General features: G+C 72.9%; 102 protein-coding genes (1 of these 102 only partly in view). 38 read left to right on the plus strand and 64 right to left on the minus strand.

Going from position 1 to position 102,746, the window contains the following annotated elements; genetic code table 11:
- On the minus strand, positions 1–1,302 hold the 5' portion of the coding sequence (locus Q7A36_RS17690) for a TonB-dependent receptor (protein WP_305105053.1). The gene continues 723 nt to the left of window position 1, outside the view; only the first 1,302 of its 2,025 coding nucleotides appear in the window; the start codon lies at positions 1,300–1,302; its stop codon lies beyond the left edge, outside the window.
- A 99-nt stretch (positions 1,303–1,401) separates the two neighbouring features.
- On the opposite strand from Q7A36_RS17690, the gene nikR reads away from it, so the two are divergent.
- Positions 1,402–1,860 carry a nickel-responsive transcriptional regulator NikR gene (gene nikR, locus Q7A36_RS17695; RefSeq protein ID WP_305105054.1) on the plus strand — a complete coding sequence of 153 codons (459 nt, stop codon included), beginning with the start codon at positions 1,402–1,404 and terminating at the stop codon, positions 1,858–1,860.
- 24 nt (positions 1,861–1,884) lie between these two features.
- Here the strand turns inward: nikR and Q7A36_RS17700 are convergent, their stop codons facing one another.
- From Q7A36_RS17700 to Q7A36_RS17760, 13 genes are all read right to left on the minus strand, one after another.
- Positions 1,885–2,910, minus strand: a complete 1,026-nt coding sequence (locus Q7A36_RS17700) for an amino acid ABC transporter substrate-binding protein (RefSeq protein WP_305105055.1) — start codon at positions 2,908–2,910, stop codon at positions 1,885–1,887.
- 80 nt (positions 2,911–2,990) lie between these two features.
- The gene (locus Q7A36_RS17705) at positions 2,991–3,695 is read right to left on the minus strand and encodes an ATP-binding cassette domain-containing protein (RefSeq protein WP_305105056.1); all 705 of its coding nucleotides are present in this window, start codon (positions 3,693–3,695) and stop codon (positions 2,991–2,993) included.
- On the minus strand, positions 3,692–4,090 hold the full coding sequence (locus Q7A36_RS17710; RefSeq protein ID WP_305105057.1) for a hypothetical protein: 399 nt from the start codon (positions 4,088–4,090) through the stop codon (positions 3,692–3,694). The genes Q7A36_RS17705 and Q7A36_RS17710 overlap by 4 nt, the downstream gene beginning before the upstream one ends.
- Positions 4,090–5,397 carry an ABC transporter permease DevC gene (gene devC, locus Q7A36_RS17715; protein ID WP_305105058.1) on the minus strand — a complete coding sequence of 436 codons (1,308 nt, stop codon included), beginning with the start codon at positions 5,395–5,397 and terminating at the stop codon, positions 4,090–4,092. The genes Q7A36_RS17710 and devC overlap by 1 nt, the downstream gene beginning before the upstream one ends.
- Positions 5,394–6,434, minus strand: coding sequence for an efflux RND transporter periplasmic adaptor subunit (locus Q7A36_RS17720; RefSeq protein WP_305105059.1), 1,041 nt, complete (start codon positions 6,432–6,434; stop codon positions 5,394–5,396). Before Q7A36_RS17720 ends, devC begins: the two co-directional genes overlap by 4 nt.
- On the minus strand, positions 6,431–6,655 hold the full coding sequence (locus Q7A36_RS17725) for a hypothetical protein (protein ID WP_305105060.1): 225 nt from the start codon (positions 6,653–6,655) through the stop codon (positions 6,431–6,433). The genes Q7A36_RS17720 and Q7A36_RS17725 overlap by 4 nt, the downstream gene beginning before the upstream one ends.
- Positions 6,652–7,221 carry a TetR/AcrR family transcriptional regulator gene (locus Q7A36_RS17730; protein ID WP_305105061.1) on the minus strand — a complete coding sequence of 190 codons (570 nt, stop codon included), beginning with the start codon at positions 7,219–7,221 and terminating at the stop codon, positions 6,652–6,654. The genes Q7A36_RS17725 and Q7A36_RS17730 overlap by 4 nt, the downstream gene beginning before the upstream one ends.
- A gap of 70 nt (positions 7,222–7,291) precedes the next feature.
- A complete protein-coding gene (locus tag Q7A36_RS17735; RefSeq protein ID WP_305105062.1) occupies positions 7,292–8,161 on the minus strand; it encodes a lysophospholipid acyltransferase family protein in 870 nt (289 codons plus the stop codon).
- Positions 8,162–8,236: 75 nt separating this feature from the next.
- On the minus strand, positions 8,237–9,226 hold the full coding sequence (gene lpxK, locus Q7A36_RS17740; RefSeq protein ID WP_305105063.1) for a tetraacyldisaccharide 4'-kinase: 990 nt from the start codon (positions 9,224–9,226) through the stop codon (positions 8,237–8,239).
- Positions 9,227–9,377: 151 nt separating this feature from the next.
- Positions 9,378–10,739, minus strand: coding sequence for a 3-deoxy-D-manno-octulosonic acid transferase (locus tag Q7A36_RS17745; protein ID WP_305105064.1), 1,362 nt, complete (start codon positions 10,737–10,739; stop codon positions 9,378–9,380).
- A 19-nt stretch (positions 10,740–10,758) separates the two neighbouring features.
- Positions 10,759–11,481 (minus strand): lysophospholipid acyltransferase family protein, encoded by a 723-nt coding sequence (locus tag Q7A36_RS17750; protein ID WP_305105065.1) that lies wholly within the window; start codon positions 11,479–11,481, stop codon positions 10,759–10,761.
- 264 nt (positions 11,482–11,745) lie between these two features.
- On the minus strand, positions 11,746–12,750 hold the full coding sequence (locus tag Q7A36_RS17755; protein ID WP_305105148.1) for a glycosyltransferase family 4 protein: 1,005 nt from the start codon (positions 12,748–12,750) through the stop codon (positions 11,746–11,748).
- A gap of 75 nt (positions 12,751–12,825) precedes the next feature.
- Positions 12,826–13,635 carry a UDP-2,3-diacylglucosamine diphosphatase gene (locus Q7A36_RS17760; protein WP_305105066.1) on the minus strand — a complete coding sequence of 270 codons (810 nt, stop codon included), beginning with the start codon at positions 13,633–13,635 and terminating at the stop codon, positions 12,826–12,828.
- A 251-nt stretch (positions 13,636–13,886) separates the two neighbouring features.
- Between Q7A36_RS17760 and Q7A36_RS17765 the strand changes: the two genes are divergently transcribed.
- Positions 13,887–14,549, plus strand: coding sequence for a diacylglycerol/lipid kinase family protein (locus Q7A36_RS17765; protein WP_305105067.1), 663 nt, complete (start codon positions 13,887–13,889; stop codon positions 14,547–14,549).
- A gap of 218 nt (positions 14,550–14,767) precedes the next feature.
- On the plus strand, positions 14,768–15,496 hold the full coding sequence (locus Q7A36_RS17770) for an outer membrane protein (RefSeq protein ID WP_305105068.1): 729 nt from the start codon (positions 14,768–14,770) through the stop codon (positions 15,494–15,496).
- 70 nt (positions 15,497–15,566) lie between these two features.
- On the opposite strand, the gene Q7A36_RS17775 is transcribed toward Q7A36_RS17770, so the two are convergent.
- Complete coding sequence (locus Q7A36_RS17775; RefSeq protein ID WP_305105069.1) at positions 15,567–15,749, minus strand: hypothetical protein; 183 nt, start codon at positions 15,747–15,749, stop codon at positions 15,567–15,569.
- Positions 15,750–16,028: 279 nt separating this feature from the next.
- The gene (locus tag Q7A36_RS17780) at positions 16,029–17,012 is read right to left on the minus strand and encodes a Tim44 domain-containing protein (protein WP_305105070.1); all 984 of its coding nucleotides are present in this window, start codon (positions 17,010–17,012) and stop codon (positions 16,029–16,031) included.
- 160 nt (positions 17,013–17,172) lie between these two features.
- Between Q7A36_RS17780 and Q7A36_RS17785 the strand changes: the two genes are divergently transcribed.
- Together Q7A36_RS17785 and Q7A36_RS17790 are read left to right on the plus strand one after the other, a co-directional pair.
- Positions 17,173–18,759, plus strand: a complete 1,587-nt coding sequence (locus Q7A36_RS17785; protein WP_305105071.1) for an ABC transporter substrate-binding protein — start codon at positions 17,173–17,175, stop codon at positions 18,757–18,759.
- A 205-nt stretch (positions 18,760–18,964) separates the two neighbouring features.
- Positions 18,965–20,212, plus strand: coding sequence for an MFS transporter (locus Q7A36_RS17790; protein ID WP_305105072.1), 1,248 nt, complete (start codon positions 18,965–18,967; stop codon positions 20,210–20,212).
- Here the strand turns inward: Q7A36_RS17790 and Q7A36_RS17795 are convergent.
- From Q7A36_RS17795 to Q7A36_RS17815, 5 genes are all read right to left on the minus strand, one after another.
- Positions 20,163–20,570: a hypothetical protein gene (locus Q7A36_RS17795; protein ID WP_305105073.1), complete on the minus strand. Its 408-nt coding sequence runs from the start codon at positions 20,568–20,570 to the stop codon at positions 20,163–20,165. The two genes, Q7A36_RS17790 and Q7A36_RS17795, sit on opposite strands and share 50 nt — an antisense overlap.
- Before the next feature lie 288 nt (positions 20,571–20,858).
- The gene (locus Q7A36_RS17800; protein WP_370655680.1) at positions 20,859–22,001 is read right to left on the minus strand and encodes an acyltransferase family protein; all 1,143 of its coding nucleotides are present in this window, start codon (positions 21,999–22,001) and stop codon (positions 20,859–20,861) included.
- 243 nt (positions 22,002–22,244) lie between these two features.
- Entirely contained in the window at positions 22,245–23,585 is a 1,341-nt protein-coding gene (locus tag Q7A36_RS17805) for a TldD/PmbA family protein (RefSeq protein ID WP_305105074.1), read from the minus strand.
- Between the two features lie 83 nt (positions 23,586–23,668).
- Complete coding sequence (locus Q7A36_RS17810; protein WP_305105075.1) at positions 23,669–24,934, minus strand: M16 family metallopeptidase; 1,266 nt, start codon at positions 24,932–24,934, stop codon at positions 23,669–23,671.
- A gap of 418 nt (positions 24,935–25,352) precedes the next feature.
- Positions 25,353–25,574, minus strand: coding sequence for a hypothetical protein (locus Q7A36_RS17815; protein WP_305105076.1), 222 nt, complete (start codon positions 25,572–25,574; stop codon positions 25,353–25,355).
- A 176-nt stretch (positions 25,575–25,750) separates the two neighbouring features.
- Here Q7A36_RS17815 and Q7A36_RS17820 point away from each other — a divergent pair, with 176 nt between their 5' ends.
- Positions 25,751–26,725: a hypothetical protein gene (locus tag Q7A36_RS17820; RefSeq protein ID WP_305105077.1), complete on the plus strand. Its 975-nt coding sequence runs from the start codon at positions 25,751–25,753 to the stop codon at positions 26,723–26,725.
- A 19-nt stretch (positions 26,726–26,744) separates the two neighbouring features.
- On the opposite strand, the gene thrC is transcribed toward Q7A36_RS17820, so the two are convergent.
- The 3 genes from thrC to Q7A36_RS17835 form a co-directional block, all read right to left on the minus strand.
- Complete coding sequence (gene thrC, locus Q7A36_RS17825; protein ID WP_305105078.1) at positions 26,745–28,154, minus strand: threonine synthase; 1,410 nt, start codon at positions 28,152–28,154, stop codon at positions 26,745–26,747.
- Positions 28,155–28,303: 149 nt separating this feature from the next.
- Positions 28,304–29,980 carry a hypothetical protein gene (locus Q7A36_RS17830; RefSeq protein ID WP_305105079.1) on the minus strand — a complete coding sequence of 559 codons (1,677 nt, stop codon included), beginning with the start codon at positions 29,978–29,980 and terminating at the stop codon, positions 28,304–28,306.
- Positions 29,981–30,059: 79 nt separating this feature from the next.
- Entirely contained in the window at positions 30,060–30,707 is a 648-nt protein-coding gene (locus Q7A36_RS17835) for a TetR/AcrR family transcriptional regulator (RefSeq protein ID WP_305105080.1), read from the minus strand.
- Positions 30,708–30,814: 107 nt separating this feature from the next.
- Here Q7A36_RS17835 and Q7A36_RS17840 point away from each other — a divergent pair, with 107 nt between their 5' ends.
- The 7 genes from Q7A36_RS17840 (at position 30,815) to Q7A36_RS17870 (ending at position 37,071) form a co-directional block, all read left to right on the plus strand.
- Positions 30,815–32,329, plus strand: coding sequence for an FAD-dependent monooxygenase (locus Q7A36_RS17840; RefSeq protein ID WP_305105081.1), 1,515 nt, complete (start codon positions 30,815–30,817; stop codon positions 32,327–32,329).
- Between the two features lie 50 nt (positions 32,330–32,379).
- Positions 32,380–33,360 (plus strand): tripartite tricarboxylate transporter substrate binding protein, encoded by a 981-nt coding sequence (locus Q7A36_RS17845; protein WP_305105082.1) that lies wholly within the window; start codon positions 32,380–32,382, stop codon positions 33,358–33,360.
- Positions 33,361–33,421: 61 nt separating this feature from the next.
- The gene (locus tag Q7A36_RS17850; RefSeq protein WP_305105083.1) at positions 33,422–33,667 is read left to right on the plus strand and encodes a hypothetical protein; all 246 of its coding nucleotides are present in this window, start codon (positions 33,422–33,424) and stop codon (positions 33,665–33,667) included.
- Positions 33,664–34,020, plus strand: coding sequence for a type II toxin-antitoxin system PemK/MazF family toxin (locus Q7A36_RS17855; RefSeq protein ID WP_305105084.1), 357 nt, complete (start codon positions 33,664–33,666; stop codon positions 34,018–34,020). The genes Q7A36_RS17850 and Q7A36_RS17855 overlap by 4 nt, the downstream gene beginning before the upstream one ends.
- Entirely contained in the window at positions 34,020–34,622 is a 603-nt protein-coding gene (locus Q7A36_RS17860) for a DUF938 domain-containing protein (protein WP_305105085.1), read from the plus strand. The genes Q7A36_RS17855 and Q7A36_RS17860 overlap by 1 nt, the downstream gene beginning before the upstream one ends.
- A 36-nt stretch (positions 34,623–34,658) precedes the next feature.
- Positions 34,659–36,254, plus strand: a complete 1,596-nt coding sequence (locus tag Q7A36_RS17865) for a GMC family oxidoreductase (protein WP_305105086.1) — start codon at positions 34,659–34,661, stop codon at positions 36,252–36,254.
- Positions 36,255–36,315: 61 nt separating this feature from the next.
- The gene (locus Q7A36_RS17870; protein WP_305105087.1) at positions 36,316–37,071 is read left to right on the plus strand and encodes an SIR2 family NAD-dependent protein deacylase; all 756 of its coding nucleotides are present in this window, start codon (positions 36,316–36,318) and stop codon (positions 37,069–37,071) included.
- Between the two features lie 15 nt (positions 37,072–37,086).
- Here Q7A36_RS17870 and Q7A36_RS17875 read toward each other — a convergent pair whose 3' ends face one another.
- The 13 genes from Q7A36_RS17875 to Q7A36_RS17935 form a co-directional block, all read right to left on the minus strand.
- Positions 37,087–39,075: a sensor histidine kinase gene (locus Q7A36_RS17875; RefSeq protein WP_305105088.1), complete on the minus strand. Its 1,989-nt coding sequence runs from the start codon at positions 39,073–39,075 to the stop codon at positions 37,087–37,089.
- A gap of 290 nt (positions 39,076–39,365) precedes the next feature.
- Positions 39,366–40,154, minus strand: a complete 789-nt coding sequence (locus tag Q7A36_RS17880) for a hotdog family protein (RefSeq protein WP_305105089.1) — start codon at positions 40,152–40,154, stop codon at positions 39,366–39,368.
- Between the two features lie 62 nt (positions 40,155–40,216).
- Entirely contained in the window at positions 40,217–41,551 is a 1,335-nt protein-coding gene (locus Q7A36_RS17885) for a cation:proton antiporter domain-containing protein (RefSeq protein ID WP_305105090.1), read from the minus strand.
- 40 nt (positions 41,552–41,591) lie between these two features.
- Positions 41,592–43,076, minus strand: a complete 1,485-nt coding sequence (locus tag Q7A36_RS17890) for a carboxypeptidase M32 (protein ID WP_305105091.1) — start codon at positions 43,074–43,076, stop codon at positions 41,592–41,594.
- A 12-nt stretch (positions 43,077–43,088) separates the two neighbouring features.
- Positions 43,089–43,769: an SURF1 family protein gene (locus Q7A36_RS17895; protein WP_305105092.1), complete on the minus strand. Its 681-nt coding sequence runs from the start codon at positions 43,767–43,769 to the stop codon at positions 43,089–43,091.
- Between the two features lie 124 nt (positions 43,770–43,893).
- Complete coding sequence (locus Q7A36_RS17900; protein ID WP_305105093.1) at positions 43,894–44,271, minus strand: DUF983 domain-containing protein; 378 nt, start codon at positions 44,269–44,271, stop codon at positions 43,894–43,896.
- 1 nt (position 44,272) lies between these two features.
- Positions 44,273–45,124 carry a cytochrome c oxidase subunit 3 gene (locus Q7A36_RS17905; RefSeq protein ID WP_305105094.1) on the minus strand — a complete coding sequence of 284 codons (852 nt, stop codon included), beginning with the start codon at positions 45,122–45,124 and terminating at the stop codon, positions 44,273–44,275.
- Positions 45,125–45,257: 133 nt separating this feature from the next.
- Positions 45,258–45,905 (minus strand): cytochrome c oxidase assembly protein, encoded by a 648-nt coding sequence (locus tag Q7A36_RS17910; RefSeq protein ID WP_305105095.1) that lies wholly within the window; start codon positions 45,903–45,905, stop codon positions 45,258–45,260.
- A 3-nt stretch (positions 45,906–45,908) separates the two neighbouring features.
- Entirely contained in the window at positions 45,909–46,067 is a 159-nt protein-coding gene (locus Q7A36_RS17915) for a hypothetical protein (protein ID WP_305105096.1), read from the minus strand.
- Positions 46,064–47,002 carry a heme o synthase gene (locus tag Q7A36_RS17920; protein ID WP_305105097.1) on the minus strand — a complete coding sequence of 313 codons (939 nt, stop codon included), beginning with the start codon at positions 47,000–47,002 and terminating at the stop codon, positions 46,064–46,066. The genes Q7A36_RS17915 and Q7A36_RS17920 overlap by 4 nt, the downstream gene beginning before the upstream one ends.
- A 148-nt stretch (positions 47,003–47,150) precedes the next feature.
- The gene (ctaD, locus tag Q7A36_RS17925) at positions 47,151–48,755 is read right to left on the minus strand and encodes a cytochrome c oxidase subunit I (protein ID WP_305105098.1); all 1,605 of its coding nucleotides are present in this window, start codon (positions 48,753–48,755) and stop codon (positions 47,151–47,153) included.
- Between the two features lie 48 nt (positions 48,756–48,803).
- Complete coding sequence (coxB, locus tag Q7A36_RS17930; RefSeq protein WP_305105099.1) at positions 48,804–49,706, minus strand: cytochrome c oxidase subunit II; 903 nt, start codon at positions 49,704–49,706, stop codon at positions 48,804–48,806.
- A gap of 200 nt (positions 49,707–49,906) precedes the next feature.
- Positions 49,907–50,233 carry an ArsR/SmtB family transcription factor gene (locus Q7A36_RS17935; protein ID WP_305105100.1) on the minus strand — a complete coding sequence of 109 codons (327 nt, stop codon included), beginning with the start codon at positions 50,231–50,233 and terminating at the stop codon, positions 49,907–49,909.
- Positions 50,234–50,407: 174 nt separating this feature from the next.
- On the opposite strand from Q7A36_RS17935, the gene Q7A36_RS17940 reads away from it, so the two are divergent.
- Positions 50,408–51,748, plus strand: a complete 1,341-nt coding sequence (locus Q7A36_RS17940) for an Nramp family divalent metal transporter (protein ID WP_305105101.1) — start codon at positions 50,408–50,410, stop codon at positions 51,746–51,748.
- Positions 51,745–52,545 carry a transglycosylase SLT domain-containing protein gene (locus Q7A36_RS17945; protein ID WP_305105102.1) on the plus strand — a complete coding sequence of 267 codons (801 nt, stop codon included), beginning with the start codon at positions 51,745–51,747 and terminating at the stop codon, positions 52,543–52,545. Before Q7A36_RS17940 ends, Q7A36_RS17945 begins: the two co-directional genes overlap by 4 nt.
- 116 nt (positions 52,546–52,661) lie before the next feature.
- Here Q7A36_RS17945 and Q7A36_RS17950 read toward each other — a convergent pair whose 3' ends face one another.
- From Q7A36_RS17950 to Q7A36_RS17995, 10 genes are all read right to left on the minus strand, one after another.
- Positions 52,662–53,333 (minus strand): class I SAM-dependent methyltransferase, encoded by a 672-nt coding sequence (locus tag Q7A36_RS17950; RefSeq protein WP_305105150.1) that lies wholly within the window; start codon positions 53,331–53,333, stop codon positions 52,662–52,664.
- A 70-nt stretch (positions 53,334–53,403) separates the two neighbouring features.
- Positions 53,404–54,273 carry a DMT family transporter gene (locus tag Q7A36_RS17955; protein ID WP_305105103.1) on the minus strand — a complete coding sequence of 290 codons (870 nt, stop codon included), beginning with the start codon at positions 54,271–54,273 and terminating at the stop codon, positions 53,404–53,406.
- Positions 54,274–54,508: 235 nt separating this feature from the next.
- The gene (locus Q7A36_RS17960; RefSeq protein ID WP_305105104.1) at positions 54,509–54,982 is read right to left on the minus strand and encodes a GcrA family cell cycle regulator; all 474 of its coding nucleotides are present in this window, start codon (positions 54,980–54,982) and stop codon (positions 54,509–54,511) included.
- Positions 54,983–55,217: 235 nt separating this feature from the next.
- Positions 55,218–56,822, minus strand: coding sequence for an ABC transporter substrate-binding protein (locus Q7A36_RS17965; protein WP_305105105.1), 1,605 nt, complete (start codon positions 56,820–56,822; stop codon positions 55,218–55,220).
- Between the two features lie 59 nt (positions 56,823–56,881).
- Positions 56,882–58,192, minus strand: a complete 1,311-nt coding sequence (locus tag Q7A36_RS17970) for an NtaA/DmoA family FMN-dependent monooxygenase (protein ID WP_305105106.1) — start codon at positions 58,190–58,192, stop codon at positions 56,882–56,884.
- 70 nt (positions 58,193–58,262) lie between these two features.
- Positions 58,263–59,861, minus strand: coding sequence for an ABC transporter substrate-binding protein (locus Q7A36_RS17975; protein ID WP_305105107.1), 1,599 nt, complete (start codon positions 59,859–59,861; stop codon positions 58,263–58,265).
- 95 nt (positions 59,862–59,956) lie between these two features.
- Positions 59,957–61,597, minus strand: a complete 1,641-nt coding sequence (locus Q7A36_RS17980; protein ID WP_305105108.1) for a long-chain fatty acid--CoA ligase — start codon at positions 61,595–61,597, stop codon at positions 59,957–59,959.
- A gap of 66 nt (positions 61,598–61,663) precedes the next feature.
- Positions 61,664–62,266, minus strand: coding sequence for a thioesterase domain-containing protein (locus tag Q7A36_RS17985; protein WP_305105109.1), 603 nt, complete (start codon positions 62,264–62,266; stop codon positions 61,664–61,666).
- 127 nt (positions 62,267–62,393) lie between these two features.
- On the minus strand, positions 62,394–64,025 hold the full coding sequence (locus Q7A36_RS17990; RefSeq protein ID WP_305105110.1) for a GMC family oxidoreductase: 1,632 nt from the start codon (positions 64,023–64,025) through the stop codon (positions 62,394–62,396).
- Between the two features lie 59 nt (positions 64,026–64,084).
- Positions 64,085–65,056, minus strand: coding sequence for a Bug family tripartite tricarboxylate transporter substrate binding protein (locus Q7A36_RS17995; protein WP_305105111.1), 972 nt, complete (start codon positions 65,054–65,056; stop codon positions 64,085–64,087).
- A gap of 138 nt (positions 65,057–65,194) precedes the next feature.
- Between Q7A36_RS17995 and phnC the strand changes: the two genes are divergently transcribed.
- The 5 genes from phnC to Q7A36_RS18020 are packed head-to-tail and all read left to right on the plus strand — an operon-like array spanning position 65,195 to position 69,215.
- Complete coding sequence (phnC, locus tag Q7A36_RS18000) at positions 65,195–65,983, plus strand: phosphonate ABC transporter ATP-binding protein (RefSeq protein ID WP_305105112.1); 789 nt, start codon at positions 65,195–65,197, stop codon at positions 65,981–65,983.
- 22 nt (positions 65,984–66,005) lie between these two features.
- Positions 66,006–66,914: a phosphonate ABC transporter substrate-binding protein gene (gene phnD, locus Q7A36_RS18005; RefSeq protein ID WP_305105113.1), complete on the plus strand. Its 909-nt coding sequence runs from the start codon at positions 66,006–66,008 to the stop codon at positions 66,912–66,914.
- Between the two features lie 9 nt (positions 66,915–66,923).
- Positions 66,924–67,826: a phosphonate ABC transporter, permease protein PhnE gene (phnE, locus tag Q7A36_RS18010; RefSeq protein WP_305105114.1), complete on the plus strand. Its 903-nt coding sequence runs from the start codon at positions 66,924–66,926 to the stop codon at positions 67,824–67,826.
- Complete coding sequence (phnE, locus tag Q7A36_RS18015; RefSeq protein WP_305105115.1) at positions 67,823–68,701, plus strand: phosphonate ABC transporter, permease protein PhnE; 879 nt, start codon at positions 67,823–67,825, stop codon at positions 68,699–68,701. Before phnE (Q7A36_RS18010) ends, phnE (Q7A36_RS18015) begins: the two co-directional genes overlap by 4 nt.
- Before the next feature lie 55 nt (positions 68,702–68,756).
- Positions 68,757–69,215: a GNAT family N-acetyltransferase gene (locus Q7A36_RS18020; RefSeq protein ID WP_305105116.1), complete on the plus strand. Its 459-nt coding sequence runs from the start codon at positions 68,757–68,759 to the stop codon at positions 69,213–69,215.
- 161 nt (positions 69,216–69,376) lie between these two features.
- Here Q7A36_RS18020 and hrpB read toward each other — a convergent pair whose 3' ends face one another.
- On the minus strand, positions 69,377–71,908 hold the full coding sequence (hrpB, locus tag Q7A36_RS18025; protein WP_305105117.1) for an ATP-dependent helicase HrpB: 2,532 nt from the start codon (positions 71,906–71,908) through the stop codon (positions 69,377–69,379).
- 249 nt (positions 71,909–72,157) lie between these two features.
- Complete coding sequence (locus tag Q7A36_RS18030) at positions 72,158–72,487, minus strand: hypothetical protein (RefSeq protein ID WP_305105118.1); 330 nt, start codon at positions 72,485–72,487, stop codon at positions 72,158–72,160.
- Positions 72,488–72,670: 183 nt separating this feature from the next.
- Here Q7A36_RS18030 and Q7A36_RS18035 point away from each other — a divergent pair, with 183 nt between their 5' ends.
- From Q7A36_RS18035 to Q7A36_RS18075, 9 genes are all read left to right on the plus strand, one after another.
- Positions 72,671–74,743: a protein-disulfide reductase DsbD family protein gene (locus tag Q7A36_RS18035; RefSeq protein ID WP_305105119.1), complete on the plus strand. Its 2,073-nt coding sequence runs from the start codon at positions 72,671–72,673 to the stop codon at positions 74,741–74,743.
- Positions 74,744–74,831: 88 nt separating this feature from the next.
- Entirely contained in the window at positions 74,832–75,761 is a 930-nt protein-coding gene (locus Q7A36_RS18040; protein WP_305105120.1) for a lysophospholipid acyltransferase family protein, read from the plus strand.
- Between the two features lie 165 nt (positions 75,762–75,926).
- Positions 75,927–77,330, plus strand: coding sequence for a tRNA (N6-isopentenyl adenosine(37)-C2)-methylthiotransferase MiaB (gene miaB / locus Q7A36_RS18045; protein WP_305105121.1), 1,404 nt, complete (start codon positions 75,927–75,929; stop codon positions 77,328–77,330).
- Positions 77,327–78,406 (plus strand): PhoH family protein, encoded by a 1,080-nt coding sequence (locus Q7A36_RS18050; RefSeq protein WP_370655676.1) that lies wholly within the window; start codon positions 77,327–77,329, stop codon positions 78,404–78,406. The genes miaB and Q7A36_RS18050 overlap by 4 nt, the downstream gene beginning before the upstream one ends.
- Positions 78,390–78,929 (plus strand): rRNA maturation RNase YbeY, encoded by a 540-nt coding sequence (gene ybeY / locus Q7A36_RS18055; protein WP_305105122.1) that lies wholly within the window; start codon positions 78,390–78,392, stop codon positions 78,927–78,929. Before Q7A36_RS18050 ends, ybeY begins: the two co-directional genes overlap by 17 nt.
- Positions 78,926–79,843: a hemolysin family protein gene (locus tag Q7A36_RS18060; RefSeq protein ID WP_370655677.1), complete on the plus strand. Its 918-nt coding sequence runs from the start codon at positions 78,926–78,928 to the stop codon at positions 79,841–79,843. Before ybeY ends, Q7A36_RS18060 begins: the two co-directional genes overlap by 4 nt.
- Positions 79,844–79,921: 78 nt before the next feature.
- Positions 79,922–80,374, plus strand: coding sequence for a hypothetical protein (locus tag Q7A36_RS18065; RefSeq protein ID WP_305105123.1), 453 nt, complete (start codon positions 79,922–79,924; stop codon positions 80,372–80,374).
- A gap of 70 nt (positions 80,375–80,444) precedes the next feature.
- Positions 80,445–81,182 carry an endonuclease III gene (locus Q7A36_RS18070; protein ID WP_305105124.1) on the plus strand — a complete coding sequence of 246 codons (738 nt, stop codon included), beginning with the start codon at positions 80,445–80,447 and terminating at the stop codon, positions 81,180–81,182.
- 74 nt (positions 81,183–81,256) lie between these two features.
- A complete protein-coding gene (locus Q7A36_RS18075; protein ID WP_305105125.1) occupies positions 81,257–82,144 on the plus strand; it encodes a TauD/TfdA dioxygenase family protein in 888 nt (295 codons plus the stop codon).
- 167 nt (positions 82,145–82,311) lie between these two features.
- Here the strand turns inward: Q7A36_RS18075 and Q7A36_RS18080 are convergent, their stop codons facing one another.
- From Q7A36_RS18080 to Q7A36_RS18105, 6 genes are all read right to left on the minus strand, one after another.
- Positions 82,312–82,506 (minus strand): hypothetical protein, encoded by a 195-nt coding sequence (locus Q7A36_RS18080; protein ID WP_305105126.1) that lies wholly within the window; start codon positions 82,504–82,506, stop codon positions 82,312–82,314.
- A gap of 165 nt (positions 82,507–82,671) precedes the next feature.
- The gene (locus Q7A36_RS18085) at positions 82,672–83,652 is read right to left on the minus strand and encodes an NAD(P)H-dependent glycerol-3-phosphate dehydrogenase (RefSeq protein WP_305105127.1); all 981 of its coding nucleotides are present in this window, start codon (positions 83,650–83,652) and stop codon (positions 82,672–82,674) included.
- Between the two features lie 2 nt (positions 83,653–83,654).
- Positions 83,655–84,482, minus strand: coding sequence for a 23S rRNA (adenine(2030)-N(6))-methyltransferase RlmJ (locus Q7A36_RS18090; RefSeq protein WP_305105128.1), 828 nt, complete (start codon positions 84,480–84,482; stop codon positions 83,655–83,657).
- Positions 84,483–84,560: 78 nt separating this feature from the next.
- Positions 84,561–85,268, minus strand: a complete 708-nt coding sequence (locus Q7A36_RS18095) for an SDR family NAD(P)-dependent oxidoreductase (RefSeq protein WP_305105129.1) — start codon at positions 85,266–85,268, stop codon at positions 84,561–84,563.
- Between the two features lie 135 nt (positions 85,269–85,403).
- Complete coding sequence (purF, locus tag Q7A36_RS18100) at positions 85,404–86,897, minus strand: amidophosphoribosyltransferase (protein ID WP_305105130.1); 1,494 nt, start codon at positions 86,895–86,897, stop codon at positions 85,404–85,406.
- A gap of 8 nt (positions 86,898–86,905) precedes the next feature.
- Positions 86,906–87,634 (minus strand): CvpA family protein, encoded by a 729-nt coding sequence (locus Q7A36_RS18105; RefSeq protein WP_370655678.1) that lies wholly within the window; start codon positions 87,632–87,634, stop codon positions 86,906–86,908.
- Between Q7A36_RS18105 and Q7A36_RS41595 the strand changes: the two genes are divergently transcribed.
- Together Q7A36_RS41595 and Q7A36_RS18110 are read left to right on the plus strand one after the other, a co-directional pair.
- Positions 87,584–87,856 (plus strand): BrnT family toxin, encoded by a 273-nt coding sequence (locus tag Q7A36_RS41595; protein ID WP_370655679.1) that lies wholly within the window; start codon positions 87,584–87,586, stop codon positions 87,854–87,856. The two genes, Q7A36_RS18105 and Q7A36_RS41595, sit on opposite strands and share 51 nt — an antisense overlap.
- Positions 87,857–87,876: 20 nt before the next feature.
- Positions 87,877–88,146, plus strand: coding sequence for a BrnA antitoxin family protein (locus tag Q7A36_RS18110; protein ID WP_305105132.1), 270 nt, complete (start codon positions 87,877–87,879; stop codon positions 88,144–88,146).
- Between the two features lie 100 nt (positions 88,147–88,246).
- Here Q7A36_RS18110 and Q7A36_RS18115 read toward each other — a convergent pair whose 3' ends face one another.
- Both Q7A36_RS18115 and radA read right to left on the minus strand, forming a co-directional pair.
- Positions 88,247–89,221, minus strand: a complete 975-nt coding sequence (locus tag Q7A36_RS18115) for a Bug family tripartite tricarboxylate transporter substrate binding protein (protein ID WP_305105133.1) — start codon at positions 89,219–89,221, stop codon at positions 88,247–88,249.
- A gap of 69 nt (positions 89,222–89,290) precedes the next feature.
- On the minus strand, positions 89,291–90,706 hold the full coding sequence (gene radA / locus Q7A36_RS18120) for a DNA repair protein RadA (RefSeq protein WP_305105134.1): 1,416 nt from the start codon (positions 90,704–90,706) through the stop codon (positions 89,291–89,293).
- 118 nt (positions 90,707–90,824) lie between these two features.
- Here radA and Q7A36_RS18125 point away from each other — a divergent pair, with 118 nt between their 5' ends.
- A complete protein-coding gene (locus Q7A36_RS18125; protein ID WP_305105135.1) occupies positions 90,825–91,400 on the plus strand; it encodes a tyrosine phosphatase family protein in 576 nt (191 codons plus the stop codon).
- 3 nt (positions 91,401–91,403) lie between these two features.
- On the opposite strand, the gene Q7A36_RS18130 is transcribed toward Q7A36_RS18125, so the two are convergent.
- Positions 91,404–92,300, minus strand: coding sequence for a TauD/TfdA dioxygenase family protein (locus Q7A36_RS18130; RefSeq protein ID WP_305105136.1), 897 nt, complete (start codon positions 92,298–92,300; stop codon positions 91,404–91,406).
- Positions 92,301–92,434: 134 nt separating this feature from the next.
- Positions 92,435–93,757 (minus strand): ABC transporter substrate-binding protein, encoded by a 1,323-nt coding sequence (locus tag Q7A36_RS18135; protein WP_305105137.1) that lies wholly within the window; start codon positions 93,755–93,757, stop codon positions 92,435–92,437.
- Between the two features lie 285 nt (positions 93,758–94,042).
- Here Q7A36_RS18135 and Q7A36_RS18140 point away from each other — a divergent pair, with 285 nt between their 5' ends.
- Positions 94,043–94,375 (plus strand): (2Fe-2S) ferredoxin domain-containing protein, encoded by a 333-nt coding sequence (locus tag Q7A36_RS18140; RefSeq protein ID WP_305105138.1) that lies wholly within the window; start codon positions 94,043–94,045, stop codon positions 94,373–94,375.
- A gap of 181 nt (positions 94,376–94,556) precedes the next feature.
- Entirely contained in the window at positions 94,557–95,579 is a 1,023-nt protein-coding gene (locus Q7A36_RS18145; protein WP_305105139.1) for a transglycosylase SLT domain-containing protein, read from the plus strand.
- Positions 95,580–95,605: 26 nt separating this feature from the next.
- Here the strand turns inward: Q7A36_RS18145 and Q7A36_RS18150 are convergent, their stop codons facing one another.
- Genes Q7A36_RS18150 through alr form a run of 3 tightly spaced genes read right to left on the minus strand, consistent with a single transcriptional unit; the run spans position 95,606 to position 98,303 of the window.
- Positions 95,606–96,427: an ABC transporter ATP-binding protein gene (locus tag Q7A36_RS18150; RefSeq protein WP_305105140.1), complete on the minus strand. Its 822-nt coding sequence runs from the start codon at positions 96,425–96,427 to the stop codon at positions 95,606–95,608.
- A 5-nt stretch (positions 96,428–96,432) separates the two neighbouring features.
- Positions 96,433–97,221: an MlaE family ABC transporter permease gene (locus tag Q7A36_RS18155; RefSeq protein ID WP_305105141.1), complete on the minus strand. Its 789-nt coding sequence runs from the start codon at positions 97,219–97,221 to the stop codon at positions 96,433–96,435.
- Positions 97,221–98,303 carry an alanine racemase gene (gene alr / locus Q7A36_RS18160; RefSeq protein WP_305105142.1) on the minus strand — a complete coding sequence of 361 codons (1,083 nt, stop codon included), beginning with the start codon at positions 98,301–98,303 and terminating at the stop codon, positions 97,221–97,223. The genes Q7A36_RS18155 and alr overlap by 1 nt, the downstream gene beginning before the upstream one ends.
- Positions 98,304–98,496: 193 nt before the next feature.
- On the opposite strand from alr, the gene Q7A36_RS18165 reads away from it, so the two are divergent.
- From Q7A36_RS18165 to Q7A36_RS18175, 3 genes are all read left to right on the plus strand, one after another.
- Positions 98,497–99,045, plus strand: coding sequence for a hypothetical protein (locus Q7A36_RS18165; RefSeq protein WP_305105143.1), 549 nt, complete (start codon positions 98,497–98,499; stop codon positions 99,043–99,045).
- A gap of 189 nt (positions 99,046–99,234) precedes the next feature.
- Positions 99,235–99,672 carry a YsnF/AvaK domain-containing protein gene (locus tag Q7A36_RS18170; protein WP_305105144.1) on the plus strand — a complete coding sequence of 146 codons (438 nt, stop codon included), beginning with the start codon at positions 99,235–99,237 and terminating at the stop codon, positions 99,670–99,672.
- A gap of 99 nt (positions 99,673–99,771) precedes the next feature.
- On the plus strand, positions 99,772–100,461 hold the full coding sequence (locus Q7A36_RS18175; RefSeq protein ID WP_305105145.1) for a DUF2382 domain-containing protein: 690 nt from the start codon (positions 99,772–99,774) through the stop codon (positions 100,459–100,461).
- A 93-nt stretch (positions 100,462–100,554) separates the two neighbouring features.
- Here the strand turns inward: Q7A36_RS18175 and Q7A36_RS18180 are convergent, their stop codons facing one another.
- Positions 100,555–102,078: a replicative DNA helicase gene (locus Q7A36_RS18180; RefSeq protein WP_305105146.1), complete on the minus strand. Its 1,524-nt coding sequence runs from the start codon at positions 102,076–102,078 to the stop codon at positions 100,555–100,557.
- Between the two features lie 145 nt (positions 102,079–102,223).
- Positions 102,224–102,373 carry a hypothetical protein gene (locus Q7A36_RS18185; protein ID WP_305105154.1) on the minus strand — a complete coding sequence of 50 codons (150 nt, stop codon included), beginning with the start codon at positions 102,371–102,373 and terminating at the stop codon, positions 102,224–102,226.
- 155 nt (positions 102,374–102,528) lie between these two features.
- On the opposite strand from Q7A36_RS18185, the gene Q7A36_RS18190 reads away from it, so the two are divergent.
- Positions 102,529–102,693, plus strand: a complete 165-nt coding sequence (locus tag Q7A36_RS18190; RefSeq protein ID WP_408903897.1) for a hypothetical protein — start codon at positions 102,529–102,531, stop codon at positions 102,691–102,693.
- The last annotated feature ends 53 nt before the right edge of the window (positions 102,694–102,746 follow it).

The following is a 102,746-nucleotide window of genomic DNA, read 5'->3' on the forward strand; positions in this document are numbered from 1 at the left end:
CGCCCACCAGGGCCCGAGCACGATCCCGGCCTTGGGGCTGGCGATCCATTCGCCGGCGCTGCCGGAATTGGCGGCGAGGTCGCTGCGCACCCGCCCGCCCATCCAGTCCGCACGGAGGCCGGCGGTCAGCCGCAGCCGGTCCGTCGCGCGCAGCGTCGTATCGGTGAAGAACCCGACGCTGTCCTGGGTGACGCTGTCCTCCCGCACCGGGGACAGCGTGGTCCGCGCCCGCGTGCGGTCGAGGCCGAGGCGGATGTCGTCATGCCGCGTCTGCACGCCGAAGCGCGTCTCGGCCTCGCGCCCCAGCAGCGTCCAGGGGATGCTGTGCGAGACCTCCCCGCCCAGCACCCAGCGGCGGTCGCGCTGGTGGAACTGGTCGCCGTTCTCGGGGTCGTCGAGGAAGTAGGTGAAGTTGTTCCAGAGGTCGAGCGTGGAGCGGATCGCATAGGCGCTGACCCGCGTGGTGCCCCAGTCACCGGTCGTAGCGTAGCCGCCTGAGAGGCTATAGCGCTGCGCCCGCCCGCCATCGGTCGGGTCGACGGCAGCGAAGCGGTCGATGATCCCGGCCGAGACGGCGCGCGCCGGCACTTGGTCCGTCGCGTGCCACCGGCCGGAATAGGCCATGCCGGTCAGCGAGAACCCGTCGAGCGCCGTGCCCTGGCTGTAGCGCAGCAGGCCGTTCAGCCGCGTCAGCTCGTCGCCGCGGCGCCAGGGCCCGTCATAGGTGGCGACCTCGCCGGCCGCGAGCAGCGTGCCGTTGCCGAGCGCGCGGGACCCGGCGGCCAGCCCACGCCAGTAGCCGAAGCTGCCGGCCGTCGCCTGCACCACCGGCCGCTCCAGCGTCCCCACCAGGTCGAGGCCCAGCGCGCCGGCGGTGGCGAAGTCGCCCTCGTCGGCGAAATAGGGGCCCTTGCGCACCCGCATGCCGCCCAGCAGTTCCGGGATCAGGAAGTTCAGGTCGGCATAGCCCTGGCCATGCGCATGGGTGCGCATGTTGACCGGCATGCCGTCCACGGTGATCGCCAGGTCGGTGCCGTGGTCGAGATTGAAGCCGCGGAGGAAATACTGGTTCGCCTTCCCCTCGCCGCTGTGCTGGGTGACGACCAGGCCGGGCGCCGCCTCCAGCGCCTCGCCGACCCTGCCGATCGGGCGGGCGGTCAATTCCTCCCGCGGGATGTTGCGCTCGCTGGCCGCGGCGGGGCGTTCGGGCCGGGCGGTAACCAGCACCTCGGGCAGCTCGGCCTCCTGCGCCGCCGCCACGCCGCCCGCCAGCGCGAGACCGATGCCCCACCCCCACCGCACGCCGGGCGCTCCCTCTTATCTTTCTTCGAAATCCTCACACACCCGTTGCCGCGAGCGCAAGCGGCGGGCCACTCTGGGGCGTGGGGCGGGAGGGGTCGGATGCAGCGCGTCACCATCACCATCGACGACGACCTGCTGGCGACGGTGGACGCCCTGGTGGAACGGAAGGGCTATGCCAGCCGGTCGGAGGCGATCCGCGACCTGTTGCGGGCGGAGACGGACCGCGCCGCGACACTGGCCGAGGCGTCACCCTGCGTCGCGGTGCTGAGCTATGTCTACGACCACGAGGCGCGGGAACTGGCGCGGCGGCTGACCGGCACGCACCACGCGCACCACGACCTCGGCATCGCCAGCCTGCATGTGCACCTCGACCACGACACCTGCCTCGAGGTCGCGGTGCTGCGCGGGCCGGCCGGCGCGGTGCGCCGCTTCGCCGATGCCGTCACCAGCGAGACCGGGGTGCGCCACCACGCCCTGCACGTGGTGCCGGCCCGGATCGAGGAGGGGCGGCACGACCATGGCGGCGGCACGCACCGCCATGGCCATATCCGTGCGTGATGCCGGCCGGCGCCCCGCGGCGGCTCACCGCAGCGGCAGCGCGTAGAGCAGGCCGCCCTTGGTCCAGATCTCGTTCGGCCCGCGCGGCAGGCCCACCTGCGTGTCCGGGCCCATGGTGCGGTTGTACATCTCGCCGTAATTGCCCAAGGCCTTGATGACGTTGAAGGCCCAGGAGCGGTCCAGCCTGACCGACTCGCCGAGCTCCGGCGTCACGCCGAGCAGCCGGCGGGTGTTCGGGTTGGTGGAGGTCTTCCGCATCTCCTCCACATTGGCCTGGGTCACGCCCTGCTCCTCCGCCTCGATCAGGGCGTAGGTGTACCAGCGCACGATATCGAGCCAGTTGTCGTCGCCGCGCCGGACATAGGCGCCGTAGGGCTCCTTGCTGAAGCGCTCGGGGAAGATCAGCCATTCCTTCGGGTCGGGCAGCGTCGCCCGCGCCCCGGCGAGTTGCGAGGCATCCGTGCCGAAGGCATCGCAGCGGCCGGCCTGCAGCGCCTCCATCGCCTGGTCCGTCCGCTGGAAGACCAGCGGCTTGAAGGGCGTGTTGATGGTGCGGAAGTAGTCCGCCGTCACCTGCTCGTTCGTCGTGCCCTGGATCAGGCAGATGGTGGCGTCGCGCAGCTCGCTCACCTTGGCGACGCCCATCGACTTGCGCGCCATGAAGCCGTGGCCGTCGTAGAAATAGGTCACGACGTGGCGGAGGCCGAGCGTGGTGTCGCGCAGCATGGTCTGCGTCGAGGTGCGGAACAGCACGTCCACCTCGCCCGAGCCGAGCGCGGTGAAGCGCGAGGAGGAGGGCAGCGGCACGAAGCGCACCTTCGACGCGTCGTTCAGGATCGCCACCGCCAGGCCGCGGCAGAGATCGACGTCGAGGCCCTGCCACACGCCGCGGCTGTCCGGCAGGGCGAAGCCGGCGATGCCGGTATTGATGCCGCAGACGAGCTGGCCGCGCGCCCTGATCGCGTCCAGCGTCTGCTGCGCCTGCGCGGCGCCGGCGGTGAAGATCGCGCCGGCCAGCGCCGCCGCGGCAAGGAAGGCTCGTCCCAGCATGCCCCCGGATCCCTTTTCGGTATTGGTCCGGGATGCTGTCTGCGTGCTTCGTGGGCCGTCAACGGCCGCGGCGCGGCGAATTACAGCGCCGGAACGGCACCTGCCTGTTTCGTGGGCACGATCCGCCCATCCTCCATGGAGATGATGCGGTCCGCGAGGTCGAGGATGCGCGGGTCGTGCGTGACCAGCAGGATCGCCACGCCGCGGCGCCGGGCGAGGTCGCGCAGCAGCCGCACCACCTCCCCGCCCGATTGCCGGTCGAGCGCCGCGGTCGGCTCGTCCGCCAGGATCAGGCCGGGATCGCCGGCCAGCGCCCGTGCCACCGCCACGCGCTGCCGCTGCCCGCCGGAGAGCTGCGCCGGCCGGCTGTCGCCGCGGTCGCCGAGGCCGACGGCCTCCAGCATCGCGGTCGCGCGCTCGAGCCGCCCGGCCTCCGTCAGGCCGGGATGCAGCTCCAGCGCCATCGCCACGTTCTGCCGCGCCGTCAGGTAGCCCAGCAGGTTGTGCTGCTGGAAGATGAAGCCGATGCGCCGGCGGAGCGCCACGCGCTGCGCCTCGCCTGCGCCCATCAGCTCCTGCCCGAGGACCCGGCAGCTCCCCTCCTGCATGGCGCGCAGCGCGCCGATCAGCGTCAGCAGCGTGGTCTTGCCGCTGCCCGAGGGGCCGGTGAGCAGCACGATCTCGCCGGGCTGCAGGGCCAGCGCGATGTCGCGCAGCACGGGGCGGCGCAGCTCGCCCTCGCCGAAGGCATAGGTCAGGCCGTGGATCTCGACCGGCGCGGTCACGCCGGGACCGGCCGGCGGAGCAGGGCGTCGCGCACCAGCACGGCCGCGACCGCGAGCAGTCCCAGCACGACCACCGCCATCCCCGGCGGGCCGAGCGCCGGCCCGAGCCAGACGAGCAGCGCGAGGCTGGCGCCGACCAGGCCGAGCTCGATGCCGAGGACCGGCAGCACGGCGGCGGGCGGCACCGGCGCGCGCCGCACCGCGAGCCAGAGGCCGGTGCCCGCCGCCAGCACGAGAAGGCCGAGCAGGCGCAGCCAGGCCGCCCCCGCCATCTCGCCCCCCTGCAGCAGAACCCGGGCGGGCGGCTCGGCCAGCGCCACGAAGACGGCGGCGCAGGCAAGGCCGAGCAGCAGCTCGGTCCGCCTGATACGACGCAGGAAAAGCCGGAAGCGCATCAGAACATGTCCGCCGGGTTGGCGTCCCGCAGCTTGCGCATGGCCAGCAGGCCGGCCGCCGCGCACATGGTGAAGATCATGGCGAAGACGCCTAGCGCGCGCCCGGCATCCATCGCCAGCGGCAGGAAGGTGCCCTTGCCGACGAAATCGTAGAGCAGCGCGGAGAGGACGAAGCCGGGCAGGAAGCCCAGCACCGCCAGGATCAGCGCGGCCGAGAGCACGGCACGGCCGAGATAGAGGTTCGAGTATCCCATGGCCTTCAGCGTGGCGTATTCCTTGAGGTGGCTGGCGATGTCGCTGAACAGGATCTGGTAGACGATCACCATCCCGACGATCAGCCCCATGATGCTGCCGAACATGAAGATGAAGCCGATCGGCGTCGCGGTCTCCCAGTAGTCGCGCTCGTGCTGCACCAGCTCGCGTCCGTTGAAGACGCGGACATCGGGCGGCAGGATGGCGCGCAGCCGCGCCGCGGCCTGGGCGCGGTCGGCGCCGGGCACCAGGCGGATGGCGACCAGGTCCACCTGGCTCGCCAGCCGCTCCTTCACCACGCGGCGGAAATTCACCTCCGACATCACCACGTTGCCGTCGGCGCCGAAGGAGGGGCCGATCTCGATCAGGCCGGTCACCTGCATCAGCCGGCTGCCGACCTGCACCTCGAAGGGCCCGCGCTCCGCCAGCAGCTTCGGGACGGGCCCGAATTCGGGGCGCGAGCGCAGGTCGAAGGCGAGCGTATCGGGGCGCTTCAGCGCCTCGACCACCGGCGCGAGGCCGGGGAAGTCCATCACCCCCGCCTCCAGGTCGAAGCCGATGAGCTGGACCGGCCGGCGCGTGCCGTCCACCGGGTTCCGCCAAGTCGCCGGCGCGAGATACACCGGCACGGCCTGCGCGACCTCGGGCAGGGCGAGCGCCTGGGAGACGCGCACGCGCGGCAGCGTCTCCGGCTTGAAGCTCACGGTCGTCAGCGGGTGCATCAGGGTGATGTCGGCGCGGAAGCTGCCGAGCAGCGCGGTCGCGCTGTCGAAGAGCGCGGCGCGGAAGCCGAGCTGCATGAAGACCAGCACGCAGGCGAACATGACGCCGGCAATGGCGGAGAAGAGCCGCGCCCGCTCCGCCCGCAATTGCCGCCAGGCGAGCCGCGCGGGCAGCCACAGCGCCTCGCCCGGGCGGAAGCGGCGCGGCGCGCGCGCCTCCGGCCCGGGGGACGCCGGCGGCGGCGGCGGCGCGTCATCGCCGGTCAGTTCCGGCGCCCAGGGCAGCAGGCCGGGCGGCGGCGGCGCGGGAAGGCTGCGGCTATGGGCGTTCATGGCCGGATCGCGACCTGCACCTGCATGTTGCTGCGGCGCTCGAGCACCGCGCGCCCTTCCTCGCCGAGGGTGAGGCGCACCTCGACCGTGCGGGCATCGACGGCCGCGACCGGGTCGGTATTGGCCTGCGTCGTGCGGCGCACCAGCCAGCCGATCTCGCGCAGCGTCGCGGCGTAGCGGCGCGGCTCGCCCGGCACCACCACCTCGGCCGGCGCGCCGGGGCGCAGCCGCGGCACGTCGGTCTCGAAGACATCGGCGACGACGTCGATCGCCGAGAGGTCGGCCATGTCGAGCAGCCCGTCCGTCCCGACCTGGTCGCCGGCCCGCGCATAGACCTTGAGGATGGTGCCGGCGATCGGCGCGACGACGCGCGAGAGCGTGGCATCGGCGCGCGCCTTCAGCAGCCCCGCCTCGGCGGCCTGCAGCTCGGCCTCGGCCACCGCCAGGTCCTCCGGCCGCGGGCGCAGCAGGCGCTGCAGCGTCGCCTGGGCCTCCGCGCGCTCGGCGGCGGCGCGGCTGGCGGCGAAGCGGTTGCGCTCGGCGGCGGCGACGTTGCCGGCGCCCGAGGGCAGCAGCGCCTCGGCCCGCTCGGCCTCGCGCCTTGCGCTGGCCTCGGCGGCGTGCAGCGCCTGGATGCGGGCGCGCTGCGCCTCGATCTCCTCTGCGCGGCCGGCGGCGCGGATGCGGGTCAGCGAGGCGCGGGACTGCGCCACCTCCGCCTCGGCCTGCGCGACGGCGGCATCGCGCTGCACGGCATCGGCGAAGACGGCGAGCAATTGCCCGGCCTCGACCCGGTCGCCCTCGGCGACCAGCAGGCGCTCGAGCCGGGCGACGTTGAAGCCGCCGGGCTGGTTCAGCTTGCGGATGCGCGAGGCCGGCTCGACCCGTCCGAGCGCGCCGACGCCGACCGGCGCCGCGGCCAGGGCAGGCGCGGGTGCCGGCGCGCGGTCGGCCACCCCGTCGCGCATCCAGGCCAGGGCCGCGGCCCCCGCCGCGCCCAGCGCCAGGACCGCGAGCAGGATGGCGCGGCGGCTCACGGGCCGGCTTCGGCCCAGGGCTCGAAGGCGGCGGCGAATTCCGCCTCGTCCAGCGCGTCGCGCAGCAGCAGCGCCTGGTCGAAGCTGTCGCCGCAGCCGAGCAGCACGCCGAGCGTGCCGAGCAGGCGCGGCGCCTCCGGATGCGCCTGGGTGGCGGCGGCGGCGGCGCCGGCCAGCAGCAGGACGGCGGCCGTGCCGGCCAGCACCGTGGCGAGCCTCATGATCCTGTCTCCAGCAAGCGGGAGAGGGCGGCATGCATGTCGTGACGCTCCTGCTCGGTCGGGTGATAGAGGCCGAAGATCCTGGCCATGAAGAGGCCGTCCCCGGCCGCCATGATGGCGAAACCATGCCCAGGGGGCAGGCCGTCCGCCACGACGGCCCGCCGCATCTCCGCGATCACGCTGCGGATCGGCTCCAGCAGCGCGGGGTCGTGGTGGAAGGCGGCGAGGAAGACGGCGGCGGCGCGGTCGCAGCGTTCGTTGACCGCCTCGGGCGCCAGTTCGAAGGCCCAGGCCAGCATGGTACGGGCGACGCGGCCGGGACCCTCGGCCTGGGTCGCCACCATCGCCTCGAAATCCTGCCGCATCCAGTCGGCCATGCGGGCGAGCAGGCCGGTGATCAGCGCCTCCTTGGAGGCGAAGTGGTAGAGCAGCCCGCCCTTGGAGACGCCGGCCTGCCGCGCCGCCGCCTCCAGCGTCAGGCCGCTGACCCCGCGAGCGCGGACGATCGCCTCGGCGGCATCGAGGATGCGGGTGCGGGCGTCGCTCGTTGCGGAACCATCGGACATGGGCATGAACTATACCGGCTGGACGGTCTGTCAACCGTCCGGCCGGTACAGAAGCTCCAAAACGATTCCGTTATCCCGGCTTCGGCCAGCGCCGGTGCAGCCAGAGCCACTCCGCCGGCCGCTCCCGGATCCAGGCGGAGAGGCGGTCGTTGATGGCGAGCGTGAGCGCCCGGATCGCCGCTTGCCGGTCGGGCAGGTCGGGCAGCGGCAGGGGCGGGTCCACTACTAGGCGGAAGCGGCAGGGGCCGAGGCGCTGCACCCGCCCGGGGATGACCGGGCAGCGGAAACGCAGCGCGAGCTGCGCCGGCGCCGGCGCGGTCATGGCGGGGCGGCCGAGGAAGGGCACCGCGATGCCGTCGTTCAGCTTCTGGTCGGCCAGCATGCCCAGCACGCCGCCCCCCGCCAGGAATTTCAGCGCCGCCCGCGCCCCCTGCGACCCCTTCGGGAAGAGCGGCAGCGGCTCGCCCGCCACCGCCCCGGCGCGCAGGCCGTTCACCAGCGCATCGACGAATGGGTTGTCGGCGGCGCGGTAGACGCTGCCCATGCGGATGCCGAGCCGCGCGAGGGCGGGCGGCAGCACCTCCCAATTGCCGATATGGCCCGAGAGCATGATCGCCGGCCCGCCGGCCGCGGCAATGGGCGCGAGGTGCTCCGCCCCGACGATCTCCCATTCCAGGGCGGGCAGATGGGCAAGCTCCCCGACGGTGCGGCCGAGATTCTCCCACATCTCCCGCAGCACCCGCTCCCGCGCCGCGGCATCGAGCTCCGGCAGGGCGCGCGCCAAGTTGCCCCGCGCGACGCCGGAGACCGGCAGCAGCGGCCCGAGCCGCCGGGCGAGCCATCCCCCGGCATCCGAGGCGCCGACCGGCCCGAGCGCCCGGGCGAGCGCCAGGACCAGCCGGACCGCCAGCCGCTCCAGCGCGAACTGGAAGCGCCTCATGCCCGGGCCGCGCCGGGCCGCAGGGCGGGCGATGCGCCGCCGCGCAGGACCATGGGTGTCACGCCGGGGATCGCGTCAGGCCGGCACCGGGACGCGCTGCGCCAGCGGCTCGAGCAGCGCCTCGATCGAGGCCGGCTCCTCCCAGGCCAGCCGCACCGTCACCACGGTCACCCGGCTGCGGAAGGCAGCGGGGATGCGCACGAAGTCCTTGCGGGTGGTGACCGGGATGGCGCGGAGGCGGTCGGCCTCGGCCAGCACCTCGCGCAGGTCGTTGTCGTCATAGGGGTAGTGGTCGGCGAAGGGCATGCGCCCGGCCAGCACCGCCCCGGCCTCGGTCAGCGTGGCGAAGAATTTCCGCGGATTGGCGATGCCGCAGAAGGCATAGACCGGCTGGCCCGCCAGCAGCTCCGCCTCCGGCCCCGGCTGCAGGCTGGCGCGCAGCACGGGGAAGCGCGGCGGCAGATGCGCCAGCGCGCCGGTCTCGTCCTCGCCGATCAGCACCGCGGCGCGGCAGCGGGCGGCGGCGGCCTCCGGCCGCTCCCGCAGCGGCCCGGCGGGGATCAGGCGGCCATTGCCGAAGCCATAGGTGCCGTCGATGATCAGCAGCGAGAGGTCCTTCTCCACCGTCGGGTTCTGCAGCCCGTCATCCATGACGAGGCACTGCGCCCCGCCCGCGACGGCGGCCCGCGCGCCGGCGCCGCGGTCGGCCGAAATCCAGGCCGGCCGCTCGGCGGCCAGCAGCAGCGCCTCGTCGCCCACCGCCTGGCTGTCGTGCCGGACGGGGTCGACCCGCACCGGGCCGTTCAGCCGCCCGCCATAGCCGCGCAGCAGGAAATGCACCGCGATGCCGCGGTTCGCCAGGCGCTGCCCGAGGTCGAGCGCGACCGTGGTCTTGCCGGCGCCGCCGGCCGTCGCATTGCCGCAGCAGATGACCGGGACCGGCGAGGCCCAGCCATGGCGCCGCATGCGGCGCGCCGTCGCCGCGCCGTAGAGCGCGGCGGCAGGCGAGAGGAGCAGGGGCAGCACGCCACGCCCGTCTCCTGTCCAGAAATCGGGGGCACGCATCAGGCCTCGACCGGTCCTCGCATCCCAGGTGCCGGTCCCCTGCCCCGCCGCGTGCTGCGGCGCGGCCGGACCCCGGCGGCTTCGCCCCCGGGCCGCCGCCCCGCCCGCCATGCCGGTCGCGGCATGCCGCTGCGGGGTCGCAGCCCGGTCCTCAACGCCCGCTCCCTGATCCGGTTGGCTGGCCCGGCGCTGCCGCCGGTCCGGCGAGAGCGGGCATCGCAGCCCCCTCCCCCGGCCCGGCTCCGGGGAGGAGCCCGATCAGCAACCCCGCGAGGCGGTCCGGCAGGCCGGCCTCCGCCGCGAGGGCCGCGGCGGCGGCCTCGGCCATCCTTCGTCCACGGTTAGCATCGGATAGCACGTCGCCGGCGGCCGCCGCCAGCGCCGCCGGGTCGGGCGACACGCGGAGCGCCCCGCCGGCGGCCAGCAGCCGCGCCACCGGCTCCTCGAAATTCCAGCAATGCGGCCCGAGCAGGATCGGGCAGCCGAGCCGCGCCGGCTCCCGCGGGTTCTGCCCGCCATGCGGCACGAGCGAGCCGCCGACTAGGCAGACCCGGGCCAGCCGGTAGAAGAGGCCAAGCTCCCCCAGCGTATCCGCGACATAGACCGCCGTCCCCGGCCCGGGCAGCGCGCCGGCGGCGCGGCGGGCGGTGGGCAGCGGGGCGAGGTCGGCGGCGATGACGGCGCCGCGCTCCGGATGGCGCGGGACGATGACGGTCAGCAGCCCCGGATGCGCCGCCGCCAGCAAAGGGTGGGCGGCGGCGAGGATCGCCTCCTCCCCGGGATGGGTGCTGGCGGCAAGGAAGACCGGCCGGCCGCCGATCGCCTGCCGCAGGGCGGCGAGCGCCGCGGCATCGGCCGGCAGCGGCGGCGCCGCGTCCTTGAGGTTGCCGAGGGTCAGCACCTCCCCGGCGCCGAGCGCCCGCAGCCGGGCGGCATCGGCGGCGGATTGCGCGGTGACCAGGCGGAAGGCGCCGATCAGCCGCCGGCCGAGCCCGGGGGCGAGCCGCCAGCGCCGGGCGGAGCGGGCGCTGAAGCGGGCATTGACCAGCGCGAGCGGCACGCCCTGCGCGGCGGCGGCCGCGATCATGTTGGGCCAGAGCTCGGATTCGACCATCACGCCGAGGTCGGGACGCCAGCCCTCCAGGAAGCGGCCGACCCAGGCCGGCACGTCGAGCGGCACGAAGCGATGGAGCAGCCGCCCGCCCAGCGCATCCGGCAGGCGCTGCGCGAGCATCCCGGCGGCGGTGACCGTGCCGGTGGTGACCAGGATGGTGAGGTCGGGCGCGCGCGCCGCCAGCGCCTCGAGCAGCGGGATGACCGAGAGGGTCTCGCCGACGCTCGCCGCATGCAGCCAGAGCAGCCTTCCGGGCGGGCGCGCCGCCCCCTCCCCGCGGCGCTCGCCGAGGCGCCCCGCCACCTCCTTGCCGCGGCGGACCCGGCGGCCGAGATGCAGCGGCAGCAGCGGGGCGGCGGCCTTGGCCGCGAGGCGCCAGAGGGCGAGGGCGGCGCTCATGCCGGCGGTCCGGGGGCGGTCACGCCATGGCCGCGCGCGTCGCGGCCGGCGCCAGCGCCCAGCGGTCGGCCGTGTCGCAGGCCGCGGTCAGCGCCGCCTCGATCGCCGGCAGGGCGGCGAGCGGGTCGTCGCGCTCCACGGCGAGCGGCGGGCCGACCACCAGCACGCCCTGGCCGAAGGGCAGCGGCAGGACCATCCGGTCCCAGCTCGGCAGCAGGCGGGCACGGGTGGTGCGGGCGGCGCAGGGCAGCACCGGCAGGCCGGAGACGGCGGCAAGCTGCGCGACGCCCGGCGCCGCGATCCGGCGCGGGCCGCGCGGGCCGTCCGGGGTGATGACGATGGTATCCCCGGCCGCGAGCAGCCGGAGCAGGACGCGCATGCCGGTGGCGCCGCCGCGGCTGGTGGAGGCATGCACCATCTCCAGCCGGAAGCGCCGCACCACCTCGCCGATGAAGCGGCCGTCGCGATGGCGGGAGACGAGGACATGCCCCCGCCGCCCCGCCATGCCGGGCACGCGGCGCAGCGCTTCCAGCCAGAGCCGGGGCATCATCGGCAGGCGCTCGTGCCAGAAGGCGCCGATCACCGGCCGGTGGCCGCCGGCCGGGTCGGTGAGGGCGGCGCGCAGGTTCGCCTCCCCCACCAGGGTCCAGCGCGTGGTGCGGTAGACGCCGGCGAGGTAGAGGCCGAGCAGCCAGGCGAAGAGGCCCTGGGCGGCGTCGGAGCGGATCAGCCGCCGGAACATGGATGCGCGCGCATATCGAGGGTGGGCGGGTAGCACGGGCGGGCGGGCGCCGGAAGCGTCCCCTCCAGGGGCCAGCCCCGGCCGCGGCATCGGGCGAGGACGGAACCTTGTGGAATATCCTACGAAGTTGCTCGGGGCTCCCGGCCGCTTCCGGCGGGCTTCGACGAGCGACGAAGGGACAGGATGGCGCCCCGCTGCGCGCAGGCGGGCATCGGGATTGCGCTGGTGGATGCGACCGGCGGCATCGCCGAGCTGGGGTGAGCCTCAGCCCATCGGCACGAGCTGCCGCCGGAAGCTCGCGGCGCAGGCCTCCCAGGAATAGCGCTCCGCATGCGCCCGGCAGGCCGCGCGGTCGCAATCGAGCGCCGCCAGCGCCGCGCGGCGGAGGTCCTGGTCCAGCACCCCGGCGCCGGAGCCCGGGATGACGTCGAGCGGGCCGGTCACCGGATAGGCCGCCACGGGGGTGCCGCAGGCCATCGCCTCCAGGATCACCAAGCCGAAGGTGTCGGTCCGCGAGGGAAAGACGAAGACATCCGCGCCGGCATAGGCCCGCACCAGCGCCTCCCCCTGCCGCCAGCCCGCGAAATGCGCCGACGGGAAGCGCTTCTGCAGCTCCTCCCGCTGCGGCCCGTCGCCGACCACCACCTTGGATCCCGGCAGGTCGAGGGCGAGGAAGGCCTCGATGTTCTTCTCCACCGCGACGCGGCCGGCATAGAGGAAGACCGGCTTCGGCAGGTCCTGCCATTCGTCGCGGTTGCCGGTGCGGAAGAGCGCGAGGTCGACGCCCCGCGTCCAGGGCCGCACCCTGGTGAAGCCGCGCGCCGCAAGCTCCGCGCGGAGCGAGGGCGTGGCGGCGAAGGTGCCGGCCCCGGCCTCGTGGAAGCGGCGCAGCACCGCCCAGGCGAGGCGCGGCGGCAGGCCGGTGCGGGCCTGCAGATATTCCGGGAACTTGGTGTGGAAGCTGGTGGTGAAGGGCCAGCCCCGCCGGCGGCAGAGCGCCCGCATCGCCCAGCCGAGCGGGCCTTCGGTGGCTATATGCACCGCCGTCGGCCGGAAGGCATCCACCAGGGCCCGCAGCACCGGCCGCGGCCGCAGCGCCAGGCGGATCTCCGGGTAGCTCGGCATCGGCATGGTGCGGAAGCGGTCGGGGCCGATCACCTCCACCGTGTCGCCCTGCGCCTCGAGCGTCCCGGCGATGGTGGCCAGCGTGCGCACCACGCCGTTCACCTGCGGGTGCCAGGCATCGGTGACGATCAGCAGCCGGAGCATGTCGGCATCAGGCAGCACCGTGACCGCGCCGTCCAGCGCGGCCTCCAGATCCAGGTACATCCGATATCCGTGCGCTCAGGCCGCAGCGACCGCGGGCCGCGTCGCGCGGTCCCAGAAGGAGAGGCGGTTCTCCTGCGCCCAGTCGACCAGCTCGAAGCGGCCATCGGCATGCTCGACCAGCGCGGTGCAGCTCTCCACCCAGTCGCCGTCGTTCATGTAGAGCACGCCCTGCACGGTGCGCATCTCGGCATGGTGGATATGGCCGCAGACCACACCATCCAGGCCGCGGCGCTTCGCCTCGCCGGCCAGCGCCACCTCGAAGCGGTCGATGGCCTTCACCGCCTCCTTCACCTGGCGCTTCAGCCATTGGCTGAGCGACCAGTAGGGATAGCCGAGGCGGCGGCGCAGGCTGTTGAAGACGCGGTTCAGCGTCAGCGCCCAGTCATAGGCCCAGTCGCCGAGATGGGCGAGGAACTTGGCGTAGCGGATGACGCCGTCGAACTCGTCGCCATGCATGATGAGGTAACGGCGGCCATCGGCGCCCTCGTGCACAGCCTCGCGCGCCATCTTCACCCCGGCGACTTCCAGGCCGAGGCCGATCCAGTCCCTGAACATCTCGTCGTGGTTGCCGGGGATGTAGGTCACCTCCACGCCGCGCCGGGCCATGCCGGCGAAGCTGCGCAGCACCTCGTCGAATTCCTCGGTCCAGTACCAGGACTTGCGCAGGCGCCAGCCATCGATGATGTCGCCGACCAGGAAGAGCCGGTCGCAGTCGTTGCGCCGAAGGAAGTCGAGCAGGAAATCCGCCCGGCAGCCCCGCGTGCCGAGATGCACGTCCGAGAGGAAGATCGTGCGGTAGTGCCTTTTCGTCTGCGTCGTCTGCATCGCACCTGCCTTCGGACGCCGGCCCCTCCGCCCCCGGGTGATGCGGCGGGGAGTCGCCGGCCTTGCGCGCGCTGCCAGTAACGCAGGGTGACAGGGCTGGTCATGAATCTTGCGTGACGCTCACGGGGCAGGACCGCGATGTCATGCGACTGCCATCGCGCCGACGCGGACCTGTTGCCGAGACTTCCCTAGGTGGTAACGCAAGGGGCGACGATCGGCGGTCGCCCGTCTCCGCTGTCCGGGATGCCTGCATGCTGATCGTCTTCAACCCCGCCGCCGGCGCCCGGCGCAGGCGGCGACTGGCCCGCGCGCTGCGCCGGCTGGCGGAGGCCGGGATCCTGGCGCGGGTGGCGGAGACGCTGCATCCCGGCCATGCGACGGACCTCGCCCGCATCGCGGCCGGACAGGGGGAGCCGCTGGTGGTCGCGGCCGGCGGCGACGGCACGATCGCCGAGGTGGCGGCCGGCCTCGCGGGCAGTGCCGCGCGGCTCGGCATCCTGCCCTTCGGCACGGCGAACGTGCTGGCCTGGGAACTCGGCCTGCCGCCGCGGCCCGAGGCGGCGGCCGAGGTGCTGGCGCAGGGCCGGCCGGTGGTGCTGCGGCCCGGCTTCGCCCGCTTCGGCGACGGGACGGAGCGGCTCTTCGTCCAGATGCTCGGCGCCGGCTTCGATGCGCAGGTGGTGGCGCGGCTCGATCTCGGGCTGAAGCGGCGGCTCGGGCGCGGCGCTGCCGCTCGACCTGCTGCCGGGCATGCCGGGGGTCGAGTTGCGCCGGGCCCGGCGGGTCGAGTTGCACGGCGCCGTGGTGCCGGTGCAGGCGGATGGCGACCCGGCCGGGACGCTGCCGGTCACGGTCGAGGATGCGTCCGGGCCGCTCCAGGTGATGCTGCCGGTCTCCTCCGCCACCACCGATAGTGAGAAAAAATCGCGTTGATTTCTTTATTACAGCCAACATCAACCTGAAGTTCACAGGTTTTTTCCGGATTCCGTAACAATGCACTGAGGCGGTTCCGACCACAGGCATGGTGATTATTGCGCCTTCATTGGCGTTCTTAGGCTGCCTCGCATCCACACCCGGGATCACGCCCGGCGTGACGATCACGGAGGCGAGGTTGAATCGGACACGACAAAACGTGCTGGCCGGAACCGCCATGCTGGCGCTGGCCACCCCTGCGGCGGCGCAGACCTATGGTCCCTATGTGGCGGCCGGCGTCGGGGTGAATTTCCGGGAGCAGTCGGACCTCACGCTGCGCGAGCCGGAAGCGTCGATGGCGCGCCGCCTCGGCCTCGGCACCTCCGGCCGGGTCGGCTTCAGCGGCGGCGGGTTGGTCGCGCAGGGCAGCGCGGGCTGGGGCTTCGGCGCCCTGCGGACGGAGGCGGAGTTCAGCTACCGGACGAACGACGTCGACTCCATCAGCCTCACCGGCATCCCCGGCAAGCCGTCCTTCTCCGGCTCGGCCGATACCTACGCGGTCATGGCCAACCTCATCTACGATGCGCTGCCTCTGCGCCTCCGCCTCGGCGTGCCGGTGACGCCCTATCTCGGCCTCGGCGGCGGCTATGCCTGGTCAGCCTATCGCAACATCATCATGCGCAGCGGCTCGGCCGGCGCCGGGACCTATGGCGTGGACGGCCGCTTCGCCTACCAGGCCTTCGCGGGCCTCTCCTGGGATCTGTCGGGGCTGGTGCGCGGGCTGTCCCTGACCACCGAGTACCGGTTCTTCGGCGTCGCGGACCAAACGGTGAATTTCGGCGCCCAGCTCGGCCGCTTCGGCTTCCGCGACGCTGCGGTGGAGGCGACCAACCACAACCACGCCCTGGTCGTGGGCCTGCGCTACGCCTTCAGCACGCCGGCGCCCTGACCGCGCCTTGTCCGCCGAGCGGCCCGACCGAAACCGCCGCGCCCTGCGGCGCTTCGGTCCTCGGACCGGCTCAGCCCGCGCGGCGGAGGGCGACCACCGCGGCGGCGAGGCCGCTGGCAAGCGAGACGGCGCCAAGGGCGGGCGCGGCCAACAGCGCCGCGGGCGCCATGGCGGCCGCCGGGCCGAGCGCCAGCCCCACCGAGGCGAGCCCGCCGAGGGCGGCGAGGACGGCGAGGAAGCACAGGGCGATCATGGATCGGGTTCTCCTCCGATGGCTGCGGCGGCCGTCCCGGCCAGGAGGGGCGGCTGCCACGATGATGCCATCATTTGGCCCCGGTTCACCACAATTGCGACCGCTCCGCCTGTGCGGCGCATCACAGGCGAAGCGAATGTGACTGATTGACGGCAGCACGGGCGGCAGCGCCATCCCGCCCCGCCCGCAACGCGCGGGCCAGCACGGACGGCCCGGTCGGGGCGCGCCGCCGCCGCGCAGGAAGGACCGGCGATGGTCACCCATCGCCGGCCCCCGGCATCACCGGGTCTGCTGGATGGCCGAGAGCAGCCAGGGACCGCCCTGGGTGCGGGTGAAGGTCCAGAGCTCCGTCACCGTCTGCCGGCGGGCGGGATCACCCTCCACCACCGCGCCGTCGCTGACGCGGCGCGTGACGTCGATCTGGGAGAAGCGCATGGCGACCGTCGCGAAGTCCCGCGCGCCCTCCCGCCAGGCCTCGGCCAGGTCGCCCTTCTCGAGCACGGTGTCGCGCGTCTCGTTCTTCCAGCCGCGGCTGGCGAGGTCGCGCAGGTCATTGCCGAAATACGCCATCATCTCCGGCGTGGCGACGCCGCGCATGGCGCGCTCATCCTGGCGCGACCAGGCCTCGTTCACCGTGAGCAGGGCACGCTCGAAGGCCTGGAAATCGGCCGGGGTGAGCTGGATGGGCTCGCCCGCCGCGGCGCCGCCGCCACCGCCATAGGACGGCCGCGGGCCGTGGCCGATGTTGTCCTGCGCCTGGCGCGCCATGCCGCCCGGGGCGCCGGCATAGGCCGGCTGCCCCTGGCGCCGGCGGAACCAGCCGAGCGCGAAGCGGACCAGCAGCACGACCAGCCCGATCTGCAGCAGCAGGCCGAGGAAGCTGCCGAAGCCGGTGAAGCCGCCGAACAGGCCATGGCCGAAGAGCAGCCCGCCGAGGCCCGTGCCGATCAGGCCGCCGAGCAGGCCGGCCATGAAGGGGCTGCGGGAGAAGAAGCCGCCCGCCGGGTTGGGCTGGCCGATCGGCGGCCGCTGATAGGGCGAGGGCTGGGCATAGGGCGCATTCGGCCGCGAGGGCTCGGTCCAGCTCCGCTGCATGGGCGCGGCGGTGCCCGGGGCGGTCTGGGTGGAGGGCGGCGGGCTATAGGTGCGGGAGCCGCGGCTGCCGCTGGAGAAGCCGCCGCCCGGCCGCGCATCGGCCAGCGCCGGCGCGAGCGCGAGAGCCGCGGCGGCGAAGGCCGCGAGCAGGAAGGACGGTCGACGCATGGTCTGGGGTTTCTCCGGCATCATCTTACTTGGTTGCAATATAGGGAAGCGCAGGGACGATTGCGACGGTTCCCTGTGCCCCCGCCGGATGGCGGATGCGGCCGGTTGCGCCGGGGCCGGCGGCACCGCAGGCTGGCGCGAACCGCCCGGGAGACCTCGCATGATCCGACGCCTCGCCCTGGCCGCGGCCTGTGCCGCGCCGCTGCTCGCCACCCCCGCCGCCGCCCAGACCGCGCCGAAGCCCTTCCGCTTCGCCACCGCGACCGATGCCGCGACGCTCGACCCGCATGCGACCAACGCGCTGTTTACCTATCTGGTGGTGTCCCAGGTCTACGAGCCGCTGACGCATCGCGGCGACGACCTGAAGCTGCATCCGGGCCTGGCGGTGCGCTGGGAGCAGGTGGAGCCGACCCGCTGGCGCTTCCACCTGCGCGACGGCGTGCGGTTCAGCGGCGGCGAGAGCTTCGAGGCCGAGGACGCCGCCTTCTCCATCGGCCGCGCCCGGGCGCCGACCAGCAATTACGGCATCTACGTCGATACGGTCGCGGGCACCGAGGTGGTGGACCGCCTGACGCTCGACGTCCTCACCCGCGCGCCGGACGCCACCATCCCGGACAAGATGAGCCGCGTGCTGATCATGGACAAGGGCTGGGCGGAGGCGAACCGCAGCGCCGTGCCGCAGAATTTCGGCCAGAAGGAGGAAACCTTCGCCAGCCGCAACACCAACGGGACCGGGCCCTTCGTGATCGCCCGCCGGGAGGTCGACCAGCGCACCGTCATGACCCGCAACCCCGCCTGGTGGGGCATCGAGGCCAAGGCGGCGACCGGCAACGTCACGGAGTTCCACTATATCGTCCTCGCCTCCGACGCGACGCGGGTCGCCGCCCTGCTCTCGGGCGAGGTGGACATGGTGCATGTCGTCCCCAGCCAGGACGTGGAGCGGATCAAGCGGAACGACCGGCTGCGGGTGCTCGAGGGCCAGGAGAACCGCACCGTCTTCATCGCCATGAACCAGGAGGCGGAGGAGCTTGCGTCGAGCGACGTGAAGGGCCGCAATCCCTTCAAGGACCTCCGCGTCCGGCAGGCGATCGCGCAGGCGGTGGATGTCGAGACGCTGAAGCGTCGCACCCTGCGCGGCCAGGCGGTGCCGACCGGCTCGATGTGGACGCAGTTCGTGAACGGCTGGTCGCAGGACCTCGACAGGCGGCTGCCCTATGACCGCGACCGCGCCCGGGCGCTGCTGGCCGAGGCGGGCTATCCCAACGGCTTCACCACCACGCTGGACTGCCCGGTCGGCACCTATGACGAGGCCTGCCAGGCGATCGTCGCCATGCTGGCGCAGGTCGGCATCAAGGCGAGCCTGAACCTGGTGCCGAACACGGTCTTCCTCGGCCGGCTGCAGCGGCGGGAGGCGCAGTTCTACGTGCTCTCCTGGGGCGTGCCGACCTTCGATGCGCTCTACACGCTGCGCGCCGTTATGGCCTCGCGCAGCATGGCCGGCAGCGCGAGCTGGAATGTCGGCGGCTATTCCAATGCCGAGTTCGACGCGCTGGTGCGGCGGGTGGAGACGGAGGCCGACCCGGAGGCGCGGCGCGGCCTGATCCGGCAGGCGCATGCCCTGCACAATGCCGAGCTCGGCCATATCCCGCTCTACCACATGATGATCCCCTGGGCGGTGCGGCAGGGCGTGCAGGTGACGCACCGCGCCGACAACCAGGTGCAGGTGCGCGAGATCCGGGTGGACTGACGCGCGCCGAGGACCGGAGCCCTTCGACGCCTGCGCCCGACGGCGCGGCGGGCGTCCAAGACAGTGCCTTGGACCGGCCCGCCGCACCGGGCAGCGGCCGTGCCGGCCTCCCCGGCCCGGACGGGTGAGCGAGGTGTAACCGGCCCCGGCCCGAACCGCCGCGGCAGCGCCAGCGTTGGCGGGCCGCCGATCCCGGAGCCGTCGCATGTCCAGCCCTTCCGTCCCCGGCGCCCGCGCGCTGGACGCGCTGAACTTCGCCCTCGCCGATGTCCGCGACGGGCTCGGGCCCTATCTCGCGGTCTATCTGCTGGCGCAGGGCTGGGACCAGGCCGCCACCGGCCTGGTGCTGGCCGTCTCCGGCATCGCCGGGCTGCTGGCGCAGGCCCCGGCCGGCGCGCTGGTGGATGCGGTGGCGGCGCGGCGGACGGTCATCGCCGTGGCGGCACTGATGGTCACCGCGGCCTGCCTGCTGATCCCGCTCTTCCCCGGCTTCTGGCCGGTCGCGGCGCTGCAGGCCGGCAGCGGCATGGCCGCCGCGGTCTTCCCGCCGGCCATCGCCGGCCTCACGCTCGGGCTGGCGGGGCGCGCCGCCTTCGCCCGCCGCACCGGCCGGAACGAGGCCTGGAACCACGCCGGCAATGCCGTCGCCGCCGCGGCGGCGGGCGGCCTCTCGCTCTGGTTCGGGCCGGTCGCGGTGTTCTGGCTGCTCGGCGGCATGGCGCTGGCCAGCCTCGCGGCCGCCTTCGCCATCCCGGCGGAGCGGATCGACCCGGCGCTGGCCCGCGGCGCCGATGACGGCGGGCAGGCTGGGGGCGCCTCCGCCTGGCGGGTGCTGGCGACCTGCCGGCCACTGCTGGTCTTCGCCCTCTGCGTCGCGCTGTTCCACCTGGCCAATGCGGCGATGCTGCCGCTGGTCGGGCAGAAGCTGGCGCAGCAGGACCTGAAGCAGGGCACGGCGCTGATGTCGGCCTGCATCGTCGCGGCGCAGCTCGTCATGGTGCCGATGGCCGCGCTCGCCGGCGCGAAGGCGGAGGCATGGGGGCGGAAGCCGCTCTTCCTCGCGGGCTTCGCGGTGCTGGCGCTGCGCGGCTGGCTCTACACGCTCTCGGACGATGCCTGGTGGCTGGTCGGCGTGCAGTGCCTGGACGGGGTCGGCGCCGGGCTGTTCGGCGCGCTGATGCCGATGATCGTGGCCGACCTGACGAAGGGGACCGGGCATTTCGGCGCCGGTCTCGGCGCGGTCGCGACCGCGCAGGGGATCGGCGCCTCGCTCTCCAATGCCGCGGCCGGCTGGGTGGTGGTGCAGGCCGGCTATTCCGCTGCCTTCCTCGCGCTCGCCGCAACGGCCGCCGCCGGCGCGCTGCTGTTCTGGCAGGCGATGCCGGAGACGGCGCGCGACGCGGTCACGCCTGCCGCAGCGAATCCAGCGTCGTCTGCTTCTCCAACTCGCTGAACGGGACCATCTGCGTCCAGACCGCGCGTGCCCAGACGCGGGCGGCACGGCCGAGGCGCATCAGGTCGTGTTCGTCGAGGTCCTCGACGAAGCCGGCGAGCGGCTCCTCCTCATCCTCCCAGCCCGCGGCGACGTCCACCACGACCGCCATCGCCTCGAGCGCCGCGTCGTCGAAGTCGCCCGCCTGGAAGGCGCCCATCTCCACCAGCTCCGGCACCTGATGGGCGGTGACGACGGCGAGGGTGGCCATGTCCCGCGGCGGCAGCGCCCCCTCCTCGTCCGCGACGAGTTCGGCGAGGGCGGCGATCGCCTCCCGCTCCATCTGCTCGCGCGCCTTGCGCCAGTCCCTGACCGCCATTGCCCCTGCCCTCCCGTGCCGCCTTGCATGTTGGGCGAGCCGATTCAGACCTCCGGGCCATCCGGCCCTTCGGTCATCGGCACGCCTCAACAGGGCGGCCGCGCGCCCGGTTCCGGCGCGGCTATAGGGCGGATCGCCGGCGGCCGGAAACGCCTGGGGCCGTGCATCGGTCCATCCGTCGAAGGCCGGCGGCGCCGTCATCCGGGCGCGGCGGCGGTGGGCCCAGGCCGGCATTGCCTCCGGCCTGGTGCGCGACCGCGCGCCGACCTGCCCGCGATCCGGCCGGCATCACGCCGCGGCGCGGGCCGCGGCCCGGCCCGCGCCGCCGGGCGCGCGCCGCGCCAGCGCGCGGCCGAGCCAGATGGAGGGCCGCTCCGCCAGGTGGAACAGCACCCAGGCGAAGAGCAGGGAGGCCAGCACCGCCCCGGCCAGCACGCACCAGAGCGGCCAGGCGGGCGGCGCGAGGTGCAGCGCGGCCAGGATCACCGGCACATGCACGAGGTAGAGGCTGAAGGAGACCTTCCCCAGCCAGGCGACCGGACGCCAGGCCAGCACCGCCTGCGCGCGGGCCGAGGCGAGGACCAGCGCGATGAGCAGCGCGGCGCCGAGGCCGTTCATCAGGTCGAGCGACAGCGCCGGCCCCGGGGCCAGCCAGCGCCAGTTCAGCAGCAGGTAGCAGAGCGCCCAGAGGCCGAGCCGCGGGCCGCGCGGCAGCGCCGCGATGCGCGCCGGCAGGCCCGGTCCCGCCTGCGCCAGCAGCACGCCGGCCATGAAATGCGGGAGGAAGAGCAGGGGCGAGATCCAGCCCATGCCCGTCAGCCGGTACTCCGCCGCCGCCATCACGGCGCAGAGCAGGCTGACGAGGAGCGCGAGGCCCGGCCCCGCCGCGGCGAGCATCACCAGCAGCGGGAAGACCAGCGAGACGCGCCATTCGTAGTGCAGCGACCAGAGCGGGCTGTTGAGCCCATAGGGCTGCGCGACCAGCAGGGCGTGCGAGAGGACGCCGCCCGGCGTCACCTCGCCCGTCCACTGGCCATTGGCCCAGGCGCTCCAGCCCGGGTGCGGCGCCGGGTCGAGCAGCGCAACCAGCAGCGCCACCGGGAGCATGACGAGGATGCAGGGCAGCAGCAGGCGGCAGGCGCGGCGGATGACGAAGGGCAGCCAGGGCTGCGGCCCGCGCAGGAAGGCCTGCGCCAGGACATAGCCGCTTAGGACGAAGAAGAGCAGCACGGCCTCCCGCCCGCTCCAGAACAGGCTGGGCGGCGTCAGCGTCAGCAGCGCGACGGCGACGGGGTCCTGCGCCGTCCGGAAGAAGGGGACGCCCTTGTCGGCGAGGGTCTCGCACAGGTCGGGATAGACGAGGAGGCAGTGATAGATGACGACCGCGAAGGCCGCGACGCCCCGCAGGGAGTCGAGCGCGTGGATACGAATTGGGCGATCCCCCCGGCTTGAGGTGGCGGGCCCTGGCGGCCCATTGTCCCTGCCGGAAGATTAGGAGCGTCCGCCTGTACCCGCAGGTAACGCCCGCGGGGGATCACGCGGTTTCCAGGCGGACCGATCCGGTTCTCGGTCGCAGAAAATGTAAAACAACCTAACTTACGAAAGAAGCGCGCGTCGAAACCACGTGCTTCTTCTGTCCGCGCCCGGGGCTGACGGGCCTTCTTCTACAAAGGCTCAGCCGCCGGCCATGGTGAGCCCCTCGACCCGGATCGTCGGACTGTCGGTGCCGCGGCGGAATTGCAGGTCGTCGGCCGGGGTCAGCTCCAGCAGCATGTCCTTCACGTTGCCGGCGATGGTGATCTCGCTGACCGGTTCGGCCAGCGCGCCGTCGCGGATCATGAAGCCAGCGGCGCCGCGGCTGTAGTCGCCGGTCACGCCGTTGACGCCCATGCCGATCAGCTCGGTGACGTAGAGACCCTCGCGGATATCGGCCATCAGCGCTTCCGGGGTCAGCCTGCCCGGCTCCAGCCAGAGATTGGTGGTGGAGGGCGAGGGCGGGCCGCCCGTGCCGCGGCTGGCATGGCCGGTGGAGACCATGCCGAGCTGGCGGGCGCTGCGCCAGTCCAGCACCCAGGTCGTCAGGATGCCGTCCTCGACGATGGCGCGGCGGGTGCCCTGCATGCCCTCGCCGTCGAAGGGGCGGCTGCGGAGCCCCCGCCGGCGCGTCGGGTCGTCCACCAGCGTGAGCCCCGCCGCCATGACGCGCTGGCCCAGCTTGTCCCGCAGGAAGGAGGTGCCGCGGGCGACGGCGGCGCCGTTGATGGCGCCGGTGAGATGCCCGAGCAGCGAGGCGGCGACGCGCGGATCGTAGACGACGGGGATGCGCGCGGTCTTCGGCCGGCGCGGGTTGAGGCGGGCGACCGCCTTCTCCGCGGCGCGGCGGCCGAGCATGGCCGCGTCCTCGAGGTCGGCGAGGTGGACCGTGCTGGAATAGTCGTAGTCGCGCTCCATCCCGGTCCCCTGCCCCGCCAGCGCGGTGACGGAGACGGAGTGGCTGGTGCGGACATACTCGCCGGCGAAGCCGTTGCTGGCCGCGAGCGCGATGGCGTAGCGGCCCCAGCCGGCCTCGGCGCCCTCGGAATTGGTCACGCCCTGGACGGCGAGCGCCGCCTCCTCGGCGGCGGCGGCGCGGGCGATCAGGTCCTCGGCGGTCGGCTCGGCGGCGTCGGCGAGGTCGAGGTCGACGGTGGTGAGGCCGTCCGGCGCATCGGCAAGGCCGGTGAAGGGATCCTCCGGCACCACGCGGGCCATGGCGACGGCGCGCTCGGCCAGGGCGGCGAAGCCCTTGGGCGAGGGATCGGTCGAGGAGACGATCGCCTGCCGAAGTTGCCCCCCTTGGCCGACGAAGACGCGCAGCCCGAGGTCGAAGCCCTCGGCGCGCTCGAGCTGCTCGATCTTGCCGAGGCGGCGGGAGACGGAGAGCGAGGCGTTGCTGACCAGGATGGCGTCGGCGGCATCGGCGCCGGCCTTCCGCGCGGCGGCGACGAGGTCCTGCAGGGTATCGACGTGGGACATGGGATCTCCCGAGACTCAGGCCGGGGTCCGGGGCCAGGCTCCTGGCCCCGGCGGGGGAGCGCGAGGGGGCAGCGCCCCCTCGCTCAGGCGGCGAGCTTTTCGGCGATCTGCGGCAGCCCCGGCACCTTGCCCGCCGGCCCGAGCGCGGCCAGGGTCGGCGTCGCGCGGAAGGCGGCGCGGGCGGCCTCCTGCACGTCCTCGACGGTGACGGCGGCGATCTTCGCCTTGGTCTCCTCGACCGGGATGACGCGGCCATGCACCTGGAGCTGGCGGGCGAGCTGCTCGGTGCGGCTGCCGGTGCTCTCGAGCGACATCAGCAGGCTGGCGCGGAACTGCGCCTTGGCACGGTCCAGCTCGTCCTGGGTCACGTCGGTCTGCACCTTGCGCAGCTCCTCGAGCGTGACGGGCACGAGCTCCCCGGCCTCCTTCTCGCCGGTGCCGGCATAGACGGCGAAGAGCCCGCCATCCTGGAAGGGATGCGCGAAGGAATAGATGGAATAGACCAGCCCGCGCTTCTCCCGGATCTCCTGGAACAGGCGAGAGGACATGCCGCCGCCGAGCAGCGTGCTGAGCAGCAGCGTCGGGTAGTGCAGCCGGTCCTTGTAGCCGGTCGAGGGGAAGCCGAGGACGATATGGACCTGATCGAGGTCACGCTCCTCGCGGAACTCGCCGCCGACATAGCGGGCGCCTTCGGGCGGCAGCGGCGCGACGGTCGGCAGGTTGGCGAAGTGGCGCCTGGCCAGGTCCACCACCGTCTCGTGCTCCACCGCGCCGGCGGCGGCGATGACCATGCGCTCCGGCCCGTAATGGTGGCGCATGTAGTTCACCAGGGCGTCGCGCGGCATGCCCTTGATGACGTCCTCGGTGCCGAGCGTCGGGCGGCCCATGGGCTGCTGCGGATAGGCGGTGTCCTGGAAGTGGTCGAAGATGATGTCGTCCGGCGTGTCGTTGGCCTGGCCGATCTCCTGCAGGATGACGCCCCGCTCGCGCTCCAGCTCCTCCGGGATGAAGGTGCTGTGCGTCAGGATGTCGCCGATGATGTCGGCGGCCAGCCCCACGTCCTCCTTCAGCACCTTGCAGTAATAGGCGGTGTTCTCGCGGGAGGTATAGGCGTTGAGGTGGCCGCCCACATTCTCGATCTCGCGCGCGATGTCGGCGGCGCTGCGGCGGGTGGTGCCCTTGAAGGCCATGTGCTCGAGGAAGTGCGAGACACCGTTCTCCGCGGCGGTCTCGTGCCGCGTGCCGGCGGCGACATAGGCACCGATGGAGACGGTCTCGACCCGCGGCATGGTCTCGGAGACGATGGTCAGGCCATTGGGCAGGCGGGTGAGGCGGACGGCGTCTGACATTCTGGCTCCTTGGGCAGAGGCGGCGGATGGGGGCGGCCGCCCGGCCGGCGATGCGTCAGACTGTCATGTAGTACCGGACCGCCGCCAGCGCGACCTTTCCCGCCATCCGGCGGGGGCAGCCGCAGCGGAGCGGCAGCGGCGCGGGCAGGCCTTGTATGTTGGGCAAGCCGATTCAGACCTCCGGGCCATCCGGGGCACCCCACGAAGCGCCGCTTCGTGGGGACCCCTTCGGCCCTTCGGTCATCCGCACGCCTTGTATGTCGGGCGAGCCGATTCAGACCTCCGGGCCATCCGGGGCACCCCACGAAGCGCCGCTTCGTGGGGACCCCTTCGGCCCTTCGGTCATCGGGACGCCTTGTATGTTGGGCGAGCCGATTCAGACCTCCGGGCCATCCGGCCCTTCGGTCATCGGGACGCCTCAGTAGGCGTTCGCCAGTTCCGTCTCCGGCGCCGCGACCGGCAGGCAGACGAGGCGCCGGCCGGCCGGCGCGACCGCCGCGGCCACCGCCCGCTCGCAGGCGGCGAGATCGCCATAGAGCCGGAACCCGATGGTCGGCGCATCCAGCGGCACCTTGGCCGGCACGGGGCCGGGCGCGGCGAGGGCGGCCAGGGTGGCCACGACGATCACGAAATCGGTCACGGGATGCTCCTCGGCGGGCGGGCGCAGACAGGACCGGGATGGCCCGGGGCGTGCCGCGGCGCAGCAGAGCACCGGGGCATCGCGCCGGCCCGGGAAACCCGAGGAACGTCCAGGAAATTCCAGGGATGGGCCGGGGCGAAGCGTTGACGCCCGGATGGGCGAGGGAGAGTGCGGGCGTGGTCAGCGTGACGGCCAGGGACATACCGGAGAAGCTGCGCGTCACGGCCGCCCTGCTGGGCTGCGCCAACCAGAAGGACCTCTGCGCCGCCTTCCGTCGGGTGAACCCGAACTCCGATTTCGACCTGGAGCGGTCCTACAAATGGATGCAGGGCCGCGCCCTGCCGCGCTCGGCCCGGGTCTACGAGGACTGGGCCCGCCTGGTCGGCACCGGGGACCGGCCCGCCGCCTGGCTCGCGGGCTGCACGCTCGAGGAATTCGTGGCGGCGCTCGCGGAGCGGCAGGCCCGGGACCCGCAGGCGCTGCTGCGCGAGGCCGGCCTCGCTCCCGCCGGGCCCGGCGCGGCGCCGGCCGCGCAGCCGGACAGCTATCTCTGCGGCCGCTATGCCTGCTACTCGCATGCCCAGTCGCCGCATTACCGCGGCCGCCTGATCCGCGGCACGCTGGATGTCGCGATCGCGCCGCGGCGCGGCCAGGGCCTCCTCGCCACCTACTCGCAGACCCTCGCGCTCGGCCGGGTCAGCGCGAGCGGCACGGTCGGCCTGTTCGGGCATGCGATGTGCCTGGAACTCCGGCTGCCGAGCCCCGGCATGGCGCCGGTCTTCTGCACCCTCTTCCGGCCCTCGCCACCGGCGAGCGTGCTGGCCGGGATGCTGTGCGGCATCACCGCCATGGATCCCGGCGGCCAGCCGCCCTATGCGACGCGGGTCGTCATGGTGCGCGTCGCGGCGCCCGATCCCGCCTCCTCCAACCGCTATCTCGAGGCCGGCGACACGCCGGCACGCGACCTCGCCGCCCTCGGCCTGCCGGGGGCGGCGGGACGGCTCGACGACCTGATCGGGCGGATCCTGCGCGGGCCCGGCACGGCGCAGGGCTCCGACCAGGTCGCGGTCGCCGACTACACCGCCCTGGCGATGGCCTGCGACCGCTTCTGGCTCGGCCGGGCGCCGGAGGGCCCCGAGGCCGGACGCTAGAGCGGATCGCCGCGCCGGGTCAGCCCGCGCGGTTGCGCCGCGTATGCGCCTGGACGAAGTCCTCCACCGCGCCGAGGCCGTTCGGCAGGACCGAATACCGCTCCTCCCGCCCGTAGAGATCGGCAAGGCGCGGCGGCAGGGGCGGCCGCAGCCCGGTCGCCCGCTCCACCGCATCGGGGAACTTGGCGGGATGGGCGGTGGCGGCCACCACCACGGGGATGCCGGGGTCGCGCGGGGCATGGGCGCGCGCCGCGGCGGTGCCGATGGCGGTATGCGGGTCCGCCAGGTAGCCCTGCCGTTCCCAGAGGCGGCGGATCTCCTCGAGCGTCCCCTCGTCGGACAGGGCGAAGCCGTGGAACAGCGCCGTCGCGCGCGTCCAGGCGGCATCGGGGACCGGCATCCGCCCCTCGGCGCGGAAGCGGCGCATGATCTCCGCGGTGACCTCCGGGTCGCGCCCGACCAGCTCGAAGAGCAGCCGCTCGAAATTCGAGCTCACCTGGATGTCCATGCTGGGCGAGAGGCTGGGCTCCACGCCCTTCACCGACATGTCGTTGGCGGCGAGGAAGCGGGTCAGGATGTCGTTCCGGTTGGAGCCGACGATCAGCCGCTCCACCGGCAGCCCCATCTCCCGGACGGCCCAGGCGGCGAGCAAATTGCCGAAATTGCCGGTGGGCACGGAGAAGGCGACCGGCCGGTCCGGCGCGCCGAGCGAGAGCGCCGCATAGGCGTAATAGGGGATCTGCGCCGCGACCCGGGCCCAGTTGATGGAGTTGACGGCGGCCAGCCGCATCTCCGCGCGGAAGGGGGCGTCGCCGAACATCGCCTTCACCAGGTCCTGGCAGTCGTCGAAGCTGCCCTGGATGGCGAGGTTGGCGACATTGTCCGAAAGCACCGTCGTCATCTGCCGGCGCTGCACCTCGGAGGTCCGCCCCTCCGGATGCAGGATGACGATGTCGATGGCGTCGCGGTCGCGGCAGGCCTCGATGGCGGCCGAGCCGGTATCGCCCGAGGTCGCGCCGACGATGGTGATCCGCTCTCCCCGCCGCGCCAGCACATGGTCGAAGAGCCGCCCGAGCAGCTGCATCGCCATGTCCTTGAAGGCGAGCGTCGGGCCGTGAAAGAGCTCGAGCGCGAAGGTCCGGTGGTCGAGCTGCACCAGCGGCGCGACGGCCGGGGTGCCGAAGCCGGCATAGGCGGCCTCGGTCATGCCCTGCAGCGTGGCGAAGCTGATGGTGTCGCCGACGAAGCGGTGCATCAGCCGTGCCGCGAGCTCCGCATAGGGCAGGCCGCGCAGCCCCCGCCACTCGGTGGGCGAGAGGCTGGGCCAGGCCGCCGGCAGGAAGAGCCCGCCATCCTCGGCGAGGCCGGCGAGGAGGACGCCTTCGAAGTCGCGGGGCGCGGCCTGGCCGCGGGTGCTGAGGTAGTGCATGGGGCCGGCAACCTAGAGCAGATCGCCGCAGGCCGGAAACGCCGGGACGCATGAATCGGCGCCCTGGCCGCCAGGACGGAGCGGCCGCCGGACGGGTCCGGCATGGCAGGCCGGCGCCGCCCCCCGGACCGCGCAGCCGGGCTCCGCCCCTATCCCTTGGCCGAGCGCAGCGGCGCGGGCGCCTCCTGCGGCCGCCAGCGCACCCGCTGGACCAGCACGCCGAGCAGTCCCATCAGGGTGAGCAGGCTGATCGCGTAGCCGATCCGCTCCTGCGGGGTGATGCCGATCTCGACGACCAGGTCGGTGACGGGCCGGTCCACCGCGACCTCGATCCAGCCCTCCGGGGTGGCGCGCAGCGGCACCGGGCCCATGGCGTCATGCGCCCGCCAGGCGGGGAAGTAGAATTGCGGCAGGCGGAACGGCGCGGCCGCGCGATGGACCAGGAAACCGTCGGTCAGGCGCTCGGTGCCCTCGGGCGGGACCGGGCGCGCATAGGGCTCGGCGCCGCCGCCATGGATCGTCGCCCAGCCGGCCGCCGCCGCCGCCTTCGGCAGGTGCTCCCAGGAGGAGCCGCGGTAGTGGTGCTCGGCCACCGTCAGCCGCTCGCCGAAGGGCACGAAATGGACCCAGCCGGGATTGCCCAGATGCATGCGGGCGAAGAGGAAGGCCGGCACCATGAGCGTGAGGGCGAGCCCGAGCGGGACCACCCACCACCTGTCGGGCCGGCGCGCCGTTGCCAGGGCGAAGAGCGCCGCGACCACCGGCACGAGGTGGCCGAGGGCGCGCCAGGGATGCTCGGTGGCGGCAAGCTGAGGCATGGCCACCCAGACGGGATAGGCGAGGACCGTGGCAAGCCAGGTGCTCGCGGCGAAGAGCACCAGCAGGGCGCGCGGCAGGCCCGGTGCCAGCAGGCCGGCGCGTGGCGTGCCGCCCAGCGCCGGCCGGAGCAGCCCGAGGCCGAGACCGACCATCAGCAGGCCGCTGCCCCAGATCACCAGCAGGTAGGGCGAGGGCGCCGAGTAGCCCAGCATGTTCTCCTTCCACCAAGGATTGTGGAAGTCTGCCGGGTTGGTCTCCCGCAACAGGCCGAAGGCCGGGACCAGGAAGGCCGCGGCCAGCAAGGCGCCCAGGATGCCGCCCAGCACCGATCGCCCGAAGCCCCGCCAGCCCGCATAGCCCAGCGCATAGAGCGGCCCGAGATGCGCGGCGAGGGCGCAGGTCGGCAGGTTGGTCATGGCCAGCGCGGCATAGATGCAGGCGAGCGCCGGCAGCCCCTCCGTCCGCCGGCCCTCCGCGGCACGCTCGAGCGCGAGCAGCAGCAGCGGCAGCAGGCTGGCCGCCGCTGTCTCGGCGAAGGCGAAGCGGATCCAGGGATTGATCAGCGAGGCATAGGGCAGCAGGGCGGCGATGGCGGCGCCGACCAGCGCGGCGGCCGGCGGGACATGGCGGCGGAGCCAGAGCCAGGTGGTCAGGACCGCGAGCAGCCGCCACAGGCCCATGGTCAGCGGCACGCCGACATCCTCCGCAACGCCGAGGCCCCGCGTCACGGCCGCCGCGACCCAGTGGGAGAGCGGCGGGTAGGTGTAGTAGGTCGCCCCGCCCAGGCCATGATTCGCGCCCATCAGCCAGCGCGGCCAGAGCGTGCCATGCGCCCAGCCATCGCCGAGGAGGTGGATGCTCATGATGGCGAAGTCGGCATCGTGGCCGAGCAGCGAGCCATAGATCGGCGCGCCGAGCAGTGCCGAGAGCGCGGCCAGCGCCACCACCAGAACCAGCAGAACGGAGGCAAGGCCGCGCACACCGAGAGCCCGCATCAGTGCTGCCACCTGTCACATCCCCGGTCTTTTAGATGCATAGATAACGATGCACCGGCGGCTCCGGCGACGGCACCGCGGGAGAACGTGATCACGTCTCCGCCGGGTGCGAGCCTCTGACGGGGAAGAGCAGGTCGAGCTGCGCCTCGAACATCGCCTCGGCATCCATCGGGTCGCCGGCGGCGAAGAGGCCGTTCCACAGCACCGCCAACACCACCGGCGCGACCAGCAGGGGCGGGTGTCGCAGCAGCGCCTCGCCACGCAACTCGCCCGCCGCGGCGGCGCGGGCGGCCAGTGCCCCGATCGCCGCGAGCCCGGGCGCGATGACGATCCGGCGGTACATGGCCGCGATCGCCGGGAAGCGGCCGCCCTCGGCCACCACCAGCCGGATCACCGCGCCGCGGCGCGAGGCCTCCATGTCCCGCAGCACCGGGCGGAGGACCCGGAGCAGGAAGTCCCGCACCGCCTCCCCCTCCGCCGGCGCCGCGGCGGCGAGGCCGGCGAGCGGCGCCTCCACCAGGCCGCGCAGCACACCCTCGAACAGCGCCTCCTTGTCCGCGAAGTGCAGGTAGAGCGTGCCCTTCGCCAGCCCGGCGCGGGCGGCGACATCGGCCATGCGGGTCGCGGCGAAGCCGCCGTCGAGGAACTCGTCGAGCGCCGCGGCCAGGATCGCCGCCCGCGTGCGGGCCGTGCGCTCCGGGCTCGGCCCGCGGCTGCGGCGGGCGGGCGCGACCTCCATTCCCTCGTCTCCCGGCATCGTGCGGCGAACGCCTGACCCACGGGTCAGTTTTGGCTGGCGCTGGACTGACCTGCGGGTCATTTTAATGCCGAGCGGAGGATCCTGCCATGCCCGAGACGGATGTGCTCATCGCCGGCGCCGGCCCGACCGGCCTGGTGCTCGCCCTCTCCCTCGCCCGCCAGGGCATCCGGCTGCGCATCGTCGACAAGGCGCCGGGGCCCGGCACCGCCTCCCGCGCCATGGTGGTGCAGGCCCGCACGCTGGAGCTCTACCGCCAGTTCGGCATCGCGGAGGAGGTCGTGCAGGCCGGCATCCCGGTCGAGGCGGCGCATCTGCGCGAGGCGGGCCGGGAGGTGATGCGCATCCCGCTGCGGGAGATGGGCACGGGCCTCAGCCCCTATCCCTTCGCCCTCAGCCTGCCGCAGGACGACCATGAGCGGCTGCTCGAGGCCCTGCTGCGCGACCAGGGCGTCGCGGTGGAATGGGGGACGGAGCTGCTCGACTTCCGCGAGGAGGCCGGGGGCATCCGCGCGACGCTGCGCCGGGACGGCACGGAGGCGACCTGCGCGGCCGCCTTCCTCGCGGGCTGCGACGGCGCCCATAGCCGGGTGCGGGAGACGCTCGGCCTCGGCTTCCCCGGCGGGACCTATGCCCAACTCTTCTACGTCACCGATGCGCGGGTGGAGGGGCCCTTCCGGGAGGACCTGTTCGTCAACCTGCAGGCCCGCGGCCTCGCCCTGATGCTCCCGGTGCGCAGCCGCGGGGTGAACCGGCTGATCGGGATCGTGCCGGAGGCGCTCTCCGGCCGGCACGACCTGCGCTTCGAGGATATCCGGCCGGAGGTCGAGGCGCTGCTCGGCGTCCGGGTCGCCGAGCTCAACTGGTTCTCGACCTACCATGTCCATCACCGGGTGGCGGAGCGCTTCCGGGCGGGGCGCGCCTTCATCGCAGGCGATGCCGGGCATATCCACAGCCCGGCCGGCGGCCAGGGGATGAATACCGGCATCGGCGATGCGGTGAACCTGGCCTGGAAGCTCGCCGCGGTGCTGCGCGGGCGGGCGGCGCCGGCGATCCTCGACAGCTACGAGCCGGAGCGGATCGCCTTCGCCCGCACCCTGGTGGCGACCACCGACCGGGCCTTCCGCGGCATGGTGGGCGGCGGCCTCGGCGGCCAGGTCATGCGGAGCTGGCTGGTGCCGCACCTGCTGCCGCTGCTGGCCGGCTTCACCGCCGGGCGGCACCTCTTCTTCCGGACCCTGTCGCAGACCCGCGTCGCCTACCACGACAGCCCGCTCGGCGAGGGTCGGGCCGGCGATGTCGCGGCCGGCGACCGCCAGCCCTGGGTGGCGGATTGCGACAACCACGCGCCGCTCGACGGCCGGGGCTGGCGGCTGCAGGTGCACGGCGCCGTCTCGCCGGCCCTGGCCGGGGCGGCCGGGCGGCTCGGCCTGCCGGTGGATGCCTATGCCTGGAGCCGGGATGCCGAGGCGGCGGGGCTGGCCGAGGATGCCGCCTACCTGCTGCGGCCGGACGGGCATGTGGGGCTCGCCGATCCGGCACAGGATCCGGCGCGGCTCGAGGCCTATGCGCGGCGGCATGGGCTGGCCTTCGCGGAGGATTAGCGTGACCGGCGGCGCGGCGGCGGCGAAGCTGTGCCCGCCGGGAGACCCCAATGCGCCGCCTGATCCTTGCCCTGCCGCTGCTCGCCCCGATGCTGGCCCCGGGCCTCGCCGCCGCCCAGCCGCCCGAGGCCGGGTCGCGCGTCCCGATCCGCCTCATCGTCCCCTTCGCTCCGGGCGGCGGGGTGGATGCCACGGCGCATATCCTCGCCCCGCCGCTCTCGGCCCTGCTCGGCCGGCCGATCCTGGTGGAGAACCGGCCCGGCGGGCGCGGCATCCCGGGGGCGGAGACGATCGCCCGCGCCACGCCGGACGGCATGACGCTCGGCCTCTGCAACACCGCCCCGCTCGGCATGGCGCCGCTGCAGGAGCGCACGCCCTATGACGCGCTCCGCGACTTCGCCCATATCGCGCTGGTCGCCGAGACGCCGAGCGTGCTGGTGGTGCCCGCCGGCAGCCGCTTCCAGGCCGCCGAGACCTATCTCCGCGCCGGGCGGAGCTGGGCGCGCGGCCTGACCTATGGCAGCCCCGCGGCCGGCAGCCTGCAGCACCTGCAGGGCGAGATGCTGGCCAAGGCGAGCGGCGCGCGGCTGACCCATGTGGCCTATCGCGGCACCGGCGCGGCGCTGCTGGACCTGGTGAACGGCCAGGTGGACAGCGTGATGGCGCCGCTGGCGAGCGCCATGCCGGGGCTGCGGGCCGGGCAGTTCCGCGCGCTCGCGGTGAGCGGGCCGGCGGCGGAGCCCTCTCTGCCCGGGGTGCCGAGCTTCGCCGCGCTCGGCTTCGGGCAATTGACCGCGACGGCCTGGATGGGGCTGAGCGGCCCGCGCGACCTGCCGCCGGCGATGGTCGCGGCGCTGAACGCGGCGGTGAACCGGGTGCTGGCCATGCCGGAGGTGGCGCGGGCGCTGCGGGAGGCCGGGCTGACGCCGCCGCCCGGGCCGCTCGGGCCACAGGATTACGAGCGGCTGGTGATGGACTTCCAGGCGGCTTGGCGGCCCGTGGTGCAGGCGGCGGGCATGGGGGTGAATTGAGGGCGTAGTGCTTGCCCACACTACGCTGACAAACTACACTTTCGCCAGCAGGAGACCTCGCATGGCCGCGCCCCTCTCCATCCGCCTCGACGACGACGTCCTCGGCACTTTGGACGGCGCAGCCAAGGCGCGCGGCATTGGCCTTGCGACATATTTGCGGGAACTCGCCACGGCCGAGGCGCGGCGCATCCGGCGCGAGCGGATCCGGGAGCAGAGCCGGCAGGTCGCCGAATACCTGGCGACCTCCCCGGAGGCGCGGCAGTTCTACGAGGACTGGGGCACGCCCACCGCCCGGGTCGAGCCGTGAGCCTGGCGCTGCGCGCCGGCCAGATCGTCATCGCCGACTGGCGCGACGCACTCCCGAAGGAGCCGAACCGGCTGCGCCCGGCGATCGTCGTCGAGGACAGCGAGTTGTTCGACCCGGCCTACCCGAACGTGCTGCTGGTGCCGATCACCGAGGATTCCTGCCTCGGCATCCCCGACCTCTCGGTGCCCATCGCGCCGACGCCGGAGAATGGCTGCACCAAGCTCTCCTACGCTCTGGCGACGCATGTGACGGCGACCTCCAAGGCGCGGGTGCGGCCGACGGAGTCCCAGGTGGCGCCGGACCTGGTGGCGGCCATCCGCGCGCGGATCGGCATCGCCCTCGGCCTCGGCTGATGGATGCCCGCCTCTCCGCCCCCGCCGTCGCGCGCAACCGCGACCCGATCCTCGCCGTCCTGCGGCGCGTGCTGCCCGCGACCGGCACCCTGCTGGAGGTCTCCTCCGGCACCGGCGAGCATGCCGCCTGTTTCGCCGCCGCCTTCCCGGGCCTGGTCTGGCAGCCCTCCGACCCCGACCCGGCGGCGCGGGCCAGCATCGCCGCCTGGGCCGCCCATGCGAAGCTCGACAATCTCCGCCCGCCGCTCGACCTCGACGCCGCGGCGGAAGCCTGGCCGGTGGCACGCGCCGATGCGGTGCTCTGCATCAACATGATCCATATCGCGCCCTGGGAGGCCGGGCTTGGCCTGCTGCGCGGCGCCGCGCGGCTACTGCCACTCGGCGGACCGCTGGTGCTCTACGGCCCCTACCGGCGCGGCGGGCGGCACACCGCCCCCTCCAACGCCGCCTTCGACGCTAGCCTCCGCGCCCAGGACCCGCGCTGGGGCCTGCGGGACCTCGAGGTCGTCGCCGCGGCCGCCGCCGACGCCGGCTTCGGCCCGCCCGAGGTGGTGGAGATGCCGGCGAACAACCTGACGGTCATCTTCCGCCGCCGCGCCTGATGCGCCACCCTCCCGAGCAAAGGGGGAAGCGCAGGCATGGAAGAGACCGACTACCTCGTCATCGGCGGCGGCTCGGCCGGCTGCGTCGTCGCGGCGCGCCTTGGCGAAGCGGGGCAGCGCGTGACGCTGCTGGAGGCGGGACCGAAGGACCGGCATCCCTGGATCCACATCCCCGCCGGCATGCTGAAGCTGCTGCAGAACCAGACACTGGTGAACTGGGGCTACACGACCGAGGCCGAGGCTGCGACCAATGGCCGCGAGATCCGCTGGCCGCGCGGGCGGACGCTGGGCGGCTCCTCCTCCATCAACGGCATGCTCTACGTGCGGGGCAACCCGGCGGATTTCGACATCTGGGCGCAGATGGGCTGCCGCGGCTGGTCCTATGACGAGGTGCTGCCCTTCTTCCGCCGGAGCGAGCACTACGTCCAGGGCGGCGACCCGGAATATCGCGGCCAGGGCGGCCCGCTGCAGGTGGAGGACTACCGCACCATCCTGCCCCTGACGCATCGCTTCATCGAGGCGGCGCAGCAGGCCGGCCACCCCTTCCGCCGCGACCTCAACGGGCGGGAGCAGGAGGGCGTCGGCTATTCGCAGATGACCCGCCTCGGCCGCTGGCGCGGCTCGACCGCACGGACCTTCCTGGCGCGGGCGAAGGGCAAGGTGCGGGTCGAGACCGGGGCCCAGGCCGCCCGGCTGCTCTTCGACGGCAGGCGCTGCATCGGCGCCGAATATCGCCAGGGCGGCGTGCTGAAAGCGATCCACGTGAAACGGGAGGTCATCGTCTCCGGCGGCGCGGTGAATTCGCCGCACCTGCTGCAGCTCTCGGGCCTCGGCCCGGCGGAGCACCTGCAGTCGCTCGGCATCGCCGTGGTGCAGGACATGCCGCAGGTCGGGGCGAACCTGCAGGACCACTACGTCTCCCGCATCCAGCACCGGGTGAAGGACAGTCTCAGCACCAACCAGCTCGCGCGGGGGCTCCGGCTGGCCGGGGAGGTCGCGCGCTTCTTCGCCCTCGGCCGCGGCGCGCTGACCTTCGGCGTCACCACCGCCCAGGTCTTCGCCCGCAGCCGGGAAGGCCTGGCGAGCCCCGACCTGCAGCTCCTCTTCACGCCGGCCAGCTACGCCGCCGGGAAGTTCGGCGTGCTGGAGACCGAGCCCGGCATGACCTGCGCCATCTGCCCGGTGAAGCCGGACAGCCGCGGCACCGTCATGGCAACCTCGCCCGATCCCTTCGCCCGGCCGGCAATCCGGCCCAACTACCTCTCCGCCCCCGGCGACCAGCGGCTGCTCGCCGCCGGCATCCGCATGGTGCGCACCATCTTCGCCCAGCCGGCCATCGCCCGCTACAGCGTGGAGGAGATCCTGCCCGGCCCCGGCACCGCATCCGACGACGCGCTGCTGGCGTTCAACCGGCAATACGGCACCACCATCTATCATCCCGTGGGCACCTGCCGCATGGGGGAGGACCCCGGCAGCGTCGTCGACAGCCGGCTCAGGGTGCGGGGCATCCGGGGGCTGCGGGTCGCCGACGCCTCGGTCATGCCGACGCTGACCACGGGCAATACCAATGCGCCCACCATCATGATCGGGGAGAAGGCTGCCGCCATGATCCTCGAGGAGGCCAGGGCGTAGAGAGAAAGACCCCGGGGAAGGCACTTCCCCGGACCCCTTCGTTTTCTGGGAGTCTGGCACCGTGCTGAACACACACATCGACTCGCTGCGCAGCATGATCCAGGCGTCGAAGCGCGTGGTGGTCTTCACCGGGGCGGGGATCAGCACGGAATCGGGGATCCCCGACTTCCGGAGCCCGGGCACCGGCACCTGGGAGAAGATGAAGCCGATCTACTTCGACGAATTCCTCCGCTCCCCGGCCGCGCGGCGGGAGGCCTGGCGGCGCCGCTTCGAGAGCGACGCGACCATGCGCGCCGCGGAGCCGAACCGCGGCCACCGCGCCGTCGCGCGGCTGGTGCGGGAAGGCAAGGTGCGCGCCGTCATCACCCAGAACATCGACGGGCTGCACCAGGCCTCCGGCATCCCGGACGACCAGGTGATCGAGCTGCACGGCAACACCACCTACGCCACCTGCCTCTCCTGCGGCATGCGGCACGAGATCGCCGATATCCACGCTGGCTTCAGCCAGACCGACGCGGTGCCGGACTGCCGCGCCTGCGGCGGGCTGCTGAAGACCGCGACCGTCAGCTTCGGCCAGTCCATGCCGGAACTGCCCATGCTGCGGGCGCGGGAGGAGGTGGCGGCGGCCGACCTCTGCCTCGTCCTCGGCTCCTCCCTCGTGGTCTATCCGGCGGCCGGCTTTCCGGAGATGGCCAAGCGGATGGGGGCGCGGCTCGCCATCGTGAACCGGCAGGAGACGCCGCTCGACGACATCGCCGACCTCGTCGTCCATGAGGGCATCGGCGACGTCCTGGGCGGCGCCGTCGGGGTCAACTGACGGGCGGGCGCCGCGTCAGGCCGCCTCGGCGTCGAGCTGCCCGGCCAGGACGCGCGCAGCCGGCAACTCGATGATGCAGGTCAGGCCCGCGGGCTCCCAGCGCAGGTCCAGCGTCCCGCCGAGCTGCCGCGCCAGCGTCGACTGCATCACCCGCGTGCCGAAGCCGCGCCCGGTCGGCGGCGCCTCGACCGGCGGCCCGCCGCGCTCCCGCCAGACCAGGCGCAATTGCTCCTGCGGCCCGCCCGGCAGCTCCCAGTCCAGCGTCAGCATGCCCTCCGCCCGCGACAGGGCACCGTATTTCGTGGCATTCGTCGCCAGCTCATGGATCGCCATGGCCAGCGGCTGCACCGCGGTGGCGCCGATGGTCACCGGCGGGCCGCGCAGCTCCGCCCGCGGCCCGGCATCCTGGGCAGCGCCGAGGAAGGGGGCGAGCTCGCCCCGCGCCAGCGTCGCCAGGTCGGCGCCGTGCCATTGCGTGGTCGACAGCAGGGCCAGCGCCTGCGCCAGCGCCCCGATCCGCCCATCCACCTGCTGGACGAAGGCGTCCAGCGTCGGCGCCCGCGTCAGCCGCAGCGCCGCGCGGGCGGTCGCCAGCGCATTCTTGGCGCGGTGGTCCACCTCCCGCATCAGCAGGTCGCGCCGCTGCTCGGCCTCGCGCTGCTCGGAGATGTCCTGCACCAGCACCACCACCCGGCCCGGCTCGCCCGGCAGGGGGGCGGAGGAGAGGCGCACCGGCAGCCGCGTGCCGTCCGGCCGCAGATACTCCTTCTCGAAGGGCTCCCACCAGCCGCGCGCCCGCCCCTGCTGCACCGCGCGGTCGTCCAGCGGCAGGTGCTCGGCCGGCGTCACCTGCCGCCAGTCCCAATCGCCGCGGACGAACTCGGCCTGGGTGCCGCCGGTCATCTCCAGCAGCCGGTCGTTAGCCAGCAGCGTCGCGCCCGTCTCGAGATCGAAGACCGACATGCCGACCGCCCGGCTCTCGAACACGCCACGGAAGCGCGCCTCGGCGGCCTGCCGCGCCTCCGCCGCCGCCCGGGCGGCGGTCTCCCGCCGCAGCGCCGCCTCCGCGACCTCCGCCGCCTGGGCGCGGCGAAGCGCCAGCCAGGCCAGCGCCACCAGGGTCAGCGCCGCCACCACGGCCACCGCGCCATAGACGGCGAGATTCTCGTACCAGCGACCCAGCAGGTCCGACCTGTCGGCGCCGAAGCCGACATAGACCGGCCAGGCCCCGACCTTGCGGAACAGGTAGAGCCTTGGCTGCCGGTCGGGGGAGCCGGGCTCCTCGATGCGGCCGCGCTCGGCGCCCATGGCGACGTGCCGGAGGAGCGGGTTGTCGGACTGGAGCCAGGTCCGGCCGTCCGGCCAGACCGGATGCCGCGCGAGGATCGCGCCATCGGCACGGAACAGGCCGGTGACGTGACGGAAGGGCGGCGCTGCCTCGGCATAGAAGCGCGCGAAGTAATCGGGGTCGAGCGAGACGTGGATGATGCCGGCGAAGCGGCCGGCGGCATCCGTCCGGCGCCGGCTGATGGCGAAGGAGGGCAGCGTCGTGGCCCGCCCCGTGAAGGCGGCACTGACATAGGTGCCGGCATCGGCACGGTCCTGCTGGACCCGGAAGAAGTCCCGGTCGGCAATGCTGGTGGCGGGATTCCAGGGCTGGCTGCCGGCGACGACATGGCCGGCGGCATCCGACACCCAGAGGGAGACGAACTGCTCGTAGGAGTGCCGGGTCGCGCGCAGGAAGGCGCTCGTCTCCGGCGCCGCGACCTGCGCCGGGTCCATGTCATGCACCCGGTCCGCCACCCGGGCCAGGACCAGCTCGGCGGTGTCGAAGGTCCTGGCCGCGTGCTCGTGCAGGATGGCCACGCTGCGCTCGGCCGTGTCGCCGGCCTCGCCCAGCACCTCCCGGCGGTTCCACCAGGCCGCGGCGCCGAAGACCAGGGCGGGTACGAGCAGCGCGGCCAGCAGCACGAGCTTCTGGAGGCGAAGGGCGGCCAGCGTCACTCTCGGTATGCACTCCAACGGGAAGTCGGCAGATGCTCGGGGCCGGACGGTGCGGAACCCGGCCTTCCGGCATCGTCAAGGCACTGGCCCCGACAAGTCATGCAAGGGAGGCAATAGCCGGGTCTGCTTCTTCGCAGCAATATCCGAAGCTCGCCGAATGCTTGCAACAGATGCGGTATTTCGTGATTGCCGGGCGAATATCATGGGCCGTCCATCGGGGAGGGCACCGGGACTGTCCGGCATGACAACGGACCGTGGCCATCAAGGCCCGGACGTCCCGGCCTCGGGGTTCACGCCACCTGCCTTGGCCGCCAGATCGCCGTGTGCAGCACATGCGCGACCGGGGTGCCCTCGCCCTCCACCACCAGCACGTCGAGGTCGACGATCCGGTGCCCCTTCCGCTCGCCATTGGCCGTGATGCGGGCGCGCGCCGTCAGCGTCCCGCCGACCCGCGCCGCGGCCAGGTTCCGCACCTGGCTGCCCACATGGATCCAGGGGCCCAGCACCACATTCTGCGTCAGCGCCTGGTTGCAGAGCCGCAGCACCTGGCCGGGATGCACCAGCCCGGCCCCGGCATAGAGCGGGTCCGTCTCCCCCACCCCGGCCAGGTACTCGGCGGCGAGGGCCGGCGTGACCTGCAGCGGCGCGGTGCCGAGGAGGGTGCCGGGCGCGAGGGACTCATCGCTTGCCGGCGGGCGCCCGGCCGGCGGGGCGCGCCAGGTCCAGCCGGCGGGATCGGGCAGCGGCCCGGGCGGCGGCAGCGCGGCGCGGCCGGTGGCGCAGACCGCCTCCTCGCGGCGGACCGTCAGCGCAAGGCCATCGCCCGCCTCCGCCGCCTCCACCGCCACCAGGTCGCCGTCATAGACCGGCGACTGGAAGCGGCACTCGGCGGTGCCGTGCTCCAGCCAGGCGCGGCCCCAGCGGGCCACCGCGGCGTGGCAGGCATAGGCATAGACCTCCACGCCCGGCACCAGCGCGCCGCGGAAGCCGAAGCGCCGGGCGACGGTGTCGTCATGGATCCGGTTCTCGGACTGCGCCGAGAGGTTGCGGGCGCGGACCTCGTAGGCTGTGGCGGCCATGGCGTTCTCTCCCCTGCGCGGCAGGGTGGCCGCCGATGCCCGGGACGGCAAGCGCCGGTCCGTCAGGGCGGCTGGACGCCGACCGGGTCGCGGGGCCCCGGCTCCATCCGAGATTCGGCCTGCGCCGATGGTGCCGCGCGCCGGCGATCGGCCTCCGCGGCCCTGGGCGGCGCCACCGGCTGCGGCGCCGCCCGGGCCGCCAGCCGGTCGGCGAGCCAGAAGGCGACCGGGTTCAGCGCGATGGTGATGAGCGCCACGGCCAGCACCAGGTCCCTGCCCTGCTCCGGCAGCACCTTCTCCGTCACGCCGAGCCCGGCCAGGATGAAGGAGAACTCGCCGATCTGCGCGAGCGAGGCGGCGACCACCAGCGCGTCCCGATTGTTGAGGCCGCGCAGCCGCGCGATGGCCCAGGCCGCCGCCGGCTTGCCCAGCATCGCCACCAGCACCGCCCCGGCCAGCGCCAGCGGCTGCGCCCAGAGGATCGCCGGGTCGAACAGCATCCCGACCGAGACGAAGAACAGCACCGCGAAGGCGTCGCGCAGCGGCAGGGTCTGCTCGGCCGCCTTCTGGCTCAGCGCCGACTGGCCCAGCACCAGGCCCGAGAGGAAGGCGCCGAGGGCGAGGGAGACGCCGAAGGCGACGTAGGCGAGGTAGGCGACGCCGAGGGCCGCGACCAGCGAGGCCAGCGAGAAGAGCTCGCGCGAGCGCAGGGCGCCGACCATGGAGAGCGCCGCCGGCAGCACCCGGCTGCCCACCAGCAGCATCAGAGTGACGAAGACCGCCACCTTGCCCAGCGTGATCAGCAGGGAGACGAGCAGGCCATGCCCGCCGACGCCCATGCCGGAGAGCATGCCGACCGGCATCCGTCCGTCCAGCAGCGCCGCCGCCACCGGCACGAGGACGAGGGCCAGGACCATCGCCAGGTCCTCCACCACCACCCAGCCAACCGCGACCTTGCCGGCCCGGCTCGCCATCGCGCCGCGCTCGGCCAGTGCCCGCATCAGCACGACCGTGCTGGCGACCGAGAGGCAGATGCCGAAGACCAACCCCTCCCCGTCGCTCCAGCCCCAGAGCCGGGCGACGCCCCAGCCGAGCAGGCTGCCCGCCGCCATGGCGAGCGGCGCGCCCGGCCCGGCGACGCCGCGCGCCTCGGCCAGTTCGCGCGGGGAGAAGTGCAGGCCGACGCCGAACATCAGCAGAATGATGCCGATCTCGGAGAGCTCCTTGGCGAGGGCGAGGTCGCCGATGAAGCCCGGGGTCTGCGGCCCGATCAGCACGCCTGCCAGCAGGTAGCCGACCAGCGGCGGCAGCCGCAGCTTGCGCGCGACGACGCCGAGCAGCAGTGCCGCGGTCAGGGCGGCAACCAGCGTGGTGAGGAGCGGCGTGTCGTGCGGCATGCCCTCTATTTGGGGGAAGCCGCGCGCAAATGCACCCGATTCACACGTTCAGGTAGCGGCGCCGCAGATGCCCCATGAAGTCCTCGGGATCGAGCAGCTTGCCGGTGGCGTGCCGCAGCAGGTCCTGGAAGCCGAGGCGCGAGCCCTGCGCGTGCACCTTCTCCCGCAGCCAGGCCATCAGCGGCAGCATCTCGCCCTGCGCGAGGGCGTCGTCGATTTCCGGCACCTCGCGCCGGGCGGCCTGCATGAGCTGCGCGGCGGCCATGGCGCCCAGGGTGTAACTCGGGAAGTAGCCGAAGGCGCCGTCATGCCAGTGGATGTCCTGCAGACAGCCGCGGGCGTCGTCGGGCGGGACGATGCCGAGCAAGGCGGAGAAACCCTCGTTCCAGGCGGCGGGCAGGTCGGCGACCTCGAGCGCGCCCTCGATCATAGCCCGCTCCAGGCGGAAGCGGAGGATGACATGGGCGGGGTAGGTCAGCTCGTCGGCATCGACGCGGATATGGCCGCGCTCCACCCGGCGCCAGAGGGCGACCAGGTTCTCCGTGGCATAGAGCGCCGGGTCGCCGCCGAAGCTCGCCCGCAATTCGCGCCCGAGGAAGGAGAGGAAGCCGTCGGAGCGGCAGGCCTGCATCTCGACGATCAGGCTCTGCGACTCATGCGCCGCCATGCCGGCGGCATCGCCCACGGGCTGGCGGGCCCAGGCGGCGGGCAGGCCGCGCTCGTACTGGGCATGGCCGGTCTCGTGCAGCACGCCCATCAGCGCCTTGGCGACGTCGTCCTCGGCATAGAAGGTCGTCAGGCGGACATCGGTCGGGGTGCCGCCGCAGAAGGGATGCAGGCTCTCGTCCAGGCGGGCATGGCCGTAGTCGAGGCCGACCCGCTCCGACATGCGGCGGCAGAGCAGGCGTTGCTTGTCCACCGGGAAGGGCCCGGGCAGCGGCCGCGGGGCGGGGCGGCGGGCCTGGATCGCCTCGGCCCGCGGCAGGGCCTCGCGCAGGAAGGCCTCGTAGGCGGCGAAGACCGGCTCGACCTCGGCCGCCGTCACGCCGCGCTGGTAGCCCTCCATCAGCGCATCATAGGGCGAGAGGCCGAGCGCGGCGGAGAGCGCCCGGGCCATCTCCCGCTGCAGCCGCACCACCTCCTCCAGCGCCGGGCGGACCAGGGCGAAGTCGGACCGCGCCTTGGCCTCCCGCCAGGTGCTCTCGCAGGCGCTGTTGGCGCGCGCCATGGCCTCGACCAGCGCGGTGGGCAGGGCGGCGGAGCGCCGGTGGGCGCGGCGCATGAGCTCGAGATTGGCCCGGTCCCACTCCCCCTCGGCCTCGGCGACGGCGAGGTCCTCGGCGACCTCGGGCGCGGTCGCCAGCTCATGCGCGAGGCCGGCGAGGGTCGCCAGTTGCTCCCCGCGCGCCGCGGCGCCGCCGGGCGGCATCATGGCGCTGGCATCCCAGTGCAGCATGGCCTGCGCCTCGCCGAGGGTGGCGATGCGGGCGGCGCGGGCCTTCAGGCGGTCATAGGCGGCGTTCATGCCGGGTCCTTTTCAAGGCGAGGCTTTCCGCCGCCACAGGAAGGCGCCGAGCACCCCGACCAGCGACACCGCCAGGCCGTACCAAGTGATGGCATAGCCGAGATGCGGGTTGTCCGGCCGCGGCAGGTGGCGCGGGGCGGCGGGCAGGGCATCCACCGGCGCCCCCGGTGGCGCGAGGGCGACGAGGCCGAAGGGCATGGGAGGCGGCAGGTCCAGCGCCCGGCCGATCGCCGCGGGGTCGAAGACATAGAAGCGTCGGCCGGCCGGGTCGTCCTTCGGGCTGTTCCAGTCGCGCTCGTCGGCGGGGCGGACGAAGCCGGTGACCTCGACCCGGCCCTCCGGCCGCGCCACTGGCCGGGTGCGTTCCATCGGCACCCAGCCGCGGTCGACCAGCAGGGGCGGCGCGCCGTCGCGCAGCAGGGGCGTGACGAGATGGGTGCCGAGCGTGGTGCCGCGCAGTTCGACGCCCAGCATCGCCTCCCGGTCGTAGTCGAAGCGGCCGGCGGCAGCGACCTTGGCGAAGGGACGCGCGGCGGCGTCGAGCGGCGCGGGCGGGCCGGCCTCCGCGGCCGCGATGCTGGCCAGCAGGTCGGTCTTCCAGTGCAGCCGCCGGACCTGCCAATTGCCGAGGCCGATGAGGATGACCAGCACCGGCAGGGCGGCGATCACCGGCAGCCAGCGCCGGATGCTCATTCGTGACGGCACCCGCATCGCGCCTCCGCGGCGGACGGGGCCCTCGCGGTGCCCGCCGCGCGCGGCGTCGCCGGACGAGATGATGCCCCGGGGCGCAACGGCGCATCCGGTCCGGGGAAGGCTGTCATGCCGTGGGCGCGCGCAGGCGGTGGCGGTACTGCAGCGCCACCAGCAGGCCCTTGGCGATGCGCATCACCGCCAGCGACAGCGGCACCACCACCAACGGCCAGAGCACCGCATGCACCCAGAGCGGTGGCTCGTACTTCACGTCCACCACCAGCGCCGCGATCACCGTCAGCGCGCCGACGATGAAGATGCCGGCCATGGCCGGCCCGTCGCCCGAATCATGTGCCCGGAGATCGAGCCCGCAGGCGGGGCACCTCTCCCGCACCGCCAGCAGCCCGGAAAACAGCGGGCCGCTGCCGCAGCGCGGACAGCGGCCCAGCAGGGCAACCGGTGCCAGCGGGGCCGCCCCGGAGGCCGGGGCCGCACCCACCGCCATGTCAGTGCGCCGCGATCTCGCCCGCACCCCACCAGTAGATGCAGACGAAGAGGAACAGCCACACCACGTCGACGAAGTGCCAGTACCAGGCCGCGGCCTCCAGCCCGAAATGCTTCTGCGGCGTGAAGTCGCCGCGCATGGCGCGGATCAGGCAGACCAGCAGGAAAGTGGTGCCGACGATCACGTGGAAGCCGTGGAAGCCGGTCGCCAGGAAGAAGGTCGAGGGATAGACGCCGCCGGTGAAATGGAAGGGCGCGTCGGAATACTCGATCGCCTGGAAGGTGGTGAAGCTGATGCCGAGGAACACGGTCAGCGCCAGGCCGCGCACCAGCGCCTTGCGGTCGCCATGCAGCAGGCCGTGATGCGCCCAGGTCACCGTGCAGCCGCTCAGCAGCAGGATCATGGTGTTGAGGAAGGGCAGGCCGAAGGGATCGAAGGTCAGCACGCCCTTCGGCGGCCAGATCGCCACCTCGGCGCCCGAGACATGGTTCGGGTAGAGCGCGAAATGGAAATAGGCCCAGAAGAAGGCGACGAAGAACATCACCTCGGAGGCGATGAACAGCGTCATGCCGTAGCGCAGGCCGATGCGCACCACCGGCGTGTGCAGGCCGGGCGTGTGCGACTCGCGGATGACGTCGCGCCACCAGAAGAACATGGTGGCGAGCACGCCGAGCACGCCGACCACCAGCATCCACTTGGTGCCGTAATGCGCCAGCAGGATGATGCCGAGCACCAGCGCACCGCCGGCGAAGGCGCCGACCAGCGGCCAGGGCGAGGGATCCACCAAGTGGTAGGGGTGCTTGTGCAGCGGGGCGGGCTCCGCCGTCGCCGTCATGTCGGTGGTGCTGGCCATCTGACGTCCTGGTCCGATCCGATTCAGTCGGGACCGGCCCCTACTGGGCGGGGTCCCGGTTGCTGCGCATCAATCCTCAAAACCCTGCCCCGATCAAGCCCGCCGGGCCGATCCTGGCGGAGTTTCCAGGGGTTTACGGGGTGCCGCGCGGCGCCGCGCCGACATGCGGCCCGGCATTCGCCAGGGCGCCGCTGCGCTGCGCATCGTCGAGGCTGCGGAAGAAGCTGTAGTTGATGGTGATGGTGCGGATGTCGCGGGTGTTCGGGTCCGCCGCGATCTTCGGGTCCACCCAGAAGGCGAGCGGCATGTCCACCTGCTGTCCGGGCTCAAGCGTCTGCTGCTCGAAGCAGAAGCAGGCGGTCTTGTGGAAGTACTTGCCCACCACCTCCGGCGTGACGTTGTAGGTGGCAACCCCCGTCACCGGAACATCGGCGCGGTTGGCCGCCTGGTAGAAGGCCATGGCCTCCTCCCCCTCCCGCACCTGCATCGGGCCCTGGCCCGGCGCGAAGCGCCAGGGCAGGTCGGGCTGGGTATTGGCGTTGAAGCGCACGGTGATCACGCGGCCGCTCGCGCCAGGCGCCGCGGGACCGCCCACCTGCACCGTGCCGTTGTAGCCGGTGGCGCGGCAGAACATGTCGTAGAGCGGCACGGAGGCGAAGGCGAGGCCGACCATGCCGCAGACGAAGGCGCCGACGCCCGCGGCCATGCGGCGGTTGCGGCGGCGGAGCGTCTCGGCGCGAAGGGGATCCATGCCGCGGGAGGTGGGAGCGGGCCGGTCCATGGGCTAGCCCCGCAGCACGCGCGCGGTGCTGATGAAGAAGAACAGCACGACGAGGGCGATGAGGACGCCGAGCACCGCCCAGTTCTTCTGCCGGCGGCGGCGCTCGAAATCCGCGCGCTGCTCCGGCGTCATCGGCTGGGACGCAGCCCCCTGCGCCGTCATCCGAGGATCATCCGGTCCACCGCCAGCGCGATGAACAGCAGGCCGAGATAGGAGAGCGAGTAGCGGAAGCACTTCTTCGCCGGCAGGTCGCCCGAGAGGCTGCGGCCCGCCTCATCCTGCCGGTCGCGGAAGACCGCGATGGCCTGGCGCAGGAACTCCGCCCCCAGCAGCACCGCGGCCGCCGCATAGATCAGGCCGGCGAAGCCGAGCAGGCTGGGCAGCAGCGTCAGCGGCAGCAGCACCAGGGTGTAGAGCAGCACCTGCCGCCGCGTCTCCTTCGCGCCATGGGTGACCGGCAGCATGGGCACGCCCACGCGCTCGTAATCCGCATGCGCGAAGAGGCTGAGCGCCCAGAAATGCGGCGGCGTCCAGAAGAAGATGATGGCGAAGAGCACCAGCGGCTCGAGCGTCACATGGCCGGTGACCGCGGCCCAGCCGATCACAGGCGGGAAGGCGCCGGCGGCGCCACCGATAACGATGTTCTGGCTGGTCCGGCGCTTCAGCCACATCGTGTAGACCAGGACGTAGAAGGCGATCGAGAGCGCCAGCACGCCGGCCGCCACCCAGTTGGTGGCGAGCCCCATGATGAGGACCGAGGCGACGGCGAGGCCGACGCCGTAGGACAGCGCCGCGCCCGGCATGATCCGCCCGGCCGGGATCGGCCGCGTCGCGGTGCGCTTCATCCGCGCATCGATGTCGCGGTCGTACCACATGTTGATCGCACCCGCGGCGCCGGCGCCGAGCGCGATGCAGAGCACGGCGGCGATCGAGAGCGCGGGCGGCAGTGAACCGGGTGCGACCAGCAGCCCGACCACGCCGGTCAGCACCACCAGCGACACGACGCGGGGCTTCAGCAGCGTCACCCAGTCGCGCACCTCCGAAAGGTCCTGCGGCGGGGCGAGCACGTCGGGGGTGGCGGCGGTCAGATCGCTCATCGGGTGGCAGTCCAGGCCCTGCATGGGGAAACGCCATGCCCGGCGGCATGGCGCGGTCCGGTCGGTGTGGGAACGCGGGCCGGAGCCCGAAGGCTCCGGCGGTCACTGCAGCGTCAGCAAGTGCCCGGCCGTTCCGGGCCTCCGCAGGTCAGCGGACGTGCGGCAGCTCTTCGAAGGTGTGGAAGGGCGGCGGCGAGCTGACCTGCCACTCCAGCGTGGTCGCACCCTCGCCCCAGTAGTTATCGGCGACCTGCTCCTTCGAGGTGAAGGTGCGGTAGACGACGTAGAAGAAGACCAGCATGGACGCCGCGGCGATATAGGAGCCGAGCGAGGAGACCATGTTCCAGCCCCAGAAGGCGTCGGGGTAGTCCGGGTAGCGGCGGGGCATGCCCTGCGCGCCCAGGAAGTGCTGCGGGAAGAAGATGAAGTTGGCGCCGATGAACAGCATCCAGAAATGCACCTTCCCCCAGAACTCCGGGTACTGACGCCCGCTCATCTTGCCGATCCAGTAGTAGAAGCCGGCGAAGATCGAGAAGACGGCACCCAGGCTCAGCACGTAGTGGAAGTGCGCCACCACGTAGTAGGTGTTGTGCAGCACCACGTCGACGCCGGCATTGGCCAGCTTCACGCCGGTGACGCCGCCGAGGGTGAAGAGGAAGATGAAGCCGATCGCCCAGAGCATGGGCACGCGGAGCTGGATGGAGCCGCCCCACATGGTGGCGATCCAGGAGAAGATCTTCACGCCCGTCGGCACCGCGATCACCATCGTCGCCGCCATGAAGTAGGCGCGGGTGTCGACGTCGATGCCCGAGGTGAACATGTGGTGGGCCCAGACGATGAAGCCCACGACGCCGATCGCCACCATCGCATAGGCCATGCCGAGATAGCCGAAGACCGGCTTGCGGCTGAAGGTCGAGACGATGTGGCTGATGATCCCGAAGCCCGGCAGGATCATGATGTAGACTTCGGGGTGGCCGAAGAACCAGAAGAGGTGCTGGAACAGCACCGGGTCGCCGCCGCCCGCCGGGTTGAAGAAGGCCGTGCCGAAGTTGCGGTCGGTGATCAGCATGGTGATCGCGCCGGCCAGCACCGGGACGGCCAGCAGCAGCAGGAAGGCGGTGACCAGCATCGACCAGACGAACAGCGGCATCTTGTGCAGGGTCATGCCCGGCGCGCGCATGTTGAAGATGGTCGTGATGAAGTTCGCCGCGCCCATGATGGAGCTCGCGCCCGCCAGGTGCAGCGAGAACAGCGCCAAGTCCATCGCCGGGCCGGGATGGTACTCGCTGCTCGACAGCGGCGTGTAGATCGTCCAGCCCGCGCCGGGGCCCGAGCCGATGAAGAGGCTGCTGCCCAGCAGCAGGAAGGCCGGCACCAGCAGCCAGAAGCTGATGTTGTTCATGCGCGGGAAGGCCATGTCCGGCGCGCCGATCATGATCGGCACGAACCAGTTGCCGAACCCGCCGATCAGCGCCGGCATGACGACGAAGAAGACCATGATCAGGCCATGGGCGCTGACCACCGCGTTCCACATCTGGCCGTCGGCGAAGAACTGCAGGCCGGGATTCTGCAGCTCCATGCGCATCAGCACGGACAGGGCGACGCCGATGATCGCGGCGAAGACCGAGAAGATCAGGTAGAGGGTGCCGATGTCCTTGTGGTTCGTGCTGAACAGCCAGCGCGCCACGAAGCCCGGCGTATGGTCGTGATGTGCGTCATGCCCGTGATGGGCGTGGTCAGTCGCGGTCGCCATGGATCCGTCCTGCCTGGAGGTCATTGTCCGCTCGCACCTGCCCCGCGGTCAGCGGGGCAGGGCGGCAAGCTGCTGCGGGCCGGCCGGCGCGGCCGCCACTGGCGGGGCGCCATCCGCCTGCGCGTACTTCTTCTTGGCCTGCTCGATCCAGGCCGTGAACTCGGCCTCCGGCACCGCCTGCACCTGGATCGGCATGAACCAGTGGTTGGTCCCGCAGATCTGGTTGCACTGGCCGTAGAAGGTCCCGGCCCTATCGGCGCGGAACCAGGTCTCCAGCGTCCGGCCCGGGATCGAGTATTTCTGCACGCCGAGCGCGGGGACGAAGAAGCTGTGGATCACGTCCTGCCCGGTGGTCAGCACGCGGACATTCTTGCCCACCGGAATGACCAGCGGCTCATCCACCGCGAGGTTGCGGGGCTGGCCGGGCTTCAGGTCCTCCTCCGGGATCGGGCGGCTGTCGAAGGCGAAGTCCTGGTCGGGATAGGCGTAGTGCCAGTACCACTGCCGGCCCTGGACGTTGATGGTGAGGTCGGCGTCACGCGCCCGGTCCTCGTAATAGATCAGCCGGAAGGAGGGGATGGCGATCACCACCAGGATCAGCACCGGGATCACCGTCCAGGCGATCTCGATGATGGTGTTGTGGCTGGTGCGGGACGGGGTCGGGTTCGCCGACTCGCGGAACTTCCACACCACATAGGCCAGCAGCACCAGCACAAAGGCGGTGATGGCGATGATGATCCACAGCACCAGCGTGTTGAAGTCGTGGATCGCTTCCTTCACCGGGCCGGCCGCCGGCTGCAGGCCGATGCCCCAGGGGGCCGGCGCGCCAAGGTTGCCATGGGTCTCGCCGACAATGCCGCCCGTGGGCGTGTTGCCCTGCGCCAGCGCCTGCCCCAGCAGGCAGGACGCCCAGACGAGACCGGCCGTCGCCAGCCCCGATGCCTTAGCCAACCATCGCCCGATCACACGTCGCATCCCATTCCCGCCCGGGCAGGCGACGCGCGCCGCCCATATTCCATCCCCGCCGGGCCGCCGGGCGGCCGGCACGGCTGCTCCCGCAGGGCGGGGCAGACGCGGCCGGACCATAGTGCCGGTTCCTGGCACCGCACAAGTGAGCCGGCCTTGCGATGACGCAAGCCCGGCGCGGTTTTTCAGGTGCCGCCTTCGGCCTCCGCATCGACCTCGGCGACATGGTCGACCATGTCCGACAACATGGATCGGACATGCTCGTCCTGCACCGCGTAGAAGACCTGCCGTCCCCGCCGGTCCGCCTGCAGCAGCCGCGCCGCGCGCAGCAGGCGCAGGTGGTGCGAGACCAGCGAGGCCGAGATGCCGAGCCGATCCGCCATCTCGCCCACCGCCGCCGGCGCATCCAGGCAGGCCAGGATGATCCGCAGCCGCGTCGGGTCGCTCATCAGGCGGAACATCTCCGCCAATTCGACGACCTGGTCCTCTCCGATCCGAACCCGACCGCGCATCGCTGTCTTCCTATCCCGGCGTCGGAACACTCGCGCCTCGCGCCCCTCACCACAAGCGGCCCTTGACAGGCCGCGGCCGCGGGGGCACCTGCGCTACATAGTATAACCCACTGAAAAACAAGGGGCGTTTGAACAGTTGAAGACCTGTTCAGCCATGCCGGACGGGCCCGGCCCATGCTGACCCGCACGCCGGCCGAGGCCGCCGCGCCTCCCGCCCCGGCGGCGGAGGTCAGCCTGCCGGAGATGCACCGCAGCGTCCGCATCCCGGACGCCGCGGGCTGGCTGCGCCGGCTGCTCGCCTTCGTCGGCCCCGGCTACCTCGTCGCGGTCGGCTACATGGACCCGGGCAACTGGGCCACCGCGCTCGCCGGCGGCTCGGCCTTCGGCTACACGCTGCTCGCCGTCGCGCTGCTCTCCTCGCTGATGGCCATGCTGCTGCAGGCGCTCTGCGCCCGGATCGGCATCGCCACGGGCCGCGACCTCGCCCAGCTCTGCCGGGACCGCTTCCCCCGCCCGGTCAACCTCGCGCTCTGGCTGCTGGCCGAGATCGCCATTTGCGCCACCGACCTCGCCGAGCTCATCGGCACCGCCATCGCGCTGCAGCTCCTCTTCGGCATCCCGCTGCTGCTCGGCGTGATGCTGACCGCGCTCGACGCACTCCTCATCCTCTGGCTGCAGCACCGCGGCGTCCGCTGGCTGGAGGCGCTGGTCGCCGGCCTGATCTTCCTCGTCTTCGGCTGCTTCGCTGCGCAACTCCTCATGGCGCAGCCGGACTGGGCGGCGGTGCTCGGCGGCTATGTGCCGAGCGCCTCGATCCTGACCGACCAGGAGCAGCTCTACATCGCCATCGGCATCCTCGGCGCGACGGTGATGCCGCACAACCTCTACCTCCACACCGCCGTGGTGCAGTCCCGCGCCTATGGCGAGGGCCTGCCCGCGAAGCGGGAGGCGATCCGCTTCGCCGCCATCGACAGCACCGCGGCCCTCTCCCTCGCGCTCCTCGTCAACTCCGCCATCCTGATCACCGCCGCCGCGGTCTTCCATGCCGGCGGCCGGACCGAGGTCGCGGAGATCCAGGAGGCCTACGAGCTGCTGACGCCGATGGTCGGCAGCGCGGTCGCGGCGACGCTCTTCGCCATCGCGCTGCTTGCCTGCGGGCTGAACGCGACGGTGACCGCGACGCTCGCCGGCCAGGTGGTGATGGAGGGCTTCCTCGGCCTCCGCCTGCCGCCCGCGATCCGGCGGCTGATCACAAGGCTGGTGGCGATCGTGCCGGCCGTGGTGGTGACCTGGCTGCACGGCACCTCGGGCACCGCCCAGCTCCTCATCCTCTCGCAGGTCGTGCTCTGCCTGCAGCTCCCCTTCGCGGTGGTGCCGCTGATGCTCTTCGCCTCTGACCGGACGCGGCTCGGGGCGCTGGCCGCGCCGCGCTGGCAGGTCGTCCTCGGCTGGGCCGCCACCGTCGTGATCGTGGCGATGAACCTGAAGCTGCTCTCCGACGTGCTGGCCGGTTGACGCCGGCCGCCCGGGCGGGCTTCACGCCGCCCGTGCACCGCGACGCCGCCCCCTCCCGGCTGCCGGGCCGGCCTGCCCTGGCCCTCATCCTGTCCCTGGCCGGCCTGCTCCTGCTGCCGGCCCTCGCCGCGCCGGCGCGGGCGGAGGAGGACCCCTGGACCGCCTGCCGCCGCGCCATCGCGGCGGCCGAGCCGCGCTCCGGCCTGCCGCCCGGGCTGCTGCTGGCCATCGCCCTCGTCGAGAGCGGCCGCAGCGACCCGCGCACCGGCCGCTTCGAGCCCTGGCCCTGGTCCCTGAACGTCGAGGGCGAGGCCCGCCGGCCGGAGAGCCGCGCCGCCGCGGCGGCCGAGGTCGCGGCGCTGCAGGACGCGGGACGGCGCTCCATCGATATCGGCTGCATGCAGGTGAACCTGCTGCACCACCCCGGCGCCTTTCCCGACGCGCAGGCGGGTCTCGAGCCCGCCGCCAATGTCCGCTACGCCATCGCCTTCCTGCGCGACCTGCATGCGCGGCTCGGCAATTGGGCGGAGGCGATCGCCAACTACCACTCGGCCGATGCCGAGCGCGGCGCGGGCTATCACCGCCGCGTGGTGCTGGCGCGACTCGGCGCGGCCTGGGCAGCGGGCGGCGGGACCATTCCGGTCGCGGCGGCCAGGGGGCTCTGCGCGCCGGGCATGGTGCCGGCGCTGCGCGTCTCCACCAGGGCAGCGAGGCCGCGCATCACCTGCCAGAGGGGGGCTCTGCCCACCTCGCACTCCCCCGCTGGGGCCAAGGCTTGGCCCCGGACCCCGCCCTGATACTGACCGGCAGACGTCTCGACGTCTGCCGGTCAGTATCGCGCGCAGGGTTGGTGTGGCGGCTGCGCGCCGAACCACAAGCCATACCGGGCAGCATTCTTGCTGGCCGGTATGGGTCAGGCGGGTTGCGGGACCCGGACCAGGGTGAACAGGCCGAAGGGGGGACAGGGGAGGATCTCGGCCGCCGCCGCCGGGTCCTCCAGCAGGTCGCCCAGGGCGAAGTCGGGATGCCAGCCCAGCACGCGGGACAGCGGCGCCAGCGTCCGCTCGGCCCACCAGCGCAGCCCGCCCTCGGCCGCGAAATGGTTCACGAACAGCAATTGCCCGCCCGGGCGCACCACCCGCCGCATCTCGCGGTAGAGCCGGCGCGCATCCGGCACCACGGTGGCGGTGAACATCGCCACCGCCACGTCGAAGCTGCCATCGGCGAAGGCCATGGATTCGGCATCCATCTCCAGCAGGCCGAGGACGTTGCGCAACCGCTTCGCCTGCACCCGTTCCTTCGCCCGCAGCAGCATGTCGCGCGACAGGTCGATGCCGACCACCCGCTTGCGCGGGTCATAGAGCGGCAGGGCCAGGCCGGTGCCCACCCCCACCTCGAGCACGCGGGTGCCGGGCAGTCCATTGACCGCCGCGACCGCACGCCGGCGCCCGGGACCGGAGACGGACCCGAACACCTCGTCATAGACGCCCGCCCAGCGGCGATAGGCCTCGCGCACCGCACCCGCGTCGAGCGCGGCACGGGGATGGCCTATGCGGGCGTCCTGGAGCAGCCTCGCCTCGCGAATGCGTGTGACCCTTTTATGAATGCCTGCGCCGGTGGGGCTAGACCAGCGGGGGGCCCCTGGCAACCCTTGTTCATCCCCGGGCCTGCCGGTCCGGCAGCGCCACCAGCACCCCGCCGAGCGCGATCACCCCCGCACCGAGCAGCGTCCAGCCATCCGGCCAGTCCGCGAAGACCAGCACGCCGGCGACCGAGGCCCAGATGAGCTGGGTATAGGACATCGGCGCCAGCAGGCTGGCCGGCGCCCGCGCATAGGCCAGCACCAGCAGCCCGTGGCCAAGCCCGCCCAGCAGGCCGAGCGCCGCCAGCATCCCCCATTCCGGCAACGCCGGCGGCGTCCAGACGAAGGGCTGCGCCAGGCTGGTGGCGAGGGAGGCGGCGAGGCCGGTATGCAGGATGGTGGTGCGCGGGTCGTCGATGGTCGCCAGCCGGCGCGTCAGGATCTGGTAGACCGCGAACATCGCGGCGGTGCCGAGCGGCAGCACGGCGGCCCAGTGCACCGGCGCGCCGCCTGTCAGGAAGGGCGGCCGCAGCGCGATCAGCACGCCGAGCAGGCCGATGCCGACGCCGAGCCAGCGGCGCGGCCCCACCCTCTCCCGCAGCCAGACCGCGGCGAGGGCGACGGTGAAGAGCGGCGAGGCGAAGCCGATCGCCGTGCAGTCCGTCAGCGGCAGATGCACCAGGGCATTGGAGAAGAGCAGGTTGCTCCCCGCCAGCAGCAGGCTGCGGAGCGCCTGCAGCCCCGGCGCCCGCGACCGCCAGGGCAGCCGCCCCAGCCAGAGCCGGAAGAACAGCGCGGCGGCGAGCAGGCTGAAGAGGAAGCGCGCCCACATCAGTTGCGGCACGGCGAACTGCGCCGTCAGCAGCTTCAGCATCGTGTCCATGCAGACGAAGACGGCGAGCGCTGCGAGTTGCAGCGCGACGCCGGCGAGGCGGCCGTTCATGCCTGCGCGGACGGGCGGATCATGCAGCCAGCATCGCCGCGGCCCAGCCGCAGCGGAAGCGCGAGCGGAGACGTGCTGCGATGCTCCCGGCGCGCGACGCCATCAAGGATCCGGCCATCCGGATCGGCCGATGACCGCGCCCGCGCCCGCGCCCGCATGGCCGGCCCCGGAAACGACGATGGCCGGCGCGAGGCCGGCCATGACGACGCAACACGGCGTGATGCGGCGGAGCGGCTTACGCCGCGTCCTCGCGCCGGTCGCGCACGCGCACATAGGCGACCGCGGCGTGCTCGGTGCAGTAGGGCTTGCTCGGCATCGCCTCCGCCGCGCAGAAGCGGAACTCCGGCGTGCCCGGCTCGCCGATCGGCCAGCAGCAGGTGCGGGCGGAGACGCGCGGGAAGGGCCGCACCACGGCGGCGGGCGGCGTCACGGGCGCGGCGGCGGCCGGCGCCTCGGGGCGGCGGAGCGGCGCGGGCTCGCGCAGCGGCGGCGCGGCGACCGTGCGGCGCGGCGCGGCGACGGGCCGCGGGGTGGCCTGGCCTTCCGCCTCGCGGCGGATCGGGCTCGGCCGGGCCGGCAGGTTCAGCCGGTGGGCCTTGCCGACCACGGCATTCTTCGAGACACCCATGCGCCGGCCGATCTCGGCCGTCGAATGGCCCTCCGCCCAGAGGCCACGGAGCTGCTCGATTGCCTCAGTCGTCCAGTCCATGTGGTTCTCCCCGAGCCCGACCCACTAGATGTTGTCGCCCACAAGATACGGTAGGCCAACGCGACCCCCTGCCACAAGTTCTGGCAGAGGGTCAGAACACGAAAAACTGTGGAAAAACCGGGGGAAAACATGAGGAAGAAAAAGCTTCGCCTCTCGCTTCGCATCAGAAACGCGAAGCGAGAGGCGCGATGTTGCCAGATTAGGTCATTGTAACGATTGTCCCGCGACGGGCCGCTTACTGCAGATCGACCGTCACCAGGTCCTGGAACCAGGACTGTGCCGAGACGAAGCCGCGCACCCGCCGCGACATGGCGCGCGGATTGAGGTCGTGCACGATGTACAGCCAGGGCGGGTTGTCGACCAGACGCTCATGCGCCTTCGCATAGGCGGTGTTGTAGTCGGCCTCGTTGCGCGCATTCTCCAGCGCGGCGAAGGCTTCCTCGAAGGCCGGGTCGCTCCACTGGCCCCAGTTGAAGCCATTGGGCGGCACGAAGGCCTGCAGGAAGTAGCGCGCCGCGACCGCAGGGTCGGAGGAGGGCGAGGATGGGTTCACCGAGACCGAGCCGTTCAGGATCGGCGCATCCGGCGCCTGCCGCACCGCCGTCAGCAGCGTGTTCCACTCCGTCACCTCGAAGGAGACATCGACGCCGCAGGCCTCCTTCAGGTTCTGCTGCATGTACTCGTTCATCGGCAGCGGCAGCATCTGCCCGGAGCCGCTGGCCGAGATCATCACCTTGAACTTGAGCGGCTTCTGCGGCGTGAAGCCGGCGGCAGCCAGCAGCGCCTTCCCTTTCGCCGGGTCGAAGCCATAGCGGTTCTCCGGCTTGCCGAAATTGGGGTCGGAGGGCTTCAGCCAGCCGACCGAGGGCTCCGCCGTGTCGTTGAGCAGCGAGACGAGGCCGGCGCGGTCGACGCAGTAGTTCAGCCCCTGCCGGACGCGGACATCCTTGAAGGGCGTGGCGCTGCCGCCGAGCTGGTAGAACCACGGCCAGACATGCGGGTAGCTGTTCGTCACCACGTTGAAGCCGGCCTGCTTCAAACTCGGGATCGCATCCGGCGGCGGCACCTCGATCCAGTCCACCTGGCCGCTGCGCAGCGCGGCGAGGCGGCTGTTCGCCTCCGGGATCGGCAGCAGCAGCACGCGGTCGAGCTTCGGCACCCGCGCCTTGTCCCAGTAGCCCTCGTTCTTCGCCAGCTCGGCCGAGACGCGCGGGGTGAACTTCGCCAGCTTGAACGGGCCGGTGCCGGCCGGCGCCATGGCCACCTTCGCCCAGTCGCGGCCGGCTGCCTCGAAGCTCTGCGGGCTGGTCATCAGGATATAGACGGCCATGTAGGGGAAGTAGCTGGCGACGCGGGTGGTGCTCAGCGCCACCGTCATGTCGTCGATCTTCCTGTAGCCGGCCAGGATCGGGATGCGGGCGCGGGCGATGCCGCTGCCGGCCGGCTCGAATTGCGGGCTGTCGTTCTTCCAGTAGCGGTCGAGGTTCCAGATCACCGCATCGGCGTCGAGGGCACTGCCGTCGTGGAATTTCACCCCGGGCCGCAGCTTGAAGATCCAGGTCTTCGGGTCGGCCGGGTCCTGCGACCAGCTCTCGGCAAGGCCGGGCCGCAGCGTCGCCGGCCGGTCGGCGCGGGAGAGGTCCCAGAGCACCAGCCCCTCGAAGACGGGATAGCCGAGGAAGCGCACGCCCTCGAAGCCGTTGTTCGGGGCGCCGGTGGTGGTCGGCACGTCGGCCGCCGTCATGGCAATGCGCAGCACCTTCTGCTGCGCCAGCGCCGGCGGCGCCGCAGCGAGAAGCGCCGCCAGGCCGAGGCCTGCGGCGCGGTGGAACAGGGTCATCGGCGGGGTCCTCCCGGTCTGAGGTGAGCCGGTGGGTAGCAAGGACCGCGCCAGGGCCCTCAGCCGGGATTGCGCAGGTTCTCCCGCAGCGTTCGGCCGGCATAGGCGGTGCGGTACAGGCCGCGCCGCTGCAGTTCCGGCACCAGCAGGCGCGTCACCTCCTCGAAGGTCACGGGAAAGACGGTGGGCGGCAGGATGAAGCCGTCGCAGGCGCCGGCGGTGAACCAGTCCTCCAGCACATCGGCCACCTGCGCCGGCGTCCCCGCCAGCAGGTCGCGCGGGCGCCGCACGGCCTCGGCGAAGCTGATCCCCTTCTGCCGCGCCACCTGCAGCATGCGGTCGCGGTGGCCCTGGACGCCCTGGTTGCTGCCCCCCGCCCCGTCCAGCGCCGCCGGGTCCTCGATCCGGCTGAGATCGGCGACCACCGACCAGGAGGAGGCGGCGAGGACCAGTTCCGGGTCCACCAGGGATTCGATGAAGGCGGCCTTCTCGCGCGCGATGCTCTCCGTCTCCCCCAGCACCACGGTGACCGAGGGCAGCACGGCGCATTCGTCCGGGTCGCGGCCGATCGCCGCCATCCGGCTGCGGATATCCGTGCGGTAGGCGATTGCATCGGCCTTGGTGGCCGGGGTGCAGAAGATCATCTCCGCCCAGCGCGCGGCGAATTCGCGGCCGCGCGGGGAGGAGCCGGCCTGCATCAGCACCGGCCGCCCCTGCGGGCTGCGCGGGACGGAGAGCGGGCCCTCCGTGCTGACATAGCGGCCCTCGTAATTCGCCCGGTGGATCTTCGCGGGGTCGGCGAAGCGGCCGGAGGCACGGTCCAGGACCAGCGCGTCCGCCTCCCAGCCCTGCCAGAGGGCATCGCAGGCCTCCAGCACCTCGTCCGCCATGTCATAGCGGGCTTCCTTGGGCGGCAGGCCCGGCTGGCCGAGATTCCGCGCCTCGAAGTCGCGGCCGGTGGTGACCACGTTCCAGGCCGCCCGGCCCTTGCTGAGGATATCGAGCGAGGCGAGCCAGCGCGCCGCGGCATAGGCCGGGGTGAAGCTGGTCGAGAGGGTGACGCCGAGGCCGAGGCGCTCGGTGACGCGCGCCATCTGCGGCAGCAGGACCATGGGATCGACCAGGGTGAGTTGCCCGCCGCGGCCGACATAATCCGCATAGCTGCCCTTGTAGAGGTCGGGGATGCCGAGCCCGTCGGCGAAGAAGCAGGCATCGAAGAGCCCGGCTTCCAGGATGCGGGCGCAGTCCTCCCAGCGGGAGGGCTCGAAGAGGTCGTCGAGCGTCGCGGCGGGGTGCCGCCAGGTGCTGGGATAGCTGAAGCTCGGGCCGGCCTTGAGATAGGCGACCAGGTGCATCCTGCGGCTCGTCATCGCGCCTCCTCCGGTGCCGGCGGGCGAGGGGGCCCTCCCCTCGCCCAGGCACACGGCATGCTGCCTATGGTTATTGCAGGTCCACCCGGGTCAGGTCCTGGTACCAGGACTGGGCACTGACGAAGCCCTTCACCCGCCGGGTCATCGCCCGTGGGTTGAGGTCGTGGACGATGTAGAGCCAGGGCGCCCCGTCCACGAGCCGCTCATGCGCGCGCTTCAGCGCCTCGGCGATCTTCGCCGGGTCGCGCTCGGTCTCGACCGCGGCGAAGGCCGCATCGAACCCGGCATCCTTCCAGTGGCCGGCATTGGAGCCGACGGGCGTCGCGTTGGAGGAGAGGAACCAGCGCGCCATCTGCGAGGGGTCCGACGAGACCAGGCTGATGTTCAGCGCATCCGCCCCCAGCCATTGCGGCGCCGTCGGCTCCGCCCTGAGGCCGGCCAGCAGCGTGTTCCACTCCACCACCTCGAAGCCGACCTCGACGCCGCAGTTCTCGCGCAGTGACTGCTGCAGGAACTCGTTCATCGGCAGCGGCAGCATCTGGCCGGAGCCGCTGGTGGAGATGCCGACCTTGATCCTGAGCGGCTTCTGCGCCCCATAGCCGGCTGCCGCCAGCAGCGCCTTGCCCTTGGCGGCGTCCAGCCGGTAGCGGTTCTCGGGCGAGCCGAAGAGCGGATCGCCCGCCTTGTAGAAGCCGACCGAGGGCTCGGCCGTGCCGTTCAGCAGCGCCAGCATGCCGTCGCGGTCGATGCAGTAGTTCAGCGCCTGCCGCACCCGCACGTCCTGCACCGGGCTGCCCGCCTTGCCCGCGGCGAAGACCCAGGGCCAGACATGCGGATAGGAGTTGGTGACGACCTGGAAGCCGCCCTGCTTCAGGCTGGGGATGGCGTCGGGCGGCGGCACCTCGATCCAGTCCACCTGGCCGCTGCGCAGCGCGGCGAGGCGGCTGTTCGCCTCCGGAATGGGCAGCAGGAGGATGCGGTCGAGCTTCGGCCGGCGGTCCGGGTTCCAATAGGCGTCGTTGCGGGCAAGCTCGGCGGACTGCCGCGGGACGAAGCGGCTGATCCGGAAGGGCCCGGTGCCCGCCGCCCCGGCCGCCGCCACCTTGCCCCAGTCATTGCCGGCCGCGGTGAAGCTTTGCGGCGAGGTGAAGAGGATCCAGGTCAGCAGGTAGGGCAGGTAGGAGACCGGGCGGGCGGTCTCGATCTCGACCGTCCGGTCGTCGATCTTGCGGTAGCCCGAGAGGATGGAGACGCGGCCGCGCGCCAGCGCCGCGCCGGCGGCGTCGAATTGCGGGCTGTCGTTCTTATAGAAGCGGTCGAGGTTCCAGATGACCGCATCGGCGCCGAAGGGCGTGCCGTCATGGAAGGCGACGCCCTGGCGCAGGGTGAAGCGCCATTTCTTCGGCTCGGCCGCATCCTGCGCCCAGCTTTCGGCCAGGCCCGGGCGGATATCGGCCGGCTTGTCGGCGCGGGTCAGGTCCCAGTCCACCAGCGGCTCGAAGACCGGGAAGCCGAGGAAGCGCATGCCCTCGGAGCCGTTGTTGGGCATGCCGGAGGTGGTCGGCACGTCGCTCGCCGTCATGGCGATGCGGAGCGTCTTCTGCTGCGCGGCGGCAAGGGTCGGCAGGGCCGCGATGGTGGCGGCGAGGGCAAGGTGGCGCAGTCGCATGCAAGGCTCCGGTCCCGGTGAGGGGCAGGGCCTTGCAAGCCGCGTGCAACCGCCCGGCCGCCGCGCCGGCGCCGGCATGGCGGGGCTTCCGCCCCCTACCCCGCGCTGCGGTCCCGGTAGGTCCGCTTGAGGTCCGCCTTCCAAAGCTTGCCCGTCGCGGTCAGCGGCAGGCTGTCCACGAACTCCACCTGGTCCGGGATCCACCACTTCGCCACCTTGCCCTCGTAATAGCCGAGGATGTCCTGCGGCGTCGGGCTGGTCCCCGGCTTCGGGACGATCAGCAGCAGCGGCCGCTCGTCCCATTTGCTGTGGTGGATGCCGATGACGGCGGCCTGCGCCACCGCCGGATGGCCCAGGATCAGGTTCTCCAGCGTGATGGAGCTGATCCACTCGCCGCCCGACTTGATGACGTCCTTGGCGCGGTCGACGATCTCGATGCAGCCGAGCTCGTCCACCGTCACCACGTCGCCGGTGCGGAACCAGCCATCCCCGGTGAAGGCCGGATCGCCCGGCCGGTTGAAGTACTGCTTCGCCACCCAGGGGCCGCGCACCTCGAGCTCGCCGAAGGCGACGCCGTCATGGGGAATCTCCTTCCCCTCCCCGTCGCGCACCCTGAGCTCGATCCCGAAGAGCGCGCGGCCCTGCTTGCGCGCATAGTCGAGGAAGCGGTCCGCGTCCCAGTCCGCGTTCTGCGGCAGGCGTGCATTGGCGGTGCCTAGCGGGCTCAGCTCCGTCATGCCCCAGGCATGGCGGATGTTGATGCCGTACTCCTTCAGGAACCCGGCATTGATCGGCGTCGGCAGCGCCGTGCCGCCGACGACCAGCCGCGGCGGGTGGCGGAAGCGCCGGGACGGGTCGGCCCGCAGCCATTGCAGCAGCGCGGTCCAGATGGTGGGCACGCCGGCCGAGAAGGTGACGCCCTCCTCCTCGAAGAGCCGGTGCAGGCTGGCCGGGTCGAGCTTCGGCCCGGGCATGACGAGGGAGGCGCCCGCCATCGCAGCGGCATAGGGAATGCCCCAGCCATTCACGTGGAACATCGGCACGACGGGCATGACCACGTCCTCGGCGCCGATGTTGAAGACGTCCTTCTGCAGCACCGAGATGCCGTGGATGACGGTGGAGCGGTGGCTGTAGAGTACGCCCTTCGGATCGCCCGTGGTGCCGGAGGTGTAGCAGAGCGAGGAGGCCGAACGCTCGTCGAGCTCGGGCCAGTCGAAATGCCCGGGCTGGCCGGCGATCAGGCTCTCCTGCGCCACCACCTCGAAGCGGCCGCGCAGCGGGCAGGGGTCGGGGATCTCCGCCTCCGTGCCCATGACCACGATGGTCCTGAGGCTGCCGGGCAGGTGGTCGGCCAGCGCCTCGGCGCCCTTCATCAGGGTCGGGTCGACGAAGAGGTGGGTGTCCGCCGCGTCCTTCAGGATGAAGGCTATCTGGTCGGGGAAGAGCCGCGGGTTCACGGTGTGCAGCACCGCGCCCATGGAGGAGACGCCGTAATAGACCTCGAGGTGCCGGTGCTCGTTCCAGGCGAGCGTCGCGATCCGCTCTCCCTGCTTCACCCCGCGCGCCGTCAGCGCATGCGCCAGTTGCGCGGCGCGGGCGGCGACCTGCGGCCAGGTGTGCCGGACCAGGCTGCCATTGGGTCGGGCGGAGACGATCTTCGCGCCGCCATGGTTCCTCGCCGCATGCTCCAGGATGGAGGAGATGAGCAGCGGACGGTCCTGCATCAGGCCCAGCATTCCCGGAAGCCTCCCTAGGTTTGCCTGCGATATGAGGCTCCGGGGGCCGTGGCGGCAAGGGCGGCGTCAGGCCGCGGGCGGGACATCCGCGCCGAGGGCGATCTCCAGCAGGCTGGGCCCGCCCGGGATGCGGCACGCCATCATGGCATCGAAGGCCGCATGCGGGTGCGGCAGGTCGAGGTGCAGATGGGCGTGCCGGCCCGGCGCGGGGCCATAGGATCCCCCGATCGCGGCGACGAGGTCGGAGGGATGGAATCGCGCCCCACCCAGGGCGCGGGCATTGATCCAGAGCCGGGCGCCGGCCCGGACCCGGGCGAGGAACCTCGCATCCACGGCCCGCGCGACGGGATCGACGGTGATGAGCAGGTCCACGGGTCGCCCCTGCTCGCCGAGGCGGGCGGCGATCCGCGCCGCGGCATGGCCGCCCCAGCTATGGCCGACCAGGCGGATCGGCGTGCCGGGCGGCTGCGCCGCGATCAGGGCGAGGATGGCGCCTTCCTGGTCGTGGTGGCGGTAATGGACCAGGCGCATCCCGGCATCCGGCAGGCCGGCGAGGCGGTCATGGACCCGGCCGACCTTGCGCAGCAGGCGGTCGGCGGCGCCGCCGATCAGGACGAGGAGCGGGCGGGCCGGGGCAGGCTGACCGGACACGTCGGGGCGGGGGTGCATGGCGGGCTTGTAGCGCGGTGCCGGGACCCGCGCGCGCCGTCCCGGGCCGGCCGCGCGCGGCGCGGATCATGGAGGGGGTCCCGGCTGCGAGGACGAAGACGTGGTCGGCGTACCGCCGTCCGCGCCCTCACCCCGCCCGGATGAAGGCCGCCGCGCGCTCCCCGATCATCAGCGCCGCCGGCTGGATGTTGGAGGAGGGCACCAGCGGCATGACGCTGGCATCCGCCACCCGCAACCCCTCCACGCCCTTCAGCCGCAGGCGGCTGTCCACGGGCGCCAGCGCGTCCTCCCCCATCCGCGCCGTGCCGCAGGGGTGGTAGACGGTGCCGCCGTCGCGGCGGATCATCGCGAGTATCTCCTCATCCGTGCGCACCTCCGGCCCGGGCGTCAGTTCCTCCTCGATCAGCGCGGCCAGCGGCCCCTGCGACGCAAGCTTCCGGCCGTACTTCACGCCCTCCACCATCAGGTGCCGGTCATGCGCCGCCTCCAGGTAGTTCGCCCGGATCACCGGCTTGTCCGCCGGGTCGGGGCTGCGCAGCGTGATGGTGCCGCGGCTGTCCGGCCGGCACTGGCAGGCGCTGAACATGAAGCCGGGATGCCGGTCCGGCCCCTGGTCGTAGCTGGTGACGGTGAAGTTCACGAAGAGGTACTGCATGTCCGGCTCCTCCGCGCCGGGCAGCACGCGGGCGAAGAGGTTGGCCTCCGCCGCGCCGATGCTCATCGGCCCGCGCCGGTCGAAGGCGTAGCGCGCGGCCATGCGCAGCTTGCCGACCGGGCTGTGCCAGTACTCGTTGACCGTGCGGCAGGGCTTCACCCGGAAGCGCATGCGCTGCAGGAAATGGTCCTGCAGGTTCCGCCCGACCCCCGGCGCGTGCAGGAGCGTCTCGATCCCCATCTCCTGCAGGTGCGCGCCGTCGCCGATACCGGAGAGCATCAGGATCTGCGGCGTGCCGATCGCGCCCGCACTCAGCACCACCTCGCGCCGCGCCTCCCAGCGCTCCAGCCCCGCCGGGCCCCTGACCAGTGCGCCGATGCAGCGCATGCCCTCGAACAGGAGCCGCTGGATCGGCCGCTCCGGCATCACCCGCAGGTTCGGCCGCGCCAGCGCGGGCTTGAGGAACATGTCGGCCGAATGGCTCCGCACGCCGCGCCTGATGTTCAGCGGCATGGGCCCGACGCCCTCGTGCCAGGCGCCGTTGAAGTCCTTCACCCGCTGGTGGCCCATCGCCAGGGCGGCGGCGATGAAGGCCTGCGCGCCGGGGGAGGTGTGCCGCGCCTCGGAGGTATGGATCGGCCCCGCCGTCCCGCGCTCGGCGGAGGGCTCGCCCGCCCAGGTCTCCATCCCGCGGAAGAAGGGCAGGCAATCGTCATAGGACCAGCCGCGCGCCCCGGACTGCGCCCAGCGGTCGTAGTCGCGCGGGCTGCCGCGCAGGAACACGAGGCCGTTCACCGCGCCGGAGCCGCCCACCACCTTGCCGCGCGGCCAGTGGATGCTGCGGCCCTCGAGGCCGGGCTCGGGTTCCGTGTGGAAGCGCCAGTCGTACTTGCCGCTGGAATAGAGCCGGGCGAAGCCGGCCGGGATGCGGATCCAGGGATCGCGCCAGGCCGCCGGCCCGGCCTCGATCAGCGCCACCTGGGTCGCGGCATCCTCCGACAGCCGCGCGGCGATGACGCAGCCGGCCGAGCCGGCGCCGAGCACCAGGATATCCGTCGTGTGCACCGCCGCGACCTGCTCGCGCCGGACCGATCCCTCGGGCATTGCCGCTTCCCCCCGACCTGCTTGTTGGGGGCATGATGGCAGGGGGCGCGGCGCCGCGCCTAGTCCGGCCTGATCCCGGCGTCGCGGATCAGCGCCCCCCACATCGCCGTCTCGGCCTCGAGCGTCCGGCGCAGGGCCGCGGCATCGCCTGTCGTGATGGTGACGCCGCTCTCGGCCATGCGTGCCCGGACATCGCCATCTTGGGTCGCGGCGGCCAGCGCCGCCTCCAGCCGCGCCAGCACCGGCGCCGGGGTGCCCGCCGGCGCGAAGAGCCCCTGCCAGAACACCACGTCGAAGCCCGGCAGGGCATCGGCGACCGGCGGCAGGTCCGGCAACAGGCCGCTGCGGTCGGCCGAGGAGATGGCGAGGCCGCGCGTGCCGCCGTCGCGCAGGCTCGGCAAAGCCTCCAGCACCGCCTGGAACATGGCCTGGATGCGCCCGGCCCGCAGGTCGAGCAGCGCCGGCGCGCCGCCGCGATAGGGCACATGCGTCACCTCGATCCCGGCGCGCTGGGCAAACAGCGCCTGCGCCAGGTGGTTCACCGCGCCCGTGCCGCTGCTGCCGAAATTGAGCCTGCCCGGATTGGCCCGGCACCAGGCGACCAGCTCCGCGGTGCTGCGCACGGGCAGCGCGGGATGGACATGCAGGACGAAGGCGGTGCGGAAGACCATGCCGATCGGCGCCAGTTCCCGCAGCGGCTCCTTCGGCGTCAGGCTGGGCTGCAGGCCAGGGTTGATGGCGAGCGTCGAGGTGCCCATCAGCAGCGTGTACCCGTCCGGCCGCGACCCCGCGACGGCGGTGCCGGCGACCGAGGTCGCGGCGCCGGCGCGATTCTCCACCACCATGGGCACGCCGAGCTCGCGGCCCATCCGCTCGGCGACCGCGCGGCTGGTGATGTCGGTGACGCCGCCCGGCGCATAGCCGGACATCACGGTGATGGCGCGGGCCGGGAAGGCCTCCGGCGCCTGGGCGCGGGCGGCGGCGGGCAACAGCGCGGGCGCGGCCAGCAGGGCGCGGCGGCGGATGATCATGGACGGTCTCCCGGTATCGTTCGCGGCGCAAGCTGGCCGCGCAAGCCGTCGCGAGCAAGACGGGACGGAAATACGCATGTCATCGTCATGTCATCCGCATGTCACAGGGCACCCGTATAGGCCGCCCAGGGACGAGGGATGCCGATGCTCGAGCTGCAGGGCCTGACGCGGCGCTTCGGCGCCGTGACGGCGGTGGACGCCGTGACGCTGTCCGTGCCGGCCGGCCAGATGGTCGGCGTCATCGGCCGTTCCGGCGCGGGCAAGTCCACCATGCTCCGCATGATCAACCGGCTGACCGACCCGAGCGCCGGCCGCATCCTCTTCCACGGCCGCGACGTCGGCGCGCTGCAGGGCGCGGCGCTGCGCCGCTGGCGCACCGACTGCGCCATGATCTTCCAGCAGTTCAACCTGGTCCCGCGCCTCGACGTGCTGACCAACGTGCTGGTCGGGCGGCTGAACCATGTGGCGCCCTGGCGGTCCCTCGCCGGGCTCTGGCCGGAGGCGGACCGCGCCATCGCCCTCTCGGCGCTCGAGCAATTCGATATCGGCCGGCTTGCGGCGCAGCGTGCCGACAGCCTCTCGGGCGGCCAGCAGCAGCGCGTCGCCATTGCCCGCGCCCTGGTGCAGGAACCCTCCATCATCCTGGCGGATGAGCCGGTCGCCTCGCTCGACCCGCGCAATGCCAGGCTGGTCATGGACGCGCTGGCCGACATCAACCGGCGCTACGGCATCACCATCCTGGTCAACATCCATTCGCTCGACCTCGCCCGCGCCTATTGCGAGCGGCTGGTCGGGCTCGCGCAGGGGCGGCTGGTCTTCGACGGCCCGCCCGAGGCGCTGACGGACGAGGCCGCCCGCCAGCTCTACGGGCTGGAGGCGGCCGAGGCGGTGGGCAGGGACGCGCCCCGCGTGCCGGTCCACGCCTGAACCACCCACGGAGACGACACGCATGTTCAGCCGCCGCACCCTGATCGGCGCGACCGCCGCCATGGCCGCCGCGCCCGCCGCCCTCCGCGCCCAGGCCTGGAAGGGCCAGTATCCCGAGCTGGTCTTCGCCATCATCCCGTCGGAGAACGCCTCGGGCGTCATCAACCGCTACACGCCCTTCGTCGAGAGCCTGACGCGGACGCTCGGCACCAAGGTGACGCTGCGCGTCGCCAACGACTACGCCGCGGTCATCGAGGGCCAGCGCGCCGGCAACATCCACCTCGCCAGCTACGGCCCCTCCTCCTTCGCCCGGGCGCTGATGACCGGCGCGCAGATCGAGGCCTTCGCCATCGAGGTCAACCTCGACGGCACCAAGGGCTACCACTCCGTCTTCTACGTGAGGAAGGACAGCCCCTACCAGACGATCGAGGACCTGAAGGGCAGGAACCTCGGCCTGGTCGACCCGAACAGCACCTCGGGCAACAACGTGCCGCGCTTCGCCATGAACAAGATGGGCATCAACCCCGATCAGTTCTTCGGCAAGGTGGTCTATACCGGCAGCCACGAGAATGCGGTGATCGCGCTCGGCCAGGGGACGGTCGACGTCGCCGCCAACTGGTGGAACGACGAGCAGGAGAGCAACCTGTTGCGCATGGCGCGCAAGGGAATGGTAAAGGCGGAGGATTTCCGCATCATCTTCAAGTCCGAGCAGATCGTGAACTCGCCCCTCGCCTACCTCACCAGCCTGCCGGCCGAGCTGCGCGCCGCCATCCGCACCGCCGTGCTGGAGATGCCGGAGAAGGACAGGGCGGCGTTCGACGCGATCTACGAGGGCAAGCAGAAGCCCTGGGAGCCGGTGGACAATGCCGCCTACCAGCCGATCATCGAGCTGAACCGCTTCGTCGACAACCTGCGTCGCCAGCGCGGCTGATCGCGGCCGATGCGCAGCGGCGGCGGCGGCCTCATCGTCCTGCGCGGCGACAGGCTGGCGCCGCTCGCCGCCTCCTATGACCGGGTGCGCGCGGCCGGGCGCCGCCGCACCCTCCTCCTCGGCGCCGCCACCCTCGCCCTGCTGCTGCTCAGCGGCTGGGTGGCGCAGGTGGACCCTGTCCTGCTCTGGGCCAAGGGCGGCAATTTCCTCGGCTATTTCGACCGGCTGACGACGCTCGAATCCGGTGCCCACGCCGGCCAGCGGGTCTGGATGGACCCGGCGGAGTGGTTCTGGGGCCTGCCGCACTGGCTCGCCCTGCTCGGCGACACGCTGCTGATGGCCTATGTCGGCACCCTGCTCGGCGCGACGGGCGGCCTCGCCGCCGGCCTGCTCTCGGCCGCGAACATCGTCCCGAACGGCTGGGTGCGGATCGGGGTGAGGCGGCTGGCGGAGTTCTGCCGCACGGTGCCCGACATCGTCTTCGCGCTGGTCTTCGTCATCGCCTTCGGCCTCGGCCCGCTGCCCGGCGTGCTCGCGCTCGCCATCCACAGCTTCGGCGCGCTCGGCAAGCAGATCTCCGAGGTGGTGGAGAACATCGACATGAAGCCTGTGGAGGGTACGATCGCCGCCGGCGCCGCCTGGACCGCCATGGCGCGCTTCGCTGTCGTGCCGCAGGTGCTCCCCGGCTTCCTCGGCTACGCGCTGCTGCGCTTCGAGATCAATGTCCGCGGCGCCGCGGTGCTGGGTTTCGTCGGGGCCGGCGGCATCGGCCAGGACCTGGTCGAGGCGATCCGCAAGTTCTACTACAACGACGTCGCGGCGCTGCTCGTCCTCGTCATCCTCACCGTCTTCGTCATCGATGCCCTGACCGGCGCGCTCCGCCGCCGCCTGCTGGAGGAGGGACGCGCATGAGCGGCAGCACGCTGCGCGTCAGCGACAGCACGCTGCGCGCCGATGCGCTGGCCCGCCTGCCGGCGCTGCGCGTCGCGCATCCCGCCGCTTTCCGCCGGCTCACGCCCGGCCGCGCGCTGGTGCTCGGCCTCCTCCTCCTCGGCACGGCGCTGCTGGCGCTCGGCATCTGGCGGCTGCAGATCGTGCCGGGCCGGCTGCTCTCCGGCCTCGGCGAGCTGCTGCACTTCGTCACGCTGATGCTGCCGCCCGATCCGGGCTCCTGGGCGCAGACGCGCCTCATCCTGCACGCCCTGGCCGAGACGCTGGCCATCGCCTTCCTCGGCACGCTGATGGCCGCGCTGCTCGGCCTGCCGCTCGGCCTCCTCGCCGCGCGCAACGCCACGGTCAATGGCGTGGTCCGCTTCCTGTCGCGGCGCCTGCTCGACAGCCTGCGCGGCATCGATGCGCTGATCTGGGCGCTGATCTGGGTCAGCGTCGTCGGCCTCGGCCCCTTCGCCGGCGTGCTGGCGGTGATGACGGGCGATATCGGCATCTTCGGCAAGATGTTCTCGGAGGCGATCGAGGCCGCCGACCGCCGGCCGCAGGAGGGCGTGGTCGCCGCCGGCGGCGAGGGGCGCGCGCGGCTGCGCTTCGGCGTGCTGCCGCAGGTGCTGCCCGTCATGGCCGGCCAGGTGCTCTACATGATCGAGAGCAATGCGCGGTCCTCCACCATCATCGGCATCGTGGGGGCGGGCGGCATCGGGCTGATCCTGGCGGAGATGATCCGCACGCTGGAATGGCCGACCGTCGCCTTCATCGTGCTGCTGATCCTGGCCATGGTGGCGGTGATCGACGCCGTGTCGGGGCAGTTGCGGCGGCGGCTGATGGGGGCATAGCGCCCGCGGCCCGGACGGGGCAGGCTGGGCGCCTGCAACCGGGATGGGGTGGCCGATGCTGCGGATCCGCGAGGACGACCTGACGGGGGAGGCGGTGCGGGCGCTGCTGGCCCTGCATCTCGCCGGGATGCATGCGAACTCCCCGCCCGGGCATGTCTTCGCGCTCGACCTCTCCGGCCTGCAGGTGCCGGAGGTGACGGTGTTCACCGCCTGGGATGAGGAGGCGATCGCCGGCGTCGGCGCGCTGAAGGAACTCGGCGACGGGACGGCCGAGGTGAAGTCCATGCGGACCCATCCGGACCATCTGCGCAAGGGCGTGGCGGCGGCGATCCTCGAGCATATCATCGCCACGGCGCGCGCCCGCGGCCTCGGGCGGCTGAGCCTCGAGACGGGCAGCGGCCCGGCCTTCGAGCCGGCGCTCGCGCTGTACCGCAGGCGCGGCTTCCGCGACGGCGAAGCCTTCGGGGACTACGTCCGCAGCGAGTTCAACCAGTTCCTGCACCTCGATCTTTGACTCGGTAGCCGTCGCCACGGGCGCGCCACGCGCGCTCGACCCCGTCGAGCGCACTCCGAGCCCCGGCCATGGGGCCCTTGCCGGGTCAAGGATCGGCCGCAGGCCGACCGCGCGCAGCGCGGCTGCGTCCTTGACGCGGCAAGGGCCCCATGGCCCCCGCGCTACCGCCCCGGCCGCGGCGGATCGGGCTGCGCCGTCGCCGGATCCTCCGGCCAATTGTGCCTGGGGTAGCGGCCGCGCATGTCCTTGCGGGCATCGAGCCAGCCGCCTTTCCAGAAGCCCGCGAGGTCGCCGGTGACGGCGATCGGCCGGCCGGCCGGCGAGAGCAGCGCGGCCTGCAGCGGCACCTTCCCGTCGGCGAGGCGCGGCAGCGAGGCCAGGCCATAGAGGTGCTGCGCCCGCGCCTCCAGCGTCGGCACCTCCCGCGCATAGTCCACCGCCGCGCTGCGGCCCGCCGGCAGCGGCAGGCGTGCGGGCAGGGCGGCGTCCAGGCGCTGCCGCCGCTCCCAGGGCAGGGACTGCAGCAGAATGTCCGGCAGGTTCAGGCCGGCGAGTTCCGAGAGCTTCGTCATGCCGTGCAGATGTGGCGCCAGCCAGTCCTGCACGGTGGCGATCAGCGCGGCGTCGGAGAGGTCGGGCCAGGCCTCGCCCTCGCTTCTCCGCATCCAGCCGATGCGCGCCTGCACCTGCCGCGCCGTGTCCGTCCAGCGCAGGTCGCGCAGCCCGCGCTCCGCGACGGCCGCGGCGAGCGCGGCGGCGACGGCGGCCGGGTCGGCATGCGGGATGGTCGCCTCCTCCAGCACCAGCGGGCCGAAGCGCAGGCGCCGGCGGGCCTGCACGGCGCCGCTCCGGGCATCGAAGGCGGCCCCCTCCTCCCGCACGAAGCGCTCGGGGAAGCGCGCTTCCAGCGCCGCGCGGTCGAGCCTTGCCGCCATGCGGATGCGGGCCTCCGTCCCCTGCAATTCGAGGTCGACCACGGCCAGCAGCGGCGACTTCGCCAGCGGGTCGGTCGCCGGCAGCCGCGCGCCCTGGCCCCCGGCGGAGCCGGAATGCAGAGACCCGGCGAGGCGGAAGGCACCGGCCATGACGCCGCGCATGGCGGCGATCCGGTCGGGGAAGCCGGCGGCCAGCAGCGCGCCGGGATCGCCCTCCGGGTGGGTGCTGCCATGCACGCCCAGCCGCCGCCGGTGCAGCGCCGCGGCGCGGCGGATGCGCTGGATCGCCGGGCGGTCGGCATTGGGATGGTCGCCCCCGTGCAGCAGGTCGAGGCGCAGGGTGATGTCGCTCGGCGCCTCCTTCCCGCGGACCGGGTCGCGCTCCTCCAGCAGGGCGGCGAGGTCGGCGGCCATGGCCTTCTCCCCCTCCGTCTCCGCCGCCGCCAGCATGCGGGCGAGGCGCGGATGAGTGCCGAGCCGCGCCATGCGCCGTCCCACCGCCGTCACCCGCCCTTCGCGGTCCAGCGCGTCGAGGTCGGCCAGCAGCGCCCGCGCGGCCGCCATGGCGCCGGCGGGCGGCGGGTCCAGCCAGGCGAGCGCGCCCGGCTCCGCCCCCCAGGCCGCGAGGTCGAGGGCGAGGCCCGACAACTCCTCCTCCAGGATCGCGGGCCGGTCCTGCGGCGCGAGGCCGCGATGCAGCGCCTCCGACCACAGCCGGATGGCGACGCCCGGCGCCGTGCGGCCGGCGCGCCCTGCCCGCTGCTCGGCCGCCGCCTTCGAGATCCGCACGGTGACCAGGCGCGAGAGGCCCGTCGCCGGATCGAGCCGCGGCGCCCGGCGGAAGCCGCCATCCACCACGATGCGCACGCCGGGGACGGTCAGCGAGGTCTCGGCGATGGAGGTCGCCAGCACGACCTTGCGCCGGGGCCCGGGATTGAGGGCGCGATCCTGCTCGGCCGGCGGCATCTCGCCATGGAGGGGCAGGACATCGGCCTCGATGCCGGACAGGCGCTCGGCGGTGCGGCGGATCTCGCCCCAGCCCGGCAGGAAGGCCAGGACATCGCCGGGATGCTCACGCAGCGCGGTGCGGATGGCGCCGGCCATGGCCTCCGGCAGGTCGCGCGGGTCCTGGATGTCGCGCGGCCGGTGCTCGATGGCGACCGGGAAGGCGCGGCCCAGGCTCTCGATCCTCGGCGCCTCGCCCGGCGATCCAGGCGGCGCGGCGCCGTCGGGCGCCCCGCCGCCCATCAGCCCGGCGAAGGCGCCGCCGTCGAGCGTCGCCGACATGGCCAGCAGCCGCAGTTCCGGCCGCAGCGCCCGCTGCAGGTCGAGGCAGAGGGCCAGCGCCAGATCGGTGTCGAGGTTGCGCTCATGCGCCTCGTCGAAGAGCACGCCGGCGACGCCCTCGAGCCCCGGGTCGGACTGCAGGCGCCGCACCAGCAGCCCCTCCGTCACCACCTCCACACGCGTGCGGTCGGAGACGGCGCGGTCGAGCCGGGTGGCGAGGCCGATGGTCCCGCCGGGCGCGCCCTCCCCCACCAGTTCGGCCATGCGCCGCGCGGCGGCGCGGGCGGCGACGCGGCGCGGCTCCAGCACCAGCAGCTTGCGGCCGGCCGCCCAGGGCTCGTCCTTCAGCACCAGCGGGACGAGCGTGGTCTTGCCCGCGCCGGGCGGCGCGATCAGCAGGGCATTCGGGCCCTCGCGCAGCGCCGCAGTCAGCGCCGGCAGGGCCTCGACGACGGGAAGGTCGGGAAGCATGCGCGGGACATAGGCGGGACGGCGCGGAAAGTCACAGCACAGGGCGGGCGGCCCTGCCTAACGCGGCAGGAGGGGCCATCCGGCGGTGGCCAGCGACCGTCCCTGCCGGCCGCGGCAAGATGGCCGGTCCGGCAGCCGACCGGCGCCGTCCGTCCGGCAGCGGCCCGGCGCGCCGGGGCTCCGAGGGCCGGTCACCGTCGGCGGGGAGGCCGCCCGGTCGCGCAGCCCGGCGCGCGGATCCGCGGCGGCTCAGGCCTCCTCGTCGTCCTCGTCCTCGTCTTCCTCCTCGTCTTCCTCGTCGAGCGGCACGAGGAAGACGGCGAACTCCTCGGCATCGTCGCCGATCGACCCGCCCTCCCGCGCCTCCTCGAGCCCCTCCTCCCAGCGGGTGGTCTCGGCCTCGCCCGCCTCGCGCACCGTCAGCGCCGCCGTCCCGTCCCAGAGCGGCGCACCGCCCGATTCGAACTCCTTCAGGTCCTGCCCGATCAGGGAGTTGACGAGTTCCTCCGCCGAGTCGCGGGTCTCCTCGGAGAAGACGAGGACGGGGCGGCCCGCGACCTCGACGGTGTAGAGTGTCATGGCTGGGTCCTTCCTGCGGCCGGGGTGAGGCGCGGCGGCGCCCCGCAACCCGCGGGCCGCCGCCCGGGGGAAGCGGGCCGCGCCGCCGGGAGTTCCGGCCACCGCCCGGCATCCAGCCATGGCCGCGTCACATCCCCGCGGCGCTTGCTTTGGCCGGGCGCCGATCCGTTCTATGGCTGCGCCATGGCCCGCCTGCTCCTCGCCCTGCTGCTGACCCTGCTCGCGCCGCTCGCGCAGGCGGCCGAGAGCGCGGCTATCCGCTCCCCGCGCGCCACCGCCACGCTGGTGGCCGCCGCCGCCGCGGTCGCACCCGGGGAACCGGTGGAGCTCGGCCTCCGGCTCCGCCTCGCCCCCGGCTGGCACAGCTACTGGCGCAACCCGGGCGATGCCGGCGCGCCACCGGAGGTGACGGTCCTGGCGCCCGCCGGCGCCGAGGCCGGCCCGATCCGCTGGCCGGCGCCGAGCCGCATCCCGACGGGACCGCTGGTCAGCTTCGGCTACGAAGGCGAGGTGCTGCTGCCCTTCCGCCTCGCCGCCCCCGCCGGCCTCGCCCCCGGCGACCGGCTGGCGATCGAGGCCGAGGCGACCTGGCTGGTCTGCGCCGAGCTCTGCATCCCGGAGGAAGGGCGCTTCCGCCTCGACCTGCCGGTGGCGGCGGGCGGCCGGACGGACGGCGCCCTCGCCCCGCTCTTCACCGTGGCCGAGGCGGCGGCGCCCCGCCCCTCCCCCTGGCCGGCCCGGGCGGCGCTCGCCGGCCGCGGCGGCAGCCTGACCCTGACCGGGGAGGGCCTGTCGCCCGCGACCGTGCGCGACGCCTTCTTCTTCCCGGCCGATGGCAGGCTGATCGAGAACCCGGCGCCGCAGCGTCTCTCCCTCGCCGAGGGACGCCTGGTGCTGGGCCTGGCGCGGCCCGAGGCGGCCGCGGCGCCGGCCAGCCTCGCCGGGGTCCTCGCCATCACCGACGCGGCCGGGGTGCGCGCGGCCTATGAGGTCGCGGCGCCGGTCGGCGGCCCGGTCGAGACGGCCCCAGGGGGAGATGCCTCGGCGCTGCCGCTCTGGCAGGCGCTGCTCTCGGCCTTCCTCGGCGGCCTGATCCTGAACCTGATGCCCTGCGTCTTCCCGATCCTGGCCATGAAGGCCATGGCGCTGGCCCGCCTCTCCGGCGCGGCGCGGGCGGAGGTGCGGGCCCATGCCGCGAGCTATACCGCCGGCGTGCTGGCCTGCTTCCTGGCGCTGGCCGGGCTGCTGATCGGGCTGCGGGCCGCGGGCGTCGCCGCCGGCTGGGGCTTCCAGTTCACCGCGCCGGCCTTCGTCGCGGCCCTCGCTTGGCTGATGCTGGCGGTCGGGCTGAACCTCTCGGGCGTCTATGCCATGGGCGGGCCGGTCGGGGCGGGCGGAGCGCTCGCCGGCCGGGGCGGGCATCTCGGCAGCGCCATGACCGGGGCGCTGGCGGTGCTGGTGGCCACGCCCTGCACCGCGCCCTTCATGGCGGCCGCCGTCGGCACGGCGCTCGCGCTGCCGGCGCCCGCCACCCTCGCGGTCTTCGCCGCGCTCGGCCTCGGCCTCGCCGCGCCCTATGCGCTGCTCGGGCTCGCCCCCGGCCTCGCCCGGCTGCTGCCGCGGCCCGGGGCCTGGATGGAGCGGCTGCGCCAGGGCCTCGCCTTCCCGATGTACGGCGCCGCCGCCTGGCTGGCCTGGGTGCTGGCGCAGCAGGCGGGGTCGGACGGGCTGGCGCTGCTGCTGGCCGGCGCCGTGCTGATCGGCTTCGCCGCCTGGGTGCTGGGCACGGCACAGCGCAGCGGCGGCAAAGGGCGCTGGGCCGGCCGGGCGCTGGCCGGGGTGGCGGCCGTCGCGGCTCTCGCCCTGCTGCCGGGCCTCGCTGCCGCCCCGCCGCGGGAGGCCGCGGCCGAGGCCGGCGCCGAACCCTGGTCCGCCGCCCGCGTCACGGCGCTGCAGGCCGAGGGACGGCCGGTCTTCGTCAACATGACGGCGGCCTGGTGCATCACCTGCAAGGTGAACGAGCAGCTCGTCCTGAAATCCGCGCCGGTCCAGGCCGCCTTCGCCGGCCGCAACATCGCCACTCTCAAGGGCGACTGGACCAATGGCGATGCGGCCATCGGCGCCCTGCTGCGCGAGCATGGGCGGGAGGGCGTGCCGCTGTACCTCCTCTACCCCGCCGGCGGCGGCGCGCCGCAGGTACTGCCGCAGGTGCTGACGGAGGGCATCGTGCTGCGGGCGCTCGACGGCGCGGGCTGAGCGGTCCCTCCGACGGCGGCGCTTGTCATCCACTCGTCGCGGACTCGTCATTGCCGCGTCGCCGGTCGCGGGCTAACGCCTGACGATCATGCAAACCGTGGCCCGCGCCCCGATCGACGCCTTGCGCCCGCGCCGCCTGCGCCGGCGCAAGCCGCTCCGCTTCCACAGCCGGCTGCCCGGCGGGCGTCTGTTCGACGTCTTCGAGGACAGGCCGCTCGGCGGTCGGGTGCGCGCCGTCCGGCGGCTGGTGCTGGTGCTGCTCTGGACCCTGCTCTGCATCCCGGTCCAGGCGGCGCTGCTGGCCCTGCCGGGCGAGGCCAGGGCAAGCTTCCCGCGGGTCTATCACCGCACGCTCTGCTGGCTGCTCGGCATAAGGGTGCAGGTCGTTGGCACGCCCAGCCGGGACCGGCCGGTGCTCTTCGTCTCCAACCACTCCTCCTGGCTCGACATCCCGGTCCTCGGCGGGCTGCTGGCCGCGCCCTTCGTGGCGAAGTCCGAGGTCGGGACCTGGCCGGTCATCCGCACCGTGGCGCGGCTCGGCCGCACCGTCTTCGTCAGCCGCAGCCGCGGCGCGACGGCGCAGGAGGCGACGGAGATGCGCGCCCGCATGGCGGCCGGCGACAGCCTGATCCTCTTCCCCGAGGGCACCAGCAACGACGGCACCCGGGTGCTGCCCTTCCGCAGCCCCTTCTTCGCCATCGCCGAGGGGGCGCGGCAGGTGCAGCCGGTCTCGGTGGTCTATGACCGTCTCGGCGGGCTGCCGGCCTGCCGGCGGGACCGGCCGCTGTTTGCCTGGTACGGCGACATGGAGATCGCCAGCCATGCCTGGCGGCTCGCCCGCCGCAGCGGTGCGCGGGTGACGGTGGTGTTCCACGAGCCCTTCCCGCCCGGCCTGCTGCCCAACCGCAAGGCGCTGGCGGCGGAAGCGGAGCGGATCGTGTCATTGGGCGCCGAGCGGCTGCGGCAGAACCGGCCGGTCGTGCCCATCGCGCCACAGCGTCACCCATCCGCCGCTTGACCGGCAGGGCCCGGGTGCCCGAGGCTTCCTTCGTGGTTCGAATCGGCCCCGTGGCCCGGCACCGGCCGGCCCCGGCAGGCGCTTGACCCGGCAGCGGGCCTTGCGCATCTGCCCCGCGGACCCCGGCATCCCATCGCGGCCGGGGCGGCGGAGTGTTTTCCCGGCATGACCACGACTGCGTCCACCCCCCGGAAGCGGCTCTTCATCCGGACCTGGGGCTGTCAGATGAACGTCTATGACAGCGCCCGGATGGCCGATGTCCTGGCGCCCATCGGCTATGTGCCGACGGAGACGCCGGAGGGGGCCGACATGGTCATCCTCAATACCTGCCACATCCGGGAGAAGGCGACGGAGAAGCTCTTCTCCGAGCTCGGCCGGCTGCGGGAAGCGAAGGCGGCGAGGCGGGCGGAAGGCGGGGAGATGGTGCTCGCCGTCGCCGGCTGCGTCGCCCAGGCGGAAGGGGCGGAGATCACCGCCCGCGCCCCCTGGGTGGACATCGTCCTCGGGCCGCAGACCTATCACCGCCTGCCGGAGATGGTCGCCCGCGCCAGCCGCGCCGCAGGCGCCGTGATCGAGACCGAGTTCCCCGCCGAGGACAAGTTCGACCACCTGCCGGATGCCGCCGCCCCGCAGGGGGTGACCGCCTTCCTCACGGTGCAGGAGGGCTGCGACAAGTTCTGCAGCTTCTGCGTCGTGCCCTATACCCGCGGCGCCGAGTTCTCCCGCCCCGTCGCGCAGGTGCTGGCCGAGGCGAAGCGGCTGGTCGCGGCCGGGGCGCGGGAGGTGACGCTGCTCGGCCAGAACGTCAACGCCTGGCATGGCGAAGGCCCGGATGGCCGCGACTGGGGCCTCGGCCGGCTGCTGCGGGCACTGGCGGAGATCCCCGGCCTGCTGCGGCTGCGCTACACCACCAGCCATCCGCGGGACGTGGACGAGGACCTGATCGCGGCGCATCGCGACCTGCCCAGCCTCATGCCCTTCCTGCACCTCCCGGTGCAGAGCGGCAGCGACCGGGTGCTCGCCGCCATGAACCGCGGCCATACCGCGGCCGATTTCCTCCGCATCGTCGACCGCCTGCGGGAGGTGCGGCCGGACCTCGCCCTCTCCTCCGACTTTATCGCCGGCCATCCCGGCGAGACGGCCGAGGATTTCGAGCGGACCATGGACCTCGTCCGCCGGGTCGGCTTCGCCCAGGCTTTTTCTTTCAAATACTCATCGCGCCCTGGAACGCCGGCCGCCGGCGCGCCATTTCAGGTGCCGGAGGCGGACAAGGATGCACGGCTGCAGGCGCTCCAGGCGCTGCTCAGGGACCAGCAGGACGCGTTCAATCGCTCGCGCGTCGGCATGACCTTCCCCGTGCTCTTCACCGGCCCCGGCCGGCATCCCGGCCAGGTCGCCGGCCGCACCCCCTGGCTGCAGCCCCTGCACCTGACCGGACCGCTGTCGCTGGTCGGCACCGAAGCCCCCGTCACGGTGCTCGCCGCGCATCCGAACTCCCTCTCCGGCCGGCTGGCAGCCGGGGAGGCCGTCTCCCATGTCCAGCCCGAAGAGGAGCCTGCGCCCGCTTGAACACCGCCGCCATCGCCCTCCGGCCCGGGGAAAGGGGCGCCCTGCCGCGCCCGGTTCCCTCCACCCCCGAACAGCGGACCGTCACCCTGCAGTTCGACGACAATGCCCTGCTCCCCCTGCTCTACGGGGAACACGACCGCCACCTCGCGCGGATCGAGCAGCGGCTCGGGGTAAGGCTCGGCTCCCGCGGCAACCGATTGACCATCGCGGGGACGCCGGAGCGGACCGAGGTGGCCGAGGCCGCGCTGCGGGCCTTGTGGCGGCGGCTGGAGAAGGGGCAGGGCGTGACCACGGCGGATGTGGAGGCGGCGCTGCGCATGGCGGAAGGCGAGGCGGAGAACGACCCGCGCCTGCCGCTGCAGGACACGCCGGAGATCCGGACCCGCAAGGCGGCCATCGCCCCGCGCAGCCCGGCCCAGGCGGCCTATATCGACATGCTGGCCCGGCACGAGATGGTCTTCGGCGTCGGCCCGGCCGGCACGGGGAAGACCTACCTGGCCGTGGCCCAGGGCGTCGCGCTGCTCCAGGCCGGCCGCGTCGACCGGATCGTGCTCTCGCGGCCGGCGGTCGAGGCGGGCGAGCGCCTGGGCTTCCTGCCCGGCGACATGAAGGAAAAGGTGGATCCTTACCTCCGGCCCCTTTATGACGCACTGCACGACATGCTGCCGGCGGAACAGGTGGCCCGGAGGATTGCATCCGGGGAGATCGAGATCGCGCCCCTCGCCTTCATGCGCGGGCGCACGCTGGCGCACTGCTTCGCCATCCTGGACGAGGCGCAGAACACCACGCCGGCGCAGATGAAGATGTTCCTCACCCGCATGGGCGAGGGGACGAGGATGGTGATCACCGGCGATCCGACCCAGGTCGATCTGCCCGGTGGCCAGCAGAGCGGGCTGGCCGAGGCGCTGCGCATCCTGGACGGGGTGCCGGGCATCGGGGTGGCCCGCTTCGACGAGCGCGACGTGGTGCGCCACCCGCTGGTGGCGCGGATCGTCGCGGCTTACGGGCGTGCCGACGTCTCTGCCGAACAGCAGGGCCGCCGGGGGAAGAAGGAACAGGATGGAACCGGGAAGTAGCCGTCCCGGCCTGGCGGGGGACCCTCCCCCCGCCGATGCCGGGATCTGGGATGAGGAGGACCAGCCTCCGCAATCCGTGGAGGTCGAGGTGATCCTGGCCGAGCCGGCCTGGCGGCGCCTGGTGCCGCGGGCCGAGGCCCTGGCCCGCCGCGCCGTCGCCGCCGCGCTGCAGGGCAGCGGGGAGGCCGGCACCGTCAGCGTCCTGCTGGCGGACGACCGCGAACTGAGGCGCCTGAACGGCGCGCATCGCGGCAAGGACAAGCCCACCAACGTGCTGAGCTTCCCGGGCACGGGGGGGCATCTCGGCGACATCGCCCTCGCCCTCGGCGTGGTGCGGCGGGAGGCCGCGGCTTCGGCCAAGCGGCCGGCCGCGCATTTCGCGCATCTCGTCGCCCATGGCGCCCTGCACCTGATCGGCCATGACCACCTCGCCGCCGGCGAGGCGCGGCGGATGGAGCGCGCGGAGGCGCGGGCCATGCACCGCCTCCGCCTGCCCAATCCCTGGCGCGAGGTGCCGGCATGAGCATGTCGAACTCCGAGGCGCGCGAGCACCGCCAGGGCATTCTCTGGCGGCTGCAGGGCCTCCTCCGCCGGCGGGAGGCGGAGAGCGTCCGCGACCGCATGGAGGAGCTGATCGAGGAGCGCGAGGAGCCGCGCCGCGACGGCCACCGCAATGGCGAGGACCGCGACGAGTTCAGCGCGCAGGAGCGCGCGGTGCTCGGCAATGTCCTCAAGCTGCGGGGCAAGACCGCGTCCGACGTCATGGTGCCGCGGGCCGACATCATGGCCATGCCGGAGGATTTCACGCTGGACCAGGCGATCCGGCTGATCCAGCGGGACGGCCATAGCCGCTACCCGGTCTTCCGCGGCCAGCTCGACGAGATCGTCGGCATGGTCCACATCAAGGACGTCTTCGCCGCGGTGGGGCGGGAGGCGCCCTTCGACCTCAAGGCCATCCTGCGCAAGCCGCTCTTCACCGTGCCCAGCGTGCCCGTGCTGGACCTGCTGCTGCAGATGCGCACCGCGCGCATCCACATGGCGCTGGTCGTGGACGAGTATGGCGGCATCGACGGCCTGGTCACGATCGAGGACCTGGTCGAGACCATCACCGGCGACATCTCCGACGAGCATGACGAGGACCTGCCGCCGCAGATGGTCGAGCGTCCCGACGGCACCATCGAGCTCGACGCGCGGATGCCGGTCGAGGCCTTCGAGCAGAAGATCGGCGCCGTGCTGACCGAGGAGGAGCGGGCCGCCGACATCGACACGGTGGGCGGGCTGGTCTTCACCCTGGCGGGTCGGGTGCCGGCAAGGGGCGAGCTGGTCTCGCATCCCTCGGGCCTGGAGTTCCGGGTGCTGGAGGCCGATCCCCGGCGCATCCGGCGGCTGAGGGTGAGGAAGCCCGGGACGCAGCCGGCGAAGCAGGCGGCGGAATAGCCCAGCCCGGCGATCCCGCCGAGGGAACCGATTCGCGTCTTCCCGCTTCACCCATAGGGCGAATCGAGGGGGACAGCGATGCCGTTCAAAGGCAGGCCACCCGGCAGCGGGTCGGGCGAGATGTCGCGCCGGACCCAGGCACTGCGGCCGAACATCGCGCTCGAGCCGAAGGAGGCCGCGAAGGCCCGCGCCCTGCGGCGGCAGGGCTTGGCGCCGGGCGAGATTGCGCAGCGCTTCAACGTCCCGGTCGAGGAGGTGGAGAAGGCGCTGGTGCAGATGCGCAGCCCCCGCCCCGAATCCACCCGCGGCACGCTGAACGTGACGCTGGCGGCGCACCGCTTCGTCATGGCGGAGCGGCAGGGCGAGGAGCCGCTCTGGCAGACCGTGGACCGGCTGGTGGACGAGCTGATGCGGTTGCGGCAGCAGGCGGTGAAGCCGGCCCCGGCGGCGCGGAAGCCGCGGGAGGCGAAGGCGGACGAGCTGCTGCCCGGGCTGCTGCCCGACATGCGCCCGGAGCCCGGGCCTCACTGAGGCACCCGAGGGCCGGAGGCCCGAATGGGGCCGCCCGACAAACCGGGGCGGCGCGCCGCGTTGGGGCAACATGCCCCGGCCCCGCAACACCCCTTCCCCTGATTCCGCCCCCGCCCCCCGTATTCTCCTGCCCGCAGCGCTGCCCGCGCCGGACAAGGACCCCTTCGACATCGACCAGGTCTTCCGCCTGCTGCGCGGCGCGACCGCCGGCCTGCCCAAGGCGGCGATGTTCGACCTGCGCGACCAGGGCTATGCCTCGCCCTTCGAGCAGCTCGTCGCGGCGCTGATCTCCGCCCGGACGCGGGACGAGACGACCATCCCGGTCTGCCACCGCCTCTTCGCCCGCGCCCGCAGGCCGGAGGCGATGGCCGAGCTGCCAGAGGCGGAGCTGGTCGGGCTGCTACACGGCGCGACCTTCCCCGAGCCCAAGGCGCGCGACATCCTCGCCCTCTCCCGCCAGATCGCCGCGGCCGGCGCGGTGCCGGACACGATGGAGGGCCTTCAGGCGCTGCGCGGCGTCGGGCCGAAGATCGCGGCGCTGACGCTCGGCGTCGGCTTCGGGAAGCCCGCCATCTCGGTCGACATCCACGTCCACCGCATCACCAACCGCTGGGGCTATGTCGCGGCCTCGACGCCGGAGCGGACCATGCAGGCGCTGCTGGCGGCGCTGCCGGAACGCTACTGGGTCGAGATCAACGAGCGGCTGGTGCCCTTCGGCAAGTTCGTCTGCACCGGGGAGCGGCCGCGCTGCTCCTCCTGCGCGCTGCAGCGGCAGTGCCGGCAGGTCGGGGTCACGTCGCATCGTTGAGCGGGTCCCTGCCCCTCCCCCGCCGGGCGCAGGCGGGCTAGGCTGCGGACAAAACCGGCCAGGAGGAAACCCGCATGACCCTCTCCATCCGCCCCGCCAACCCCGAGCGCCCGGACTTCGTGGGCGAGGTCTCGGGCGTCTCCATCCGCGACGGCGTCTCGGCGGCCGAGGCCGCGGCGATCGAGGCGGGGATGGACCGCTACGGCGTCCTCGTCTTCCGCGACCAGGACATCGACGACGCGCAGCAGATCGCCTTCAGCCGCCATTTCGGCCCGCTGGAGATGGCCACCGGCGACATCGTGCAGGGCGAGCAGCGGCGGCTGTCGATGGAGGTGAACGACATCTCCAACCTCAATCGCGACGGCTCGGTCATGGCGCGGGACGACCGCAAGCGGCTCTTCTCGCTCGGCAACATGCTCTGGCACAGCGACAGCAGCTTCAAGGCGACGCCGGCCAAGTTCTCCCTGCTCTCGGCCCGGGTCATCCCCGGGGCGGGCGGCAACACCGAATTCGCCGATATGCGCCGGGCCTGGGACACGCTGGAGGAGGAGACGAAGGCGCAGGTGCGCGACCTCATCTGCGAGCACAGCCAGATCTACTCGCGCGGCACGCTGGGCTTCACCGACTTCACGGAGGAGGAGCGGGCGAAATGGGCGCCGGTGCCGCAGCGCCTGGTGCGGCGGCATCCGCGGACGGGGCGGCTCTCGCTCTTCCTGTCGTCGCATGCCGGCGCCATCCAGGGCTGGCCGATCCCCGAGGCGCGGGCGCTGCTGCGCGACCTGACGGAGCACGCGACGCAGCGCGAGAACGTCCATGCCCATGTCTGGCGGCCGCATGACCTGGTGATGTGGGACAACCGCGTCACCATGCACCGCGCCCGGCGCTATGACGCCAAGGCGGTGCGCGACCTGCACCGGACGACGGTCGCCGACATGGCCCCGACGCTCGAGCAGGCGGCCTGACGCCGCACCGGTGACAGGTGGCCCCTGGCCAGCCGCAACGCCAGGGGCCACACCGAACCATCTGCTACACCGAGGTCGAACAAGCGGCTGCGACCCCGGACGGACTCCATGCCTGCCCTGCCTCTACGCGGCATGGCGGTTCCAGCGGGACGAAATACTTCCTGGGCTCAGATCAACTGGTTGTCCTCCCCGTCGCCCGGAAATCGGGACACCGGGGTCGCCGCAGGTTTCGGACCGGGCCTCGTCGGCACGGCCATCCGCGGCTTCGGGATGAAGAAGGCTGCAATCAGGCTGAACAGAAAGGTCACGAAACGGCCAGGGAGCCGGAAAGCACCCCCGAGGCCCTGATGGGCGGTCTGCAATGGCGTCTCCTGCAATCGATCCGGTAATGGTTTCTCCCTGCCTGGAACACGATGTCCGTACCCGGCACGGGAACCCTAGGCAGCCGGTCGCACCCTGGCATCCAACACATGATATATGCCGCGGAAAGGAAACGCCCGTTGAGCGGAGCGTGACGTCGCGCCGGGCTATTCGTCCCGCCGCGGGCGGGAGAGCAGGCGGGCCATGGCCTCCGGCACCGTCAGTGCCCCGGCCAGCAGGTCGGCGACCGCCTCGCAGATCGGCAGTTCGACGCCCGCCGCCCGGGCGCGCGCGACCAGCGCCGGGGCGGTCGACACCCCCTCGGTGACGCCGACACGTTCGGCCAGCACCTCCGGCAAGGTCCGGCCGCGGCCGAGCGCCAGGCCGAGGGAGGTATTGCGGCTGGCCGGGCCGCTCGCCGTCAGCAGCAGGTCGCCGAGGCCGGAAAGGCCGGCCGCCGTCTCCGCCTTCCCGCCGAGCGCGACGGCGAGGCGCGAGAGCTCCGCGACGCCGCGGGTGACGAGGGCGGCGCGGGCATTCTCGCCGAGGCCGGCGCCGATGACCGCGCCGGCGGCGATGGCGATGACGTTCTTCGCCGCCCCGCCCACCTGCACGCCAATGGGATCGTCCGAGCCGTAGAGGCGGAAGGCCGGCGTCGCCAGCAGGTCGCCGATGCGCTCGCGCAGCGCCGCGTCGCGGCCGGCGATGACGGCGGCGGCGGGCAGGCCGGCGGCGACCTCATGCGCGAAATTGGGGCCGGAGAGCACGGCGGCGGGGGCACCGTGGCGCAGCGCCTCCAGGATCTCGAGCGGCAGGAGCAGCGTACCCTGCTCCACGCCCTTGGCGGCGAGGACGAGAGGCGGTGCCGCGGCGGGCAGGCCGGCGAGGACGCCGCGGAGGTGCTGGGCCGGGACGGCGAGGATCGCCGCCTCGGCACCCTGCAGCGCCGCGGCGAGGTCGGCGGTGACGGACAGGGCCTCGGGCAGCGCGATGCCGGGCAAGTAGCGGGTATTCTCCCGTGCCACCGCGATGGCCGCGGCGCGGGCGGGATCGCGGGCCCAGAGCGCGACCTGCCGCCCGGCGCGGGCCGCCTGCAGGGCCAGGGCGGTACCCCAGGCGCCGGCGCCCAGCACGGCCAGCCGTGCCATCGCTATTCCTCCGCGATCCGGGTCATGGCCCAGCCCTGGCCGGGCTCGCCCTCCCCCAGCCTGTCCAGCAGCGCGGCGAGGATGGCGCCACCCTGCTCCTCGAACCGCCAGGGCGGGTTGGCGACAAGCAACCCGCAGCCGTTCAGCCGCTGCGGGTCGGTCGGCTCGCGCAGCCAGAGCTCGGCGGCGACCAGGTCGCGCACCCCGCTCTCCCGCAGCGCGGTGTGGAAGGCGCGGACCGGGGCACGGTGCTTGATCGGGTACCAGCAGGCCTGGATGGCAGCGCGGAAGCGGTGGCTGACCAGCGCGATGCCCTGGGCCAGGCGGTCGAATTCGCCCTCCTGCTCGAAGGGCGGGTCGACCAGGACGAGACCCCGCTTCTCCGGGAAGGGGGTCAGCGCCTTCAGCGCCTCCCAGCCGTCGCGGTGATGCACGGCCACCTGCGGGTCGCGGCGAAACAGGGCGCGGAGGGTGGCGTGGTCCTCCGGGTGCAGCTCGCAGGCCAGCAGGTGGTCCTGCGGGCGCAGCAGGGCGCGGACCAGGGCGGGGGAGCCGGGATAGGTCGCGGGAGCACCGGCCTGGCGCACGAGGCCGACGTAGTCGGCGAGCGGCCCCTCGGCGATGTCGAGCAGCCGGCCGATGCCGCGCCGCCACTCGCCGGTGCGCTCGGCCTCGCTGGCCGCGAGGTCGTAGTGGCCAATGCCCGCATGGGTATCGAGCACGCGGAAGGGCTTCTCCTTCGCCGCCAGCGCGCGCAGCAGCCAGACCAGCAGCGCATGCTTCATGCAATCGGCGAAGTTGCCGGCGTGGAAGGCGTGTCGGTAGTTCATGGCATGGCGGACTCAGGCCGGTCCAGGGGTCGCTTGACCCCTGGCGGGGTGGTCTGGAGGGGCAGCGCCCCTCCAGTCTCAGTGGCGACGGATGACCTCGCCGTGCCGCGCCTCCGCCGGCAGGCAGAGCGCGGCGATCTGCGGCGCCACCTGTTCCGGCTGCGCCAGCGTCGCCGGGTCCTCGCCGGGCATGGCCATGCCGCGCAGCTTGGTGGCGACCGGGCCGGGATCGAAGAGGTTCACCCGCAGCGGCGTCGTGGTGACCTCCGCCGCCCAGGACTTCGCCAGGTGCTCCTGCCCCGCCTTGCCGAAGCCGTAGAGGCCCCAATAGGCGCGCGGCTCCGCCACCAGCCCGTCGGTCAGGACCACGGCCCGCCCGGCCGGCGCGGCACGCAGCGGCGGGTCGCAGGTGCGGATCAGCCGCCAGCAGGCGGAGAGGTTGACCGCCACCGCCTCCTGCCAGTCGCGCGGCATGATGTGCGCGACCGGCGTCAGCTTCGCCAGCAGGCCGGCGGCATGCACCAGGATATCGAGCCGGCCGAAGCGCTGGGCGATGGAGGGCCCGACCATGTCGAGCTTCTCGCCGTCCTTGATGAGGTCGAGCGGGAAGAGCGTGGCCTGGCCGCCGAGGGCGCGGATGGCGTCGTCCACCTCCTCGAGCGCGCCCTGGGTGCGGGCGGTCAGCACGCAATGGGCGCCGAGGCGGGCCAGCTCGATCGCCGTCGCGGCACCGATGCCGCGGGACGCGCCCGTCACCAGCGCGACGGAGCCTTCAAGCGGCTTCATGGCGCGCCCCACGGGCCATTGTCAGCTTCGCTGGCCCAAGGGCCAGCTACGTGGTCGGCTTCGCTGGCCCAAGGGCCAGCTACGCGGGACGCACCCGTCACCAGCGCGACGGAGCCTTCAAGCGGCTTCGCCATGTCAGCCGGCCTGCAGCAGCGAGAGCTGCCGGTCGTTGTTGTCCTGCGCGTCGGTCAGCGGGATGCCGTAGTCGCCGGTGAAGCAGGCATCGCAATAGGCGGGCTTGGCCATGTCGCGGCCCGGCTTGCCGAGCGCGCGGTAGAGGCCGTCGAGCGAGATGAAGGCCAGGCTGTCGACGCCGATGATGCGCGCCATCTCCTCGAGGTCGTGCTTGGCGGCCAGCAGCTTGCCGCGTTCCGGCGTGTCGATGCCGTAGTAGCAGCTATGGGTGGTGGGCGGGGAGGAGATGCGCATATGCACCTCGGTCGCGCCGGCGGCGCGGACCATCTCGACGATCTTCCGGCTGGTGGTGCCGCGGACGATGGAATCATCCACCAAGATCACCCGCCGCCCCTCGAGCATCGCCCGATTGGCGCTGTGCTTCAGCTTCACGCCGAGATGGCGGATCTGGTCGGTCGGCTCGATGAAGGTGCGGCCGACATAGTGGTTGCGGATGATGCCGAGCTCGAAGGGGATGCCGCTCTCCATGGCATAGCCCATGGCGGCCGGCACGCCGCTGTCCGGCACCGGCACGACGACATCCGCCGGCACGCCGCTCTCGCGCGCGAGCTCGGCGCCGATCTTCTTGCGGGTCTCGTAGACCGGCGTGCCCTCCACGACGGAGTCGGGCCGGGCGAAGTAGATGTACTCGAAGATGCAGAAGCGCTCCGGGTTCTTCCCGAAGGGCTTGATGCTGTGCACGCCCTGGTCGTCGATGACGATGATCTCGCCGGCATCAATGTCGCGGACGAACTCGGCGCCGACGATGTCGAGGGCGCAGGTCTCCGAGGTCAGCACCCAGGAGGGTTGCGACCCGCCCTCCCCGCCGAGGCGCCCGAGCACCAGCGGGCGGACGCCCATCGGGTCGCGCGCGCCGATCAGCGCGCCGTTGTGCAGGGCGACCAGGCTATAGGCCCCCTGCACCTGGCGCAGCGCGTCGATCAGCCGGTCCACCACGGTGGAGTAGAGGCTGATGGCGATGAGGTGGATGAAGACCTCGCTGTCCGTCGTGCTCTGGAACAGGCAGCCGCGGGAGACCAGGCTGCGGCGGAGCTGCAGGGCGTTGGTCAGGTTGCCGTTATGCGCGACCGCGAAGCCGCCGAAGGCGAAATCCGCATAGAGCGGCTGGACGTTGCGCAGCGCGGTCTCGCCGGTCGTGGCATAGCGGTTGTGGCCGACCGCGGCGCGGCCGCGCAGCCCGGCCATGACCTTGGGGTCGGAGAAGGTGTCGCCGACCAGGCCCTGGCCCTTGTGGGCATGGAAGATGCCGCCATTGTCGAGGGAGGCGATGCCGGCAGCCTCCTGGCCGCGGTGCTGCAGGGCGTGCAGGCCGAGGGCGGTCAGCGCGGCGGCGTCGGTGGCGTTCCAGACGCCGAAGACGCCGCATTCCTCGTGGAATTTGTCATCGTCGGGGTCGCCCCCCTTCGGCCACGGCACGGTGGAGAGCTCGGTCATCAGGGTCCTCACGTCCGGTTCCGCGCCGGCGGTCGCAGGAAGTCGTCCTGGGTGGGCCCGCGGCGGTCCGGCGGGGCGGCGACGCGGGGACGGTATTCCGGGGGCAATTGCGCCACCAGCCAGTTCGAGCCGTCCACGACCAGGGGCAGGGTCCGGGCGTCCCGGACCGCCTCCGGCCAGCGATCGGCGACGGGCAGCAGCATGCCACCCAGGATATAGGCAAGCAGGACGAGGAACGCACCCCGCGCGAGGCCGAATAGCAGCCCAAGGGCCCGGTCCGTGCCGCCGAGGACACTGTCCTGCACGCGGCGGGCGATCAGGCTGATGATGATCTTGAGGACGATCAGCACGAGGAGGAAGACGCCGCCCGCGGCGAGGGCATCAGCCAGCCAGGCCGGCTCCACGCTGCCCTGCAGCAGGGGCGCCACCTTCGGCCGCAGCGCGAGCGCGAGGAAGGCGGCGCCGATCCAGGCCCCCACTCCCAGCACCTCCTGCACAAGCCCCCGCATGAAGGCGAGCAACGCCGAGACGGCGAGCACCGCCAGTACCACACCGTCGACCCAGGTCATCGTGGCGGGGGTATAGCGGCGGCGGGGAGGCGGTGTCCACGCGCGGGACAGATTGTAACCGTTGCGTGTATTGCAGAGCTCGCCGATGATCCAGATGGTTGATGCGGCGGGGACCGCATGGAGTTCGAGTGGGACGAGGCCAAGCGGCTGTTGAACCTGGCGAAGCATGGGCTCGACTTCGAGGATGTTGACCTGATCTTCGAAGAAAACCACTTCACCTACGACATCCGGTTCGTGGGCAGCGAGCGGCGTGCGATAACTGTCGGCAGCCTTCACGGTATGGTCGTGGCCCTCGTCTCGACACGGCGGGGCTCCGCGATCCGCGTGATCTCGCTGAGGAGGGCGAGACAGGATGAGCGACGAGCGTATCGTTCGTTATACTCTCGATGAGCTTCGCGCGATGCGCGCCCGTGGCGAGAGCCAGCCGGACGGACTGGGCGCGCGTCGCGGCCATGACCGACGAGGACCTCGAGGCCCTGATCGCCGGCGACCCGGACGAAGGCGTCTACGCTGACGCGTCTCCGCCCTCCCCTGCCGCCGACGCGGCCGGGTTCGTCGCGATCCCGGTGGACCGCGAGGTGCTCGCCTGGTTCCAGGCGCAGGGACCGGGTGCGGCCGAGCGCATGGCGGCCGCCCTCCGCAGCCATATGGAGGCGCAGCGGGCGGCCGGGGGCGCCTGAGCAGCCTTTCGCGGGCTGGGCCGCACTTCGCGCGCCCCAAACCCTTGCGGCAAAGGGCTGCTCAGGATGCTGGTGCAGCGCAAACCCCGAGGGGGTTTGCTCAGCCCGCCCGCAGCCCCGCCCGTTCCACCGCCGCCCGGGTCCAGGCGGTCTCCTTCTCCAGGAAGGCCGCGAAGCCGGCCGGCCGCGCCTCCTCGGCCGAGGCCATCTCGCTGCCCATCTCCCCCAGCCGCTGCCGATTGCCCGGGTCGGCCACCGCCGCGCCCAGGGCGGCGGCCAGCACCGCCACCACCTCCGGCGGCGTCCCCGCCGGCACCACGATCCCGATGAAGGCGGCGGCACGGAAGCCGGGGACGCCCGCCTCCTCGAAGGTCGGCACATCAGGGATCACAGCGAGGCGCCGGGCGGAGCCGGTGGCGAGGATGCGCACCACCCCTTCCCGGTGCAGCGGCAGCGCGGTCGAGATCTCCGTCATCCCGGCCTTGATGTTCCCGGCGATCAGGTCCGGCGCCATGGCGCCGCCGCTGCCATAGGGCACGTGCTGCAGGCCCGCGCCGGTCGCGGCGTTGAGGCTCTCGATGGCGAGGTGGGAGGTGCTGCCATTGCCCGAGGAGCCCGTGGTGATCGCCCCCGGCTGCGCCTTGCCGAGCGCGATCAGCTCGGCCAGCGTTTGCGCCGGCAGGCTGCGATGCACCGCCAGCACGTTCGGGGTGCGGACGATGAGGCCGACCGGGGTGAAGTCCCGCGCCGGGTCGTAGCCCAGATTGGCCTGGATCAGCGGGTTGACCGTCAGCGGCCCGTTGGAGCCGAGGAAGACGACGAGGCCATCCGGCTTCATGCGGGCGAAGGCGGTGGCGGCGACATTGCCGGCGGCGCCGGCGCGATTCTCGACCACGACAGGCTGGCCCAGCCGCTCCGAGAGCTTCGGCGCCACGACGCGGCCGACGGTATCGGCATTGCCTCCCGGGGCAAAGGGGACGATCAGCCGGACCGGCCGGTCCGGGAAGCCGGCCTGCGCCCGGGCGATCGCCGGCGCGGCGGCCAGGGCCAGCAGGGCCCGGCGGTGGAGGGGCATGGACGGTTCTCCCGCAGGGGCGCGTCGCAGCCCCGTTGCGGAGGAGGATGCAGCCGCCCCGCCCGACGCTCAACCCGCCCTGGCGGGCTCGCGCCGGCGTTCCGCCTTGGCGGCGAAGGGCGCGACCAGGTCGGCGATATGGCCGATCTCGGCAAGGCGCAGCCCCTCCAGCGCCACCGGCGCCCGGCCGCCGCGCGCCAGCCGCCGTGGCAGCACGGCACCGGCGAAGCCGAGCTTCTGGGCCTCCCGCAGCCGCGCTTCGGCCTGGGCGACCTGACGGATCTCCCCGCTGAGGCCGACCTCGCCGAAATAGACCGTTTCCGGGTCGGTCGGCCGGTCGGTCGCGGCGGAGACCAGCGCCGCCGCGACGGCGAGGTCGGCGGCGGGCTCGGCGATGCGCAACCCGCCCGCGATGTTGAGGTAGACGTCGTTCATGCCGAGGGTCAGGCCGCAGCGCGCCTCCAGCACCGCCATCAGCATGGCGAGCCTGCCGGTGTCCCAGCCCACCACCTGCCGCCGCGGCGAGCCGCCGGCGGAGGGCGCCAGCAGGCACTGCACCTCCACCAGCACCGGCCGCGTGCCCTCGATCCCGGCGAAGACCGCGCTCCCGGAGACATTGCCGCGGCGCTCCGCGAGGAAGAGCGCGGAGGGGTTCGGCACCTCGACCAGGCCGCGCTCGGTCATCTCGAAGACGCCGATCTCGTCCGTCGCGCCGAAGCGGTTCTTCACCGCGCGCAGGATGCGGAACTGGTGGCCGCGGTCGCCTTCGAAATAGAGCGTCGCGTCCACCATGTGCTCCAGCACCCGCGGGCCGGCCAGCGTGCCTTCCTTGGTCACATGCCCGACCAGGACGAGCGCGAAGCCGCGGGTCTTGGCGAGGCGTATCAGCTCGGCGGCGCAGGCGCGCACCTGCGCGACGGTGCCCGGCGCGGAATCGAGGGCGTCGAGCCAGAGCGTCTGGATCGAGTCGATGACGACCAGCGCCGCGTCCCGCTCCTCCTCCAGGCTCGCCGCGATGTCACGCAGCGCCGTCGCGGCCGCGAGCTCGAGCGGCGCCCCCTCCAGCCCCAGGCGCAGGGCGCGCAGCCGGACCTGCGCCACCGCCTCCTCCCCGCTGATGTAGAGCGCGCGACGGCCATCGCTGGCGATGCGCGCGGCGGCCTGCAGCAGGATGGTGGACTTGCCGATACCGGGATCGCCGCCGACCAGCACGGCCGAGGCGGGGACGAGGCCGCCGCCGAGCACCCGGTCCAGCTCCGCAATGCCGGTCGGGATGCGGGGCGGCGGCGCGGCCTCCCCCTGCAGGCCGACGAAGGCGACGCGCCGGCCGCCGCCGGCCTTGGCCGCCGGGCCGGGGCCGCGGGCGGCGGGGGCGGCTTCCTCCTGCAGCGTGTTCCACTCGCCGCAGGCATCGCAGCGCCCCTGCCATTTCGGGGCGACGGCGCCGCAGGCCTGGCAGACATAGCGGTTGCGCTCCTTGGCCAAGCCGGGGGCTCCTTCGGGACGAAAGGTGAACACCAGATATAGGGCGCTGCCCGCCCCGCGTCACCGATTCGGCGCGGACACCCTGGACCGATCGGCCCGGGGCACCCATGATTCGCCCATGGAAACGCTCTTCCCCTTCGCCCTCACCGTCTGCGGCATCGAGGAACTCTCCGGCCATGGCGAGGCGGGGGTGAGCCACGTGCTCTCCATCCTCGACCCGGACTGGCCGGTGCCGGAAGCCTTCGGCAGCTTCGGGGAGCACGCGAAGCTCGAACTCCGCTTCCACGACGTGATCGAGGAGTCGCCCGGCCATGTCGCGCCGCGGGAGGAGGATGTGCGCGCCATCCTTGCCTTCGGCCGGGACCTGGAGGCGGAGGCGGCCTCGCGGCTGCTGGTGCATTGCCATGCCGGCATCTCGCGCTCCACCGCCGCGATGGCGCTGGTGCTGGCCCAGGCGCGGCCGCAGATGCCGGCCGAGGACATCCTGCAGGGCATCCTCGGCATCCGCGAGAAGGCCTGGCCGAACCTGCGGATCCTGGAGATGGGCGACGCCATGCTCGGCCGCGGCGGGACGCTGCCGGCGGCGGCATCCGCGCTCTATGCGCACCAGCTCCGCATCCGCCCGCACCTCGCCGACATCATGCGCAATGCCGGACGGGGGCGGGAGGTGGACGCGGCCGAAGCGGTGGGCTGACCGCTACTCCGCGGCCAGCGGCAGGGCCTGCTCCAGCGTCGGCGCCGCATCGGTCAGGGTCACGCGCCGCATGTCGCGCGGATAGGCATGGTCGTCGAAGGGCCGGGCGCGGTGCATGGTGCAGCGGTTGTCCCACATCACCAGGTCCCATGGCCGCCAGCGATGCGCATAGACGAAGGCGCGCTGCGTGGCGAACTCCGTCAGGTTGCGGATCATCATCATCGCCTCCGGCCGCGGCATGCCGCGCACCTGGCCGATATGCGAGGACAGGTAGATGGAATGCCGCTGCGAGCGCGGGTGCCAGCGCACCAGGCGCTGCGGCACGGGGGCGAATTTCTGCTTCTCCTCCTCGGTATACTCCTCGAAGCCCATCTGGCCGCGCGAGTAGATCAGGCTGTGCTCGGTGACGAGGTCCTTCACCTGCGCCTTGGTCTTCTCCGGCAGCGCGTCCCAGGCGGCGCGCATGTCGGCGAACTCGGTCTCGCCGCCCTCGGGCGGCACGACGCGGCCATGCAGCATGGAGTACTTGGCGGGCGTCGCCTTGAAGCTGCTGTCGCTGTGCCAGAGCTGGTTGCCCAGGTTGAACATCCGCCGCCGGTCATCGGCGCCGAGCAGCTTGCCGTCCACGTCGAGGTTGGAGATGTCGGCCATGCGGTCATGCTTGAGCCGGTGCTTGTGCGCATCCACCGTGGCGCGCGCGACCTCGAGCTCGCCGAGCGCCTCGCCGAAGGCCATCTGCTGGTCGTCGTCCAGGCGCTGGTCGCGGAAGACCAGGACCGCGTAGCGGTCCATGGCGCGGTGGATCGCCTCGCAGACCTCCGGCGGGGGCGGGGTGCGCAGGTCGAGGCCGCTGGCCTCGGCGGCGAAGAGCGGGTGAAGCGGGGTGATTTGCAGCGGCATGGCCGGGTCCTCCGGCTGATATGTTAGGCCCCGCCGGCCGGCCGCGGTCAAGCGACCGACCCCTCGCCTCGGGGCCTCGCACGGGGCAGGCCGTCCAGGGCCCGGCCCTGGACGGCCTCCGGGCCATCCGGCGCTCAGGCGTTCCGGTAGTAGCGCCGCGCCCGCCGCTCCGCCTCGCGCGCCGCGGCCTCGGGCGTCGCCTGGCCGGTGGCGACCGAGGCGCACATCTGCACCAGCACGTAGTCCGCGGCGACCGCGCCGGAGGCCTGGCTGATCGGGCCCTTGTAGCCGGACCAGTACCTGCTCTCCATCGTCTCGCGGAACAGGGTCAGCTTGGGATCGCTGGTCCAGACCGTGCTGGCATTGTAGGCGCGCAGCGGATGCGCCCAGTAGCCGAGGCTCGCCTGCATCCAGGGGTCGTACTGCTCCGACTCCAGCATGAAGGCGATGAACTGCTTGGCCGCGTTCGGGAAGCGCGAGTGGCGGAAGACCATGGCGTTCATCACCGTCGCCGTATGCGGCGACGACTTCGCCTTGCCCTTCGGGACCAGGGTGTGCTGCGTGTCCTCGGCGATCGCCGCCGTCTTCGGGTCGTTCTTCAGCGTGAAGTAGAGCGAGACGCCGTTGAAGGTCAGATAGATCTCCTGCGCCGAATAGGCCCGGTTGTTGGACGGGTCGAGCCAGGAGAGCGTGCCCGGCACGAAGGCCTGGTAGAGCTCCTGCAGGTATTTCAGCGCCTCCACCGTCTCCCGGCTGTTGACGGAGACCTTGCCCTCCTCATCGACCAGGGAGGCGTTGTGGGACCAGAGCAGCCATTGCGCGAAGCCGTTGCCGTCGCCCACCGCATTGCCGAGGGCAAAGCCGACCGGCTTGTTGTTCTTCTTCATCGCCAGGCAGAGCTTGAGGAAGCCCTCGTGGTCGTCGGGCACGCTGTCGAAGCCCGCCTCCTTCACCGCGGACTGCCGCCAGACGCAGGGGCCGATATTGCCGCCGATCGGGATGCCCAGCCATTTGCCGGTGATGTGCTGGCGGCCGTATTTCTCCGACAGCGCGCCCCAGCCGCCATAGCGCTGGCCGAGGTACTCGGCCACGTCGCCCATCTCCACCAGCTTCTCGGCATAGATATGCGGGTCGTCCGACCAGCCGATGACGATGTCCGGCCCGGTGCCGGTATTGGCGACGACCGCGGTCTGCGGACGGATATCCTCCCAGCCCACGAAATCCACCCGGACCGGGATGTTGAAGCGCTCCTGGAAGCGCTGGGCATTGGCGCGGAAGATGGTCTCGTCCGGCTCCACGAAGCGGGCGGGGCGGATGACGCGGAGACTGGCGCCGCTCTCCGGCGCGGCGCGCAGGGCGCCGCCCTCGCTGCGGGGAATGCCGCCCTGCGCCAGCGCCGGCGTGGCCAGCACCGCGGCGCCGAGGCCGAGCGTGGTGCGGCGGGTGACGTCCTGCATCCTTATCCTCCCTGGGGTCGTGCTTGGCCGCAGCGCACGGCCCGGCCCGGCCCCGGAAGGATGCGCGCCGGCGCGGCGGCGGATGGACGGAATTCCAGGCCGTCTCGATTTCGTGATGGGCGAAGCGGCACGAGCCTGGCGCCTTCCCGACAGCATCTCTGTTGGCTTGCCGACCGACCGGGTCGCAGCCCCGACAACTCCGCGGGTTTGCGGGCCTGGAACCGCTCTGGGCGCATGGCACGGACTTTGTGTCGTCCCTGCTGCATCGCAGCAAGGACGGATCGCATGAGCGAGGCCCTCGACCTCCCGCAGGTCTATCGACACCATGTCTTCGCCTGCTTCCAGCAGCGCCCGCCGCAGCACCCGCGCGGCAGTTGCGGCCAGGCCGGCGCCCAGCCGCTCTGGCAGCGGCTGCAGCAGCGCATGGAGGGCAAGCCAGACATGGCCATGGTTGCCACCGGCTGCCTCGGCTTCTGCCGTGCCGGGCCGCTGATGGTCGTCTACCCCCAGGGGATCTGGTACGCACCGCGCACGCCCGAGGATGTTGATGAGATTGTCGATCTCCACCTGCTCGGCGGCACGCCCGTGGAGCGGCTGATCATCCTGCCGCAACCCTGACGCGAAAGCCCGATGGCGCTTCCGCTGCCGCTCGCGCCTCCGTTGGTTCGCGTGCCGGAACCCACCGGCGCGTGAGGCATTTACCCCGGGACTGCCACGCCCGTTCTCCCACCCCCCGAGGGAGGCCTGCCGTATGCAACCCGAGAATGGTCGTGCCGCCACTGCGCGGCGCGATGAGCGAATGCGTGCCCGCGTCGACGGGCCGCTGAGAAGCCTGCTGCAGAGACGCGCGCCGCTGCGGCTGGGCATCGCCCTGGCGACGGCGCTCTTCGCCGCGCCGTTGCTGGCGCCCGGCGCCGAGGCGGCCCGCCACGCCAGGCCCCGCGCGGAGGCGAGCCAGCCGCGCAAGCCCGCCGCCCATGCGCCCGCGGCGCAGGCGAAGGCGGCGCGGGAGGCCCGGCCGGCGGCCCGCCCCGCCCGCCAGGCCGCCCGCGCCGCACCGGCCCGCGTCGTCCCCGCCGCCAGCCCGGCCCGTGCGGCGCCGACGCGCGGCACCCCGGCCGCCCGGCCGGTGCGCGCCGCGCCGGTCGATACCGGCCAGCGCGTCACCGCCGCGCTCGGCCAGGCCAGCCGGGCGACGGGGCTCGATCCCGTGCTGCTGGTCGCGCTCGCCTGGCAGGAGAGCCGCTTCGACCCGCGCGCCCGCAATCGCCGCTCCTCGGCCCGCGGGCTGATGCAGTTCACCGACGCGACCTGGCTGGAGGTGGTGCGCGACTTCGGCCCGCGGCACGGCCTGGCGCCGACGGCGGCGCAGTTGCAGACCAACTGGCAGACCGGGACCATCGGCACGCGGAACTGGCGGCAGATGCAGCAGGTGCTCGCGCTGCGCGACAACCCGCGCTACGCGGCGGTGCTGGCGGCGGAGCGGATCAACCGCGCGCGCGAGGCGCTGCAGGCGAGCCTCGGCCGGCGACCGACGGCGGAGGACCTCTATCTCGTGCACCTGCTCGGCACCGCCGGGGCGCAGCGCTTCCTCGCCGGACTGGCCCGCACGCCGGACGCCCCGGCGAAGGACTTCGTCTCGAACGAAGCGCTGACGCTGAACCGGGAGGTCTTCGCCGCGCGCGAGGACGGGCGGCCGCTCAGCCTTGCCGAGGTGCATCGCTGGATCGGCCGGTCCATCGCGGGGCAGCGGGAGATGCACGGGGCGATGCTGACAGTGCTCGGCGCACCGGCGGTGGTCGAGGTCGCCGACGCGCGCTGACGCGAGGGAGCGCCCGGCCCGGCGTCCTAGCGCCTGAGCTCCATCTGGATCGGCCCCTCGCGCTCGCCATTGGCGAACTGATCGACCAGCGCATTGCCGGTATGGCCAAGCTCGCCCGCCGGGCCGCTCCAGACGATCCGCCCACGGTGCAGCATCGCAGCCGTATCGCCGATCCGCCGCGCGCTCGCCATGTCATGCGTGATGGAGACTGCCGTCGCGCCCAGCCGCTTCACGCAATCCACGATCAGCCCGTCGATGACCGCGCCCATGATGGGGTCGAGGCCGGTGGTCGGCTCGTCGAAGAAGATGATGTCGGGCTGCGCCGCGATGGCGCGCGCCAGCGCCACGCGCTTCTGCATGCCGCCCGAGAGCTCCGCCGGCGAGAGGTCGCCGACCGAGCCGGCCAGGCCGACCTGCGCCAGCACCTCCGCCGCCTTGTCGCGCGCCTGAGCCCGGGTGATGCGCTTCTGCGCCAGCAGCTTGAAGCAGACATTCTCCCAGACCGGCAGGCTGTCGAAGAGCGCGCCGTTCTGGAACAGCATGCCGATGCGGTCGCCGAGCGCCTCCCGCTCCCGCCGGGACATGTGCAGCACGTCGCGGCCGTCGATCTCGATCGTGCCCTCGTCCGGCTGGATCAGGCCGAGGATGCATTTGATCGTCACCGACTTGCCGGAGCCGGAGCCGCCGAGGATGACCAGCGAGTGGCCGGCCGCCACGTCGATATCCACGCCGTCCAGCACCCGCTTCGGCCCGAAGGCTTTGCGCAGGCCGCGCAGCCGGATCTTCGGCACGGCCGGGACCGCGGCGGCGGCGGCGGCCAGGGCCGGGTCCGGCCAGGGGGATGACATGTCCCTCATTGCGCGAAGAAGGCCTCGGTCAGCACGTAGTCCAGCGCCAGGATGAAGATGGAGGAGGCGACGACGGCCGTCGTCGTCGCGCCGCCCACGCCCTGCGCCCCGCCCTTGCTGGTATAGCCGCACCAGGTGCCCATCAGGGCGATGACGAAGCCGAAGGCCCCGGCCTTCACCAGGCCGGAGACCACGTCGTCCGTCTGCAGGTAGTCGAAGGTCGATTTCAGATAGGCCACCGAGACGAAGCCGAGCTTGTAGGTGCCGATCAGCCAGCCGCCCATGACGCCGAGGACATCGGCCACCAGCACCAGCAGCGGCAGGGCGATGACGGCGGCCAGCAGCCTCGGCGCCACCAGGTACTTCATCGGGTTGGTGGACAGCGTGGTCAGTGCGTCGATCTGGTCGGTCACGCGCATGGTGCCGATCTCGGCCGCGAAGCTCGCGCCGATGCGGCCCGCCACCATCAGCGCCGCCAGCACCGGGCCGAGCTCGCGCGTCAGGGAGATGACGACGACGCTGGCGATGGTGCTCTGGGCGTTGAAGCGGGCGAAGCCGGTATAGCTCTGCAGCGCCAGCACCATGCCGGTGAAGACCGCGGTCAGCGCGACGACGGGCAGGGAGAACCAGGCGATCTCGACGAAGGCGCGCCAGAAGAGCCGGCCGTAGAAGGGGGGCCGCACGAGATGCGTGACGGCCTCAAGCGCGAAGAGCGCCACGCCGCCCACGGTGCGGCAGGCGGCGAGCGTCGCGCGGCCGAGCGCCGCGAGCGGATCGAGAAGGATCGCAGCCATCAGGCGCCGCGATACTCGCGCCGGTAGCGCGCGCCCAGCGAGGTCAGGATCTCGTAGCCGATGGTGCCGGCCGCCGCCGCCACATCGTCCGGCGTATTGCCGGGACCGATCAACTGCACCATGGCGCCTGGCGCGACAGCGGGCGCGCCTGCGGGCAGGTCGGTCACGTCGAAGGTAATGAGGTCCATGGATACCCGGCCGACCAGGGGCACGGGATGGCCGGCCAGGATGCCGGTTGCCCGCCCCGATAGGCTGCGAAGGTAGCCATCGGCATACCCGGCGGCAACGGTGGCTATCCGGGACGTGCGCGGCGCGGTCCAGGTGGCGCCATAGCCGACCGGGGTGCCGGCCGGCACCTCCCGCACCTGCAGCACCGGCGCCTCCAGCCGCACCGCCTGCCGCATCGGGTTCGGCTGCCCCGGCGTCGGGTTGATGCCGTAGAGGGCGCAGCCGGGACGGGCGAGGTCGGAGGCGAAGGCCGGCCCGAGGAACAGGCCGGAGGAATTGGCGAAGCTCGCCGGCGCCGCCGGCAGGCGGGCGCGCAGCGCGGCGAAGCGGGCGGCCTGGGCGGCGTTCAGCGGGCTGGCAGGCTCGTCGGCGCAGGCCAGGTGGGTCATGACCCAGCGGAGATCGATCCCCGCGAGCCGCCCGGGATCCTCGGCCAGGGCCGCCACCTCCGTCTCGGCCAGGCCGAGCCGGGCCATGCCGGTGTCGAGGTGCAGCAGGGCCGGCAGGCGCCGCCCGGCGGCACGCGCCGCGGCGGACCAGGCGGCAACGTCGCCCGGGCCGTTGAGGACGGGCAGCAGCCCCACCCCCTCGTCGCCGCCCGGGGCGAAGCCGTTCAGCACGGCGATCATGGGGCCGGGGCCGATGGCGGCCCGCAGGGCGATACCCTCGGCCAGATGGGCGACGAAGAAATGCCGACAGCCGGCTTCGAGCAGGGCGCGGCCGACCGGACCGGCGCCCAGCCCGTAGCCATCGGCCTTCACCACGCCTGCCACCAGCCCCGGCGCCGCCCGGTCCCGCAGCAGGCGCCAATTGGCGGCGATGGCGCCCAGATCGACGGTCAGGACCGCCTGCATGACCTCACCCCGGATTTATGCTGCACCACGGCATGAACCCGCTCAGCGGCCCGGGCAAGCCCCCGAAAGCACCGCAACCGCGGACCGCGAATGACGTTGGGTGGGCCGGCCGCACAATCGCCATTGGTTTTGCTGCGCGGCACATTTCCACGGACTGGATTTTTTCCGGCCAGGCACCGGGAGAGGAGGATTTATGGCGGACGGCAACAACGGGCCAAACGACCGGACCCCCACGGCGGAGGTAGTCCGCCGCGGCAACGCGGCCGCCCGGGGTGCGGCCGAGGCGATGCGCGAGGGCGCCAGCGTGGCGGAGGAGGCGACCCGCCCCGCCCGGCAAGCCGGCGCCGAGGTCGCGCGCCGCGGCCTGGAGACGACCCGGCAGGCCGGCGAGGCCGCGGCCGGCATGGCCGCCCAGGGCACGGCCGAGACGCTGCGCCGGACCGAGGAGATGGAGGGCCAGGCCCGGCAGGGTCTCGAGGCGATGTGGCGCATGTTCCCCGCGCCCATGCCCGGCGCCGGCGGCATGCCCGACTTCTCCCAGATGGTCAGCGAGATGGTGCGGACCAACCTGCGCATCGGGCAGGAGCTGTTCCGCCTGGCCAATCCGGCGGCGATGATCGAGTTCCAGCAACGGATGCTGCGCAGCTACCTCGATGCCCTGCAGGCCAGCCAGTCGATGCTGCTCGGCACCGCGCGGCGGACGACCGAGGAGATGGAGCGTGAGATCGGCCCCGGCCGCTGAGGCCGGGCGCGGGCGCGGCCGGGAAAATTGTGCAGTGCGGCGGAACGCCCCCCGGCCCGGCCTGTTCTGACCGGCGCGGCCGGGGTGCTCCAGGAAATCCCGGCCGGGGCCAAGTACAAAGCAAACAAACCTAAGTACCGATTGCCGAATTGGCTGTCGCGGCCAGTGCCGCGCCGGCAGGAGGAAGTCATGGCCGCGCCCGAACGGACAGGAAGACTTGTCGAAGAGAAGGTCGTCCCGGTCATCGAGGAAACGGCCGTGGTCTACAAGGAGCAGGTCGTCACCGACCGGGTGCGCCTGCACAAGCGGGTCCATGAGGACCAGGAGGTCTTGGACATCCCCGTCCGGACCGAGACGCTCGAGGTAGAGCGCGTGCCGATGGGCCGCTGGATCGAGGCGGCCCCGGCCATCCGGCAGGAGGGCGAGACCACCGTCTATTCCGTGGTGGAGGAGGTCCTCGTCGTCGAGAAGCGCCTGCGGCTGGTGGAGGAGGTGCGCGTCACCCGCCGGCAGGCCACCCGGCACGTCCGGGAGGAGGTCGCGCTCCGGCGCGAGGAGGTCACCGTCGAGCATGCGGCGGCCCCGCGCGATCCGGCCCGCGACAAGGGGGCCGCAGCGGACCGATGACCGAAGGGCCGGCCGGCCCGGAGGTCTGAACCGGTCCGCCGGACAGGCAAGGCGGCCCCCGGAGACAGCACCAGAGCATTCAGGGACAAGGAATAGTCGATGATGGAATCCGTTATCGGGCTGCTCGCGGATCGCGGGCAGGCAGAGAGCCTGCGCGCCGCCCTCACCGGGGCCGGCATCGGGCAGCAGGACATCGTCATCTTCGACCGGCAGGCGGGCGAACGCCTGTCCGGGGAGTTGGTCGACCGCGGGCTCGAGGAAGGGCGGGCCCGGCTCTATGCCCAGGCGGTGCAGCGCGGCGGCGTGCTGGTGGCGGCGGAAGCCGAGAGCACCGACCAGGCGCTGGCCGTCATGAACCGCTTCGAGCTGCGGGCGCCGGAGGACATGATCGGGGGCGAGCATGTCGAGCGCGTGCAGTCGGTCGAGGAGGAGCTGAAGGTCGGCAAGCAGACCGCCGTCGGCGGCAAGCGCCTCGTCACCAGCGTGCAGGAGCGGACGGTCGAGAAGCCGGTGACGCTGCACGAGGAGGAGGTCGAGGTCGAGCGCCGCCGCGAGGACCACCGGCTGAGCCCGGAGGAAGCCGGCCGCGCCTTCAAGGAGGAGACGGTGGAGCTGACCGCGACCAGCGAGCGGCCCGTCGTCTCGAAGGAGGCGCGCGTCACCGGCGAGGTCGCGCTGCGCAAGCGCGCGGTGGAGCGGCGCGAGGTGGTGCGGGATACGGTCCGCCGCCAGGACGTCGATGTCGAGACCATCCAGGAGCGGAAGGTCGGGCCCGAGCGCCAGGCCTGACACCCCGGCGGGGGCGCCTCGGCGCCCCCGTCACCGCCGCACCCAGTCCTCCGCCTCCCAGCCCGCCGCGATCTCCCTCGCCGGGCCGCCGCGTCAGTGGCCCTCGATCGCGCCGTGCACCTGGTCGAGGTCGCCGAAGCGGGTGAACTCGCTCTCGAAGAACAGCTTGATCGTGCCCGTCGGCCCGTGGCGCTGCTTGGCGATGATCAGCTCGGCCTTGTTGTGGGCGGATTCCATGTCCGCCTGCCACTTGGTCATCGCCTCCTCGAACTTGGCGCCGTTGTCGTAGGTCAGCTCCTTCGGGGCGCGCTGGGCCAGGTAGTACTCGTCGCGGTAGACGAACATGACCATGTCGGCGTCCTGCTCGATCGAGCCGGATTCGCGGAGGTCGCTGAGCTGCGGCCGCTTGTCCTCCCGGCTCTCGACCTGGCGGGAGAGCTGGGACAGGGCGATGACGGGGACGCTCAGCTCCTTGGCGATCGCCTTGAGGCCCTGGGTGATCATGGAGATCTCGAGCACCCGGCTCTCCGGCCGCGTCCCCGCCGCCGGCCGCATGAGCTGGAGGTAGTCCACCACCACCAACTCCAGCCCGCGCGTGCGCTTGAGCCGCCGGCAGCGCGTCCGCAGCGCCGAGATGGTGATCGCCGGGGTGTCGTCGATGACCAGCGGCAGGGCGGAGAGCTCGCGGCTCACCTCCACGAAGCGGTCGAAGTCGCGCTGGCTGATGTCGCCGCGGCGGATGCGGTCGCCCGAGATGCGCGCGGTCTCGGAGAGCAGGCGGGTGGCGAGCTGGTCGGCGCTCATTTCCAACGAGAAGACGGCGACCGTGCCGCGGGGCTGCAGGCCCTCCCCCTTTTCCTGCGCCTCCCGCACCAGGGCCTGGGCGGCGCCGAAGGCGATCTTGGTGGCGAGCGCCGTCTTGCCCATGGCCGGGCGGCCGGCGATGATCATCAGGTCGGAGCCGTGCAGGCCGCCGGTCTTGGCATCGAGGTCGCGGAGCCCCGTGGGCAGGCCGCTGACGCCGCCCGGCGTCGAGAAGGCGCGCTCGGCCATCAGCACGGCCTCGGTCAGCGCCCGCTCGAAGGTGACGAAGCCGCCCTCCGTCCCGCCATCCTTGGCGAGGTCGAACAGCCGCTGCTCGGCCGCCTCGAGCTGCTCCTTGGCCGAGAGCTCGGCCTCGGCGCCGAAGGCGCGGTTCACCACCTCCTCGCCCACATCCACGAGCTGCCGGCGCAGCCAGCAGTCATGCACGATCCTGGCGTACTCGCCGGCATTGATGATGCCGACCATGGCCGAGAGGAGCTGCGCCAGGTAGGCCGGGCCGCCGACCTCGTCGAGCAGGCCGGAATGCTCGAATTCCGGCCGGAGCGTCACGACATCGGCGAGCTGCCCGGCCTCGATGCGGCGCTGGACGGCGCGGAAGATGCGGCCATGGATCGGGTCGGCGAAATGCTCGGGCGCGAGGAACTCCGAGACCCGCTCATAGGCCTTGTTGTTGGCCAGCAGCGCGCCCAGCAGTGCCTGCTCGGCCTGCAGGTTGGAGGGCGGGACGCGCTGGGAGAGCCCGAGCAGGCCCCCGGCGCCCGCATAGGGCGGCGGCTGGTCGATGGTATTCATGCGGCGATCCTAGCGCGGAACGGCGCCTGTGGATCATGGGGATGGCTGTGGATAACGGGGACGGCGGGGTACGGCACGCGGACGTGGTGGCGGGGACACGCCCGGCCGGGGCGGGCGTCCGGACACACCGCCACGCCGGAGCGGATCAGGCCCCGACGCGGTCCCACTCGCCCTGCCACATCCAGTCGCGCGTCAGCGGCAGCGGCTTCCTGTCGCGCGTTAGCCGGATCTGCCGGTTCATGTGGTCGGCGCGGCAGGCGGCCGGCGCAGGCCGGGCGCGGCGACCGTCGCGCAAGCGCACCCGCCCGCCACCCAAGCAGCGGCCCCCGCCCAGGAACTATCCCGAGAGTAAAGCCCGACGCCGGAAGGGCCGGGATCGCCGCCGCGACATGCGCCGGGCAGGCGATCCTCGAGAAGATCCGGGCCCGTCCCGCCGCCTACGATCCCGCCTTGCTCCCGCGACAGGCGGAGTTGAAGGCGATCGCCGAGGCCCGCGAGGTCCGCATCGCCGAGCGCACGGCCGCCCGCGCCGCCGAGGCCGCCCGGCTGGAGGCCGAGCAGAAGGCCGCCCGCGACGCCCGCTGCGCCGCCCGCAAGGCGCGCAGCAAGCGCTGACCGGATGGGCGGCTTTCCGCCCCAGCCAGAATGCCCGCTGTCGGCGTCCCTAT

This window comes from Paracraurococcus lichenis, assembly GCF_030657435.1.
Taxonomy (GTDB): Bacteria; Pseudomonadota; Alphaproteobacteria; order Acetobacterales; family Acetobacteraceae; genus Paracraurococcus; species Paracraurococcus lichenis.

What these genes read in the sequence shown, in the direction of transcription:
- nikR (WP_305105054.1), top strand. Translation starts at nt 1,402, where the DNA reads ATGCAGCGCGTCACCATCACCATCGACGACGACCTGCTGGCGACGGTG.
- Q7A36_RS17700 (WP_305105055.1), bottom strand. Translation starts at nt 2,910, where the DNA reads ATGCTGGGACGAGCCTTCCTTGCCGCGGCGGCGCTGGCCGGCGCGATC.
- Q7A36_RS17710 (WP_305105057.1), bottom strand. Translation starts at nt 4,090, where the DNA reads ATGCGCTTCCGGCTTTTCCTGCGTCGTATCAGGCGGACCGAGCTGCTG.
- devC (WP_305105058.1), bottom strand. Translation starts at nt 5,397, where the DNA reads ATGAACGCCCATAGCCGCAGCCTTCCCGCGCCGCCGCCGCCCGGCCTG.
- Q7A36_RS17725 (WP_305105060.1), bottom strand. Translation starts at nt 6,655, where the DNA reads ATGAGGCTCGCCACGGTGCTGGCCGGCACGGCCGCCGTCCTGCTGCTG.
- Q7A36_RS17730 (WP_305105061.1), bottom strand. Translation starts at nt 7,221, where the DNA reads ATGTCCGATGGTTCCGCAACGAGCGACGCCCGCACCCGCATCCTCGAT.
- Q7A36_RS17735 (WP_305105062.1), bottom strand. Translation starts at nt 8,161, where the DNA reads ATGAGGCGCTTCCAGTTCGCGCTGGAGCGGCTGGCGGTCCGGCTGGTC.
- lpxK (WP_305105063.1), bottom strand. Translation starts at nt 9,226, where the DNA reads ATGCGTGCCCCCGATTTCTGGACAGGAGACGGGCGTGGCGTGCTGCCC.
- Q7A36_RS17745 (WP_305105064.1), bottom strand. Translation starts at nt 10,739, where the DNA reads ATGAGCGCCGCCCTCGCCCTCTGGCGCCTCGCGGCCAAGGCCGCCGCC.
- Q7A36_RS17750 (WP_305105065.1), bottom strand. Translation starts at nt 11,481, where the DNA reads ATGTTCCGGCGGCTGATCCGCTCCGACGCCGCCCAGGGCCTCTTCGCC.
- Q7A36_RS17755 (WP_305105148.1), bottom strand. Translation starts at nt 12,750, where the DNA reads ATGCTCCGGCTGCTGATCGTCACCGATGCCTGGCACCCGCAGGTGAAC.
- Q7A36_RS17760 (WP_305105066.1), bottom strand. Translation starts at nt 13,635, where the DNA reads ATGCAGACGACGCAGACGAAAAGGCACTACCGCACGATCTTCCTCTCG.
- Q7A36_RS17765 (WP_305105067.1), top strand. Translation starts at nt 13,887, where the DNA reads ATGCTGATCGTCTTCAACCCCGCCGCCGGCGCCCGGCGCAGGCGGCGA.
- Q7A36_RS17775 (WP_305105069.1), bottom strand. Translation starts at nt 15,749, where the DNA reads ATGATCGCCCTGTGCTTCCTCGCCGTCCTCGCCGCCCTCGGCGGGCTC.
- Q7A36_RS17780 (WP_305105070.1), bottom strand. Translation starts at nt 17,012, where the DNA reads ATGCGTCGACCGTCCTTCCTGCTCGCGGCCTTCGCCGCCGCGGCTCTC.
- Q7A36_RS17785 (WP_305105071.1), top strand. Translation starts at nt 17,173, where the DNA reads ATGATCCGACGCCTCGCCCTGGCCGCGGCCTGTGCCGCGCCGCTGCTC.
- Q7A36_RS17790 (WP_305105072.1), top strand. Translation starts at nt 18,965, where the DNA reads ATGTCCAGCCCTTCCGTCCCCGGCGCCCGCGCGCTGGACGCGCTGAAC.
- Q7A36_RS17795 (WP_305105073.1), bottom strand. Translation starts at nt 20,570, where the DNA reads ATGGCGGTCAGGGACTGGCGCAAGGCGCGCGAGCAGATGGAGCGGGAG.
- Q7A36_RS17805 (WP_305105074.1), bottom strand. Translation starts at nt 23,585, where the DNA reads ATGTCCCACGTCGATACCCTGCAGGACCTCGTCGCCGCCGCGCGGAAG.
- Q7A36_RS17810 (WP_305105075.1), bottom strand. Translation starts at nt 24,934, where the DNA reads ATGTCAGACGCCGTCCGCCTCACCCGCCTGCCCAATGGCCTGACCATC.
- thrC (WP_305105078.1), bottom strand. Translation starts at nt 28,154, where the DNA reads ATGCACTACCTCAGCACCCGCGGCCAGGCCGCGCCCCGCGACTTCGAA.
- Q7A36_RS17835 (WP_305105080.1), bottom strand. Translation starts at nt 30,707, where the DNA reads ATGGAGGTCGCGCCCGCCCGCCGCAGCCGCGGGCCGAGCCCGGAGCGC.
- Q7A36_RS17840 (WP_305105081.1), top strand. Translation starts at nt 30,815, where the DNA reads ATGCCCGAGACGGATGTGCTCATCGCCGGCGCCGGCCCGACCGGCCTG.
- Q7A36_RS17845 (WP_305105082.1), top strand. Translation starts at nt 32,380, where the DNA reads ATGCGCCGCCTGATCCTTGCCCTGCCGCTGCTCGCCCCGATGCTGGCC.
- Q7A36_RS17850 (WP_305105083.1), top strand. Translation starts at nt 33,422, where the DNA reads ATGGCCGCGCCCCTCTCCATCCGCCTCGACGACGACGTCCTCGGCACT.
- Q7A36_RS17860 (WP_305105085.1), top strand. Translation starts at nt 34,020, where the DNA reads ATGGATGCCCGCCTCTCCGCCCCCGCCGTCGCGCGCAACCGCGACCCG.
- Q7A36_RS17865 (WP_305105086.1), top strand. Translation starts at nt 34,659, where the DNA reads ATGGAAGAGACCGACTACCTCGTCATCGGCGGCGGCTCGGCCGGCTGC.
- Q7A36_RS17880 (WP_305105089.1), bottom strand. Translation starts at nt 40,154, where the DNA reads ATGGCCGCCACAGCCTACGAGGTCCGCGCCCGCAACCTCTCGGCGCAG.
- Q7A36_RS17885 (WP_305105090.1), bottom strand. Translation starts at nt 41,551, where the DNA reads ATGCCGCACGACACGCCGCTCCTCACCACGCTGGTTGCCGCCCTGACC.
- Q7A36_RS17890 (WP_305105091.1), bottom strand. Translation starts at nt 43,076, where the DNA reads ATGAACGCCGCCTATGACCGCCTGAAGGCCCGCGCCGCCCGCATCGCC.
- Q7A36_RS17895 (WP_305105092.1), bottom strand. Translation starts at nt 43,769, where the DNA reads ATGAGCATCCGGCGCTGGCTGCCGGTGATCGCCGCCCTGCCGGTGCTG.
- Q7A36_RS17900 (WP_305105093.1), bottom strand. Translation starts at nt 44,271, where the DNA reads ATGGCGGTGGGTGCGGCCCCGGCCTCCGGGGCGGCCCCGCTGGCACCG.
- Q7A36_RS17905 (WP_305105094.1), bottom strand. Translation starts at nt 45,124, where the DNA reads ATGGCCAGCACCACCGACATGACGGCGACGGCGGAGCCCGCCCCGCTG.
- Q7A36_RS17910 (WP_305105095.1), bottom strand. Translation starts at nt 45,905, where the DNA reads ATGGACCGGCCCGCTCCCACCTCCCGCGGCATGGATCCCCTTCGCGCC.
- Q7A36_RS17915 (WP_305105096.1), bottom strand. Translation starts at nt 46,067, where the DNA reads ATGACGGCGCAGGGGGCTGCGTCCCAGCCGATGACGCCGGAGCAGCGC.
- Q7A36_RS17920 (WP_305105097.1), bottom strand. Translation starts at nt 47,002, where the DNA reads ATGAGCGATCTGACCGCCGCCACCCCCGACGTGCTCGCCCCGCCGCAG.
- ctaD (WP_305105098.1), bottom strand. Translation starts at nt 48,755, where the DNA reads ATGGCGACCGCGACTGACCACGCCCATCACGGGCATGACGCACATCAC.
- Q7A36_RS17935 (WP_305105100.1), bottom strand. Translation starts at nt 50,233, where the DNA reads ATGCGCGGTCGGGTTCGGATCGGAGAGGACCAGGTCGTCGAATTGGCG.
- Q7A36_RS17940 (WP_305105101.1), top strand. Translation starts at nt 50,408, where the DNA reads ATGCTGACCCGCACGCCGGCCGAGGCCGCCGCGCCTCCCGCCCCGGCG.
- Q7A36_RS17955 (WP_305105103.1), bottom strand. Translation starts at nt 54,273, where the DNA reads ATGAACGGCCGCCTCGCCGGCGTCGCGCTGCAACTCGCAGCGCTCGCC.
- Q7A36_RS17960 (WP_305105104.1), bottom strand. Translation starts at nt 54,982, where the DNA reads ATGGACTGGACGACTGAGGCAATCGAGCAGCTCCGTGGCCTCTGGGCG.
- Q7A36_RS17965 (WP_305105105.1), bottom strand. Translation starts at nt 56,822, where the DNA reads ATGACCCTGTTCCACCGCGCCGCAGGCCTCGGCCTGGCGGCGCTTCTC.
- Q7A36_RS17970 (WP_305105106.1), bottom strand. Translation starts at nt 58,192, where the DNA reads ATGACGAGCCGCAGGATGCACCTGGTCGCCTATCTCAAGGCCGGCCCG.
- Q7A36_RS17975 (WP_305105107.1), bottom strand. Translation starts at nt 59,861, where the DNA reads ATGCGACTGCGCCACCTTGCCCTCGCCGCCACCATCGCGGCCCTGCCG.
- Q7A36_RS17980 (WP_305105108.1), bottom strand. Translation starts at nt 61,597, where the DNA reads ATGCTGGGCCTGATGCAGGACCGTCCGCTGCTCATCTCCTCCATCCTG.
- Q7A36_RS17985 (WP_305105109.1), bottom strand. Translation starts at nt 62,266, where the DNA reads ATGCACCCCCGCCCCGACGTGTCCGGTCAGCCTGCCCCGGCCCGCCCG.
- Q7A36_RS17990 (WP_305105110.1), bottom strand. Translation starts at nt 64,025, where the DNA reads ATGCCCGAGGGATCGGTCCGGCGCGAGCAGGTCGCGGCGGTGCACACG.
- Q7A36_RS17995 (WP_305105111.1), bottom strand. Translation starts at nt 65,056, where the DNA reads ATGATCATCCGCCGCCGCGCCCTGCTGGCCGCGCCCGCGCTGTTGCCC.
- phnC (WP_305105112.1), top strand. Translation starts at nt 65,195, where the DNA reads ATGCCGATGCTCGAGCTGCAGGGCCTGACGCGGCGCTTCGGCGCCGTG.
- phnD (WP_305105113.1), top strand. Translation starts at nt 66,006, where the DNA reads ATGTTCAGCCGCCGCACCCTGATCGGCGCGACCGCCGCCATGGCCGCC.
- phnE (WP_305105114.1), top strand. Translation starts at nt 66,924, where the DNA reads ATGCGCAGCGGCGGCGGCGGCCTCATCGTCCTGCGCGGCGACAGGCTG.
- phnE (WP_305105115.1), top strand. Translation starts at nt 67,823, where the DNA reads ATGAGCGGCAGCACGCTGCGCGTCAGCGACAGCACGCTGCGCGCCGAT.
- Q7A36_RS18020 (WP_305105116.1), top strand. Translation starts at nt 68,757, where the DNA reads ATGCTGCGGATCCGCGAGGACGACCTGACGGGGGAGGCGGTGCGGGCG.
- hrpB (WP_305105117.1), bottom strand. Translation starts at nt 71,908, where the DNA reads ATGCTTCCCGACCTTCCCGTCGTCGAGGCCCTGCCGGCGCTGACTGCG.
- Q7A36_RS18030 (WP_305105118.1), bottom strand. Translation starts at nt 72,487, where the DNA reads ATGACACTCTACACCGTCGAGGTCGCGGGCCGCCCCGTCCTCGTCTTC.
- Q7A36_RS18035 (WP_305105119.1), top strand. Translation starts at nt 72,671, where the DNA reads ATGGCCCGCCTGCTCCTCGCCCTGCTGCTGACCCTGCTCGCGCCGCTC.
- Q7A36_RS18040 (WP_305105120.1), top strand. Translation starts at nt 74,832, where the DNA reads ATGCAAACCGTGGCCCGCGCCCCGATCGACGCCTTGCGCCCGCGCCGC.
- miaB (WP_305105121.1), top strand. Translation starts at nt 75,927, where the DNA reads ATGACCACGACTGCGTCCACCCCCCGGAAGCGGCTCTTCATCCGGACC.
- ybeY (WP_305105122.1), top strand. Translation starts at nt 78,390, where the DNA reads ATGGAACCGGGAAGTAGCCGTCCCGGCCTGGCGGGGGACCCTCCCCCC.
- Q7A36_RS18060 (WP_370655677.1), top strand. Translation starts at nt 78,926, where the DNA reads ATGAGCATGTCGAACTCCGAGGCGCGCGAGCACCGCCAGGGCATTCTC.
- Q7A36_RS18065 (WP_305105123.1), top strand. Translation starts at nt 79,922, where the DNA reads ATGCCGTTCAAAGGCAGGCCACCCGGCAGCGGGTCGGGCGAGATGTCG.
- Q7A36_RS18070 (WP_305105124.1), top strand. Translation starts at nt 80,445, where the DNA reads ATGCCCCGGCCCCGCAACACCCCTTCCCCTGATTCCGCCCCCGCCCCC.
- Q7A36_RS18075 (WP_305105125.1), top strand. Translation starts at nt 81,257, where the DNA reads ATGACCCTCTCCATCCGCCCCGCCAACCCCGAGCGCCCGGACTTCGTG.
- Q7A36_RS18085 (WP_305105127.1), bottom strand. Translation starts at nt 83,652, where the DNA reads ATGGCACGGCTGGCCGTGCTGGGCGCCGGCGCCTGGGGTACCGCCCTG.
- Q7A36_RS18090 (WP_305105128.1), bottom strand. Translation starts at nt 84,482, where the DNA reads ATGAACTACCGACACGCCTTCCACGCCGGCAACTTCGCCGATTGCATG.
- Q7A36_RS18095 (WP_305105129.1), bottom strand. Translation starts at nt 85,268, where the DNA reads ATGAAGCCGCTTGAAGGCTCCGTCGCGCTGGTGACGGGCGCGTCCCGC.
- purF (WP_305105130.1), bottom strand. Translation starts at nt 86,897, where the DNA reads ATGACCGAGCTCTCCACCGTGCCGTGGCCGAAGGGGGGCGACCCCGAC.
- Q7A36_RS41595 (WP_370655679.1), top strand. Translation starts at nt 87,584, where the DNA reads ATGGAGTTCGAGTGGGACGAGGCCAAGCGGCTGTTGAACCTGGCGAAG.
- Q7A36_RS18105 (WP_370655678.1), bottom strand. Translation starts at nt 87,634, where the DNA reads ATGCTTCGCCAGGTTCAACAGCCGCTTGGCCTCGTCCCACTCGAACTC.
- Q7A36_RS18115 (WP_305105133.1), bottom strand. Translation starts at nt 89,221, where the DNA reads ATGCCCCTCCACCGCCGGGCCCTGCTGGCCCTGGCCGCCGCGCCGGCG.
- Q7A36_RS18125 (WP_305105135.1), top strand. Translation starts at nt 90,825, where the DNA reads ATGGAAACGCTCTTCCCCTTCGCCCTCACCGTCTGCGGCATCGAGGAA.
- Q7A36_RS18130 (WP_305105136.1), bottom strand. Translation starts at nt 92,300, where the DNA reads ATGCCGCTGCAAATCACCCCGCTTCACCCGCTCTTCGCCGCCGAGGCC.
- Q7A36_RS18135 (WP_305105137.1), bottom strand. Translation starts at nt 93,757, where the DNA reads ATGCAGGACGTCACCCGCCGCACCACGCTCGGCCTCGGCGCCGCGGTG.
- Q7A36_RS18140 (WP_305105138.1), top strand. Translation starts at nt 94,043, where the DNA reads ATGAGCGAGGCCCTCGACCTCCCGCAGGTCTATCGACACCATGTCTTC.
- Q7A36_RS18145 (WP_305105139.1), top strand. Translation starts at nt 94,557, where the DNA reads ATGCGTGCCCGCGTCGACGGGCCGCTGAGAAGCCTGCTGCAGAGACGC.
- Q7A36_RS18150 (WP_305105140.1), bottom strand. Translation starts at nt 96,427, where the DNA reads ATGTCATCCCCCTGGCCGGACCCGGCCCTGGCCGCCGCCGCCGCCGCG.
- Q7A36_RS18155 (WP_305105141.1), bottom strand. Translation starts at nt 97,221, where the DNA reads ATGGCTGCGATCCTTCTCGATCCGCTCGCGGCGCTCGGCCGCGCGACG.
- alr (WP_305105142.1), bottom strand. Translation starts at nt 98,303, where the DNA reads ATGCAGGCGGTCCTGACCGTCGATCTGGGCGCCATCGCCGCCAATTGG.
- Q7A36_RS18165 (WP_305105143.1), top strand. Translation starts at nt 98,497, where the DNA reads ATGGCGGACGGCAACAACGGGCCAAACGACCGGACCCCCACGGCGGAG.
- Q7A36_RS18170 (WP_305105144.1), top strand. Translation starts at nt 99,235, where the DNA reads ATGGCCGCGCCCGAACGGACAGGAAGACTTGTCGAAGAGAAGGTCGTC.
- Q7A36_RS18175 (WP_305105145.1), top strand. Translation starts at nt 99,772, where the DNA reads ATGATGGAATCCGTTATCGGGCTGCTCGCGGATCGCGGGCAGGCAGAG.
- Q7A36_RS18180 (WP_305105146.1), bottom strand. Translation starts at nt 102,078, where the DNA reads ATGAATACCATCGACCAGCCGCCGCCCTATGCGGGCGCCGGGGGCCTG.